We start from the raw sequence: 114176 nt of genomic DNA on the forward strand, positions 1-114176 counted from the left end.
GCGGACCTCGTCCTCGGTGAGCACCACGACCCGCCCACCGCTGCTCAGCGGCCCCCACAGCTCCCAGACGGAGAAGTCGAAGGCGGGGGAGTGCACCAGCGTCCAGACGTCCGCGGGGCCGAACGCGAAGTGCTGGTCGGCGGCGCCGAGCAGCCAGGCCAGGTTGGCGTGGGTGATCTCGACGCCCTTCGGCCTGCCGGTGGAGCCGGAGGTGTAGATGACATAGGCGAGGTCGCGCGGCGCGGGCCGCGCGTCCCCGGTGTCCGGGCCCTCTTTGGTGTCCGGGCCCTCGGCCGCCGGTTCGGCGCCGTCCAGCGGGATCACCCCGACCGGCAGGCCCTCGACGGCGGCGCGGCCGGCCTCGTCGACGACCACCCAGGAGACCCCGGCGTCGGCGACGGTGAACTCCCGGCGGGCCCGGGGGTGGGCCGGGTCCAGCGGCAGATAGGCGGCGCCGGCCCGCCAGACGCCGAGCAGCGCCACGGCCAGGTCCACCGAGCGGCCCAGGCAGACCCCGACCAGCGACTCGCGGCCGATGCCGGCCGCGCGCAGCCGCCGGGCCAGCGCGGAGGCGGCGGCGTCCAGCTGGGCGTAGGTGAGCGTCCGGCCGCCGCCGCTGACGGCCACCGCGTGCGGGGTGCGGGCGATGTGCCCGGCCAGCCGCTCGGGTGCGGTGCGCGGGGCGGGCCCCGCGCCGGTGTCCGGGTTGGCCGGGCCAGCGGGGCCCAGCAGCCGGGCCCGCTCCTCGGCGGTCAGCGGGTCGACCGTGCCGAGCGGGGCGTCCGGCGCCTCGGTGAAGGCGCGCAGCAGCGCCACGGTGTGCGCGGCCAGGGCGGCCACCGAGGAGGCCTCGAACAGGTCGGGCCGGTGGACGAAGACCAGCTCCAGGGCGCCGCCGCTCTCGCGCAGCTCCAGCGCGAGGTCGAACTTGGCGGTGGTGAGGTCGATCGGGAACGCCCGGCCGGTGGCCCCGCCGAGGACGAGGGAGCCGCGCTCCACCGCGGCGTGCGTGAACAGCACCTGGAACAGCGGGTTGCGGGTGAGGTCGCGCTCCGGGCTCAGCTCGTCCACCACCCGCTCGAACGGCAGGGTCTGGTGCGAGAGCGCCCCCAGGACGCTCTCCCGGGTGCGGGCCAGCAGGGCCGCCGGGGTCGGGTCGTCGGACAGGTCGGCGCGCAGCACCAGCGTGTTGACGAAGAACCCGGCCAGCTGCTCGGTCTCGGGCCGGTCCCGGTTGGCGACCACGGTGCCGATGGCGATGTCGCTCTGCCCGCTGTGGAAGGCCAGCGCGGCCTGGAACGCCGCCATCACCGTCATGTACGGGGTGGTGTCGGTCCGCCGGCCGAGGGCGGCGAGCGCCTCCGACAGCTCCGCCGGCAGGACGGTGGTGTGCACCGCGCCGGTGTGGCAGGGGGTGGCCGGGCGGGGGTGGTCGGTGGGCAGGTCGAGCGGGGTCAGCCCGGCCAGCCGGGTGCGCCAGTAGGCGAGGTCGGCGCTCTCGTCGGCGCCGCGCAACCAGACCGCGTAGTCGGTGTACTCGATCGGCAGCTCGGGCAGCCGGGGGGCGTCGCCCGCCGTCCTGGCCCGGTAGAGCTCGCGCAGGTCGCGCACCAGCAGGTCCAGCGACCAGCCGTCCGAGACGATGTGGTGCATGGCCAGCACCAGGACGTGGTCCTCCTCGGCGGCCTTCAGCAGGGTGGCCCGGAAGGCGGGCTCGGCGGCGAGGTCGAAGGGGCGGACGGCGGCCGCCCGCACGGCCTCGGCGAGGTCGTGCTCCGCGGCGCCGGTCAGGTCCACCAGGTCCAGGCCGGCCCCGTCGGCCGGGTGCACCCGCTGGGCGGGCACGCCGTCCTGGGCCGGGAAGGTCGTCCGCAGCTGCTCGTGCCGGGCGACCAGGTCGCCGACCGCCGCGTCCAGCGCCGCCAGGTCGAGCGGGCCGCTGAACCGCCAGGCGGCGGGCAGCAGATAGGTGGTGGCGCCGGGGTCGAGCTGGTCGAGGAAGTAGAGGCGCTGCTGCGCGGCGGACAGCGGGGCGTACTCGGGGCGGGGGTCGAGCCGGGGGATCCCGGCCGGCGCGGCGGCGGTCAGTCCGCGCAGCCGCTGCTCCAGCAGCCGCCGGGCGGCCGGGGACAGTCCCGCGCGAGCGGTCTCGGGCTGCATCTCCGAAGTGGTCATGGCGCGTTCCGTCCAATCTCAGTCTTGGTAGTCCACCGTCAGGGAGAGGTCGATCTCGTCCTCGCTCATCGCGGAGATCAGTTCGACGAGCTGCCGCTCCACCTCGGCGGCGAGCAGCTCGACGGTGGGGTGCTCGAACAGGTCGCGCACCTGGATGGGGCAGTCGAAGGCGGCCCGCAGGCGGGACGCGGCGGCCACGGCGCGCAGCGAGTGCCCGCCGAGGGCGAAGAAGTCGTCGTGGACGCCGACCCGGGCGATGCCGAGGACCTCGGCCCAGATCTGCGCCGTCACCGTCTCGGTGGGCGTCCGCGGCGGTACGAAGACCGCGGGGGCGGGGAGTTCGGGCTCGGGCAGGGCGGCGGTGTCGAGTTTGCCCTGGACGGTCAGCGGCAGCGCGTCGAGCAGGACGAACGCGCTCGGCACCAGGTAGCCGGGGAGTTCGGAGCGGCAGTGCGCGGCCAGTGCGTCGGCGGCCAGTCCGCTGCCCGCGACATAGCCCACCAGGGCGTGCTCGCCGCGCAGTTCGCGGACCAGCACGGCGGCGGAGTGGACGCCAGGGTGGCGGCGCAGCACCGCCTCGGCCTCGCCCGGTTCGACCCGGAAGCCGCGGATTTTCACCTGGTTGTCGCTGCGGCCGACGAACTCCAGGTCGCCCGAGGCGAGTCGGCGCACCACGTCGCCGGTGCGGTAGAGCCGGTCGCCCTCCTCGCCGAACGGGTCGGGGACGAACCGCTCGGCGGTCAGGCCCGGCCTGCCCAGGTATCCGCGCGCCAACTCGGGCCCGCCGACGAGCAGTTCGCCGGGGACGCCGATCGGCATCAGGGCGCCGTGCGGGTCCGCCACGTACGCGCGGCGCGAGCCCAGCGGGCGGCCGATCGGCACCCGGCCCTCGACCGGGTCGGTGAGCCGGTACGCGGTGGCCGAGATGACCGACTCGGTCGGGCCGTAGGTGTTGACCACCGGCACCCCGGGCAGATGGGCGAACCAGCGCTCCAGCGGCCCGGCGGGCAGCACCTCGCCGCCGGTGACCAGCAGCCGCAGGCTCGCGAGGTCGGCGGCGACCACGTCCAGCCGGGCCACCACCTCCTCCCAGTAGGAGGGCGTGAGTTCCATGACGGTGACGCCCTCGGCGCGCACCCGGGCGGCCAGTTCCTCCACCGACCAGATCTCGTCCGGGCGGATCACCACCCGGGCGCCGGTGCCCAGCGCGGGCAGGATCTGCTCCAGCGAGGCGTCGAAGGAGAGCGAGGCGAAGGTCAGCACCCGGTCCCCGGCGGTGATCCCGAACAGCTCGCGGGCGGCGGCGACATGGGCGGCCAGGGCGTGGTGCTCGACCCCGACGGCCTTGGGCCGGCCGGTGGAGCCGGAGGTGAAGATGGTGTAGGCGAGATCCCCCGGGTCGGGGGTGTGCCGGGGGCCCTCCGGGGCGGGCCGCACCTCCTCGACCGGGACCAGCGTCACCCCGAGCGGGGCCAGCGCGGGGGCGGTCGCGGCGTCCGCCACCACGTGGCCGACCCCGGCCTCGTCCAGCATGAACCGCAGCCGCTCGGCGGGCAGGCCGGCGTCCAGCGGGACGTAGACGCCGCCGGCCCGCCAGATCGCGGCCAGCGCGGCCACCGACCACGTCCCGCGCCGTACGCAGACACCCACCGGGCTGCCCGGGCGCACCCCGGCGGCGGCCAGCCCGGCGGCCAGCCCGCCGGTCAGGCCGTCCAGTTCGCCGTAGCGCAGGGAGCGGCCCTCGCAGACCAGCGCCACCGCGTCCGGCTCGCCGGCCACCGTGAACGGCGGCACCGCGACGGCCGGTCCGTCCGTCGCCGGTCCGGCCAGTTCGGCGCGCTCGGCCGGGGAGAGCAGGTCCACCCGGTCCACCGGCGTGCCCGGGTCGGCCAGGACGGCCGCCAGCACCCGGCCCACGTGCCCGGCGAAGCGGCTCGCCGTCGAGGCGTCGAACAGGTCGGCCGCGTACTCGACGTTGAGCGCGAAGCGGTCCGGGTACAGCAGGAAGGTGGTGGTCAGGTCGAACTTGGCCGAGCCCCACGGCAGGGTGAAGTCGGCGGCCTCCAGGCCCTCGATCCCGGGCCCGCCGGTGGCGCTCTCCTGGACGTCCACCATCACCTGGAACAGCGGGTTGCGGGACAGGTCGCGCTCCGGCCGCAGCCGCTCCACCACCCGCTCGAACGGCACGTCCTGGTGGTCGAAGGCGCTCAGCACCGTCCCCCGGACGCGGTCCAGCAGCTCGGTGAAGGTCGGCCCGCCGGACAGGTCGCCGCGCAGCACCACGGTGTTGACGAAGAAGCCGATCAGCCGCTCCAGCTCCACCCGGCCGCGCCCCGCCACCGGGGTGCCCACCGGCACGTCCTGCTGCCCCGACCAGCGGGCCAGCACGATCTGCACCACCGCCAGCAGCACCATGAACCTGGTCGCCCCGTGCTCCCGGGCGAAGGCGTCCAGCCGGGCGGCGAGCCCGGGCGGCAGCGCCAGGTCCACCGCGCCGCCGCGCCCCGACCAGCCCGCCGGGCGCGGCCGGTCGGCCGGCAGCTCCAGCACCGGGACGCCGGCCAGGGCCGTCTCCCAGTAGTCCAGCTGCCGGTCCAGCCCGCCGCCCTCGGCCCGGTCGCGCTGCCAGACCGCGAAGTCGCCGTACTGCACCGGGACGGGCGGCAGCACGGCCGCCCGCCCGGTCAGCCGGGCCCGGTAGTAGGCCGTCAGCTCCTCGATGAAGACGTCCTTGGACCAGCCGTCGGTCGCCACGTGGTGGAAGACCAGGACGGCGACGTGGTCGTCCGGGGCCAGCTCCCAGACCCCGGCCCGCAGCATCGGCGGGCGGTCCAGGTCGAAGCGGCGGGTGGCCAGCGCCGAGGCCCGCTCCCGGACCGCGGCCAGCCGGGCCGCCTCGCTCGCGCCCTCCGGGGCACGGTGCCACTCCAGCGGCACGCCCATCGGGTCGCAGACCTGCTGCGCGGGGCGGCCGTCCACCTCGACCAGGGCCGTGCGCAGCACCTCGTGCCGGGCCGTCATGTCGTCGAGCGCGCCCTGCCAGGCCGCGCGGTCCAGGCCGCCGCGCAGCCGCCAGGAGAACCAGAGCACGTACTCGTCGCCGACGTCCGAGGTGCGGTCCAGGAACCAGAGACGCTCCTGGGCGAAGGAGAGCGGCAGCGGGCCGGAGCGGTCCACCGGGACGACCGCGCCGCCGGCGGCCTGCCGGGCGGCGGCCACCCGGGGGCCGAACGCGCGGACGGTGGGGTTCTCGAACAGGGTGCGCAGCTCGATGTCGCGGCCGAGCCGTTCGGCGACCCGGGAGACCGCCATGGTGGCGAGCAGCGAGTGGCCGCCCAGGTCGAAGAAGCCGTCGTCGAGGCCGACCCGGTCCACGCCGAGCACATCGGCCCAGATCGCGGCGATGATCCGCTCGTCGTCGGTGCGCGGCGCGGTGTAGGCGGCGCCGCTCGCGGACCGGTCCGGGCGGGTGTCCGGCAGGGCGGCCCGGTCCAGCTTCCCGGAGGCGCCGACCGGCAGCGCGTCCAGCGTCAGGAAGTCCGAGGGCACGGCGTACCGCGGCAGCCGCTCGGCGCACCAGGCCCGCAGCGCGGACGGTTCGAACGGTCCGCCGACGACGTAGCCCGACAGGCTCTGCCCGGTGGCGGCGTCCGGCCGGACGGCCGCGGCGACCACCCCGGGGTACTCGCGCAGCACCGCCTCGACCTCGCCGAGCTCGATCCGGAAGCCGCGGATCTTGACCTGGTCGTCCCGGCGGCCGACGAACTCCAGCTCGCCGGAGGGCAGCCACTGGACGAGGTCGCCGGTCCGGTAGAGCCGGCCGCCGTCACCGCCGAACGGGTCGGGGACGAACCGCTCGGCGGTCAGCGCGGGCCGTCCGAGATAGCCGCGGGCCACCTCGGGGCCGCCGATCAGCAGCTCGCCGGGGACGCCGACGGGGACGGGTTCGTCGTCCTCGTCCACCACGTACACCCGGCGTCCGCCGAGCGGGCGGCCGATCGGCACCCGGCCCTCCAGCGGGCCGTGGGCCTCGTAGGTGGCCGAGGTGACGGTGGTCTCGGTCGGGCCGTAGGCGTTGACCACCCGGACCTCGGGCACCGCGGCCCGCCAGGCGGCCAGCGCGCCCACCGGGACGGACTCCCCGCCCAGGATCAGCAGCCGCAGCGGGGCGAGCGCGGCGGCGGCGCGGCGGTCCAGCGCGAACGCCAGCTCGGTCCAGTAGGTCGGCGGGACGTTCACCACGGTGAGGCCGTACCGTTCGACCACCTCGGGGACCTGGGTGGGCAGCCACGGCTCGTCCGGGCGGATCACCACCCGGGCGCCGCAGGTCAGCGCGGGGAGCAGCTGGTCGAGCGAGGCGTCGAAGGAGAACGAGGCGAAGGCGAGCACCCGGTCCCCGGCGGTGATGCCGAACCGGGCCCGGGCGGCGGCGACATGGCTCGCCAGCGAGCGGTGCTCGACCCCGACGGCCTTGGGCCGGCCGGTGGAGCCCGAGGTGAAGATGACGTGCGCCAGCTCGCGCGGGTCGGGGGTGTGCCGGGGGCCGTCCGGATCCGGCCGTACGGCGTCCACCCGGACGACGGCGGGCCCGAGCGAGGCGGCCAGCGCGGCCGTCGCCGGGTCGGCCACCAGGCAGGCCAGATTGGCCTCCTCGACCATGAACTCCAGCCGCTGGACGGGCAGATCGGGGTCGAGCGGGACGTACACGCCGCCCGCCCGCCAGACCGCGGCCAGCGCGGCCACCGACCAGACCCCGCGCCGCAGCAGCACCCCGACCGGGCGCCCGGGGCGGACCCCGGCGGTGGCCAGCGCGGCCGCCAGCCCGCCGGTCAGACCGTCCAGTTCGGCGTAGGTCACCTCCTGGTCCGCGCAGACCAGTGCGACGTCCCCGGGCCGGCCGGCCACCGTGACCGGCGGCGCCCCGCCCAGCGGACGGTCGGCGGCGGCCGACCACTCCTCGGCGGGAAGGGCGTGCGCCGCGCCGGGCATCGGGTCCAGCCGCCCGGCGAGCTCCCGCACCGGGGCCTGCGGTTCGGCCAGCACCGCGCGCAGCAGCTCGACGTAGGCGGCGCTGAACGCCCGCATGGTCTCCGGGTCGAACAGGGCGGTGGCGTACTGGAGCCGGGCCGCGATGCTGCCGTCCGGCAGGAGGTTGAGGTCCAGGAAGACGTCCAGCGCGGTGCCGGTCAGCGGCGGCGGCACCAGCTCCACGTCCAGGCCGGGCAGCCGGACCGGCTGGTGGGCGGCGTTGAGCAGGGTGAACGAGGCCTGGGCGAGCGGGTGTCGGGACAGGTCGCGCTCACCGCCCACCGCGCCGACCACCCGGTCGAACGGCGCGTCGGCGTGCGAGAGGTCCTTCAGCACATCGGTGCGGACCCGGTCCAGCAGCGCGCCGAACGACGGCCCGCCGGAGAGGTCGGTGCGCAGCACCACGGTGTTGACGAACGGGCCGATCAGATCCGCCACCTCGCCGTGGCCGCGGTCGGCGAGCGTGGTGCAGACGGCGATGTCGGTGCGGCCGCTGCACCGGCTCAGCAGCGCCTGGTAGACGGAGAGCAGCAGCATGTAGCGGGTGGCCCGGTGCTCGCGGGCGACCCGGTCCACCCCGGCCACCAGCTCGGCCGGCAGGCTGAACCGGACGACGTCACCGGAGCCGTCCCAGAACCGGGGCCGGGGACGGTCGGAGGGCAGGGTGAGCGGGGCGGCCCCGGTCAGCCGGTCGCGCCAGTAGCCGAGCAGCCGCTCCATCCGGGGGCCGCTCAGCCGCTCGGCCTGGGCCCGGGCGAAGTCCGCGTACTGCAGCGGCGGCGGCGCCACCGTCTCGCCCCGGTAGCCGGCGGCCAGTTCGCGCAGCAGCACGTCCCAGGACCAGCCGTCGACGGCGATGTGGTGGACCACGACCAGCAGCAGGTGCTCGTCCGCGGAGATCCGGGCCAGTGTCATCCGCAGCGGGTGCTGGGTGGCCAGATCCAGCGGGCGGGCCAGCTCCCGGGCGAACAGCTCCTCGACGCTGCCGGCCTCGGTCCGCTCCAGCACGGCGCCGCCCGGCCCGTCCACCACCGGCACCGGCTCGCCGCCGACCGCAGTGAAGCGGGTGCGCAGCACCTCGTGGCGGTCCACGATCCCGGTCAGCGCCCGTTCCAGCGCCGGCTCGTCGAGCGGGCCCCGGATCCGCAGCGCCAGCGGGAGCAGCGAGCCGGAGGAGTCCTGGGCGAGCTGGTCCGTGAACCACAGCCGCCGCTGGGCGAAAGATGCCTTACGCGTGTCGTCACCGTGCTTCGCCCCGCCGGGGGCGGCTGCGCCTGCAGTCACTGTGGGCCTCCATGCCGTGTTTTCCAGCAGACTGCCGTCCGGGGGAGGCCGGTCACCAGGGAAGAAGACGCAGCCCCGAACGCAGCCCGCCCTGCGCGTCCGTCCCGGCCGGGGGACACGCCGGCGCGGCGGGCCGACCGGGGCCTCCGGTCCGCCCGCCGCGCCGGCGGTGCTGTCGTCCCTGTCAGCTCTGCTCTCCAGGCTCCCCCTGCCGGCCCTCGTCGACCGCGACGAAGCGCAGTTCTGAGGTGTAGGAACGGCCCTGGTCGTCGGTCAGCCAGGTCTGCTCGGGGGTGGGCAGCATCTCGGTGAGGACGACCCGGCCGTCCGGGTCCTTGCGGGCCAGCCGGCGCATCGCCTTGGCGAAGACGGTGACGTAGACCGGGCTGTCGAAGTCCACGTAGAACGGGCGGGACTCGGTGGGCGAGACCACGAAGACGAACCGTGGCAGGCCGTGCTCCTCGCGCCAGCGGCGGGCCCGGACGAACCGGCGTCCCTCGTCCTTCTCGGCGGCGAAGTCCAGCCCGGCGGCCGGCAGCCGCCAGGTCTCCCGGGCCACCACCAGCCGGTCCACGGTGACCCGGGGGGAGTGCTCGCTCTCCGGCAGCACCTGGAAGAGGTCCATCGCGAGGGTGGTCAGGACGTGCGAGAACACGTCCACGGCCGGGAATTCGGCGCCGTCGGGCAGCACGACCAGCAGCTCGCCGTCCCGCTCGGTGACCGTCACGTCCGCGCTGGGCACGGTGCGCGGGCGGTTCGGGTCGGCGGTGAAGTCCACCAGGGCCACCTGGTAGTCCTCCGGCCGGACCAGGGCGTGCCGGACCCGCGCGGAGAGCCGGGAGCGGTGCTCCTTGGGCAGCAGCGGCATCAGCCGGGGGCCGGGGTGGTCGCGGTCGGTGAGGGCGGTGAGCTCGCGCCGGTCGGGGTGCTGGTGGACGAAGAGCGAGGCGCCCAGCGTGTTGGAGGCCAGGTGCAGTTCGCCGAGGACGAGTTCGAAGTCGCCGCGGGCCACCGCCGCCGCCCCGTCGGCGGCGATCATCACGTCCGGGCTGAGGTAGCGGGCCGCCGTCCAGCCGCCGCCCGGGCCGCCGAACCGCTCCCGGACCGGGCCGGCGATGTCCGCCAGGGTGAGACGGACCCGCCGGGCGCCCGGCGGGGGTGCCAGGATCTCCGCCCAGTGGTCGCGGAACGCCTGCTGGAGCCCGGCCGTCGCGGTGCGCGCGTCGCCGTGCAGGACGGGCATACAGGCGAACCAGAAGCTGGCGAGGTCCACCGGGCCCCGGGCGGCGTGCTCGGCGTACACCTCCCGGGCCCGGGCCATGACCGCCTCGGCCAGCCGCGCGGTGAGCCAGCCCGCGCTGGTCAGCAGCGGCTCCAGCGGCGCCAGCGCGCCCCGGACGGCCGGGCCGAGCCTGGCCGTGGCGGCACGCCGGCAGTCGGAGTAGACCAGGGACCGGCAGGGGGCCGTCCCGGCCGACTTCTCGCGCACCGCGGCGGTCTCCGTCAGGGTGGCGAACTCCTGCTCCAGCGCGGCCAGTTCGGTGACCAGCTGGTCCGCTCCGGCGGCAGCGCCGACCCGGGCACGGCCACGCTCCAGGGCGTCCAGCACGGCCAGGCCGCGCTGCCGCGCCGCCCGGTCGCCGACCGTGTCCAGCCAGGCCCGCAGGTCGCGCTCGGGGTGGGTGCCGGCCGGTACGTCCAGGCGCCAGTGCGCCCAGCGGCGGGCCACCAGGTCGGCCAGCACGGCGGGCACGTCCGTCCCGGGCAGCGCGGCGGCGATCTCCCGGGCCGGGCGGACGCCGTCGCAGAGCGCGAGCACGGCGCCGGTCCGCGCCGGTACGGTCTGCGGCGGGCGGCCCGGGACGGTCACCCGGGTGCCGTCGCCGTCCAGCCGGACGAACGGCACCCGCCGGGGCGCCACCCACTCCCGCAGGGCCGGGTCCGCGCCGACCGTCGCGGCCAGCGCGTCGACCGCCCAACTGGCCCAGTACACCGTGGACCCGGCGGTCAGTCCGGTCCCGGCGTCCACCGCGACCCCGGCCGTGCCGGCGTCCCAGCGGCCCCAGCCGACCGGGCCGAAGAAGCCGATGGTGTCGTTCTTGACGCAGAACCGCTGCCAGTAGTGGGCGACGAGCTCCTCGCGCTGGCGGGGCATGCTGGTGCGGCCCGCGGCAGTGGGCGTCCAGTTCAGGAACGGCGCGATGCCCGAGTCGAGCACCGGCCGGTTCTGCCAGGCCACGGCCTCCCGGAAGGCGGGGGTCCGGGCGATCTCCTGGAGGGTGTGCGCCGTCTCCACGGCGGCCTCGGCGAACAGGGCGGCGAACGCGTCCCAGTCACCGCCGGAAAGCCCGTCCCGCGGGCCGAACTTGTCGGCGGCCTCGGCGACGCCGGGCGGGGCCAGCCGCAGCACCCCGTCGGCCGGGAACCCCGGCCCGCGCAGCGCGAACTGCTCCCAGAGCCGCCAGCGGCCGCCCGGCAGAAAGGTGTCGGTCACGGCGGGCTCCTCAGGACTGGGCGAAGTCGGCGTCGACGACGGCGGCGAGGTCGGCGGGCGAGGGGTAGGCGAAGACCAGGGCGACCGGGACCTCCACGCCCAGCGCCTCGCGCAGCCGGCCGGTGATCTGGAAGGCGCTCAGCGAGTCGCCGCCGGCCTCGTAGAAGTCGCTGTCCCGGTCGAGGCGGGCCGCGCCCAGGGTCTCCCGGTAGACGGCGACCAGCAGGTCCTCGGTGCTGACGGCGGTGCCGGCCGGGGTGGTGGCGGTGCTCATGAGATCTCCTTCAGGCGGGAATCGAGGGGGGTGACGTGATGGGAATCCGGGTGGGAACCGGTAGGCGGATCGCGGTGCGCGCCGGGGTGGGAGCGGGCCGCCGCGGCGCTCAGGGCCGCGGCGGTGTTGCCGCCGGAGACGATGGCGACGGCGCGGCCCCGGTGGCCCGCGACCAGCACCCCGGCCAGCGCGACGGCGCCGCTGGGCTCGGCCTCGATCCCGTACCGGCCCAGCAGGGCGGCCGCGGCGAGGATGTCGGTGTCGTCCACCGCGACCAGGTCGTCGACCCGGTCCCGGATGATCGGGTAGGTCACCGCGCCGGGCTGCTGCCCGCGCAGCCCGTCGGCGACGGTGCTGCTCGGCGGCAGCCGCACCGGGCGGCCCGCGGCCAGCGAACGGGCGTAGCGCGCGGCGGCGGCGGGCTCGACGCCCACCACCCGCACCGGGTGGCCCTGGGCGGCCAGACAGACGCCGGCCAGCAGCCCGCCGCCGCCGGTGGGGACGTAGACGGTGTCCAGGTCGGGCGCCTGCGTCAGGATCTCGCCGCCCACCGTGCCCTGGCCGGCCACCACCAGCGCGTCGTCGGAGGAGGGCACGAACACCGCGCCGGTCTCCCGGGCCAGCGACCGGGCCCGCTCCTCCCGCTCGGCCACACCGCCGGCCACCGCGAGGGTGTGTGCGCCGAGGGCCTGGATCAGGGCCGCCTTGGCCGGGTTGGCACCGGCCGCCATGACGACGGTCAGCCGGATTCCGAGCCCGGCGGCGAGCCCGGCCAGCGCGATGCCGTGGTTGCCGGAGGAGCCGGTGACGATGCGCCGGGCCCCCAGCGCGAGGACGGCGTTGGCCGCGCCGCGCAGCTTGAACGAGCCGCCGTACTGCAGGTGTTCGGCCTTGAGCAGCAGCCCGGGCAGCACCGGCGGCGCCGGCAGCAGCGGGGTGCGCAGGACGTGCCCGGCGATCCGTTCGGCGGCGGCCCCGACGTCGGCCGGGCCGAGACCGGTGGCGGTGGTCATGCGGTGCCTCCCACGGGGGTGAGGGCGCGGCGGTCGGCCTTGCCGCCGCGGGTGGTGGGCAGTTCGGCCAGCCGGACGAAGCGGCGCGGCATCAGATGCGGCGGCAGGGTGCGGCCCAGGTGGGCGCGGAGCGCGGCGTCGGTGGTCTCCGCCAGTTCGCCGGTGACATGGGCGACCAGGTACACCCGGCCCTGCTCGTCGCTGGGCGCGGTGACCACCGCCCCCGCCACCCCGGGGTGGGTCAGCAGCGCGCCCTCGACCTCGGCCGGGTCCACCCGGTAGCCGCGGATCTTCACCTGGCGGTCGCCGCGGCCCAGGTAGCGCAGGCCGTCCGGCCCCGCCGTGGCGAGGTCCCCGGTGCGGTACAGCCGGCTGCCGGGCGGGCCCAGCGGGTCCGGGACGAAGCGCTCGGCCGTCCTGGCGGGCTGCCCCCGGTAGCCGCGCGCCACCCCCGTCCCGCCGATGCACACCTCGCCGACGGCCCCCTCGGGCACCGGCGCCAGGGCGTCGTCGAGCAGCCGTACCACCACCCCGTCGATGGGCGTGCCCACCAGGTCGGCGGTGGTGTCCGGCTCCGGCGGCACGGCGTAGCGGGTGGACGTCATGGTGCACTCGGTCGGGCCGTACTGGTTGACCAGGGCGCCGTCGACCAGCGACCGGCCGCCGGCGGTCAGGAAGGGCCGCAGCGACTCGCCGCTGGAGACCACCAGGCGGACCCCGGCGAGCAGCCGCCGCGGCTCCGGCTGCCCGGCCAGGAAGGCGAGGAAGGAGGGCGTGACGCTCAGCAGCGTGTTCACGCCGTGGGCGCGGACGGCCTCGCCGAACGGCTCGGGCCGCAGCAGCCGCGCCCTGGGGACGATCACCAGCCGGCCGCCGGCCAGCAGCGGGGCGAAGGTGTCCCGGACGGACGCGTCGTAGCCGAGCGGCGCGACCTGGAGGGCGGTGGTGTCCGGGCCGAGGCCGTAGTCGCGGGCGACGAAGCGCAGATAGGAGTCCAGGCCGCGGTGCTCGATCAGGACGGCACTGGGCTCGCCGGTGCTCCCGGAGGTGTGGCTGACGTAGGCGAGGGTGTCGGGCCCGGGCGCGGGGAACCCGCCGGGGGCGGCTGCCCCGGGGGAGAGCCGGTCCAGCCGGTCCAGCAGCAACGGCCGCCCGGGGACGGGCAGTTCGAGGCGTTCGGCCAGGCCGGAGGTGGTCAGCAGCAGATCGGCCTGCCCGCTGCGGACCAGTGCGGCCAGCCGGGCCGGCGGCTGCTCGACGTCCAGGGCGAGGAACGCCGCCCCCGCCCGCACCACGGCGGCGACGGCCGCCACGGCGTCGGCGCCGCGCTCGACCGCGACCGCGCAGACCACCTCGGGGCCGGCCCCGCGGGCGCGCAGGGCGGCTGCCAGGGTGTCGATCCGGGAGACGAGTCCGGCGTAGCTGAGGTCGCCCTCGGGGGTGCTGAGCGCCACCCGCCCCGGGTGCCGGGCGGCGTGCGCGGCGAGGTCGTCGACGAAGGTGCGCATCACGCCCCCTCGGGGGTGGCGGCGTCGGTGCCGGTGCCGGTGGCCTCGGTGACGCTCCGGTCCACGGCGACGAACCGCAGCTCGGAGGTGTAGCCGTCGCCCTCGTCGTCGGTCAGCCAGGCCTGCTCCGGCGTCGGCAGCATCTCGCTGATCTTCAGCCGGGCCGACGGGTCCTTGCGGGCCAGCCGGCGGGCGGCCTTGGCGAGGATGGTCAGATAGACCGGGCTGTCGAAGTCGACGTAGAACGGCCGGGGTTCGGCCGGCGAGACGACGAACACGAACCGGGGCAGGTCGTGCTCCCGCTGCCAGTGCCGGGCCCGGACGAAGCGCCCGGCCTCGGTCTTCTCCTCGGCGAAGGCGAGGCCGGCCACCGGGAACGTCCAGGTCTCCCGTGCCACGACCATCTTGTCGATGGTGATCCGGGGCGTGTGGTCGCCCTCGGGCCGCAGGGTGAAGCGGTCCATCACCCGCTGGGTGAGCGTGTTGGCGTAGGCGTCCAGCAGCGGGAACTCCGCGCCGTCCGGCAGCACCGCGACCAGCCGCCCGTCCCGCTCCTCGACCAGGACGTCGCCGCTCAGCACGGTACGCGGCCGGTGCGGGTCGCCGGTCTGGTCGACCAGGGCGACGTAGTAGTCCTGCGGCCGGTCCAGCGAGGGCCGGCTGCGCGCCGACCACTTCAGCGGCAGCTCCTTGGCCAGCATCGGCAGCAGCCGCGGCCCGGGGAAGTCCCGGGTGGTCTCGGCGACCAGCTCGGCCCGGTCGGGGTGCTGGTGGACGAAGAGCGAGGCGCCCATGGTGTTCAGCGCGCAGTGCATCTCGCCCAGCACCAGCTCGAACTCGCCGCGCGCCACCGCCTCCTGGTCCTCGGCCAGCACCAGCACGTCCGGGCTGAAGTAGCGGGCCAGCGACCAGCCGGCGCCGGGCTCGCCGAACTCCGCCGCCACCCGGTCGGCGAGGTCCGCCGCGGCGAACCGGACCGTGCGCGCGCCCTCGGGCACCGCCAGGATCCGGGCCCACTTGGCGCGCAGCTCGGCCTGGACGGCGGCGATGTCCGCCGCCGCCTCCGGGTGCGGGGAGGGCAGGCACTCCAGCCACATCGAGCCGAGGTCCACCGGCCCGCCGGCCGCGCGCAGCCGCTCGTACACCGCGCGGATCCGGGCGCCGACGGCCTCGGCGAACCGGTTGGTCATCCAGCGCGCCGCGGTCAGGCAGAGCTCCAGCGGCGCCAGTTCCCCGAGGACGGCGGTGCCGAGGGTGGCCGTCGCCGCGCGTCGGGCGTCGGAGTAGACCAGCCCGCGGCACGGCGCCGTCCGCTCGCCCTTGGCCCGCTGGGCGTCGGTCGCGGTCAGCGCGGCGAAGTCCGCCTCCAGTGCGGCGATCGCCCCGGTGAGGGCGTCCGCGTCCGTCCCGGCGGTCTGCACCGCGTCGCGCCCGCGCTCCAGCACGGCCAGCTTCGCCAGCGCGCGCTCGCGCGGCTCCCGGTCGCCGACGCGCTCCAGGACGGCCCGCAGCGCGCGCTCCGGGAAGGTGTCGGCCGGTACGTCGAGGCGCCAGTGCACCCACCGCTTCCCGGCCAGCCACCGGACGGTCTCGGTGGCCTCCGCCACCCCGGTCCCGACCGCCCCGGCGATCGCGGCCACCGTCCGGGTGCCGTCGCACAGTTCCAGCACGGCCCGGGCCGCCTCGGTGATCTCCTGCGGCGGCCGGCCCGGCAGCCGGACGGCGCCGTCCACCACCCGGACGAACGACACCCGGTAGGGCGGGATCCAGGTCAGCAGCGCCTCGTCCTCGGCGAGCGCCTTGGCCAGCGCGTCGATCGCCCAACTCGCGAAGTACACCCGGGAGTCGGCGAGGAAGCCGGTGCCGGGATCGACGGTGACGCCGCGGCTCGCGAGGTCCCAGCGGCCCCAGCCGACCGGGCCGAAGAAGCCGATGGTGTCGTTCTTGACGCAGAACCGCTGCCAGTAGTGGGCGACGAGTTCCTCGCGCTGGCGGGGCATGCTGGTGCGGCCCGCGGCGGTGGGCGTCCAGTTCAGGAACGGCGCGATGCCGGTACGGAGCACGGCCGGGTTCTGCCAGGCCACCGCCGCCCGGAAGCGCGGCAGGGCGGCGATCTCCTGGAGCAGCTCGGCGGTGTGCACGGCGGCGGTGTCGAAGGCCGCGCCGAAGGCCTGCCACTCCGGGCCCGCCAGGGCGTCCTGCGGGCCGAACTTGTCGGCGGCCAGGCCGAGTCCGGCCGGCGCCAGGCGCAGCACCCCCTCGGCCGGGAAGCCGGGGCCGCGCAGCGCGAAGTGCTCCCACAGCCGCCACCCCCCGGCGGGCAACTGCACGTTCACCGGGACGTGCTCCTTCTCCGGGACGTCCGACATGGCGGAACTCCTTCCAGGGGGTTCGGCGGGTTTGGGCGCCTGCTACGGATCGGCCCGGGCCCGTCCGATCCGTGAGACGCGCCCTCTGGCAGCACACTGCCGGGCCGGGCACCGCACCCACCAGAGAAGAACCGGCAGCGACGCGCGCCGCTCCCGCCGCGTGTTTGCCCCTGGGCCCGCCCGGCCGGCCCAGGGCACGCTGGGCTCGCAGACGAGCGAGTACAGGAGGACACACAACGATGAGCGACACCGACACCGACGGGACCGGCTACCTGGTCGTGCGCAACGACGAGGACCAGTTCTCCATCTGGAAGACGGACCGCGAACTGCCCAGCGGCTGGCACCCCGAGGGCACCACCGGCACCCGGGAGGAGTGCCTCGACCACATCGGCCGGATCTGGACGGACATGCGTCCGCTCAGCCTGCGCCGGCGGATGGCGGAGGCCGGCGCCTGAACGGAGGCCACGTCCGGGCGGAGGCGGTCTCGCGGGGCCGGGTCCTTCGGGGCCCGGCCCCGCGCCGTCGTGCGGCCGTCGCGGTGGCTTTCCACGGCGTGCCCCGGCTCCGACGCGGGCCCCGGCTCCGCATGGTGTGGGCCGGCGTCGGGCAGGCTGGGCGCATGGTCGAAATCTCGAAGGACGTGCGCGCACGGCTCGAAGCGGGCCACATCTGGTACGTCGCCACGGTCAACGCCGACGGCTCACCGCACGTGAGCCCGATGTGGGTGGGGACCGAAGGGGACCTGGTGCTGTTCAACACCTCGGTGGGCCGTGTCAAGGAGCGCAACCTGCGCCGCGATCCGCGGGTCTGTCTCTCCCACGCGGACGCGGCCGACCCCTACGACCGGGTGCAGATCCGGGGCCGGGTGGTCCGCTTCGTCGAAGGGCCGGAGGCGGACCGGAACATGGACCACCTCGCCGGGGTCTACCTCGGGGCCGACCACTACGAGTGGATCGTGCCCGGCGAGCGGCGGGTCGTCGTCCTGGTCGAGCCGTCGCGGATCCGCCGGGTGGTGGGCGTCGAGCCGTTCCCGCCGGGCGCCGTGCCGTCCTGAGCCGGGCGGCGGGGCGGTCCCGGGCGCGGCGTGGTGGGGCGGTTCGGGTGATGCCGGGCGGTGTCCGCGCAGCGCGGCCTTTCGTGGTGGCGGGCGGTGTGTATACGTGGCAGGCGAGCCGAACGCCGCTCGCCCGTCACCACGGAAGGAACAGGTATGACCCACTCGCAGATCCGGGCCGCGCGGAGCGTCGAGGAGGTCATCGAGCGGATGCGGGCGATCGAGGCCAGGCTGGACCCGCGGGACGGCGTGGCCTGCTTCAACCGTATGTACCTGCGGGTGACCGAACTCGTCGGCCGGAACCTGCGGGCGGGCACCTTCCAGGACCAGACGTTCGTCGAGCGCCTGGACGTGATCTTCGCCAACCTCTACTTCGACACCGTGGACGCCGCCGAGGCCGGCCGGCAGCCGAACGAGGCCTGGCAGCCGCTGTACGACGCCCGCGCCGACCGGACCGTCTGGCCGATCCAGTTCGCCTTCGCCGGGATGAACGCCCACATCAGCCACGACCTCCCGCTGGCGCTCGTCACCACCTGCATCGAATGCCGCACCACGCCCGAGACCCCGCCCGTCCACGCCGACTATCTGACGGTCAACGACCTGCTCGCCCAGGCCGAGGCCGAGGTCCGGGCCTCCTTCGAGGCCGAGATCGGGAAGGTCGCCACCCGGGCCGCCGAACCGCTGAAGCACATCGTCGGCAGCTTCGGCATGGTCCGGGCCAATGACGCCGCCTGGGCCACCGCACAGGCCCTGTGGCACGAGCGCAACCTGCGCCCGTTCTACGACGCCACCCTGACGGCCGGCACCGCCGGCGCGGCCCTGGCCGGGCGGATGCTCGTCACCCCTGTCGTGGCGCCGGTCGGGCAGTCCGGCGGGAGCGACTGACCGAGCCCGAGCCCGAGTCCGAGCCGGAGTTCGAGTCCGAGCCCGAGTCCACGACCGATGGCCCCGGCCCCGTGCAGCGGGCGCTGTCGGTGAATACGGAGTCCTGATCACGTCGCCCCGCCGGGCAGCTGTTCGGCGGGGCGACGTCGTGCGAAGCGGGCCGGGAGCAGAGCCGGAAATGGTTCAGACCATTGACGGCCCGGGTGGCGGATTCTACGGTGTGGGCACCGACCTGGCGCAGGCATGCCAACGATCTCCGGAGGCCGCCGCACCCCCACGCGCGCGCGTCTGTGTCCGGCGCACTCTCCATCCACCCCCACGGAGGAGCATCATGCGCAAACGTCATCTCGCCGGCGCGGCCGTCGCCGCGATCGCGATACCGCTCACGCTGGCCCTGCCGGCGCAGTCGCACGGCTTCATCAACCTGCCGCCCAGCCGGTCCGCGCTCTGCGGCGCGGGCGTCGTCACCAACTGCGGCGACATCCAGTGGGAGCCGCAGAGCGTCGAGGGGCCGAAGGGCTTCCCCGGCCGGGGCCCGGCCGACGGCACCATCTGCGCCGGCGGAGACGCGCGATGGGCCCCGCTGGACGCCCCGCGCAACGGCAACTGGCCGACCACCCAGGTGACGGCGGGTCAGCAGCTCACCTTCACCTGGAACATCGAGGCCAGGCACGCCACCACCACGTTCAAGTACTACCTCACCAAGCCCGGCTACGACGCCACCCAGAAGATCACGCGGGCCGGTCTGGACCTGACCCCGTTCCTGACCGTCGCCTACAACGGCCGACAGCCCGCCGCCACGACCACCCACACCGCGACCGTTCCCAGCGGCCGCACCGGACACCAGGTGGTGGTGGCGGTCTGGGAGATAGCCGACACGGACAACTCCTTCTACTCCTGCACCGACGTCCGGTTCTGACCGGAGCGCGGGGCTGACGTCGTCGTCGGCCCCGTCGTCCCGCCGCCCTGCCGCCCCTGCTGGCCGGGGGCGGCAGGGCGGCGCGGGCGGTGGGGTGACACGCCCCGGCCCGGTGCGGAAGGATTCGTCGGGTGAGTACCCCGTTCATGGAGCACGGCCAGCACCCCGCCACCTGGGTGGGCGCGGCGATTCCGAGACCGCTGATGGTCGCGCTGGAGAAGCGCGGCGGTATCCCGCACGCCGTGCGAGGGGAGATCGGCCGTCAGATCGAGGGCGGTGTCGCGCCGCAGCGGCTGCGTGACCGTGTCGAGCGGCGCTGGTTCCTGCGCTACTCGCACCTGACCGGCGAGGCCCTGCTGTCGCGGGCCGACGACATCGCCCTGGAGCTGGTTCTGCCGCCGCAGTGCCCGCGCGGGGCGTGCGAGGACGGCTGGCTGCTCGACGACTCGGGGAGCTGCCCGGAGTGCCTGCCCAACGCGACGGTGGTCGACGTGGCGGACAACCTCTCCCACGGCCGGCAGGCGGGACCGGAGACGTACCGGCGTGCCGCCGCGTCCGTGCGGGCGCAGCTGCGCAGCGGGCACCGGTCGCTGCACGCGGCGGAGGAGCGGGCCCGGGCGGAGCGGGACGAGCACGGGCGCCGTGTCCCGGTGACGATGCGGTGCGCCGGCTGCCAGGAGACCGTCGTGCCGGCGCTGCGCTGGCAGGGGCGACCGTACTGCCGTCCGTGCCTGGGTTCGTGCCGGGGCTGCTCGGCGATCCAGCCGGTGGTGATGCTGAGCGAGGAGCACCTCTGCGCCGACTGCGGCGCCTGAACCCGACCGGCCCGGATCGGGGCTGAGCTCCGGGGGTGTTCTCGCCGGGGAGGGGTTCCCGTCCGCCGGCCGGGGTGGGCTGGCTATCTTGATGGTCCACTGACACGAGAGGGAGCGGGCGATGGGGACGATCAGTCGGAGGGTGGCCGCGGTGGCGGCGGCGGGGGTTCTGCTGGGTGTCCTGACCGCCTGCGGGTCCGGAGGGTCCGGTTCGTCCCAGGACACGGCGAAGGCGGCGGCGGGCGGTGCGTCCGCCACGAGCGCGTCCGCCGGTACGAACGGCGGGGCCGGGGCGGCGGCTTCGCCCTCGGCCGCTGCGGGCGGGACCACCGCCGGAGCGGCCGACGGCGGGACGCCCGCGCCCGGGGCGAGCGCGCCGGCCGCCGGAACGGGTGGCGCCGGTACGGGCGGTGCCGGTACGGGCGGTGCCGGTACGGGCGGTGGTGCCCAGCCGGCCGCCGGGGCCGACCTGGACACGCCGCTGCTCGACGACAAGCTCGTCCTGCAACTGCTGCCCGATCAGAAGGCGATGACCGGCTGGGAGGAGGAGAAGCGCCGGGTGGACACCGCGGACCACACCCTGACCTGCACCGGCGCCGAACCGTGCGGCGGCAAGCCGCTCAGCGGGACGGCCCGGTTCTCCTCCGGCGACGTGACGGTGCGCTTCGCCGTCGACACCCTGCCGAGCAAGGCCGCCGCCAAGGACAAGCTCAAGGAGGCGTACGCGGGCTTCGGCGGCGAGCAGTACAAGCCGATCGACCTGGCCGCCCTCGGCAGCGAAAGCCGTTCGTTCCGGGGTCAGTTGGCCGGTCGCGAGGGCGTCGGAATCGTGCTGCGGGCCGGTACGGTGGTCGCCACCGTGACGACCGAGGGCGAGCCCGTCGATCCCCAGGTGACGCAGCGCCTCGCCGTGCTGTTCGTCCAGCGCATCGAGCAGGCCCAGGCGGGCCGGACCCCGGACGCCGCCCTCGGCGCGGCCTGAGCCGGCCTTCCCCGGCGTGTGCCGGACGCCGAACGCCCCTGCCGACGGCCTCGCCGTCCCTCGCGCCTGAACCGGTGCGAGCAGTGGTGCGGCAGCCGTATCGGCATGAGGCCGACGGTCCATCAGGCATGGGCATTGGACGGGACGGTGGGGATTGACACTGGCGGGTAACAAAGCGCATGGTGATCGGGCCCACCGGTGTGCGCCCGTCCGCCCGTCCGCCGAGGGAAGGACGCATGCATGGCCGACCTGCCCGTCGGCTCCGACAAGAGCCTTGACATCGTGGCGAGTTCACCCGGAAGGCCGCCCGTCGGACTGGTGCTGCTCTGCTGCCTGGGGGCGTTCGTGGCCTTTCTGGACAGCACCATCGTGAACGTGGCGTTCCCGAACATCGCCAAGACCTTCTCCGGCTCCGACCTGCCCACCCTCTCCTGGGTGCTCAACGGCTACAACGTGGTGATCGCGGCCTTCCTGATGCCCGCCGGCCGGGCGGCCGACCGGCTGGGCTGCCGGCGGGCCTTCGCCGTCGGCCTGACCGCCTTCACCCTCGCCTCGGTGGTCTGCGGGGCCGCGGGCTCGGCGGCGGTGCTGATCGCGGCCCGGCTGGTGCAGGCGGTGGGTGCCGCGATCCTGGTGCCGACCTCACTCGCCCTGCTGATGCCGATGTTCCCGATGGCGCGGCGGCTGATCGCGATCACCATCTGGGGCGCGGCGGCGGCGCTGGCCGCCGGGATCGGCCCCGGCCTCGGCGGACTGCTCGCCGAACACTGGTCCTGGCGGGCGGTCTTCCTGGTGAACCTCCCGATCGGGACCGTCGCCGTGTGGGCTTCCCGGCGTCTCACCGAGCAGCGTGAACCCCGTGGCCCGACCCCGGACGTGCTGGGCGCGGCCCTGCTCGGCGCCGCGCTCGGCCTGCTCGCCCTGGGGCTGGTCAAGGGCCCGGACTGGGGGTGGACGAGTGCGGGCACCCTCGGCTCGCTGGCCGTGGGCGCGCTGTTGGCGGTCGCGGCGGTGGCCCGCAGCGCCCGCCACCCGGCGCCGGTGATCTCGCTCGACCTGCTCCGCTCGCGCAGCGCCGTCGGCGGCAACATCGGCTCGATGCTCTTCTCGGTCACCTTCTACGCCGTCATCCTGAACAACATCCTCTTCCTGACCGGGCATTGGCACTGGTCGCTGATCGCGGCGGGCCTGGCCACCACGCCGCCGCCGATCGCCACGGCGCTGATCGCCCGGCCGGCGACCCGGTTCGCGGACCGGTTCGGGGACCGCCCGGTGGTCGTCGCCGGCTGCCTGATCTACATCGCCGGCACCCTGCTGCTGCTCTGGGGCGGCGGACGGAGCCCCGACTTCCTCACCCACTGGCTGCCCGGGGCGGCGGTGATGGGCCTCGGGGCCGGCCTGGTCTGGCCGGTGCTCGGCGCGGTGGCCCTGGCCGGGGTCGAGCCCGCCCGGCTGGCCACCGCGAGCGCGGCCAACGCGGCCTTCCGGCAGCTCGGCGCGGTGCTCGGGACGGCCCTCGCGGTGTCCATCGTGACCTCCTCCGCGGCCGACGTGCTGGGCGGGGCCCGCACCACCTGGTATCTGGCGATCGGCTTCGCGCTCGCCGTCGCGGTGCTCACCGCCCTGACCGTCCGCCGCGGTGCCCGGCCGGCACCCGCATAGCGGCCGGGAGGAGGGCGGTCACCAACCCCTGTGTAGGAGAAAGGGGTTGATCCGGCATGCCTGGATATTTTGACTGATGAACCGTCAGTTATTATGTAACTTGGATCACTTGGCTGTTCCGGTTACCAGCCAGTATGGTTCTGAGCCATGGTGACGCCCGAAGTTGAGTCCTACATCCGGCAGAAATTCGGCGAGCACGCCGGCCTCGCGGACGACGAGGTTTTCGCCGACGACGTGACGCTGGCCGCGGTGATCGGCCGCAGCCCGAAGATGACCAACAGCATCGACCTCATGGAGGCGTTCGCCCGGACGGCCAACGGCCTCCGCAAGGACTACGGCGTGCGGGTGCGGCTGCCTTCCCTGCCCCTCGACACCCCGACCACCACGGTGCTGCAGGTCTTCCTGGCGGAGTTCGAGAAGCAGAAGGCCAAGGAGGAGGCCGCGTGAGCATCAGCGAGGCGGACACCGCCGTTCCGGTCATCCGAAAGCCGATCGTCTCCAGCGTGTCGCCGGCCATCATCACCGACCTCTGGGACGCGCTGACCGTCCGCAGGATGTCCCTGGTCGACGTGGTCTGGGAGCAGCAGCGGCTGCACGAGTCCCGCCGGTGGAGCGTCGTCGAGCTGCTGTCCGCCGTCGACCTGGACAGCCTCGCCCCGCTCGACCGCAACCTGGTCTGGAACGCCGGCCGGGCCGAACTCACCACCAAGCCCGGCGCGGACCGGCTGGAGCGCCAGGCCGAGGCCGAGGTGCGCCGCTGGGAGAGGACCAACCCGGCGCTCGCGGCGGTCATGGAGGCCTGCGGCACCTGGAGCCGGTACTGGAACGAGGAGGAGGCCCACCACGAGACGGTCTTCAACCGGCTGGCCGACGTCAGCGGGATGGAACCGATCGACGACGAGACCTTCCTGGCGTTCCGCAAGGTGTTCCCGGACGACGACATGCTGCGCACCCTGGTGCTGCTCGCGATCTCCGAGATCACCGCCGCGGTCAACTACGGCCAGTGCCAGCACGTGATCCAGGACGAGGGCCTGCGCCGCATCTTCAAGCAGGTCGCCGCCGACGAGATCCAGCACCGCAACTACTTCGTGTCGTTCGCGAAGGCGTTGGTGGACAGCGGCGAGTACCCCGCCAAGGACGCCTTCGCGGTGGCCCACCTCTTCCTCCGCGAGGACGGCGAACTCCAGGGCAGCGCCCGGGACCAGAAGGAGGACCGGGGCACCCACGTCAACTGGTGGGACCACCTCGACACGGCCGACACCGGCTACCGGCCCGAGGCGCTGGAGAAGAAGGAGCAGCTGGTCTGCGGCGCCCTGAAGAAGATCACCGGAATCGAGGTCCACTCCCGCGAGGAGGTCGAGGACACCTGGATGGACCTCCTCGACAACTGACGTGGCCGCGGCCCCGGTTGTCGCGGTCCCGGTTGTCGCGGCCCCGCCCGCGGGGCGCCGGCGGGGTATCCGGCCGGCCAGGATTCTTTCGGCACGAGCAAAACGGACGGTCCGACGTGTTCTTCGGCGAAACACGCCTCATGCTCCCGGTGCGCCCCAACGACCTCGACGCGCTGGGGCACGTCAACAACGCGGTCGCCCTCGAGTACCTGGAGGCCGGGCGGTGGGACTGGCTCGGCGGACAGGGTCTCGTCCACGGCGACCGAGTGATCGCGGTGGTCGCCCGTACCGAGATCGACTACCGGGCGGAGATCCCGCGCGGCCGGGTCGAGGTCCGGACCGCCCTGGAGTCGCCCTCGGTGGAGGAATGGGACGAGGACGGCCTCACCTTCCGCGCCCGGTTCCGCCAGCGGATCCACCTGCCCGAGGCCGGCGGCTCCGGCGACCCGGCGGTGGACGCGCTGGTGACGGTGGCCTTCCTGGACGCCGGGAAGCGGTGCCTGGTGTCCCTGCAGGACTTCATCGCCGCTTCCGCCAAATCCTGATGGATCATCAACAGCTGTGCGGTGCAGGCGCGATGTGCGCACTGACGGAGGAGTGGGAGGGGTCAGGTGCTCGAGTACATCCAGCGCAACCAGGAGTGCCCGCCCGAGCGGGGGCTCTATCTGTACGACAAGTTCGACGACCTGCCGGAGTTCACGGCCTACCGGGACTTCCCCGAACAGGTCGCCGCCTACGCGGACTTCTTCCGTGAGCAGGGGATCGAGCCCGGCACCCGGGTGGTCTTCCCGTACGAGACCTCCCTGCCGGTGATCCTCGCGTTCCTGGGGCTGATGGAGCTCGGTGCCGTCCCGCTCTCGGTCAAGCCGTTCGTGCTGAACACGCCCAGGGACGGCTATCAGGAGTTCCTGGCCCGGATCGCGGCGGACTTCGGCGCGGCCCGGATCCTGGCCGTGCCGACCCTGGCCGCCGTCGACCCGCCGGCGGACGTGCTGCCGCTGCCGCTGCCACCGGCCGGGATCCGCAAGGCCGGTGCCCGACTGCGGACGCCGGGGGCGGACGAGCCGGCGTTCGTGCAGTTCTCCTCCGGGTCGACGTCCTTCCCCAAGGGCGTCCCGGTCACCCAGGGGCGGCTGCGCGCCAACCTCGCCATGATCACCCGTACCGACGGGCGCCGGCCCGAGGAGCGGGTCAGCAGCTGGTTGCCGCTCTACCACGACATGGGTCTGGTCGGCGGCATGCTGTCCTGCTTCGCGGCCGGCTGCGACCTGCTGCTCGCCGAGCCGGTGACCTTCCTGTTCGACGCCCGCGGCTGGTGGGAGCACCTGGGGCGGGAGCGGGCCATCGGCACGGTGATCCCGAACTTCGCCGTGGACTACTCGCTGAAGCTGATGGAGGGCCTGGACGAGGAGGAGATCGCCGCGATCGACGTCTCCGGGATCCGGTCGGTCTACCTGGGCAGCGAGCCCATCAACCTGCCGAACCTGGAGGCCTTCCTGGACCTGATGGCACCGGCGGGCCTGCGGCGGGACGTCTTCATGCCCTGCTACGGCATGGCCGAGGCGGTGCTGCTGGTGGCGAGCAGGCCGGTGGGCGGCGAGATCCGGGTGGTGGACTCGCCGTCCGGTGTGCCGGCGATCTCGGTGGGCCCGCCGATGGCGGAGTTCGCCGTCCGGCTGCGGGGCGAGGACGGGCGGCTCTGCGGGGAGTGCGAGCTCGGCGAGATCGAACTGGCCGGTGGCAGCCTGGCCGAGGCCTACTTCGACCGGTCGCACCCGATCCGGGGCGCGGACGGCTACTACGCCACCGGTGACATCGGCTTCCTCGACGGCGGGGAGCTGTTCATCACCGGCCGGATCAGCGACCGGATCAAAGTCGGCGGCCGCAGCCTGTTCGCCGCCGACTTCGAACAGGCCCTGGAGCGGCTGCCGTTCGTCCGCGAGGGCCGGACGGCCGTCGCCCAGATCGGCACCGGCATCGTCGTCCTGGCCGAGGTGGACCGCGAGGCCCGCGAGGACATACCGGGCAGCCGGGCGCGGATCGTCGAGTATCTGGCGGGCGCGATCGGCGTCACCGTGCGGGCCGAGGACGTGCACTACCTCAAGCCCGGACAGCTGCCGCGCACCAGCAGCGGCAAGCTCCAGCGGCGCGCCATCGTGGCCGCGTACGAGCAGGGGCGGCTGGAGGGGCTGACCCTGACCGGGTCGGCGGGCTGACACCGGGGTTCGGGGCTGCGGGGTGCTGGGCGGGCAATGGCCGACGGATGGCAAGTGACAGGTTTCAGATAACAGATTTCGAAATCTGTTATCTGTTATCTGAAGCCTGTCACCTGTTGCCGCCGCCCGTCGTCCACCCCCCGCCGTCCCCGGCGCTTCACCGTCCGTGCCGTGGGGCACGGACGCCACCATCACGCGACAGGAGTGACGCATGCCGAAGCTGGAGCGGGACGGCGAGGTCTTCGTCCTGCATCTCGACGCCGACGACGAGAACCGGTTCCACCCCGACCGGCTCACGGTGCTGGAGGCCGCGTTCGACGAGGTGGAGGCCGCGTCGGGCCCGAGGGCGCTGGTCACGGCGGGCAGCGGCAAGTTCTGGTCGAACGGACTGGACCTCGACTGGCTGCTGAACAACGGCGACCGGTTCGCCGCCTACCTCGACCGGGTGCACGCGCTGCTCGCCCGCACGCTGGCCTCGCCGGTCGTCACCGTCGCCGCTCTGAACGGGCACACCTTCGCCGCCGGGGCGATGTGGGCGCTGGCCCACGACAGCCGGGTGATGCGGGTGGACCGCGGCTACTTCTGTCTGCCCGAGGTGGATCTCGACCTGTCCTTCCAGCGGGGCATGTCGGACCTGATCCGGGCGCGGCTCGCTCCGCAGGTCGCGCACGAGGCGATGACCACCGGCCGCCGCTACGGCGGCGCCGAGGCGCTCGCGGCCGGGATCGTCGAGGAGGTCGCCGACGAGGCCGGGCTGCTGGCCGCCGCCGTCGAGCGGGCCCGGGCGCTGGCCGGCAAGACCCGTCCGGCGCGCGGCCAGATCAAGGAGATGCTGTACTCCGAGACCCTCGCGTCGCTGCGCACCCCGACCGTGGTGTGACGACGCTTCGGGCAGAGCGCGTCGAGCCCCGGGCCACCGTACGAGCGCCAGTGGTCCGGGGCTTCGGCTCGCTCGGCTCGCCGTCGGCGGGTGTCCGTGTCGGCATCCGGAGCCGGCGCCGGAGTGCCGTGACGCCTTGAGGCCACCCCGGCCGCACCCAGGCCGCGCCCGGTACGCCCGTCGGTCGGAGCCCTCGCCGCGCCCGCCGCAACTGCGTTCACCTGCGGGGAGGTTGGGGTTTCGGCCTCAGCGACAGGTGGGCAACTCGGGCAGGCCCAGCGCCAACCAGGAGTCGGCCTCGCAGTGTCGAAGCCGCCATCCCTCCAACGTCCCACCCGCCTCGGCCAGTTCGACGCATGAGGCGCGCAGTGCGGCCTCGGCCTCCAGCAGGCAGCCGGCCGTCACGAACACCACCGCGTCCACCGAGTCCGCCGTCACCCGGATCCGGGCGTGGTCGAGTCGGGCCGGCCCCCGGAGCCCGCGCTCCAGCCCGTCCCGCACGGCCGGCGCCGCCACCGGACCGCCGGGCCGCGGCCGCCCATCCGGAGTGTCCAGATGGATGCGAATCGCGTACATGCTCCACAGAGTGACGGATCGCCGGCCCGGCCGGTCGCGCCCGCCGCCGTCACAAATCTGCCTGGCAGCAACATGTCACCGTAACGCGTGGGCGGGTGGCCTTCACTACCGTGGTCACGCGGCCGACCGGCTTGCCTCCCCGCACGGTTCGCGCACCGGGCCACCTGCGTCCCCCCGGGCCACCCGCTTTCCCCCGTCACGCCCCGGCCTCCTCCCCGCCACACCCCAGCCCCTTCCGCGATACCACCCGGCGGTATGCCCATCGGCGGTGACCTGGGCCGGAGCACCGGTCGGGAGGGCCGGGGCTGCCGGGCGGCGGGTCGGCGGCGCGTGATATGTACTGCGTCTGGGGTGGCCGGCGTGCGGCCATGCGAAAGATGCCAATGATGTTCGAGGGGGCCACACCATGCCGCTTTTCCGACGCCGCTCCGACGAGGACGCTCCGGAGGGTCGGTCCGGCCGGTGGGGGCTCGGATTCGGCAGACGGACCGCCTCCGGTACCACCGCCCGCGGCACCGTCGAGCCGGTGCTGGACCAGGCCCTCGGTGACGAGGAGCTGCGGCTGATGCTGGCCCAGGCGGCCGCGGGGGACTGGGTCGCGCTGGGCCCGGCGCTGGCCGCCGTCGAGGACGCCACCGAGCTGACCCGGATCCTGATCGCGCTGTCCGAGGTCGGCGGCGTCGAGGCGTGGACGGACAGGGCCGTCGCCGCCGAGCCCGGCGACGCGCTGCCGCTGCTGCTCTCCGGAGCCCGGCACGTCTCCTGGGCGTGGGAGGCCCGCACCCGGGCCCGGGCCGCCCATGTGACGGAGGAGCAGTGGAAGCTGTTCCACCAGCGGCTGGAGACCGCCGAGGAGCAGCTGTTCGAGGTGGCCGAGCGCGAGCCGAGCTGGCTCGCCCCCTGGTACTTCCTGCAGATCAGCGCCCGCGGCGCCTCGCTCGGCCGGGACGTCGCCCGGTACCGGTTCGAGGCCGCGCTGCGCCGCCACCCCGAGCACCTGGCCTCGCACAAGCAGCGGCTCCAGCAGCTGTGCGCCAAGTGGGGCGGCTCGCACGACCAGATGCACGAGTTCGCCCGCGCCTCGATGCTCGCCGCACCCGAGGGCAGCCCGCTCGGCGAGCTGGTCGCCCTCGCGCACCTGGAGCGCTGGCTGGACCTCGCGGACGGCGAGGACCACGCCTACCTCACCAGCCCGGCCGTCCGGGCCGAACTGCACGAGGCGGCCCGGCGGTCCGTCCTGCACCCGGCGTACCCGCGTCCGCGCGGCTGGCAGAGCGCCTACAACACCTTCGCGATGGCCTTCTCGCTCGCCGACGAGCGGGAGACGGCGCACACCCTGTTCGAAGCGCTCGACGGGGCCGTCACCGACTCGCCCTGGGACTACCTGGCCGGCGACCCCGTGGCCAACTTCCGCGCCCACCGCGACCGGTGTGCCCGCTAGGACCGCCACCCGAGCTGCCCGACCTGGTACCGCCCGCCCGAGGCCGCACCCCGGCCCCGTCCCGAACGCCTGCACACCCCCGAACACCTCCACACCCACGCGAGCGAAAGAGCCTCCGGTGTCCCCATCCGAGAACCCGACGAGTGCGCACACCTTCCAGGTGGACCTGCGCGGCCTGGTGGACCTGCTCTCCCACCACCTCTACTCCAGCCCCCGGGTCTACCTGCGTGAACTCCTGCAGAACGCGGTGGACGCGATCTCCGCCCGGCAGGCGCTCGACCCGGCCGCGCCCGCCCGGATCACCGTCGTGGCCGGCGACGACCTGACCGTCACCGACACCGGCATCGGCCTCACCGAGGCCGACGTCCACACCTTCCTCGCCACCATCGGCCGCAGCTCCAAGCGCGACGCCGAGGGCCGCCTCGACGGCGCGGGGCTGGCCCGGGCCCGGGGCGACTTCATCGGCCAGTTCGGTATCGGCCTGCTGGCCTGCTTCGTGGTGGCCGACGAGATCACCGTCGTCACCCGCTCCGCCGCCACCCCGGACGCCCCCGTCATCGAGTGGCGCGGCGGCTCCGACGGCCGCTACACCATCCGCACCCTGCCGCCGGAGGCCAAGCCCGAGCCCGGCACCACCGTCCGGCTGGCGCCGCGCGCCGACGCCGCCGAGTGGACCCGCTCCGACCGGGTCCTCGCGCTCGCCCGGGACTTCGGCAGCCTGCTGCGCCACGAGGTGACCGTGGTGGACGCCCGCGGCACCGCCACGCCCGTCAACCGGACGCCGCCGTGGGCCGACCGACACGGCTCCCCGCTGGCCCGCCGCGACGCGCTGGCCGAGTACTGCCGTGCCACCTTCGACTTCACCCCGCTGGACACCATCGAGCTGGACCTCCCGCTGGTCGGCCTGCGCGGCGTCGCCTACGTCCTGCCGGACGCCGCCCCGCCGTCCCGCCGCTCCGGCCACCGGGTCCACCTCAAGGGCATGCTGCTCTCCGACCAGGCCGACGAACTCCTGCCCGAGTGGGCGTTCTTCGTCCGCTGCGTGGTCGACACCGACAGCCTGCGCCCCACCGCCTCCCGCGAGGGCCTCTACGCCGACGAGACGCTCGCCGCCGTCCGGGACGCGCTCGGCGCGCGCATCCGCGACTGGCTCACCGGCCTGTCCGCCAGCGACCCGGCGCTGCTGCACCGCTTCATCGGCGTGCACCACCTCGCCGTCAAGGAACTGGCCCGCTACGACGACGAACTGCTGCGGATGCTGCTGCCGTGGCTGCCGTTCGAGACCACCGACGGCAACGTCACGCTCGACGAGTTCGCCCGCGCCCACCCGGTCGTCCTGGTCACCCGCACCGTCGAGGAGTTCCGCCAGGTCGCCCCGATCGCCGGCGCGGCCGGCCTCGGCGTCGTCAACGGCGGCTACACCTACGACCGCGACCTCGTCCACCGGCTGCCCGAGATCCGGCCCGGCACCTCGGTGGCCGACCTCGACCCGGGGACGGTCACCGCGCACCTGGACACCGTCGACCCGGCCGCCGAACTCGCCGCCTCGGCCTTCCTCACCATCGCCCGCGAGGTGGTCGGCCGCTTCGACTGCGACGTCGCCCTGCGCAGCTTCCACCCCACCAGCGCCCCGGCGCTGCTGCTGGACAACCGCGAGGCCCGGCACGAGCGCACCCGCGCCCAGCTCGCCGAGGAGGCGGACGGGCTCTGGGCCGACATCCTGGGTTCGCTGCGCGCCGAGGTGCCCCGCGCCCAGCTGGTGCTCAACCACCTCAACCCGCTGGTGCGCCGGGCCGCGTCCATCACCAGCCGCGAACTCGCCGTCACCGCCGTCGAGGCCCTGTACGGCCAGGCGGTGCTGCTCACCCGCCGCCCGCTGCGGTCGAGCGAGAGCGCCCTGCTCAACCGGTCGTTCATCAGCCTGCTCGACCACGCCATGCTCGGCCACGAGTCGGCCGGCCCGCAGAAGGAGTCGTAATGCTGGACACCACCGACGCGGTGATGGCCGCCCTGCGGGAGAACGACGCCCGCCCGTACGGCCGCGTGCGGACCGTCACCGCCGAGGAGATCGTCGACGCCGCCGAGCAGTTCGACGACACCGGGGTGCGCTCGATGGCGCTGCTGGAGCTGATGGAGGCGTACGAGTACGACGGCGAGCGCAGCAAGGCCCCGGTGGTCTTCGCCCGGGTGCTGAAGCTCTGGGACACCGATCCGGACGGCTTCGGCGACTGGGCCCGCCACCAGGTGTTCTGGCGCTTCAAGTGGGTGGCCACCGCGCTGATCGGCACGCCCGACGTCCCGCTGGCGGCCGTCCGCCGCTGGCACACCGAGATGCGCGAGCGCTACCGCGCCGCCGGGTACGGCCTCCAGCCTTACTACGCCCAGCGCTTCCACCTCGCCGCGCACACCGGCGTGGACGCCGAGGACGCCTTCGAGCTGTGGGCCGCCCGCCCGCGTACCGAGCTGAGCGACTGCCACGCCTGCGAGATCCGCTCCCAGGCCGCCCACCACCTGCGCGCCGGGGACGACCGGCGGGCGCTGGAGGCCTGGCGGCCGGTCTTCGCCGGCGAGAGCACCTGCGCCGAGGAGCCGTACCTCAGCCACGCCTACGCGCTGCTGCCGCTGCTGCGTCAGGGCCGGCTGGACGAGGCGCGCTCCAGCCACCTGGTCGGCTACCGCTTCGCCCGGGGCAAGTCCGGCATGGCGCGGGCGGTCGGCCTGCACGTGGAGTTCTGCGCGCTGTCCGGCAACGAGCCGCGCGGGCTGGAGATCCTCTCCGAGAACCGCGACCTGTTCGACGTGACCGGCGACCCGATCGGCCGGCTCGACTTCCTCACCGGCGTCGAGGTGCTGATCGCCGGTCTGGTCCGGCGCGGCCACGGCGAGCTCACCGTCAGCGGCCCGCCCGGGGTCTCCTGGACGGTCGACTCGCTGCTGGCCCACCTGCGCACCGAGGCGGACGCGCTGGCGGCCCGCTTCGACGCCCGCAACGGCACCGACGCGGTGGGCGCGCGCCGCCGGGCCCGGCTGGAGCGGGAGCCGCTGCTCGCCGAGCCGCTCGCCCTCGGGGTGCGGGCCGCCGCCTCGCCCGAGCTGGCGGGAGCCCCGGCCGTCACGTCCGCGCCCGCACCGCGCCGCGAGACCGAGCCGGAGCCCGAGGACTTCGCCGCCCTGGTGGTAAGGGCCCGTGAGCTGGACGTCCTCGGCCACCCGGACGCGGACCGGCTCTGGCGGAGCGTCACCGCGCGCTTCACCGCCGAGGACTACGTCCACACGGAGGGCACCGAGGCCGGCCCGGCCGGGCTGCTGCGCGCGGAGATCGCCGAGCAGCGGGCCCACACCGCGCTGGACCGGGACGACTTCGCCGCCGGCAAGGCCGGACTGCTGGAGGCCGCCGAGCTGTTCGAGCAGGAGGGGCTGCTCGGCCAGGCCCTGGTGGTGCGCACCCGCACCCTGGTGGTCGAGCTCGGCGACGTCGAGGGCGTGACGGTGGACTGGCCCGCCCTGGACGCGGCCCTGCACCGCGCCGAGGAACTGCTGGCCGACGAGAACGGTCTGGCCGCGGACGACTATCTGATCGTCCTCCAGTGCCGGGCCTTCGCCGCCCACCACGACCTGGTGCGGTCGCTGCCGGAGCCACCGGCCGAGGCCGTCGAGCGCTTCGAGACGGCCGTCGCCGCGTACCGGCGGGAGAGCGCCGAGCGCGGCTCGGCCCGGCGCGCCGCCACCGCCCACCAGTACAGCGCGGACGCGGCGGCCCGGCAGGGCCGGCTGGCCGAGGCCGCGGCCGAGCTGCGGCGGACCCTGGAGCAGCTGGACGCCGCCGAACTGCCCTGGCAGACACCGCGGGTGCTCGGTCTGCTGGGCCAGGTGCTGCTCCAGAGCGGCGAGTCCGCCGAGGCCGTGACGGTCCTCCACCGGGCCCTGGCCGAGGCCACCCGGTGGGCGGACGACTCCTACCCGTTCGCGCCGACGTACATGATGCTCGGCCACGCGAGCGCGCACCTCGGGGACACGGGCGCGGCCGTCCGGGCGCTGTCCGAGGCCGCCGAGCGGTACGACCGCAAGGGTGCGGCGGGCGCCGAGGAGGCGGCCCAGGTCCGGCTGCAACTCGCCGACCAGCTGCGGGAGAGCGGCCGGGCGGCCGACGCGGTCGCCGTCCTGGAGTCGGTGCTGCACGACGCCGGCGCGGCGGAGCTGGACGAGCGGATGCTGGCGCAGGTCCGGCTGGACCTCGCCCGGGGGCTGTTCGCGCTGGAGGAGTTCCGGGACTCGGCGGAGGAGTACCTGCGGCTCGCCGACCTCGTCGCGGGCTGGGAGGACCAGCAGACCCACACCGTGGTCGCCTGCGAGGCGACCGTCGCGCTGGTCGAGGCGGGCCGCTGGGAGGCCGCGCACGCCGCCCGCGAACGCGCCCTCGCCGCCCACGCCAAGGCGCCGCGCGCCGACCAGATGGCCGCCACGCTCCGGGAGTTCGCCCGGCTCACCATGCACGCGGAGGGCCCCGACGGGCTGGACTCGGCGCTGGAGCGCCTCGTCGAGGCCGACGCCGTGCGGGCGCGGGCCGAGGAGGAGGGCCAGCCGTTCACCGCCTGGCACCAGAGCGGCGCCGCCCACTTCGAACGGGCCCGGGTCTACGCCGTCGCCGGCCGTCACGAGGAGGCGCTGGCCTCGGCTGACCTCGCGATCATCGCCTACGAGGCGGGCGGCGCCGAGGCGGAACTGCCGCGGGCCGAGGCGGTCCGGGTCGCCGCGCTGATCGAGGGCACCGACCTCGGCCGCGTCGACGCCGCCCGGGCCAGGCTCGGCACCGCCATCGAGCGCTGCCGCCGGGCCGACCTCGGGGAGGCGGCCGGCATCCTGGCCAACCTGCGCGACCGGCTCGCCGATTCGCCGTCCTGAGCCGGTTTCCCGTGGCCGTCCCTGCGACCGTTTCCGAGCCCGTGCCGCGGTTTCGCCACCCGGGAATGCGGCACGGCCGCGCGGGGGGTTCGCCCGGTCATGAGAATCGGAGAGATCGATGTGCTGCCCGTCCACGACGCCGTCGGGGTGGAGGTGGCCCGGGAGATCCCCCTCGCACGCGGTTCCGGCCGCTCAGCAGGGGCCGTCGTCGGACCAGACGCCCCACTGGCCACTGGCGGACGGGTTCTCGTTCAGCGTCCACCACTTGGCGTGGTACTCGTGGCTGTTGTAGGAGACCTTGCTGCCGGTGGTGTAGGTGGTGGCGGCGCTCCACGCCGGGTCGGCGCAGGTGCCCGGGCTGGTCGGCGGCGGGCTGGTGGGCGGGGTGCTCGGGCTGGTGGGCGGGGTGCTCGGGCTGGTGGGCGGGGTCGCGCCGGCGAACTTCACGGTGTACTTGGTGAAGTCCCAGTCGTTCTGCGCCACGCTGGAGCAGGAACCGGAGAGCCCGGGGTCGACCGGGCCGGGGCACTGGCGGTCGCGGTTGACGGACCAGTAGGTGTACCGGGCCAGCTTGTGCGCGGTGGCGAAGTCGAGCACGGTCTGGAAGTCCGCCTGCCGGAAGTACTCGGCGGCGTCGGTGCGGCCGTTCATCAGTGAAACGCCCTCGTGCGCGTAGGCGTTGGCCTCCGTCCAGCCGAAGGTGGTCTGGAGGATCTGGTTGAACTTGACCAGCGCGTCGGTCTGCGCGGACGCGCCGTTGAAGCCGCCGTCGAACGGCATGATCGAGTAGTTGTCGGGCGTGAAGCCCTGCGACTTGGCCTCGTTGAGCATCTGCTGGCCGAACCAGCCGGTGCCCGCGCTGGTGCCGGCGGTGGTGATCGAGATGTACAGGCCCGGGTTGTTCTGCTGGAGGATCCGGGCGGCGCCGATCTCGTTGTGGATGGCGGCGGAGTTCTCGTACTCCGGCTCCTCCAGGTCGATGTCGATCGCCTTGAGCTGGTACTTGGTGATCACCTTCTGGTACCCGGCGGCGGTCGCCTCGGGCGTGCCGCAGCCCTGGCCGAGCTTGTTGCCGCCGTAGCCGCCGACCGACACCGAGACGTCGCCGCCCTTGGCGCGGATGGTCTGGATCACGGCGGGCATGGTGGTGTCGGTGTCGATCGAGGAGGTGCCGCCCCAGGCCGGGCTACAGCCGCCCTTGTCCAGGATGAAGGCCAGCTGGAAGGCCTTCTGCCCGGTGGCGTCCATCACCGCCGCAGCGTCCGGCGGGCTGTTGTCCTCGGGCATGAGGTACGGCGCGGACGCGTACCAGTTGCTGCCCAGCCCGGTACCCGCGTCGGCGGGCCCGGCCGCGGCCAGCGCCGCCCCGGTCCCGGCGAGCGCGGCGAGCCCGCCGGCCACCAGCCCGAGCACCCCGGCGACGGCCACGGCGGTCCGCCGCCCGCTCCGGCGCCGTCCGGGCCCGGTCCGCTCGGGGGTCTGCTGTCCGAACAGCTGGGGATTCCGCTGTGGGGGAAGAGCGCGTTCCATCGGAAACCTCTCCAGGAAACGGCAGGGGAAGGCCCACCCGCGCCAACTGTGGGGGCGGCGCGCCGGGCTCAACAACCCACTGGCGGGCCGTACTTGCCGTGGGTCCTCACTGGTATAGACCTGTCCGGAAACCGCCGTCAACCCCGTCTTGGTCAAGACCCGCCGTCCCCCCCCGGCCGCCGGGGCCCCGGCGTGCGGCCTGCGGTGCCTGACGGTCGGACTGCGTGCGCCGAACCGTGTCGACCGGCACCGTGCCGGACGGTTCGGCCCTAGAGTTGGCGGGTGGCCAAGGAGACGTGGAACAGGGTGGACGGGCAGGTGCGGGCCGGGTCCATCGTGCAGGCGCAGAGCATTGGGCAGCTGCATGTGTACGGGCCGGAGGGGGCGGTGTCGGCCCCGTGCCAGCTGCCGCCGGAGCTGGCGCACTTCGAGGACCGGGCGGACGAGCAGGCTCGGGTGCTGGAGGCGGTGGCGGAGGGGTCGGGGTCCGGGGGCGGGCCGCTGGTGGTGGCGCTGAGCGGGATGGGCGGGGTCGGGAAGACGGCGCTCGGGTTCCGGCTGGCCCGTGAACTGCGGCAGCGGGGAAGCTGCCCGGACGGTGTGCTCCACGTCGATCTGGACGACCTGCGGCGGGACGGCGCGGTCGAGGTCGCCGACGCGCTCGGCGGCCTCATCGGCTCGCTGGACCCGGAGACCGCGGTGGCGCGGAGCTTCGCCGACCGGGCCCGCCAGTACTGGGATCTCACCCAGGACAAGCGCCTGGTGGTCGTGGTGGACAACGCCCAGAGCGGGGCCGAGGTGCAGCCGCTGCTGCCGTCATCGTCCGCCGGTGTGGTCATCGTGACCAGCCACGGTCCGCTCTACGACCTGGACGGGGCACGGTCGGTGGAGCTGCCGATCGGGCCGCTGTCCGGCGAGGACGCGGTGAGCCTGCTGCGCGCGACCGTCGCCGACCCCCGGCTGGCCGCGGACCCGGAGGCCGCCGCCGAACTGGCCCGCCGCTGCGAGGGCCTGCCGGCCGCGCTGCAGGTGGCCGGCCGCTGGGTGCGCAAGCACCGTCACCGGGAACTCCGCCGCCTGGTGGAGGAGTTGACCGCCGAGCTGCACCGGAACGGATTGCCCGTGGTGGAGGCCGTCTGGGACGCCGCGTACGCCGGCCTGGACCCCGACGCGGCGCGGCTGTACCGGCTGCTGCCCCACCACCCGGGGCCGGTGGTCACCGGGCACGTCGCGGCCGCGCTGCTCGGCGTCGGGCTGGAACGGGCCGAGGACGCGCTGGCGGAGCTGGAGACCGCAGGACTGCTGCAACGGCGGCCGGACGGACTGGGCATGCACGCCCTGTTGCGCGGTCACGCCCTGCGCCGGGCCGGGCGGCGGTCCGAGGACGGTGAGGCGGCGGCCGGGCGGCACCGGCTGGTGCGCTGGTACCGGCGGCAGGCGGGCCGGGCCGACCTGCTGGCCGCCGGGCCGAGGCTGACGGTCTCCGGCCCGGTGCCGGACGGGCCCGCCCAGGGCGAGGCGCCGGACGTGGAGTTCACCGACAAGTACCGGGCGATGCACTGGCTGGAGTCCGAGCGGCTGGCGCTCTACGGCTGCGTGCGGATCGCGTACGAGGACGGGCTGGACGCCGACGCGGTGGCGCTCTGCGAGGCGCTCTGGACGCACTTCCTGGACCACCAGCACTACGCGGACGTGACCGACGCCTTCGGCCACGGTGTCGCGGCCGCCGTGCGCGCCGGGGACATCGCCGCGACCGTCCGGATGCGCTGCCAACTCGCCCGCCCGCTCTGGGAAAAGCACCGCTACCAGGAGGCGGCGGAGGAGCTGCGCCTGGCGGTGAACGGCTCCGGGCTGCTCGGCGACGAGCCTCCGGCGCGCAAGCTGCGGGCCTCGGCGATCGAGTTCCGGGGCAAGCTGGCCTCTGTGCAGGGCGACTGGGCCGCCGCCGCACCGGACTTCGAGGCGGCGCGACAGGAGCACCTGGCGATCGGCAACGACTACGGCGTGATGCTGCAGACCTACCTGCTGGGCCGGGCGGCCGTGGGCATGGGTGAACCGGGGCGTGGCGTCGAGCTGTTGACGCAGGCGCACGCCATGGCGATGGCCCTCGGCCGCGAGCGGATGACCTCGCGGACCGGCTTCGAACTGGGCGGGGCACTGCGCCTGGCGGGCCGCCGGGAGGAGGCCGCCCGGCTGTACGAGGCGGCGCTGGCCGGGGCCCGGGCGCGCGACTCCGTCCAGGACGAACTGCGGGTCCTGGAAACGCTGGTGGAGTTCTGCGAGGAGTCGGGGGACGAGGGCGGCGCCGACGGGTACCGGGCCGCCGTGCGGGAGCTGCGCGAACGGACGGGCGATGCGCGGCCGGCCGAGTAGGGCGTTCGCTTGATGCTTCGTCAGATCGGCTGCTGCAGATCGGAGTCGGCGGCGGGCTCCAGCCGGGCGCGGTAGGGTGTGCCGCCGATGCGGCAGATCAGCTCGGTCGGCGGCCGGTGCTCCGGGCCGCCCCCGGTTTCGCTTCCGGCCCAGGCGTGGACGGCGGAGAGCACGGCGGCCGGGTCGGTGAGCCGCACCCGGCCGCCGTCCCGGTGCGGTTCGATCCGGACGGTGAACGGCTCGCCGCCGCGGCGTCGGAGCAGACAGACGGTGGGGGAGAGGACGATCCCCGCGGTCCGGCAGCCGGGGTACTCGGCGAGCATCGCGGCGGTCCAGTCCGCGGCCGTCCGGTACTCCTGGTGCCAGGCCGGGGAGGGCGCGCCGACGCGGCGGTAGAGCAGGGCGGCGCTCTCCAGCTGGCGGGTCCCGGCACGCCCGTACTCGGCGGCCCGGTGGTGGAACGGCAGGTCCGTCCAGGTCGGCAGCCGGTCGATGCCGACCTCCCGCCCGTCCACCCGGGCCCGGACCGCGAAGGCCGACGGGGCGGGCGGGGCGGCCGGTGGGACGGGCAGCGGCCGGGGCTGGACCGGGTACGGCGGCGGGACCAGTCCGAGCAGCTTGTAGAGCTCGGGGCGGAGGGTGTCCAGGGACTCCCCGGGGAGGGCGAAGGCGGCCTCGGCGAAGCGGCGGGTGCCGACGGGGGCGTCCGTGGGCGGGTCGAGCAGGGCCGGAGCCGTCTCCGGGTCGGCGAGGTCCAGCCGGGGCACCGCCGCCAGCAGCCGTGCCATCGGGCTGTCCGGCACCAGCTCGCCCCGGCCGTCACAGGCGGCGACCAGGTGCCGGTCCAGCGCCGCCGCGTAGAGCGCCACCGAACCGTGGTCGGTCACCACGGTGTCGGCGGCGACCAGCAGCGCCGCCCACTGCTCGTACGGCCCGGCCAGCACCATGCCCGCGTCCAGCGCGGGCCGCAGCCGGCGGGCGAGGTCCATCCGGCCGGTCCTGCTGTACTCGTTGGGGTGCACGATCAGCGCCAGCTGGAAGGCGTCGTGCGGCAGGCAGGAGGCCAGCAGCGCGGGCAGTTCGGGGCGGCGGGCCAGCAGCGACTCCGGGCCCCAGGTGGAGGAGAGCACCACCAGCCGGCGCCCGCCCGTCCCGAGCGCGGCCCGGAAGGTGTCGCGGCGGTCGCGGGAGACCAGGACGCGGTCGAGGGTCGGGTCGCCGGCCACCATCGCGCGGTCGGTGGCCGCCGGGCACTGGTCGGCCAGCCGTTCGATCTGGGCAGGGTGGGCGAGGGCGTGCAGGGCGGCGGTCGGGCGGCCGTCGGTGAGCAGGAAGGCGGGGTCCAGACCGGACGGGAGGGCGGCCGAACCCTCGTCGGGGAGCGCCTTGTTGAAGCCCGCGCCGTGCGGCAGCAGCACCTGGTGGCCGCGCAGGGATCCCAGGTCGCCCTTGGGGCTGGCGGTCAGGATCAGATCATGCCGGGACGCCAGCGCCCGGTGCCAGGGCAGGCAGCGGGCGCCGGAGGACTCGACGGCCGCCAGCGCGTCGGTGTCGAACTCCGAGCCGGGGACGAGGGTGAAGCGGCAGCGGACGCGTTCGTCGCCCTCGAAGACCGGGAGGAGGTCCAGCAGCCGGTGCAGCGCGGCCGCCGACCGGACCGCGAACAGCACGTCGGCCACCGCCGACCGGCCCGCCCGCTGGCTGGCTGGCTGGCTGGCTGGCTGGCTGGCTGGCTGGCTGGCTGGCTGGCTGGCTGGCTGGCCAGGCTGTGGTATACCACAACTCAGCACCCCCTGTCGAGGGTGCCCGGGCAGCCGCTCGGGGTCCCCGGCGAGGTGGTACGGCGCTGGCATAGGGGCGATGGTAACCGGCCGGGCGGCGCGACGGGCGGGATCACCCGGACCGGAGCCCGGCGCTGCCGGCTCTCCATCTGTCCCCCTCGATCGGACGCCTCGTCAGTACTCCCCGAATCTATCGCGGCAGGTCAGCGCCCCGGTCGGGCGGGGCAGCGGTCGGCCCCCGGCCGGGCGGTCAGCCCCGCGCCGCAGGCACCCCCGCCGCCGCCCCGCGGTCACGGGCGGTAGCCAGCAGGCCGGCGACGGCCGGGGACCACGGACGGCTGCCCGGGCCGGTGAGGGCGAGGGTGCGGTGGACGGCGGGGCGGAGGGGGACGAGCACGCAGTCCGGCGGCAGCATGGTGAGGGCGAGGGCGGGCATCACCGAGACGCCCACGCCCGCGTGCACCATGCCGATCAGCGTGTTGAGGTCGCGGATCCGGTGCCGGGGCGCGAACCGGGCGCCGGCCCGCCGGTACGCCTCGCGGATACGGGCCTCGCAGCCGCCCTCGGAGAGCAGGAAGTCGTCGTCCTCCAGGTCGGCCACGTCGACGGCGGGCTGCCCGGCCAGCGGATGGTCGCGGCGGAGGAGCGCGTGCATCGAGTCCGCGCCGAGCGGGATCGCCCCGGGCGGTGCCGGGTCTGCGTCGACCAGCACGGCGGCGTCGACGGTGCCGGCCTCCAGCCAGACGGCCAGTTCGTCGTCCTCGCCCTCGAAGACCCGGACGGTGACCCGGGGGTGTGCCGCCCGCCAGTCCCGCAGCAGTCCGGGCAGCAGCCCCTGGCAGACGGTGGCCGGCGCGGCCAGCCGTACCGTCCCGGTGAGGCCGCCCGAGTGCAGGGTGGCGATGGACCGGACGGCGGCGGCGGAGGCGACCGCCGTCCGGGCGTGCGGAAGGATCCGCTCGCCCAGCGCCGTCGGGCGGGCCGGGGTGCCACGGTGCAGGACGGGCGCGCCGAGGGTGCGCTCCAGCGCGGCCACCGCGTGCGAGACGGCGGACTGGCTGATCCCCAGCTCGCCCGCCGCCGCGCCGAACCCGCCCGCGTCCGCGACCGCGATCAGCGCTCTGAGCTGGGCCAGATTGACCTCCGAGGTCATGAGACTTCCTCATCTCTCCCGAACTGGAACTTGTTGGACTCATGATCCGCCCGCGCGCCACGCTCTGTCCACGCGGCCACGGCGACAAGGACAGCAGCCGCGGTGACCAGGACCACAGCCACGGCGGCGGAGACAGCAGCCGGGGCGACCGGACGGAAGAGGGCGGGTGAGGTGCGGTGCGGCGCTGGTGGCCGGGCTTTGTGGCACTGTCGGCGATCTGGGGCGCGAGCTTCGCGCTGATCAAGGTGGCCGTCGACGCGGGGGTGCCACCGCTCTGGGTGGCGTGCTGGCGGTGCGTCCTCGGGGCGGCGGCGCTCTGGGCGATCCTGGCGCTGCGCCGCGAGGCCGTCCCGCGCACTGCCGCCACCTGGGGTCATTCGGCGGTGGTCGCGGTGCTGCTCAACGCCGCGCCGTTCGTCCTCTTCTCCTACGGCGAGACCAGGGTCAGCTCCGTCCTCGCGGGCGTGATGAACGCGACCACCCCGCTGTTCACCCTGCTCTTCGCGGTCGTCACGGTGGCGGAGGAACGCCACCCGGGGCCGCGCCGACTGGCCGGCCTCGGGCTCGGCTTCGCCGGGGTGCTGACCGTCCTCGGGGTGTGGCGCGGACTCGGCGCGGGGGAGGCCGCCGGCGGTCTGCTCTGCCTGGCCGCCGCCTGCTGCTACGGCGCCGGCTTCGCCTACCTGCGCCGCCATCTCGCCGCCCGCCCCTACTCGGCGACCGCCCTCTCCGCCGTCCAGATCACCTGTGGCGGCGCCGAACTGGCCGTCGTCGCCCCCTTCGCGGCCGGCGCCCCGCACTGGCCCGGTCCCGGCCCGGCGGCCGCCCTGCTGGTGCTGGGTGTGCTCGGCACCGGCGTCGCCTACATCCTCAACCTGGGCCTGGTCCGCACCGCGGGCACCGCCGTCGCCGCCGCCGTCACCTATGTGACGCCGCTCTGGTCGACCGCCCTCGGCGCCCTCCTGCTCGCCGAACCGGTCGGCTGGAACGCCCTGGTCGGCGGCCTCGCCGTGATCGCCGCCGTCGCCCTGACCAGGCAGCCGACGGTGCCCGCCGCCCGCCGGAAGGCCCGTCAGCCGGTTGGCTAGAGTGACCGGATGAGCGAGGAGCAGCAGCCGGTGGCCGTCTGGGCGGTGCTGCGCGCGCACCCCGGGCGCTTCCCGTTCACCGTCCGCGCGCTGCGCTGCTGGGCCTATCTGCTCAGCGGCGCGCTGCTCGGGCCAGTGGTGCTGGTGGTGCTGGCCGGGCTGCTGCTGGTGGGCCTCCCGCTGTCCGTCGTCGGCATCGGCCTGCCGGTCCTGGCCGCCCTCGTCCTGTCCGGCCTCCCGGTCGCGGCCCTGGAACGGCGCCGGCTGCGCCTGGTCGAGCCGGTGGTGGTGCCCGACCCGCACCGCCCGCTGCCCGGGGCCGGCCGCCCGGCCTGGCTGCGCACCCGGCTGCGGGAGCGCGCGACCTGGCGCGAACTCGCCCACACCGCGCTCCTCGGCACGGTGCTGAGCGCCGTCTGCCTCGGCTTCACCGCCCTGCTGCTGTTCTCCGCGGCGCTGGTCACCACCCCGGTGGTGGTGTGGGCGCTCGCCCCGGAGACCGTGATGGTCATCCCCGGCCGGGCGATCCCCGGCCCGGTCGAGGCCCTGCCCGCGACGGCCGCCGGGCTGGCCGGCCTGCTGCTCTGCGCCTACACGGGCGCGCTGCTGACGACCGCCCACGTCCTGCTCGCCCGGCTCCTGCTCGGGCCCCGGGACGAGGACCTCGGCCACCGGGTGCTGGAACTCACCCGCTCCCGGGCCCGGCTGGTCGACGCCTTCGAGGCCGAGCGCCGCCGGATCGAACGCGATCTGCACGACGGCGCCCAGCAGCAGCTCGTCGCGCTCAGCATGACGCTGGGCCTGGCCGCCTACGAGCTGGGCGAACGGGGCGGGCGGGGCGGCGACGACCCGGCCGCCACGCTGGTCGCCCGGGCCCGCGACGAGGCCCGGCAGGCTCTGGAGCAGCTGCGCGGCCTGGTCCGCGGCATCCACCCGCAGGTGCTCACCGACCACGGACTGGCCGCCGCCGTCGCCGAGGTCGCGCTGCGCCACCCGATCCCCGTCGAGGTCGACATCGACCTCCCGGAGCGGCTGCCCGGCCCGGTCGAGACGACGGCCTACTTCACCGTCACCGAGGCGCTCACCAACGCGGCCAAGCACAGCGGCGCCACCACGATCACCGTGCACGGCCGGGTCGAGGCCGCCCGGCTGGTCCTCCAGGTGACGGACGACGGCCGGGGCGGGGCCGACCCGGCCACCGGGGCCGGACTGCAGGGGCTGGCCGACCGGGTGGCGATCCTGAGAGGAAGACTGATGGTGACGAGTCCGATCGGCGGGCCGACCAGGCTCCGGGTGGAGGTGCCGTGCTCCGGCTAGTCATCGCCGAGGACGCGGTGCTGCTCCGCGCCGGGCTGGTCGAACTGCTCACCCGGGGCGGCCACCAGGTCGTCGCGGCCGTCGGCGACGCGGACGCGCTGGCCGCCGCCGTGGACGCGGACCGCCCGGACATCGTCATCACCGACGTCCGGATGCCCCCGGGCTTCCACGACGAGGGCTTGCGCGCCGCCCTCGACCTGCGGGAGCGGCACCCTGGCCTGCCGGTGCTGGTGCTCTCCCAGTACGTGGCCACCCCGTACGCCACCCGGCTGCTGGGGGCGGCCGGTGCGCAGCCGGCTGGGCTCGGTTACCTGCTCAAGGACCGGGTGGGCGAGGTGGCCGACTTCCTGGACGCGCTGCGCCGGGTGGCCGCCGGGCAGACCGTGATCGACCCGGAGGTGGTCCGGGTGCTGCTTCGCCAGCAGTCGGGGGAGCGGCCGCTGGCCCGGCTGACCCCGCGGGAGCGGGAGGTGCTGACGCTGCTGGCGGAGGGGCTGAACAACCAGGCCATCGGCGGGCGGTTGAGCATCACCGAGGCCTCGGTGGTGAAGCACTGCGGCAACATCTTCATGAAGCTGGACCTCGATCCGGCCGAGGGCAACCGGCGGGTCCTCGCGGTCCTGGCTCATCTGCGCGGGGAGTGAGTGGGCGAGGCCGCCCCGCCGGTGTCCTGGGCGCCCACGAAGCCCACGGAGCCTGCGGGGCCCACGGCGTCCTCGGTCTGCTCGGTCTCCTCGGGGTCGAGCAGCCGGGCCAGACGGTGTGCGGACGCCTCCCACGACCACTCCTCCTCGACCCATCGCCGCCCGGCCGCCCCCGTCCGGGCGCGCTCGGCCGCCGGTGAGCGCAGTATCCGGCCGACCGCCGCCGCGACGCCCGCAGGGCTCCGCCCGTCGACGACCGTTCCGCTCACCCCGTCGAGCACGGCGTCGGGCGCGCCGCCGGAGTCGCCCGCGACCACCGGCAGTCCGGCGGCCGCGGCCTCCAGGAAGACGATGCCCAGGCCCTCCGCCTCCAGCCCGGCCCGGCGGGTGCGGCAGGGCATCGCGAACACGTCCGCCGCCGCGTAGTACGCGGGTGTCGCCGCGTGTTCCAGGCCGCCCGCGAACACCACGGAGCCCGGCTCGGTGTGACGGCGGGCCAGCGAGCGCAGCCGCCGCTCGTCCGGGCCCCGGCCGACCAGGACCAGGACGGCACCCGGGACGGTCCGCCGGATCAGCGGCAGCGCGCGGATCAGGGTGTCCTGGCCCTTGCGGGGGACGAGCCTGGCGACGCAGAGGATCACCGGCGCGGCCGGCCGTGCGAGGGCGAGGGCGGGGGCGGTGCCCTCGGCGGTGCCCCCGGCCGGGCGGAACCGGGCGGCGTCCACGCCGGGGACCAGCCGTTCCAGCCGGGCCTGCGGACCGAGCGCGGGGGCGATCCGCTCGCGGGTGTACGCCCCGAGGTAGGTGACCACGTCCACGCTCCCGCCGATCCGCCGCAGCAGTCGGCGGGCCCCGGGGGTGCGCGCCCACCAGATCTCGTGGCCGTGCGTGGTGGCGACCGTCCGGCGGATCCCACCGGCCTGGCGGCGCAGTGCGGGCGTCATCGCGGCGAGCGGGGCGGCGGCGCCGAACCAGACCCGGTCGCAGTCGTGGGCGCGGGCGATCTCGGCGGCCCGCCGGGTGACCCGGCCGGTGGGCAGCAGGGTCCGGGACGGGTCGCGGATCACCGGGAAGGGGAGAGCGGCGTCGTAGCGGTCCGCGCCGGGTTCGTCCGAGGTGTAGACGACGACCTCGCCGGCGGGCAGGCGGGTGGCCAGGGCGTGGACGAAGGTCTCGATGCCGCCCTGGCGGGGCGGGAAGTCGTTGGTGACGACGAGAGTGGTGCCCATGGGATCGGTACAACCTCGGTTCGCGGGTCGACGGGGGAGTTCGGTCCGAAGGAGTTCGGCTCGAAGGGATGCGGGGCGAAGGAGTTCGGCTCGAAGGAGCGGGGAGCGGGCCGGCCGGCGGACCGGGACCGGGCCCAGACGGCGAGGGCGAGCGGCAGCGCGAGGTACCCGAACCGCCCGGCGGGGGCCAGCAGGAAGGCCAGGCAGAGCCCGAGGGCCAGCCGGTCGGCGGCGCCGACGACGTCCCGGGGCGGGCGCAGCACCAGGGACACGGCGACGGCGAGCCCGGCGAGCAGCAGCAGTGCGACGGCGGCGGACCAGCCGACGGGGCCCAGGTCCGCGAGCAGCCGCCCGGGCAGCGGGCTGCCGGCCGGGGTCGGCAGATCGCCGCGCCCGGTCGGAAAGGCGAACACCTGCCGGAGCATCGGACCGGGCGAGCGCAGCGCGCCCGGCAGGACGAGGACGGCCGTGCCGGCCACCGCGACCGCGGTTCCGCGCAGGGCCGCCCGCCGTCCCGTGGTCGCGGCCAGCAGCCCGGCGACGACCGGGAGCGCCGGCCAGGCCGTCCACTTGAGCGAACAGGCGGCGGCGAGCGCCAGGCCGGCGCCGACCGGGCGGCCCCGGGCGGCGCCGGCCAGCGCCAGGCAGCAGAGGCCGGTCATCGGCAGGTCCACCCCGCTGACGCAGAGCGGCAGCGCGACCACCGGGGAGGCGGTCAGCAGCGCGACCCCGGCCCGCCGGGGGCCCGAGGCACGCAGCAGACAGCCGAGGAACACGGCCGCGCACCAGAGGCGGGCGTCGCCCAGCAGCCGCGCCGGCCACCCCTCCACCCAGGGCAGCGCCTGCGCCCAGGGCAGGGCCTCGGACAGCGCCCGGGGCAGCCCGAAGGCGGCCATGCCCGGCAGGTACGGCGTGTACTCGGCGAGGGTGCGCGGCTCGGCCGCGTACGGGGTGCCGTCGTCGAGCAGCCGTGCCGCCGAGCGCTCGATCACGCCGACCTCGCTCTGCCCCTGCCCGGTCAGCACCAGGAGCAGCAGCGGGACGAGGACGGCCCCGCAGAGCGCGACCGCCACCGACGCCGCCCGGGCCCGCCGACGGGGCAGCACGACCACGGCGACCGCCGCGGCCAGGTAGCCGATGGCGGCGCAGACGCCCCAACTCCGGTGCGGTCCCAGCCCGGAGACGAGCGGGAGGGCCCCGGCCCAGCCGGCCGCGACCAGCCAGCCACCGCACCACAGCGCCCTGCGGCCCGAGCCGCCCCGCGCCCATGGATCCCACCGGTCCCGCTGCGCCCACCGGTCCCACCGCGCCCACCGACCCTGCCGGGCTTGCTGATTCATCACCCCTTCATTGCATCGGCCCAGGTCAGCGCGGTCATGACGGTCAGGTCGAGACTTGTGGTCGGGTTTCCCCTACCACCACCCCGAAAATCTTGCCGCATCGGCAACTTTTCCATTCCGGCAAGATGGTCTACGGTGGCTGGCATGACGCAGGGGGAAGACGCCCGGATCGGGCTGCGTGAGCGCAAGAAGCGGGAGACGCGCGTCTCGCTGAGCCAGGCCACGATTCGGCTGTGCGTCGAACGCGGCTGGGACGACGTGACGGTGGAGGACATCGCCGACGCGGCCAACGTGTCCGTGCGCACGTTCCGCAACTACTTCTCCGGCAAGGCCGAGGCGATCGCGGCCGGCCACCTGGAGCGCATGCTGCGGATCGCGGACACGCTGCGCGCGCGTCCGGCCGCCGAGCCGCTGTGGGACTCGGTCCTCCACGCCGTGCTGGCCCAGTTCGCGCAGGGGGACGAAGCGGGCGCGAGGTCCGCCCAGGACCAGCGCTGGCGGGACGGACTCCGGCTGATGCTGGCCGAACCGGCACTGCAGGGCGAGGTCGTCAAGGCGAACGCGGCCGCGCAGGAGGTGCTGGCCGAGGCGGTCGCCGAGCGCACCGGCACCGACGCGGCCCGCGAGGTGTACCCGAAGCTGGTCGCCGCGGTGATCGGGGCGGGCAGTGCCGTGGCCGTGGAGCACTGTCTGCGTGCCGATCCGCCCACCCCGCTCGTCCCCGTGCTGCGCGACGTGTTCGACCGGCTCGCCGCCGGTCTTCCCACCCCGTAGGAACCCGTGCGAACCGATCAGGCCCGGCCGTCGCCGGGCCGATCCGTCCTGCCCTTTTCCGGGCCCAACAGAGAGGACGCGCCAATGACCGCCGATGTGGTCATCGTCGGAGGAGGCCCGAACGGGCTGATGCTGGCCTGTGAGCTGAGCCTGGCCGGTGTCCGGCCCGTCGTACTGGAAAGCCTGTCCGAACCCGGCGAGGAACCGAAGGCCAACGGGCTGCTCGGCCAGGTCGTCCCCATGGTCGACCGGCGGGGCCTGTACCAGCGCCTCGGCGGCGACCCGGGGCCGCCGCGGCCGAACTCCGCCTACTTCATGTTCGCCTCGCTGCTCCTGAACCTGGGCATGCTGAAGGACAGTCCGCTCCACGGCCTGCCGGTGCCGCAACGCCGCATCGTGCAGGTCCTGGAGGAACGCGCCACCGAACTCGACGTGGACATCCGACGGGGGCACCGGGTCGTCGCCATCGCGCAGGACGACGAGGGCGTCACCGTCGACGTCGACGGCCCCGACGGCGCCTACCGGCTGCGGACCCGCTACCTGGCCGGCGCGGACGGCGCGCACAGCATCACGCGCAAGCAGGCCGCCATCGGCTTCCCCGGCGTCAGCTACGACCGGACGACCAGCCGGGCGGCCCATGCCACCGTCCCGGCGGAGTGGGTGGATCCCGCGACCGGGGCGCTGAACGTACCCGGTTGCGGTGCCGTCCTGCCGTTCCTGCCGCACCGCACCGAGCAGGGAGGGTTCTCGTACGCGCCGTTCCCCGGCCACCCGCCGCTGGTCAGCACCATGGAGTGGGACCAGCCCGAGCCGGACGGGCCGATGAGCCTCGACGAACTGCGGGCGAGCGTCCGCCGGGTGCTCGGCGCCGACGTGCCGCTCGACCCGCCCGCCGGTGCGGGGCCGCATGTGCTGCGCCGGTTGTCCGGCGGCAACACACGCGTCGCCGAACGGTTCCGGGACCGCCGGATCGTTCTGGTCGGCGACGCCGCCCACGTGTACGCCGCGGGAGGCGGGCCCGGGCTCAACCTCGGCCTGCAGGACGCCGTCAACCTCGGCTGGAAGCTCGCCGCCGAGATCCGGGGCAGCGCCCCGCCCGGACTCCTGGACAGCTACGAGCCCGAGCGCCGGGAAGCCGCCCGCCGCATGGTCATGAACGCCCAGGCGCAGTCCGCGCTGATCGCACCCGGCAGCGACGTCACCGCGCTGCGGGAGCTGCTCGCCGAACTGCTCGGACACCGGGACACGGTGCAGCACCTCGCCGACCTCGTCGCCGGTACCGACGTCCGGTACGACATGGGCGGGAACGACGGGCACCCGCTGGTCGGCCGGTTCGCGCCGGACCTGGACCTGCGCACCCCGGCCGGGACGGTCCGGCTGGCGGAACTCGCCAGATCCGCACGGCCCCTGCTGCTCGACCTCACCGAAGACTCCTCGGCGGCCCGGGCGATGGCGCCGTGGCGCGACCGCGTGGACATCGTCACCGCGCAACCCCAGGCCCCCGCGCCCGTGGCCACCGCCCTGCTGCTCCGCCCCGACTGCTACGTGGCGTGGGCATCCGGCTCACCCCGCCCGGACCAGGCGGGCCTGGAGGCGCTCCGGGCCGCCGCGCGGCGCTGGTTCGGCATCGCGGACGCCGAGCACGACTCCCGCCCGATGGAACGCTGACTCGCCAACTGGCGTGCATGCAGTGCTTCCTTCCTCTCGTGAACCGCATCCGTGAACCGCATCCGCAAACCGCATCGGACCGGGGCATCCGGCCCGTTGGCATTCGTATCCGACCCTGACGTTCGGTGTCCAGTGAATTACGTTCGGCGACCGGAGCTCGCTATCGTGGGCGTGTGGTGAGGTCCTGGGATGCGGCGGTGGAGCGGGCGCAGGAGCGGCTGGGGGCGGTGGCCCGGCTGCGACCGGTGGCGTCCGGCGATGACGGGCGGCGGTTCGCCCGGTGGGACTTGGCGTCCCTGGCCGAGGGGGAGTCGGGCGAACCGGTGGACCCGGACGCGCTGACCCCGCCGGCCGAGCGGCGGCTGCGCGAACGGCTGGGCGAGAGCGGCCGGGAGTGGCCGTGCGGCGAGCTGTACCGCCGCCGCTACTGGGTGCTGGGCCGGGACGGCGAGCCCATCGGCACGGTGGCGGTGGACAACTGGACCAGGGGGCCGGGCCAGTTGGCCGTCTCCTCGCTCTACCTCCGCCCGGGGGCGCGCGGCCTGGGCCTCGCCGGGGAGACCCTCGCCGAGGTGTACCGGGCGGCGACCGCCGAAGGCCTGCCCGGCTACCGCCTGGAGGCGCACTGGACCTGGCAGCACGCCGTCCGCTACTACCTCCGGCGCGGCCTCTGGGTGGTCTCCTGGAAGCACGCGATCGGCTTCGCCCGGATGCCCCAACTCCCGCCCTACCGGGTACGGGAGGAGGGCGGGCGGCTGCTGTTCCTGGTCGCCGACCGCCCGCACGACCCGCACGACCCGCCCGACCCGCCCGACCCGCCCGACCCGCAGGACCCGGACGACCCACCCGGCCCGGACGTCCGGAGCGAAGCCCCGCACGGCACCCTCCACTCCTGGACCCCACTGCTCGCCGCCGGCCGGGAGGGCCGCTGGCTGCGGCTCGACGAGACGGCCGCCTACCGCCAGGCGGACGGCTGGGTGCGCGGCTACGCCCGCACCACGCTCGCCCTCCATCTCGCCCTCGCCGGCCACCCGCTGGTGCGCGGACCGCAGTGGTGGGCGGAGGCGTGGCGCTGGTCCGACACCGGCGAACCGGAGGGCCTCGCGTACAAGATCGAGCACTTCGAGCAGCTCGCCCGGGACGGCGGCCGACGGGTCGTCACCCCCTACCGCCCGGTGGTCACCGCGTCCCGGCGGCTGGGAGACTCGGGGGATGGCTGAGATCGAGATCGACGGGGAGCCGGCCGACGCCGGGCAGGTCGCCGCGCTGGGGCTGCTGAACTACGGGCACTTCACCACGGTGCGCGCCGAGGCCGGCCGGGTCCGCGGCCTGGGCCTGCACCTTGACCGGCTGGTCCGGGACGCCCGGGTATTGTTCGCCGCCGACCTGGACCGCTGCCTGCTCCGCGACCGGATCCGCCGGGTGCTCCCGGCGGACGGCGCCCCGGCGATCGTCCGGGTCACCGTCTTCGACCCGGCCCTGGGTCTGGAGCGTCCGGGCGCGCCCGCCGCGCCCCGCCTGCTGGTCACCACCCGCCCGGCCCCGACGGCGGCGCCCGGCCCGCTGCGCGTCCGCACGACGGCGTACACCCGCGAACTGCCGGAGGTGAAGCACGTCGGCCTGTTCGGCCTGATCCGCCACCGCCGGCTGGCCCAACTCGATGGCTACGACGACGCGTTGCTGGTCGACGCCGACGGCCGGGTGACCGAGGGGGCCACCTGGAACATCGGCTTCCACGACGGCCGGCGACTGGTCTGGCCGGACGGTCCGAGCCTGCGCGGCGTCACCGCCGCCCTGCTGGCCCGCGCCCACCGCGGCCCACAGCTGCGCGAGCGGGTCGAGGCGGCCGGGCTGGACCGCTTCGAGGCGGCCTTCGCCGTCAACGCGGGCGTCGGCGTCCGCCCGATCGCCGCGATCGACGGTACGCGCTTCGATCCCGCCCACCCCGCCCTCGCCGAGCTGCGCGCCGGGTACGAGCGGATCGACGGCGAGGAGGTCTGAGCCCGGGGCCACGTCCGGCCCCGGAGCCGGTCCGGTGCTGGTCCCGGCGTCAGGTCCGGTCGCAGGGTGGGTGGGGATAACCCCACCCTTCTCTCGCCAGCGGCCTGCATGGTGTGGACCATGCGCCATTCCTAGGGTGGAACACGTCGACGACCTGCGACGATCACCGAAGGAAGGCCCACCATGGCACCCCGCCACGACCGTTCACAGACCGATCAGTACGGGCGTCCCGCCCAGGCCGCGATCGAACTCCGGACGGTGCGGCGCAGCTACGGCCGCGGCAACGAGACCGTGCACGCCCTGCGCGGCATCGACCTCGCGCTCGGCCACGGCACCTTCACGGCGGTCATGGGCCCCTCGGGCTCCGGCAAGAGCACCTTCCTGCAGTGCGCGGCCGGCCTGGACCGCCCCACCTCCGGTGATGTGTACCTCGGCGGCGAGGAGATCTCCCGGCTGAGCGAGAACCGGCTCACCAAGCTGCGCCGCAGCCGGATCGGCTTCGTCTTCCAGTCCTTCAACCTGCTGCCCTCGCTGACCGTGCTGCAGAACGTGCTGCTCCCGCAGCGCCTGGCCGGTGAGCGCCAGGACCGCCGCCGTGCCCAGGAGCTGCTGGCCCAGGTCGGTCTCGGCGAGCACGCCGGACGCCGCCCCGGCCAGCTCTCCGGTGGACAGCAGCAGCGCGTCGCGATCGCCCGCGCGCTGATCACCCGCCCGGACGTGGTCTTCGCCGACGAGCCGACCGGCGCGCTGGACACCCGCACCGCCCACGAGGTGCTCGGCCTGCTCCGTCACGCCGTGGACACCATGGGCGCGACCGTGGTCATGGTGACCCACGACCCGGTGGCCGCCTCGGTCGCCGACCGGGTCGTCTTCCTGGCCGACGGCGCCCTGGTGGACGAGCTGTACCGCCCCGACCCGAAGACGGTCGCGGACCGGATGGTCACCCTGACCGCCCGCCCGGTGGGAATCGCGGCATGAGCAACGGACTCGCGCGCGCCTCGGTGCGCTTCAGGCCCGCCTCCTTCGTGGGCACCTTCCTCGCCCTGCTGCTCGGCGCGGCCGTCATCATGGCCTGCGGCACCCTGCTGCAGACCGGCATCACCGCGAGCGTCCCGCCGGTGCGGTACGCGGGCACGCCGGTGGTCGTCGCCGCCGAGTCGACCGTCTCCTTCACCCACAAGGTGGGCGAGGACACCGAGACCGAGGAGCAGGCCGTCCCCGAGCGGGCCCGGGTGGACGCCGCGCTCGCCGGGCGGATCGTCGCCCAGCCCGGTGTCGCGGCCGCCCGCCCCGACACCGCCTTCCCGATCACGGCCGGTCAGGGCGGGGCCGACAGCGCCGCCGCGGCCAACCCCGCCCTGACCGGCCGCGCCTTCGCGGCGCTGGGTATCGCCGGCAACGGCGACAAGCTGGTCGAGGGCCGCGCGCCCGGCGCGGGCGAGGTCGTCCTGGACGCCGACACCGCGCACGCCGCCCACCTCGCGCCCGGTGCCACCCTCACGCTCACCGCGCCCGGCGGCGCCGGCGGCTACCGGATCTCCGGCCTCGCCGCCCCGCAGAGCGCCGGCCCCACCGCCTGGTTCGCCGACGCCGCCGCCGGGCAGCTCTCCGGCCACCCCGGCCGGGTGGACGCGATCGCCGTCCAGCCGCGCGAGGGCGTGGACGCCAAGACCCTCGCCGCCCAGGTCCGCCAGGCCGTCGGCGGTGATGCCAAGGTGCTGACCGGCGACGACCGCGGCACCGTCGAGCAGCCCGAGCTCACCGAGAGCCGCACCATGCTGACCGCCCTCGGCGGCTCCTTCGGCGGCACCGCCACCATGACCGCGGTCTTCGTGGTGATGAGCACCGTCGCCCTGGCCACCGGCCAGCGCGCCCGTGAGTTCGCGCTGCTGCGCGCCATCGGCGCCACCCCGCGCCAGATCCGCCGCACCATCGCCACCGAGGCGATGCTGGTGGCGCCCGTCGCCGGCGCCCTCGGCATCCTCCCCGGACTGGCCCTGGCCCACTGGTGGTTCGGCGAGATGGTGACGCGCGGCGCCGTTCCCGAGGACGTCTCGCTGAGCGTGGGCCCGATCCCGATGCTCGCCGCCGTGGGCACCTGCAGCCTGGCCGCCCTGCTCGCCGGCTTCCTGGCCTCCCGCCGCCCGTCCCGGATGCGGCCCAGCCAGGCCCTCGGCGAGGCCGCGATCGAGCCCGGCGGCCTGGGCAGGGTGCGGACCGTCATCGGGCTGGTCTTCACGGCCGGCGCCGTGGTGCTCTCCGTCGTCGCCTCGACCCTGGACGGCAGCGACGCCGCCAATACCGCGCTCGGCGTCGTGATGTGCTTCCTGATGGCCGTCGCCCTGCTCGGCCCCTTGGTGGCCCGGATCGCCGCGGGCGTGCTCGGCGCCCCGCTGCGGGCCGGTGGCGCCCCCGGCTCGCTGGCCGCCGACAACACCCGGGCCAACGCCCGCCGGCTGGCCTCCGCGATCACGCCGATCGTCATGGTCACCGCCTTCTGCGGCACCCTGCTGTTCATCCAGACCACCATCAGCCACGCCACCGGTGAGCAGGTGCGCACCGGCATCACCGCCGACCACGTGGTCGGCCCGACCGGCCCCGGCCTGCCGGCCACCACCGCCGGCCAGGTGGCCGGGGTGCCCGGCGTGGACGCCGCCGTCGGCGTGCTGCACACCGGCGCCGTCTACCGCGCCGGCCAGGTCCTGGCCACCGCCACCGCGCTGGGCGTCAACGGCGACCCGGCGAAGCTGCCCCGGGTGCTGGACCTCGGGGTGAAGAGCGGTTCGCTGGCCGACCTCGGCCGCTCCGCGGACACGGTCGCCCTGGACGCGGGCCTCGCCGACACGCTCGGCGTCAAGGTCGGCGGGCGCGCTCCGCTCTGGCTCGGGGACGGCACCAAGGTCCAGCCGACGGTGGTCGCCACCTACGAGCGCGGCCTCGCCTTCGGCCAGGTACTGCTGCCCCGCGCGGCCGTCGCCGAACACGTCACCGCCGGGTACGACAGCCAGGTGCTGGTCGCCGACGCCCCCGGCGCGGACCGGGCCGCGGTCGCGGCGAAGCTGGCGGGCCTCGCCGGCACCACCGTCACCGACCGGGCCGGCTACGCCGCGCAGGCCGACCGCGCGCAGGAGCTCAGTGCCTGGGCCAACACCGTGATGGCGGGCGTGCTGGGCGGCTTCGCGGCCGTCACCGCCGCCAACACCCTGGTGATGACGGTGCTGGACCGGCGCCGCGAGGTGGCGCTGCTGCGCCTGGCCGGCACCACCCGGCGGCAGGTGCGCGGCATGATGCGCTGGGAGGCGCTGCTGGTCGCCGCGACGGGCCTGGTGCTCGGCGGCGCGATCGCCTGGATCACGCTGCTGCCGATCGCCCGCGGTATCGCCGGCGTCGCCCCGCACATCCCGGCCGGCATCGCCCTGCCCCTGGCCGTCGGGGCCGTGCTGCTCTGCCTCGGTTCGACCGGCCTGCCGGTCCGGGCCCTGCTGCGGACCCGACCGGTGGAGGCCGGCGGCGGTCGCCAGTAGCGGAGGGCGGGAGTTCGACGACCGGCCCTAGGCCGAACGGGCGGTGCGCGGCGGCGCACCGCCCGTCCGGGTGACAAACCTGCCGCAACCAGGCGCAATGGGGTGTCCGAAGACGTCACAATCGTTGATTGACAACGGCTGTGACGTGATGTCAGTTACGCCCTCCGTCGCGCCGTCCGGCGGTTTCCGGCCCGGCCCGCTCCTCGGGCCGCCGGCCGCCCCGACCGGCGCGTTCCCGCCCCGCCGAGCAGAGAGAAGCCCGACATGAGCAGTCCTCCCGCGGCCCCCGCGCCCCGCTGGCCGCTGATCCTGCTGCGCACCACCGCGACCTCGCTGGCGGCCCTCGGCCTCCTGCAGACCATGCTGGCCGGCAGCTTCCTCAACGGCACGTACGAGTCGCTCAAGGACCACGAGGTCGCCGCGATGACCCTCGCCACCGTGGTGATCGGCCAGTTCGCCGTCGCGGCGCTGGTCCGCTGGGTCGGCCGCGGGCCGCTCTGGCCACTGTGGACGACGGCGCTCCTGGCGGTGGCGGTCACCGGCCAGACCTTCGCCGGGTACGAGCGCGAGGTGGGCGCCCATGTGACGCTCGGCGTGCTGCTGGTCAGCGCTCTCTTCTTCGGCGCGGTCGGCGCCTGGCGGGCGCCGCTGCCGGCCCGCGCGGACGTGGCGGCCGAGCCGGACGGCGGGGACGGCACCGGGCGGCTGCCCCGGCCCGGCGGACCGGTCGAGGTGGCCAAGTGAATCGCCGCCGGTTCCTGGGCCTCGGCTCGGCGGCGGTCGGCGCGGGCGCGCTGACGGCCGTCGCCGTCCCCGCGGCGGCCCGGATGTTCCGCAAGGGCAGCCCCGGCCGGCTGTTGAGCAGTGAGGTGGACCTGCCGGAGCCGTTCCGGCTGCCGCTGCCGGTGCCGCCGGTGCTGGCACCGGTCCGCACGGAGGGCACCACCGACTTCTACGAGATCACCCAGCAGGTCGCCAAGCTGGAGATCCTGCCCGGTCTGCGGACGGACGTCTGGACGTACGGCGGTATCTTTCCCGGGCCGACCCTGTCGGTCCGGGCCGGCCGGCGGACGGCGGTGCTCCACCGCAACCAACTGCCGGTGCCGACCACGGTCCACCTGCACGGCGGCCACACCCCGGCGGACAGCGACGGCTACGCGATCGACCTGACCCTGCCGGCCGGGGCCACCGGCTCCCGTGGCGCGGGCGGTATGGCGGGTATGGCGGGGATGCCGGGCATGGAGCGGTACGCCGACGACCCCGCCGACACCCCGCTCGGCAACACCTCGAACGGCGAGCGGACCTACACCTATCCCGGCAAGCAGCGGGCGGCCACGCTCTGGTACCACGACCACCGGATGGGCTTCACCGGCCTCGCCATCTGGAGCGGCCTGATCGGATTCCACCTGATCCACGACGAGGAGGAGGACGCGCTGCCACTGCCGCGCGGTGAACGCGACCTCCCGCTGATGCTCGTCGACCGCTCGTTCGGGGAGGACGGCGCCTTCCGCTACCCGACCGTCGACGCCGAGCGCCTTGTCCCCGGCGTCAGAGCCGGTTACATGAACGGGGTGCTCGGCGACGTCATCCTGGTCAACGGCGCGCCCTGGCCACGGCACCCGGTGGACCGGGCGCGCTACCGGCTGCGCCTGCTGAATGCCTCCAACGCCCGCGTGTACCGCCTCGAACTGGACCCGCAGCCGCCCGGCGGCGACGCGCTGGTGCAGATCGGCGGCGACGGCGGTCTGCTGGAGGCCCCACGGGCGCACGATGTCGTGGACATCGCTCCGGCCGAGCGCTTCGACCTCGTCGTCGACTTCTCGCGCTTCGAGCCGGGGACGTCGGTGCGCCTGATGAACCGTTTCGGCACCGGCTCGGCGAGGGAGGTGATGCGGTTCGACGTGTCCTCCCGTACCGTCTCGGACGACTCGAGGGTGCCCGAGCGGCTCTCCACCATCGAGTGGCTCGACCCCGCGGACGCCGTCATTACCCGGAACTTCCGCTTCCGCCTCAGCAAGGGCGACGGCTGGACCATCAACAAACGGCTCTACCTGCCCGGCCGGGCGCTGGCCCGGCCGACCCTCGGCGCCGTGGAGCGCTGGCGGTTCTTCAGCGACCTGCACCACCCCGTCCACGTGCACCTGAACCAGTTCCAGGTGCTCTCGCGCAACGGCTCCGACCCGGGCCCGTACGACGCCGGGTGGAAGGACACGGTGGACCTGCGGTCGGCCGAGGCGGTGGAGGTACTGGTGCGCTTCACCGACTACCCGGGGACGTACATGATGCACTGCCACAACCTGGAGCACGAGGACATGGCGATGATGGCGGACTTCGTCGTGGAGTAGGGACCACGGTCCCACCCCCGTCGATCCCTCTTCTGAATTCACCCGTTCAGCTGAGCGCGGGTGGGCGTGTCGCACGCCCGCCCGCGCTTCGACATGCCGGGCCTGTGCCGTTGTTCTAGCGTCGCGAGGAGGTAAAACCCCTTCCACCGGCCGAGGAGCAGCGCATGACCAGTCCCGCCGAACGCCGCCGGCGCGGCCGCGCGGCCCGCGAACGGGTGTCGCGCTCCTCCCACGGCCGCTGGATCCCGGCCGCCGACCGCCCCGACCCCGTCGGGGTGCTGGAACGCCAGGGCGCCGACCGGGTCGCCGAACTGCTGCCGATCCGCTACGGCCGGATGGCCGACTCCTCCTTCGCCTTCCTCCGGGGCTCCGCCGCCGTGATGGCCGCCGACCTCGCGGCCGGCCCGGACACCGGGCTGATCGTCCAACTCTGCGGTGACGCACACCTGCTGAACTTCGGCGTGTACGCCTCGCCGGAACGCGCGCTGCTCTTCGACGTCAACGACTTCGACGAGACCTACCCCGGCCCGTTCGAATGGGACGTCAAGCGGCTGGCGGCGAGCGTCGCGGTCGCGGCCCGTGACAACGGCAACGACGAGGACAGCGCCCGCCGCGCCGCCCTCGCCGCGGCCCACGGCTACGCCACCGCGATGCGGCGGCTCGCCGGGCACGGCGAACTCGACGTCTGGTACGCCCGCATCGACACCGGCGACCTGCTGCCGCTGCTCCGGAAGCCCAGGCAGCGCAAGCGGGCCGAGGCGAGCCTCGCCCGCGCCCGGCGGCGCACCAGCCTCCAGGCCTTCGGCAAGCTCACCGAGACGAAGGACGGCCGGCGCCGCATCATCAGCGACCCGCCGCTCATCCAGTCGCTCCCGAGGACCGAATTCCGCGCTGTCGGCCAGGTCTTCAGCGACTACCGCGCCACCCTCGCCGACGACCGCCGCGTCCTGCTCGACCGGTACCGGTTCGTCGACGCCGCCCGGAAGGTCGTCGGCGTCGGCAGCGTCGGCACCCGCTGTTACATCCTCCTGCTGGAGGGGCGCGACGAGCGCGATCCGCTCTTCCTCCAGATCAAGGAGGCCGGCCGTTCCGTCCTGGAGGACCACCTCCCCGCCGTCCGCCCCGACGCCGAAGTGCCCGTCGCCCACGGCGGACACCGGGTCGTCACCGGCCAGCACCTGATGCAGGCCGCCAGCGACATCTTCCTCGGCTGGACGGCAGGCCCGGCCGGCCGCCACTTCTACGGCCGCCAGCTCCGCGACATGAAGGGCTCCGTCGAGGTCGCCGACCTGACGCCGGGCGGCTTCCGTGCCTACGCCGACCTCTGCGGCCGCACCCTGGCCCGCGCCCACGCCCGCTCCGGCGACCGCCTCTCCATCGCCGGCTACCTGGGCGGCGCCGACACCTTCGCCGAGGCCGTCGCCGACTTCGCCGTCCGCTACGCGGACCAGACCGTTCTCGACCACGCGGCCCTGCTGGCGGCGATCGAGAACGGTTCGGTCAAGGCGCGGCGCGGCATCTGACGCCGCTACCGGGCGGCCGCCCTTTCGGCCGCGTTCTCGGTCGGGGTCGGGGTCGGAGCGGCGCCGGTGCTGGGCGCGGTGGCGGCGGGCCGGCCCAGCCAGGCGAGCGCCGCCACGGCGCCGGCCAGGGCGAGCAGGGAGCAGCTCAGGGTGGCGACGGTCATGGCGGTGGTGAAGGCCTCGTCGGCGGCGGCGACCAGCCGGCCGGCCTGGGCGGGCGGCAGCCCGGTGGCGAGCAGGTGGGCGGCGGTCAGGTCGTGGCCGGCGGCCTCGGGCGCCCCCGGCAGTGCGGTCGTCAGGTGGGCCCGGTAGGAGGCGGAGACGATGGTGCCGACGGCCGCGATGCCCAGGACGCCGCCGAGTTCGCGGACCACGCTGTTGACCGAGGCGGCCATCGGGGCCTTCTCGCGGGGCAGCGCGGCCACGATGGACGCGCTGGCCGGTGCCGTGATCAGGCCCATCCCGGCGCCGACGACCCCCATCGTGAGGGAGAGCAGGGCGAACGGCGTGCCGGTGGTGACGAGTGACAGTCCGGCGAGGCCGAGGGCCACGGTGGCCAGCCCGGCGGCGATGGTGTGCCGGTGGCCGAAACGGGCGGCGCTGCGGTCGCTGGTGCCAGCGGCGACGGCCATCGACAGGGCGAACGGCAGGGCGCCGAGACCGGCCTCCAACGGGCTGTAGCCGTGCACCAGTTGCAGGTACTGGGTGTAGACGAACAGCACGCCGAACAGGGCGAAGAAGGTGATGGCGAGAACGGCGCAGGCGGTGCTGAAAGCGCGGTTGGCGAACATCCGCATGTCCACCATGGGGTGGGGGACCCGCAGTTCCCAGAGGGTGAACGCGGTCAGCAGGGCGACGGTGGCGCCGGTCTCGACCAGGGAGGTCGCGGACAGCCAGCCGCGTTCGGGGCCCCGGACGATGACGTCGACGAGCGCGACCAGACCGCCGGCCGAGAGCAGCAGCCCGGGGCCGTCGAGGCGGCCGGCCCGGCGGCCCGGGAGTGCCGGGATGAGGGCCAGGGCGGCCACGAGCGCGGCGGCGACCAGGGGCACGTTGATCCAGAAGACGCTGCCCCAGGCGAAGTGGTCGAGCAGGAGGCCGCCGGTGACCGGGCCGAGCACGATGCCCAGACCGGCGGTCGCGGCCCAGATGGCGATGGCCTTGCCGCGCTGCCGGGCGCCGAAGAGCATCACGATGATCGACAGGGTGGCCGGCATGACGAACGCCGCGCCCAGGCCCATGAGTGCGCGGTACCCGATGAGTGGTCCGACGGTGGTCGTCGTCGCGGCGGCGATCGAGCCCGCGGCGAAGACCCCCAGACCGCCGACCAGGGCGCGGCGGTGGCCGATCCGTGCGCCGAGACCGCCGGCGGCGATCAGCATCGAGGCGAACACCAGGGTGTAGGCGTTGTTGATCCACTGGAGATCGGCGGTGGAGGCCCGGAGCGCCTCGGCGAGCGTGGGGAGGGCGGTGTTGAGCACCGTGTTGTCGATGGTGGTGACCACCAGGGCGGCGCAGAGCGCCGCCAGTGCCGACCAGCGGCGCGGGTGGCCGTCGTCGGGATCGGGGTTCTCCTGGAGGCTCATGGTTTCCTCATCTGCGTAACCTTACGTGTGTAAGTTTTCGGAGGGAAAGCTAGTCCACTCGGCTAACGCATGTAAAGTCAGGCTCATGAAGAAGGTCTCCGCAGTCGCCGAACCCGCTCCCGGCCAGGAGGAGGAGCCGCCGGCCCGGCCCCGGAACCGGCGTGGCGAAGGGGTGCGGCTGCGCGAGGAGATCGTGCGGGCGGCGACCGCGCTGATCGTGCGCACCGGGTCCGATCAGGCGGTCACCCTGCGCTCCGTGGCGCGTGAGGTCGGCATCGCCGCCCCCTCGATCTACGCCCACTTCGCCGATCGGGACGCCATCGTCGAGGCCGTGGTGGCGGAGGCGATCGCGCAGCTGCACGAGATGGTGACCACCGCCGTCGCCGCGCACGACGACCCGGTCGAGGCGCTGCTCGCAGGCTGTGGCGCGTACGTCGAGTTCGGCGTCCGGGAACCGGCGCGCTATCGCGTCCTGTTCGGGTGGGCCCGGCCCAAGCCGAAGTCGCCCGACGGTGAGGACGCGGGAGACCGAGGGCTCGACGCGTTCCAGACGCTGGTCGACAACCTCGAAGCCTGTGCCCGCGCCGGACGGTCGGCCAGTACCGACCCCTTCGGCGACGCCGTGACCCTGTGGACGGCGCTGCACGGCCAGGTCATGCTCCGCGCCGACCTGCCGGACTTCCCCTGGCCCCCCACCGACACGGTGGAGCCGATGGTGCGGCGCCTCGGCCGCATCGCGCCCTGACGAGGGCTGCCGGAGCCGGGACGCCCGGGTTCGTGGTTCGGCTCGGAAGGCCGGACCGCCGGACGTAGCCCTCGGTGAGGGAAACCCGTGCTCGGTTCTGCTCAGTTCGGCAGTTTCGCCGCGTAGATCCAGTCGAAGCCGTCGTAGCCCGTGCAGTCGAGGTGTTTCGCCCGGGTCAGGTCGGCCCGTTCCGCCACGCGTTGGGCCTCTTCAGTCACTCATGCGAGGATCGTAGAACTGTGTCAGGCGGCCCTGGCGGGTATTCGGTCTACTGGCGACGGGCGAGAGCCGTCAGCGCTTGTCTGACCATTCCCGCCGCGCGCTGATGCGACGCGAATGGTCCGAACATCTAGCGACCGCCCCACTCCTCGGCGAGCAGGCCGAGGATCACCTCGTCGGCGAAGGTGCCGTAGACCCAGGCGTTGCGGCGCAGCGTGCCCTCCAGGGTGAAGCCGGCCTTCGTCGCGGCGCTGATCATCGGGGCGTTGTCCGCCAGCGTCTCCAACTGCAGCCGCTGCAGCCCGCGGACGGCGAAGCCGTACTCGCAGAGCGCCCGGACCACGTCGCCGCCGAGCCCGCGCCCACGGAACGACGGGCGCAGCGAAATGCCCAGGTGGGCCGTCCGGTTGTGCGCGTCGATGCCCCAGAGCAGCGCCTCGCCCGCGAGGTCCCCGGTGGCCAGCTCCTGCACGGAGAAGAAGGCGACGTCGTCGGACGGCTCGCTGACGGCGTACGGGGAGTGTTCGGGGAGCGGTGGGATGGGCCGCCAAGGGCGGGAGTCGGCGCGCGAGCGGGTCGCCACGTCGTTGTACAGCTCGGCGTGGAGTACTGCCACGTCGTCCTCGTGCCGGGCCCGCAGCCCGATCTTTTCACTTGTGATCACCCGGTATTGCTATCGGAAGCCACCTGGCCGCACAACCGGTTTTCGGCGCTCGTCCCCGCCCCGGCGCCGGAAGCCGGCGTGGGTGGTCGGTCGGGGCGCCGCGTGGCGGTCGGCCATTCGCGTGATCGCTCGGCCGTTCGCGTGACTGGCCGCCGGGGCCGGTGTGCGCCGCCATCACCGGCCCCGGCGGCGGTGGTTGGGGGTTGGGGTGGAGGCCGTCCTTGGACCGGAGGTGCGAGGCGCCGGAGGGCTCTGCGCCTCCGTGGTGACGGTCAGGCGGGGCACTGCTGGTTCTCGATGTACTGCTTGACGAGGGTCAGGGGTGCCCCGCCGCACGATCCGTCCGGCTTGGAGAGCTGGACTTCGGGCGGGTGGTGCACGAGCAGGTGTACGTGGTCCTGCTCTGCGTTGAACTGCTTCAGCTCGGCCCCGAAGCCGGTGCGGACCTCCCGCGTGATCTCTTCGGTGCGGGTCGGCATGGCGTCGGTGAACGCCTTCCGCCTGTACTCAGTGACAAAAAACCAAGTGAACGTGCAGGTTGCAGACAACATGGCGACCGGTTCTGACATCGGGATCAGGGTTCCAGCGTGGTGACACAGACCAGCGCTAGGCTCTCGGTTGTGAGTCAGGACACACCGGTCAAGCGGCGGTTCGGGCATCGTGCCCGGCTTGCGCTGTCGCCTGCCGGGGTGCTGAAGGCCGACGATCAGGCGCACGCGGCCCGCACCATGTGGAACCTGCTGCACGCCTGGTGGCGGATGATGCCGGGGGAGATGCGGACTCTCGCGAACGCGGACGCCGCGATCCGCCAGGCCCGTGAGGACATCGACTTCCTGGCCGTCCTGCCCGCGCAGGCCGCGCAAGCGGTACTCAGGACGTACTTCCAGGCGTGGAAGAACTGCTGGGACGGCCGCGCCGACGCCCCGAACTTCAAGGGCCGGCTCCGTACGGTGATGTCCGTGGACATCCCGCAGGGCCGGGACCTGAACATCACCCGCGTGCACCGACGCTGGGGCATGGTCAACATCCCCAAGGTGGGCCGGGTCCGCTTCCGGTGGACCAAGGACCTGCCCGTGGGCAAGCACGCAGGCGTGAACAACCGGATCACCGGGGCCCGGCTGATCAAGGACATCCTTGGCTGGCACATCGCCTTCCGCGTCCACACCCTCCAGAGCAGGTCCGAGCCCCACCAGGGACCGGACATCGGCATCGACATGGGCATCACCGTGCCCATAACCCTCTCGAACGGCGAAACGTACAAGCACCGCGAATGGCTGACCGGTAAGGAGAAGGCCAGGCTCCTGCATCTGGAACAGCGCGCCGCGCGGCGCAAACGCCACCGCAAGCCCGGCGAGCGCACCAGCCGTCGACTGCACCGCACCTACGACCAGATCGCAGGACTCCGCGCGAAAGCCAAGCGCCGGACCCTGGACTGGCAGCACCAGACGACCACCGCCATCGCCCGCACATACGGCACCGTCGTAGTCGAAGCACTCACCATCACGAACATGATCAAGTCCGCCAAGGGAACCACCACGGAACCGGGGAAGAACGTCGCCCAAAAGTCCGGGCTGAACCGATCCATCAACGGGCAGGCATGGGGCCGCACAGTGACCATGCTGACGTACAAGACCGCCCAGCTCGGCGGCACCCTGCACAAGGTCCCCGCCCCCGGCACCTCCCAACGCTGCTCCGCGTGCGGCTTCACCACGCCCGGCAGCCGGGAGTCCCAGGCCGTGTTCGCGTGCAAGAGAGACGACTGCGGCTGGTCGGGCAACGCCGATCACAACGCGGCCCGGAACGTCCTGCACCTGTATCGGATGGGCCTCGTGCTCATCCCGGCTGCCGGAAGGGCAGTCGTCAGGCGCGCGAAGCGCGTCAAGCCCGCTATCGCAAGGTAAGCAGGAATCTCCCGGCTCCAGCCGGGAGAGCACTTCAAATGACCAAGGTCAAGTACCAGATGAAGCCCCCGAGCCAGACCCAGTACATCGGCTCCCCGGACACCACCTTCGCCGGGTCGCGCAACGGCTTCTCGCCGCTGGTGCTCTGGGACCACCTGGCCCGCCACTCGTACAAGGACCAGGTCAAGCGGATCAAGGAGGCCCAGGAGCTCACGGACTACCTGGAGCAGCAGCTCAGGACGCTGGAGAAGGAGGGGGGCCTGGTGCTGTGGACCGCGCGCACCAAGGGCACCCTCGCCGTCCGCTTCCGCCGGCCCAGTGACGAGACGGTGGCCAAGTGGTCGCTCTCCACGCTGACCGTGAAGTACCCGGACCAGAAGAGCGGCGGCCAGATCGACCGCCCCTACGCACACGCCTTCGCGCTGCCGGGCGCCAGCAAGAAGCAGATCGACGAGCTCGTGGCGGACCTCCGCAAGGACCCGGTGCTGACCAAGCCGCCGGCGCTGAAGCCCACCACCCCGCGGCCCATCGCCCAACTCGCCGAAGGGGCCGTCCCGATCGGGCTGGTCCACATCACCGGACGCGGCATGCAGTAGCGGTACGGCCCCGAGCCGCGGACCGGCGGCACGGGGACGTCGGGCGTCGGCCGGACCGGAATCCGGCCGACGCCCGCGGAGCAACGAGCAGCCACCAAACAGGAGATGACATGGAGCGATCCGCCACCAATCCCGCCACCTACACGCCTCCTTCGAAGGACGAGGAGTCCATCAGGAAGGTTCTCAAGGAGGGCTTCGTCTGCCACGTCGCGTACATCGACACCACGTCGACGCCCCATCGCCCCCTGGCGGTGCCGATGGTGTACGGGTACAAGGACGGTGGCGGCGACGCACTCGGAACGCTGTACGTGCACGGCGCGCCGGACCAGCCCCAGCACCCCGACCCTTCCCGACTGCACGTCCTGGTCGGCAACAGCAAGGGGCTGGGGGTGCCCGTCTGCCTGACGGTCACCCTGCTGGACAGTCTGATCCTCGGACGCTCGGCGTACCACAGCTCCGTCGGCTACCGATCGGTGGTGGTGAAGAGCACCGCGTACGCGATCGAGGAGAAGGACGACTTCGGCACGCTGGAGACGCTCGTCGAACACATCGTCCCGGGCCGCTGGGCCGACACCCGGCAGCCCAGCACGCTTGAGATTCACGGGGATTCGGGAGCGACGCACCCCGGGACCGTGGTCCTGCGCCTCGGCCTGGACACGCCGGCCGAGGTCACGTTCAAAGCCCGTACCGGCGGGCCGAAGAGCGAAGAGAAGGTGGATGTGGACAGCGACTACTGGGCCGGGACGCTCCCGATCACGGAGGTCTACGGACCCCCGAGCCCGGCGAGCAATCTCAAATCCGGTATCAAGACCCCCGACTACCTCACGAAATACTCCCGGAAGGGGTGACGCCCGGGCGCGGCATCGTCGGTGGCGCGGCCGGACGGGGCGTCAGGACGTGCAGGGCGCCCCGGGTGACGGTGACGTCGATCGGGAGCGGGGCGATGAACTCGCCGTCGGCGTAGGCGGTGATGCCGGGGGACTCGACGCGTACCGATGCGGTGCGGTGGGTGGTGACCTCCGGGTGGTGGACGTGGGTGCCCTTGAAGATGCTGGGGAAGAAGCGGGCGATCCGCAGCCGGGGCATGGCCGCGACCAGGGTGAGGTCGAGGAGGCCGTCGGTGTGGTCGGCGGCCGGGCAGATGATCATGCCGCCGCCGTAGCTGCGGGTGTTGCCGATGGCGGCCAGGGTGAGATCGCGTTCGATGACGGTGCCGTCGGCGAGGGTGAGGCGGAACGGCAGCGGGCGCAGGTTGGCGAACTCGGCGAGGATGGCGAGGTTGTAGCGCATCCGGCCGCGCGGCCGTCGCAGCCGGTTGGCGCGGTCGCTGACCAGCGAGTCGAAGCCGGTGGCGAGGACGGAGCCGAACCACCGGGACGCCCCGTCGGCGCCGGTGATCCGGCCGAGGTCCACGGCCGTGGTGTGCCCGCCCGCTATCACCTCGGCGGCGGCCTCGGGGGAGCGGCGCGGGAGACCGTACTCGCGGGCGTGGTCGTTGCCGGTGCCCGCCGGGACGATGCCGAGCGGGACGGCGGTGCCGGCCACCGCCTGGAGGGCGAGGTTGACCATGCCGTCGCCGCCGACCACCACCACCGCGTCGTAGCCGTCCGCCACGGCCTGCCGGGCGAGACGGCGGGTGTCGTCCGCCGAACCGCCCGCCAGGGAGGCCGTGTCGACGCCGAGCGCGCGCAGCCGGGCGGTGGCGCGGCGGGCGGCGGGTTCGGCGTGACCGGCGCCCGCCGCCGGGTTGGTGAGCACGGCCACCCGGCCGATCCGTCCGGGGCCGTCGGCGTGACCCGGCTCCTTGACGGGCCCCCCCGGCCCGGTCATGGGATCAGCTTGCCGGGGTTGAGGATGCCCACCGGGTCGACGGCGGCCTTGACCGCGTGCAGGATCCGGACGCCCAACTCGCCGATCTCGTCGGCCATCCAGGGCCGGTGGTCGGCGCCGACGGCATGGTGGTGGGTGATGGTGGCGCCGGCCGCCGCGATGGCGTCCCCGGTGGCGCGCTTGGCGGCGGCCCACTGGGCGAGCGGGTCCGGGCCCTGCGCCGCGACCACGGTGAAGTAGAGCGAGGCGCCGGTCGGGTAGACGTGCGAGATGTGGCAGAGCACGAGGGAGCCGGGGAGCGCGGTGGTCAGCGCCGACGTCACCGCGGCCCGGAGGGCGGGCAGGCGGCGCCAGTCGGTGGCGGTCTCCAGGGTCTCGCAGAGGGCGCCCGCGCCGAGCAGCGAGTCGCGCAGATAGGGCGCGTTGAAGCGGCCGTGCTCCCACGCCCTGGCCGGTGCCTCGCCGAGCGAGGTGCCGCCGGCGGCCAGCAGGACGGCCCGGGTGAGCCGGTGGCGGGCGGTGACCTGCTCGGCGTCGCCCTCGAAGACCGTCACCGCCAGGCAGCCGCTCACGGCCGCTTCCCCGCCGATCTGCTCGGTCATCGCCAGGTTGACCGCCGTCTCGGCCTCGTCGGAGAGCCGGATCACGGTCGGGCCGGTGCCCTGCTGCTCGACCGCGCGCAGCGCGTCCGCGCCGGTCGTGAAGTCCGGGAAGTTCCAGGCCTCGTAGGCCTTCACGGCCGGGACGGGGTGCACCCGCACCCGGACGGCGGTGATCACGCCGAGGGTGCCCTCCGAGCCGAGGAACAGCTCGCGCAGGTCAGGGCCGGCCGCCGAGGCGGGGGCGCGGCCGAGGTCCAGGACCCCGGCCGGGGTGACGACGCGCAGGCCGCGCACCATCTCGTCGAAGCGCCCGTACCCGGCGGAGTCCTGGCCGGAGGAGCGGGTGGCCGCGAAGCCGCCGATGGTGGCGAAGCGGAAACTCTGCGGGTAGTGGCCGAGTTCGAAGCCGCGCTCGGCCAGCAGCGCCTCTGCCGCCGGGCCGGTGAGACCGGCGCCGAGGACGGCCTCGCCGGAGATCGCGTCCAGGTCGAGCAGCCGGTCGAAGCGGCGCAGGTCGAGCGAGACGACGGCGGTGAAGCCCCCGCGCTCGGGGTCGAGGCCGCCGACCACGCTCGTCCCGCCGCCGAACGGCACCACGGCGATGCGGCGTTCGGCGCAGAGCGCGAGGACGGCCGCGATCTCGTCCTCGCTCCCGGGCAGCACGACGGCGTCGGGCGCGTCCTGCGGGGCGCGGCTGCGGCGGCGCAGCAGGTCGGGGGTGGACTTGCCGCCGGCCCGGGGGAGCCGGTCGGCGTCGGCGGCGCTGAGGTGCGCCTCGCCGACGACGGCGGCGAGCGCCTTCAGGTCCGCCTCCGCCAGCAGCGAGGGGCGCAGCACGACCTCGGCGGCGGTGGGCCCGGGGCCCGCGTCGCCGGTCACGCCGAGGGCGGCGGCCAGCAGGGCCTTGATGTCGGCGGGCAGTTCCCTGGCGAGGGCCGGATCGCCCCAGGCGTCCCACTTCATCGGGGGGAGCGGAAGCGCGGCGCCGGCCGGTCCCGCTTGCGTCTCGGATGCCATGCGTTACAGTTTCACACATCATGTCAAGTAGTAACGCTGAGCAGCCAGGGGTGTCCGAAGCCCGCAGCACCGACGACGCGATCCTCGACGCCGCCGCCGACCTGATCGTCCATCTCGGCGTGCGCCGAACGCAGTTGGCCGAGATCGCCCGCCGGGCCGGGGTCAGCCGGCCGACCGTCTACCGGCGCTGGCCGGACGTCCGCGCCGTCATCGGAGCGCTGCTCACCCGCGAGATCCGCGCCACCCAGGCCACCGTGGCGCTCACCGGGGAGGACCGCGCGGCCTTCGTCGACGGGGTCGTCGAGGTCGCCGTCCGGCTGCGCGACCACCCGGTGCTCGGCGCGCTGCTGCGCTCGGCCGACTCCGACACGCTCTTCGAGTACGTCGTCGAACGGCTCGGCACCAGCCAGCGCGGCCTGCTCGAAGCGCTCCGCGCCGGTATCGAGCAGGGGCAGGCGCACGGGTCGATCCGGGCCGGCGAGCCCGTCGAACTGGCCGCCATGGTGCTGCTGATCGCCCAGTCCACCGTCCAGTCGCACCGCATGGTCGCCCAGTTGCTGCCCGAGGCGGCGTGGCGGCGCGAACTGGCCAGAGCACTGAACGGATACCTCGCGCCATGACCCCGAACGCCCGGCCGCCCGCCCAGCGTTACGCCGGCCCGACCGCCGGGCCCTTCGCGGGTACGACCCGGCTCAACGCCCGCCGCCGCACGGTGGAGCTCGAAGCGCTCGCCGGGCGCCCGGCCGTCGACCTGCTGGTCATCGGCGGCGGCGTGACCGGCGCCGGGGTCGCCCTGGACGCCGCCGCGCGCGGGCTGCGCACCGTCCTCGTCGAGGCGCGCGACCTCGCCTTCGGCACCAGCCGGTGGAGCTCCAAGCTGGTCCACGGCGGCCTGCGCTACCTCGCCTCCGGCCGGATCGGCGTGGCCCGGGAGAGCGCCGCCGAACGCGGCGTCCTGATGACCCGCACCGCCCCGCACCTCGTCCGATCGCTGCCCCAACTGGTGCCGTTGCTCCCGGGGCTGATGCGCCCCGGGCAGGCCGCGCTGGTGCGGGCCGGCTTCCTCGCCGGGGACGCGCTGCGCCTCGGTGCCGGTACGCCGGGCACGTTGCTGCCCCGGGTGCGCCGCGTCGACGCGGACCGGGCGCGCCGGCTGGTGCCCGGCCTCAGAGCGGTGGGCCTGGCCGGCGCCCTGGTCGCGCACGACGGCCAACTGATCGACGACGCCCGGCTGGTGGTGGCGCTGGCCCGGACCGCCGCGCAGTACGGCGCCACCGTGCTCACCCGGGTGCGGGCGGGCGCCGTCACCGGCACCTCGGCCCGGCTCACCGACGCGCTCACCGGGCAGTCGTTCACCGTCACCGCCGGTGCCGTCGTCAACGCCACCGGCGTCTGGGCGGGCGAGGTGGACCCGTCGATCCGGCTGCGGCCCAGCCGGGGCACCCATCTGCTGTTCGACGCCGCGGTCCTCGGCCACCCGACCGCCGCACTCACCGTGCCCGTCCCCGGCTCCACCAGCCGGTTCGTCTTCGCGCTGCCGCAGCAGCTCGGCCGGGTGGCGGTCGGGCTGACCGACGAGGACGCGCCCGGGCCGATCCCGGACGAGCCGGTGCCGACCGACGCCGAGACCGGCTTCCTCCTGGACACCGTCAACGCGGCCCTGCACACCGCGCTGACCAGGGCGGACGTACGCGGCGCCTACGCCGGACTGCGGCCGCTGCTGGACACCGGCGGCGGTGGCACCGCCGACCTCTCGCGGGAGCACGCGGTGCTGGAGTCCCCGTCCGGCGTGATCACCGTGGTCGGCGGCAAGCTCACCACCTACCGGCGGATGGCCGAGGACGCCGTGGACACCGCCGTCCGGCTGCGCGGGCTGTCCGCCCGCGCCTGCTGGACGGCCCGGCTGCCGCTGGTCGGCGCCCCCGGGCACCGGGACGGCCACCCGCTGCCGGTGGACGGCGCGCCCGCCTCGCTGCTCGCCCGGTACGGCGGCGAGGCCCGGTCCGTCCTGGCGGTCGCCGAGGCGCGGCCGGGTGCCGCGTGTGCCCCGATCGCCGAGGGCATCGACGTCACCCGCGCGGAGATCGCGTACGCCGTGACGCACGAGGGCGCGCTGGACGTCTCCGACGTGCTCGACCGCCGGACCAGGATCGGTCTGGTCGCCGAGGACGCCGAGCGCGCCCGCCCGGCCGTCGAGGAGATTCTGACGGACCGTCAGGCGGGTTGACGGCGCCGTCAGCGCTCCACGTGCTCGGCCATCGGCCGCACCGTCCCGCCCAGTTCCAGGACGCAGGCCAGCGGATGCCCGGCCACACCCGTGCGCTCCAGGCGCACCGAGAGCGGCAGCGGCGGCTCCTCCGCCAGCTGGGCGGCCAGCGTGAGCGGATAGACGCCGTGCCCGTGGACGCGGTGGAAGGCGCACTCCTTGCCGTCCACCAGGACTTCCGTCTCGGTGATCCACCCGGAGCGGACGTTCACGGTGACGGAGTGGCCGGCCTGGTCGAGGTGGAAGCTGTGCCGCTGGCGCATGGGGACCTCCCGCGCGGGGGCCTGGACGGGCGTACCGCCCGCACGGTCAGTGTAGGTCGGCCGCCGCCGCGGGGCCGGGCGGGAGGACGGGTGAGGGGGCGGGGGAGTGAGTGAGCGCGGGGTGGCCGGCGGACGCCACCGTCTGCGGGTGGATTCTCGTGATCTCTACAGTGTTGTAGATTCATCGAAAGGGAGAGCAACCGAGGAGGGCATCGTGGGAGTTTCGCTGGCCAAGGGTGGCAACGTCTCGCTGAGCAAGGAGGCGCCGGGCCTGACCGCCGTCATCATCGGTCTCGGCTGGGACGTGCGCACCACGACCGGGGCCGACTACGACCTGGACGCGAGCGCGTTGCTCTGCAGCGCGCTCGGCAAGGTGGTCTCGGACCAGCACTTCGTCTTCTTCAACAACCTGCGCAGCCCCGACGGCTCGGTCGAGCACAGCGGCGACAACCTGACCGGTGGCGGCGACGGCGACGACGAGCAGATCAAGGTCAACCTGGCCACCGTCCCGGCGGACGTGGCCAAGGTGGTCTTCCCGGTGTCGATCTACGACGCCGACGCGCGGCTGCAGAGCTTCGGCCAGGTCCGCAACGCGTTCATCCGCGTGGTCAACCAGGCCAACGGGCAGGAGATCGCCCGTTACGACCTGACCGAGGACGCCTCGACCGAGACCGCGATGGTCTTCGGCGAGCTGTACCGCAACGGCACCGAGTGGAAGTTCCGCGCCATCGGCCAGGGCTACGCGTCCGGCCTGCGGGGCATCGCGACCGACTACGGCGTCAACGTCTGAGCTGCTGAGGCATTCTGACGGGGTTTCGGCGGCTGCCCGAGCGCGTGGCCGCCGAACCCGCCGGTGCCGGCGAGCTGGTGCCGCCACCATGCGGTCATCGCGGCCTCGTCCATGGTCGCCCAGTCCGGCGCCGCGGTGACCTGCGCCTGCCCGAGGCGGCGGCCGATCTCCACCAACTCCCGCCCGGCGGCTCCGCGTTCGCGGTCGTATGTGGAGAGCAGGCCGGTCCAGCCGTCCGCCGCCCGCCAGGCGTCCTCGAAGGCGCAGGCGTCCTGGACGGCCTTGACCGCGCCGCTGGTGTTGTGCGGGCGGACCACGGTGGCCGCGTCCCCGGCCAGCAGCAGCCGGCCGGCGGTGCGGCGCGGGGTCGCCAGGTCGTAGATCGGCTGGAGGAAGGTCCGTTCGCGCGGGGTCAGGCCGACCACCCCGGCCCAGTAGGCCGGCAGGTGCCGCTCGGCGAGCTGCGCCAGCTCGTCGAGCCGTGCCGGGGTGAGCGTGCCGGCCGGGATGCTGGTCGGGCCGTCCAGCGGGAGCCAGTGCGGCGTGGGGGCGTAGAACACCCAGTTGACCTGGGTGGAGCCGGGCGTCAGGCCCGGGATGCGGTAGAGCACCACCTGGCCGCCGCGGTAGCAGACGGTGATGACCTCGTTCTCCGGCCAGAGCGCCGGGCCGCCCGGCAGCTCCTCCAGCAGTTCGGAGCCGAAGCTGCCGCGCCAGCAGACGTAGCCGGCGTAGTCGGGGCTCGCCTCGGGGCAGACGGCCTCGCGGACCACCGACCGGTAGCCGTCGGCGCCGATCACCAGGTCGTGCCGCTCCCGTTCGCCGTCCGGGCCCGCCACCCAGGCGTGTTCGTCGTCGCCGCCCACGCCCGTGACCGTCGCGTCCAGCCGGAAGGCCACGGTGTCGGGAGTGCGCTCGCGCAGCGCCTGCCAGAGCACACCCCAGTGGTAGGAGTGGAACGGCATCGCCTGCGCCCAGAGCCGCCGCCCGCGCGGGTCGGCTCCGCCGTCCCGGCCCTCGCGGGTCACCCAGTGCCGGGTGGTGATCCGGTGGCGGCGGATGCCGTCGTCGAGGTGGCCGGCGCGGACCAGTTCGGCGTAGCGGTCGTCGTGGACGCAGAGCCCGACGCCGCGGTCCTCCAGCCGGCCGGGGCTGCGCTCCAGCACCACCACGCGATCCGCGCCGCCGCGGGCGGCCGCCCGCGCGAACGCGCACCCCGCGATGCTGCCGCCGACCACGGCTATCGATCGGTCTCGCATGGCCGTTCCCTCCCCGAAGAGCTGCGAAGACTTCACTTCGATACGACAATACGCACACCGCGGCCTGGGCTGGTGGGCAGTTGGCGAATTTCGGGCGGGGGCGGGTGGGCGAGTGTCGGAGTCTTATGCAACTTGTTGCATAGCGGTCGGACCTTCCCCTACCGTGTGGTAACAACGAGCCGCCGCACGCCGCACAGGAGACGTCGATGAGCGCCACCGCCCAGCAGCCCCAGGTGTCCCCCGCGCCCTACCCCCACCTCCTCAGCCCGCTCGACCTCGGCTTCACCACCCTCCCCAACCGCGTGATCATGGGCTCGATGCACGTCGGCCTGGAGGAGGCCCCCGGCGGCTTCGACCGGATGGCCGCCTTCTACGCCGAACGCGCCCGCGGCGGCGTCGGCCTGATCGTCACCGGCGGCATCGCCCCCAACGAGGCCGGCCGCCCCTGGGAGGGCGGCGCCATGCTCACCACCGAGGCGGAGGCCGCCCGGCACCGCGTCGTCACCGACGCCGTCCACGCCGCCGGCGGCCGGATCGCGCTGCAGATCCTGCACTTCGGCCGCTACGCCTACCACCCGGACCTGGTCGCCCCCAGCGCCCTCCAGGCCCCGATCAGCCCGTACCCGCCGCACGCGCTCACCGCCGAACAGGTCGAGCGGACCATCGAGGACTTCGTCCGCTGCGCCGCCCTCGCCCGGGCCGCCGGGTACGACGGCGTGGAGGTCATGGGCTCCGAGGGCTACCTGATCAACGAGTTCATCGCCGCCGCCACCAACCACCGCGAGGACGAGTGGGGCGGCCCCTACGAGCGGCGGATGCGCTTCCCGGTCGAGATCGTCCGCCGGGTCCGCGAGCGGGTCGGCCCCGACTTCATCCTGATCTACCGCCTCTCCATGCTCGACCTGATCCCCGGCGGCTCCACCCTGGCCGAGGTCGTCCGGCTCGCGCAGGCCGTCGAGGCCGCCGGCGCGACCGTCATCAACACCGGCATCGGCTGGCACGAGGCCCGGATCCCCACCATCGCCACCTCGGTGCCGCGCGGCGCGTACGCCTGGGTGACGAAGAAGGTGATGGGCTCGGTGAACGTGCCGCTGGTCGCCACCAACCGCATCAACACCCCGGAACTGGCGGAGCGGTTGCTCGCCGAGGGCAGTGCCGACCTGGTGTCGCTGGCCCGGCCGCTGCTCGCCGACGCCGACTTCGTCGCCAAGGCCCGGGCCGACCGGTCCGCCGCCATCAACACCTGCATCGGCTGCAACCAGGCCTGCCTGGACCACACCTTCAGCGGCCGGATCACCTCCTGCCTGGTCAACCCGCGCGCCTGCCACGAGACCGAACTCGTGCCGGGACCGACCAGGCGGCGCAAGCGGATCGGCGTCGTCGGCGCCGGACCGGCCGGCCTCGCGTTCACCGTCTCGGCCGCCGAACGCGGCCACACCGTCACCCTCTTCGACGCCGCCGAGACGATCGGCGGGCAGCTGAACATCGCCCGGCGCGTGCCCGGCAAGGAGGAGTTCGACGAGACGCTGCGCTACTACCGCACCCGGCTGGCCGAGTTGGGCGTCGAGCAGCGGCTCGGCGCGCTGGTGGACGCGGAGCGGCTCGCCGCCGAGGGCTTCGACGAGATCGTCCTCGCCACCGGCGTCACCCCGCGAACCCCCGCCGAAATCCCCGGAGTCGACCACCCCAGCGTCCTCGGCTACCTGGACGTGCTGCGGGACGGCGCGCCCGTCGGCGAGCGGGTCGCCGTCCTCGGCGCGGGCGGGATCGGCTTCGACGTCGCCGCCTACCTCACCGACCAGGGCGACGGGGCCAGCCTCAACCCGGCAGTCTTCCAGCGCAATTGGGGCATCGACCCCGAGTACCGCGAGCGCGGCGGCCTGCGCCGGCCCGAGCGGCCCACGCCCCCGCGCAGCGTCCACCTGCTGCAACGCAAGACCACCAAGGTCGGCGCGGGCCTCGGCAAGACCACCGGCTGGATCCACCGCACCGAGCTGAGGCACCGCGGCGTCACCATGGTCGCCGGGGTGACCTACGAGTTGATCGACGATGCCGGCCTGCACCTCGTCGTGGACGGCGAGCGAAAGCTGCTGCCCGTCGACACCGTCGTCCTCTGCACCGGCCAGGAGCCGCGCCGCGAACTGGACGCCGCCCTGCGCGCCCTCGGCCTCACCCCGCACCTGATCGGCGGCGCCGACGTGGCCGCCGAACTGGACGCCAAGCGGGCCATCCGGCAGGGCACCGAACTGGCCGCGGCGATCTGAGCCGGCTCGCGACCGGAGCCGGCTCACGGCCGGGCCTCCCGGGGCCGGACTCTCCGGGAGGCCCTGACTCTCCCGGAGGCCCGGGCCTGCCGAGGGCCCGGGCCGGCCCGTCCTAGGATCGGCCGCATGTCCCTGCCGCACGCCATCCTCACCGCCCTGCTGGAGAAGCCGTCCTCCGGGCTGGAGCTGACCAGGCGGTTCGACAAGTCGATCGGCTTCTTCTGGTCCGCCACCCACCAGCAGATCTACCGCGAACTGGGCCGCCTGGAGACGTCCGGCCTGATCCGGGCCCTCCCGCAGGCCGGCCCGGTGCGCGGGCAGAAGAAGGAGTACGAGGTGCTGCCCGCCGGTCGCGCCGAACTGGCCCGCTGGACGGCCGACGGCGGCGAGCCCAAGGCCGTCCGCGAACCGCTGCTGCTGCGTCTGCGTGCGGCGGCGGCGGTCGGAGCGACCGGCCTGGACGCCGAGCTGACCCGCCATCTCGCGGTGCACCGAGCGCAGTTGGCCGACTACCAGGAGATCGAGCGGCGGGACTTCCCGGCCGAGAAGGCCGCGGACGAGAACCGGCTCCAGCACGCCGTGCTGCGGGCCGGGATCGGCCTGGAGACCTTCTGGGTGGAATGGCTCACCGAGACCCTCGCAACCCTCCCTCCGGAACGGCCCTGACCTGCGGCACCGCCGTCCCGGCGGGCGGCGGACCGGGCCCGGTGGGAGACTGGACGCCTGTCCCTGCCCGAACTCTCGACCGGGGGCCGTATGTCTCGTATACCGCGCATGTCCCAGCCGAGGCCTCTCCTCGCCCTCGCCGCCGCGGCCGTCGCCACGGTGGTCACCCTGGGCACCGCCGACATCGCCGCCGGGGCCGCCGTCCGGCCGGGCCCGGCGGCCGGCCCGCTCCGGCCCCCTGCCGCCGCCCCGGCCGACGGTCTGCCCACCGCGGACCAGTTGAAGGCCGCGCTGCTCACCGCCGCCGAACTCGGCCCGGACTTCACCGAAGCGCCGGCCGCGGCGAGCCCCTCGCCGGGCAGTGCCCCGGCCCCGGCCGGCGGCTGCACCGGGCTGACCGCCCTGCTGAACCGGCACAACACCCGGCTTTCGCCCCAAGCCGTCCACCAGGAGACCGAGTTGGACGGTCCCGGCTCGAACCCGATGGTGACCGAGGCCCTCACCGCCGAGGATCCCGCCGGGCTCACCGCCGATCTCGCCGCCGCCACCGACGCGTTCACCAACTGCCACAGCCTGACCTTCGGAGCCGGCACCGACCAGGCCGTGACCTTCACCGTCACCCCCCTCGTCCTCGGCGACCGCCCGGGCACGCCCGCCGTCCGCCTCGACGGCACCCTCTCCGGCGTGCGGCTCAACGGCTGTCTCGGCATCGAGCGCTTCGGTTCCGTCGGCCTCTTCTACGGCTTCTTCCAACGCGACAGCGACTCCCCCCAACTCGCCTCCCTCTACTACCGCGCCGCCGTCGCCAAGGCCGAACGCACCCTGGGCACCCCGGCCGGCAGCGCCGCCTCCCCGGCCGCCACGACGGTGGTCTTCAGCGGCTGAGCACGACGGCCGCCGCCCGCCCGGCCCTCCTCGGCCCGCCGCCGCGACGGCCGGTGCGGGTGCCCCCGGTGGTGGAACCGTTCGGCCGGCTGCCGCGTCCAGATCTCAGAGACCGGTCGCCCTCGTGCGCCAGGACAGCTTGCCGGGAGACGCGTCATGAGTTCTGCGAGAAGCCGGGCGGCGGGTTGGGCGTTCGCCGTCGCGGCCGGCGTGGCGGGGATCGTGGCGACGGTGGCGGCCCCGTTCGGCGCCCTGTCCGAGGGCTTGTCGGCGGACCATGATTCCGTCCTCGGCGGCCGGGTCGAGATCGGCCTCGTCGGCACCGCCCACCCGGGCGGCTTCGGGGAGTTCGGGACGTCCTCGCTCGTGCTGCCGACGTTCGACTCCGTCGCCGACGCACTGCGGGCGGAGGTCGCCCGCCTGGCGGGGAACGGCTGGCAGCTGCCCACCCCGACCGCGAGCGCGACCGTCTCGATCGTCAGCCCCGGCGGCACCGGCGCGGCCACCATCGAACTCGCGGACGGCGCCCTCGGCATCTCCACCGACGACCGGACCGTCAGGTCGGCGCATGAGTGACCGGAAGACGCCCGGCGAAGCCGACCATGGCCGCCGATAGGGGGGAAGTCTGATGAATGACGTATCGACAGTTCGGTATGCCGTCCGTGCCGGCCTTGTTGCCCTGTTGATCGGGGCAAGTGCGTGCAGCGGTTCGCATGGCGGCGCCGAAGGCGCGACGACCGCCCCAGCCGCTCCGGAGACCTCGGCGGGACGGCCCCTGGCCGGTGACACAGTCCGGCCGACGTTCCCGGAGTCGACCAGACGGCGAGTGCTGGAATCGGCGGCGGAGGAGGGAAAGGCTCCGGGCGATGGTGGGGTCACCGTGATGGAGTACGACGGTGGGCATGATCCGTCGCTTATCTGGCAGACGGCGAGCAGCGGCGACATCTGCGTCGCCGAGGTTGACGGTGGGGAGACCGGGTGCTCGAAAGCCGTAGAGATCGAGAAGCGGCCCACCCCGGGGGTCGGAACAATGCTGCGCTTTAGGCTGGTCGACAGCCAGGGGCGTCAGGCATGGACGGTCCTGCTCATCGCCGCCGGCGAGTCCGTCGAGAAGATCTCCTGCCGGCAGCAGGACTTCCCGGTGCGGAAGGCGTTCACGGCATCGGTCGGTGGTGTCCTGCGAACCGTCTACACCACTGTGGTGCCACGCGATCTCCCGGGCGACTACCGGGTCGATGTCCGGCGGGACGGACAGCCGTTGGCGGACCACGTGGTGATCAACCCGGAACAGGTCGCAGCTGTTCAGTGCTGAGCGTCGTCCTGGTCGCCTCAAACGCAGTGAGGGAAACGGGGTTAACGTCAGCAGGTCGGTGGGACTCGGCCCGGACGTCTTCGGAAGCTGCGGAAAGTCATTCGGCTCAACGAATCCGCGCGGAAACTCGGCCGACACCATCGACGGCGGTGCTGGTTGGGGAATGGGTGTCGGTGCTGGTGCCGGGTTCGGCAACGCCTGGATCGGAAAGCTGTTCACGTGGTGAGCTGTGAGCGCCAACAGAAGTGACATGTCTACATGTAGTCGATCTGATCAGACCCTCTCGTCGACGATAGGGTGACGCCGCGGGCGAGACTCAAGAGGTTGCTCGCGAGCCCTGCCGCTCGAACCTTAATTCATCACTTCACTTGGCGTTGGGGATGGAAATGGCTGAGTTCATTATGGCAGTTCCCTGGTTCATTATTTTCGGCGGCGGCGGTATCCTTGTCGCGTGCGACTTCAGAGGGTTGGCGGAGAAGGTTTTTAACCTCATCGACCGCTATTCAATCGCCAGCCCCGGGTAGGCTGCGCCGAGAACGATCCGCATCGTTTCTGCTATATTTGTGGCGATTTCCGTGTTCGGGGTCTTCGTCATCGCGCTGTCCCGCGCGCAGGGGAACTGATGCGACAGTTTAGATGGGCTGGGAATCCTTCACCTTGTGGGCGGTTTCTTGTTCTTTGTGTTCGGTATTACTGCCCTTGTGATCAGGATCTTTTAGATTCGATCGTCGGGGGGATGGCGCGGTCTCCGGCGGTGAAGAGGGGTGCGCCGGCCGGTATCTCTGTATGCTGCGTCCTTGCGGGGATGTTGTCGGGAGTTCTCATGGATGTCGCGTTTTTTCTGATTCCCCTGCTTCTGGGCATAGCCATCGTCACGGACTTCCGGGAATGCAGCAAGCTCTTCATGCAGCCAAGTAGGAGGTCTGCGAAGGAGGGGCCCGCTGGCGTTCACCTGCTCGCGGGGTGGGTCTTCATCGTGCTGTCGGCCGTTCCTCTTCTGTCGGCGCTGATCAGGTTCCTCGTGGGCTGATCGAACGTCAACCACAACAGTTGAGGCTCTGTCCACTCCCTGGAGTGGACAGAGCCTCAACTGCTTGTCGAGGTGGATCGCGGTGTGACGGGGGTGGTCTCGACAGGAACGTCTGGCGTGGGGCCTCTGGGCTCCATGCCGGACGTTCCTGTTGGGTTCTCCTGTCGTGGCTCCGCGGGCATGGCTGCCGATGGTCCGGTCGACGACAAAGCGGGAAATGTCGTCGTCGGCGGCGACCTGCCCGGTGAGGCCACGGGCGAGCAGTCGGTCGAGGACCGGACGCCCGAGGGCGCCGGAGGCGGCGGTGGCGACGATCACGGCGCCACCCGCGACGCCCGGGTGGCGGTTGGTCAACCCGATCTCCCTTCCGGGGATTCGCTGTTGCTCACCGCGCCCTTTCGCATTCGTACAAGACGCAGGGTTCGCCGGTGGGCCAGTCTCGCTCAGGGGCGGTCGTATCGGGCAACCGGCACCGTCCTCCGGGGGCCCCGGATCCGCTGCCCCGCCACGTCGGGCGCCGGCCCGGCCGACGTCGTGCCGGGGGCCCGGACCACCCCGTCCGAAGAGCGTCGCGAACAGCAGGAGCGACAAGAGGAGACAGTCATGTTCTTCCGAACGTCAGCCCGGGTAGCAGCTCTTGTCGCCACCGCCGGTACGGCTCTGGTCGCGGTGCCCGCGACCGCCGGCGCCGCGACCACCGGCTACACCCCGCAGTCGGCCTGTGGTTCCAGCTATGAGACGAAGGACTCCTTCGATCTGCCGGGCGGCACCTCGACGGTGTATCTGACCTACAGCAGGTCGACCGGGCAGAACTGCGTCGCCACCATCAAGAACACCAGGGTCGGCACCCCGACGCTGACCGGCGCCTACCTGACCTTCGGGGACGGCAGCGGCAGGCAGGAGGACGCCAGGAACTTCAGCTACTACGCCACGGCCTACATCTACGCGCCCGGGCAGTGCATCTACTACGGAGGCGAGGACTACAACTCCGGTGGCTGGTGGGGCAAGGGGCCGGGCTGGTGCGGCTGAGGCGGACCGGGCCCGGTCCGGTCCGCCCCGACCTCGGGTTGACCCGCGCCGGACGCACTGAGGCTGGTAGGCGCTGATCCGCCGCCCCTGGCACGACACAACTGCCCGTCGGCCGGTACCGGCCGACGGGCAGTTGCGGTGCGTCGTCGGTCAGGAGAGGTCTCTCGGCATCACTGCGCGGTGCCGTCCGGGTCTTGCCGCAGTTGCTCGACGAGCCGGTCGATCGCCGCCCGCGCCTCGCCCAGGGGCACGCCGGTGGCATTGCGCCAGGTCCGGATCGCCTCGACGCGGTCGCCCGCGAGTGCGTGGGCGACGGCGAGCCGGGCGTGGAGGGGGTGGCCCGGGAGCCGGGCGGGGACGGGGCGGCCGCGTGGTTCGCCGGCCCGGCCGCTGGGGTCGTGCTCGTCGAGTGCGGCGTGCAGACCGTGGAGCGGTGTCCGGTCGGCCGGTCCTGCGGTGCGGACCGCCACCAGTTCCCAGTCGTAGTCCGTACCGCCGGGCTGGTCGTCCTCCGCTCCGAGGCCCAGCAGGCCGGGGTCGTCGATCAGTTGGCAGACGTTGTAGAGCAGGTCGTGCTGCATGGCCCGTACCACGTCGGTGAGATCGTCCGGGTCCACGCCGCACGCGAGGATCCGGTGCAGGGCGGCCGGGACCGGATGCTCGGGGGCACCCTCGGACGGCCGGTTCCTGAGCCAGGACTCGATCCACGAGGGCTGCCCGTCGGTGCGGCCGTCCTCGTCGACGACCAGGCTCCACAGGGCGTTGGCGAAGGCCTCGTGCGGACGGACCGGCGGACCCTCGGGGCCGGGATCCTCGTACCGGGTCGTCATCCGCCCACACTCCCACACGGGACGCCGGGCGAACCAGCCGCCGCGGCTTGCCCGGGGGACGGACCGGGTGGCAGTGTCCGTTCCGGCCGGATGCCCGGCGGAACGGACGAATGAGGGAAACATGGTGGAGGCGGACCCCCGGACCGTGGCGGCCGCACCGGCTGGGGTCGCGCGAGCCCGGGCCGGGATCGCGCAGGGCCTTCCGGCGCCGCTGGTGGCGCTGTGGGAGGTGACGGACGGCCTGCTCACCGACGCCGGTACGGCCGTGTACGCGGCCGGCTGCATCGGCGAACGCAACACCACCTACGAAGTCGCGCAGTACGCCCCGGGGTTCGTCCTCGTCGGGGACGACAGCGGCGGCCGCGGGTTTCTGCTGCGCGCCGGTCATCCCGGCTCGCCGGTGTTCTCCTCGGACCTGGGCGATCTGGACCCGGCGGACTTCGAGGTCGAGGCACCGGACTTCGCGTCCTGGCTCGCGGTGGTCTGCCCCGGTCTGGCCCCCGGTCCGCTCCCCGGTCTGGTTCCCTGACGAACGGCACCCGCACCCGCCGCACCCCCGCAGTCCCTCGCGGCCGCCGCGGTCTGTGGGGAACGGCCCCGCGGCGGCCGGTCGGACCTCGCCGGGGCGCCGGGCGCCGGGCGGGTCCGGGAGGAGGAGCCGGACCCGCCCGGGACCCTGCTGCGCCCCGCCGCAGCACCGTCTAACCCGCCGTCGGGCATCCAAACCCGGCAGCTCGCGCGGGCCGCCGTGAGCGCTCCCGATGGATCGTCGGGTACGTGCGTCGGTTCACGCATGCGGTCCCTCTCCCTCGCTCGACGGCCGGTCCGAATGCGTACCCGCGGTGGATCCGGCTCCCCGGCCCGTCCGGCCGCACCGGGGGCGAGGCGGCCTGTGCCACCTGTCGCGGAACCGGCCCCACCGGGACGCCGTCCGCGCCAGTGTTGCGGTGGTGCGAACGGGCGTTGCGGCGGGATCACGTATCCGCCAACAGGCCGATCCCATCATGTGGAAACCTTGATTCGGCCCCTCCGATCGTGGAAACCTCCTGTCGCCAGCACGCGCCGAGCCGAAGGGAGCAGCCAGATGACGACGCCTCAGCTGCTCACCCGAGCCGCGTCCTGTTGTCGGCGCTGACGCCTTCGGCGCCCTCCCTCCGTCCCCGGCCGGCCAGGCCGGTTGCCGTGTGGTGAGAACAGGTGCCGTCCGACGCGCTCCCGTCCGCCGTCGCCCCGGCGTGACCGCACGCCCACCGACATCCCTTTCCTCCTGATTTGCGAGCAAAGATGGCCCCGCAGCTCACCCCCGTCGTCCGCACGTTCCTCGACAGCCGCCCCGGCTTCCTGCTCGGTGAGGAGACCGGTGTCCGGGCCGCCTCCGGAGCGGTGCTCCCGGTGCTCGACCCCTCGTACGGCACACCGTTGGCGGAGGTCCCGGCGGCCGGGCCGGAGGACGTCGACCGGGCCGTCCGGCTGGCCGGGGCCGCCTTCGCCGACGGCCGCTGGCGGGCCAGGCCGCACCCCGAGCGGGCCGCCGTACTGCACCGGATCGCCGACCTGCTCCAGGCCAACGCGGAGCACTTCGGGCAGCTGGAGTCGCTGGACGCGGGCATCCCGCACGCGACGGCCCGGCACCTCGCGTACGGCGCCGCCGAAACGTTCCGGCACTACGCGGGCTGGACCGGCCGCCTCTACGGCGACGTCAACCCGACCGCGCCCGACGTGCACTCGTACACGCTGCGCCAGCCCGTCGGCGTGGTCGCGGCGATCGTGCCGTGGAACATGCCGCTGCTGATGGCCGCCTTCAAGCTGGCCCCCGCGCTGGCGGCGGGCAACAGCGTCGTCCTCAAGCCCGCCGAGCAGACCCCGCTGAGCGCCCTGCTGCTGGCCCGGCTGGCGCTGGAGGCGGGCCTGCCGCCCGGCGTGCTCGCGGTGCTCACGGGGGACGGCACGGCCGGTGCGGCGCTGGTCGACCACCCGGGGGCGGACCTCGTCGCCTTCACCGGCTCCACCGAAACCGGCCGGGCGATCCAGCGCGCCGCCGCCACGGGCGTGAAGCGGGTGCTGCTCGAACTGGGCGGCAAGAGCCCCAACATCGTCTTCCCCGACGCGGACCTGGACGCCGCCGTCGCCGCCGCCGGAGCGACCGCCTGGCAGCACTCCGGCCAGATCTGCTTCGCCGGCACCCGGCTGCTCGTCCACCGGTCGGTCCACGACGAGGTGGTGGAGCGCGTCCGCGCGGACGCCGCGAAGCTCACCGTCGGCCCGGCGTTCGACGAGGGCACCGACCTCGGGCCGCTGATCTCCGCGGCCCAGCTGCGCCGGGTCTCCGGCTACCTCGACCTGGCCCGCGAGGCCGGCCTCGACCCCGCCGGCCGGGTGCTCGACCGGCCCGGCCACTACGTCACCCCGACCGTGCTCACCGGGGTCGACCCGCACTCCCGGCTCGCCCAGGAGGAGATCTTCGGGCCGGTGCTCTCGGTGTTCGCCTTCGACACCGACGAGGAGGCGCTGCGCCTGGCCAACGGCACCGCGTACGGGCTGGCGGCCGGCGTCTGGACCAGGGACCTGAGCCGGGCCCACGCCTTCGCCCGGGACCTGCGCGCGGGCACCGTCTGGGTCAACACCTATGGCCTGCACGACTTCTCTGCCCCCTCGGGCGGCGCGGGCCAGTCCGGGCTGGGCCGCGAGCACGGGCGCGAGTGGATCCACGCGTACACCGAGCCGAAGGCCGTCCACGTCCAGCTCTGAGCACCGGGGCAGGCCCGTGCCCGCGCTACCCCACCAGCCCCGCAAGCCCCCCCACGAGGCAAGGAATTCATCACCATGGCAGAGTCGGCCGACTATGTGATCGTCGGCGGCGGCACCTCCGGCCCGGTGCTCGCCGCCAGGCTGGCCGAGGACCCGTCCGTCAGCGTGCTGCTGCTGGAGGCCGGCGGGCCGCTGACCCAGCGCGAGAGCCTGGCCCCCGCGCTCTGGCCGTACACCCTGGGCGGCGCCCTCGACTGGGGCTACGCCACCGTGCCGCAGCCCGGCCTGGACGGGCGCCGGGTGCCCTGGCCGCGCGGCCGGGTGCTCGGCGGCTCCTCCGCCCTCAACCTCGGCGGCTGGATCCGGGGCAACCGGGCCGACTACGACGCCTGGGCCGCGTACGGAGGCCCCGGCTGGTCCTGGGACACCCTGCTGCCGCTCTACCGCCGCGCGGAGGACAGCGGACGCGGGCCGGCGCCCTGGCGCGGCACCGGCGGACCGGTCCGGCTCCAGGAGGCGGGCCCGGCCGGCCCGTTGTACGAGGCCGTGCAGGCCGCCGTCGAGCAGGCGGGCTACGGCGGGAGGACCGACGTCAACGGGCCGGACCAGTTCGGCAGCGACACCCAGGAAATGATCTTCGTCGACGGGGTCCGGATCACGCCCGCCGCGGGCTACCTGGCCGATGCCGCCGCCGGGCACCGCCCCAACCTGACCGTCCGCACCGGAGTGCACGTCACCCGCGTCCTGTTCGAGGGCGATCGGGCGACCGGCGTGGCGCTCCAGGGCCCCGACGGGCCGGCCGAGATCCGGGCCCGCCGCGAGGTCGTCCTGGCGGCGGGCGCGATCGGCAGCCCGCAGCTGCTGCTGCTCTCCGGCCTCGGCCCCGCCGACGACCTGGCCGCCCTCGGCATCCCCGTCCGCGCCGACCTGCCCGGCGTCGGCGGCAACCTGCACGACCACCTGCGGGTGCCCTTCGTCGGCCTCGCCGCGCCCGGCGCCCCCGGGCCCGCCCCGGCCGTACCCACCGAGGAGAACCTGCGGCTCTGGGAGGACGGGCGGCGCGGCCCGCTGCGCGACCTCGCGGGCGGGGGAGTGGCCTTCCTGCGCACCGACCCCGCGCTCACCGCCCCGGACGTCGAACTGCTGCTCGGCACCGGACCGCAGCCCGGCCACGACCCCGCCCGCACCGGCTACCTGCTCGCCCCGGTCGTCCTCCAGCCGCGCAGCCGGGGCCGGTTGCGGCTCGCCTCCGCCGACCCGGGGGACGCCCCGCTGCTCGACCCGGGCTACCTCGGCGACCCGGCCGACCTGAACACCCTGGTCGCCGGGTTGCGCGCGGCCCTGCGGGTCGCCGCCCAGCCGGCGCTGCGCCCCTGGACGGCCGAGCAGACGCTGCCCGCCGACGCCACCGACGAGCGGCTCGCCGCCCACGTCCGGGCCACCGCCGACACCGTGTTCCACCCCGTCGGCACCGCCCGGATCGGCCGGGACGACGACCCGGACGCCGTGGTCGACCACGCCCTGCGGGTGCGCGGCGTCCAGGGCCTGCGGGTGGCCGACGCCTCGGTGATCCCGGTGATCACCCGGGGCCACACCATGGCGCCCGCCGTCCTCGTCGCCGAACGCGCCGCCGACCTGATCCGGCGCTGACCCCGTTACCGACCCCGCCCCCGGCCCCGGCCCGACGCCGGTCCCGTCCCCGATCCCTGGGAGCCCCCGCATGACCCCCGCCCCCGACGCCCCCGACGCCCGCGTCCGCCTGCTCTGGTACCTGACCAGCCCCGACGGCCCGCTGCCCTGGGAGGAGAGCGGCCGCTGGCCCACCGGCTTCGGCCACCTGCGCGAGCTGGCCCGCACCATCGACCGGCTCGGCTACTACGGCGCCCTGCTCGGCACCGGCCGCGACGACGGCCTGACCGTCACCGCCGCCCTGCTCGGCGACACCGAGCGGCTGCGCTTCCTGCCCGCCGTCTACCCCGGCCTGCACTCCCCGGCCAAGCTCGCCCAGATCGCCGACACCCTCCAGCGCTTCTCCGGCGGCCGGCTCCTCTTCAACGTCGTCAACGGGCAGGACGCCACCCTGGCCGGGTACGGCGTCCACTACGAGCACGACGAGCGCTACGACTTCAGCGCCGAGTACTGGGACGCCTACCGCCGGGTCCACCGGGGCGAGCACCAGGCGTACGAGGGCCGCTACGTCCGGCTCGCCGCGCGGCCCGACGACGAGGGACCGCTCTCGCCCTGGCCCAACGACCCGGTGCCGGTGCCGCTCTGGGGCGCGGGCACCTCGCCCGCCGGAGTCGCCCACTCCGTCGGGCTGCTGGACACCTACCTCAGCTTCGCCGACACCCCCGCCCGGCTCGGCGAGAAGTTCCGCCGGGTCGGCGCCGAGGCAGCCAGGCTCGGCCGCACCCTCAACTACGGCACCCGGTTCCAGATCATCGTCCGGGAGACCGAGGACGAGGCCTGGGCCGCCGCCGAGGACCTGCTCCACCGCACCGGCCACCGCACCGCCGTGGACCTCGCCGGGTGGAACCTGCGCGGCCGGTCCCTCGACGACTTCCGCACCGAGGACCCGGCCGTCGAGCGCCGGCTCGCCGCGCTGCGCGCCGGGCGGCTGCCGGAGGTCCGCGACCTGGAGGTCCACCCCAACGTCTGGACCGGGCCCAGCCTCTTCGGCTTCGACGTGGTCTCCCCGGCCTCCGGCACCTACCTGGTCGGCAGCGCGGAGAACGTCGCCGCCCGGATCCGCGAGTACCGCGCGGCGGGCGTCGAGTCGTTCATCCTCTCCGGCTTCCCGCTGATCGAGGAGGCCCACCGGGTCGCCGACCTGCTCTTCCCGCTGCTCGACCTGGACCACGCCGACCCCGCCGACCACGCCGACCCTGCCGCTCCCGCCGCGACGCCCGCCGCCGCACCCGCCCTTCACGCCTGAGGACCCGCCACCATGCCCAGCCACCGCGTACTCACCGCCGCCGCGCTCGCCGCCGCCACCGCCCTGGCCGCCACCGCCTGCGCCCGGCCCGACCACGGCCCCGCCGCCGGAGCCGGCTCCGCCCCGCCGGGCGCCGTCAAGAACCAGGCCGCCGTGGACGCCGCCAAGGCGTTCCTGGCGCCCTACCTCACCCGGACCGCCACCTGGAACGGCCCGGCCGACTCGCCGCCGGTCGCCCCCGGCAAGACCATCGTCTACCTCAACCGCTGGACCTTCTCCGAGACCAACACCTACGTGGTGGAGACGGCCAGGAAGATCGCCGACTCGCTCGGCTGGAAGTTCGTCGCCGTCGACGTCAGCAAGGACTTCAACGCGGGCGTCACCCAGGCCCTCCAGCTCAAGCCGGACGGTCTGATCTCCATGGTCACCGAGGGCGACGCCGACAGCGCCGCACTCGCCCAGATCGCCGCCGCCAAGGTGCCGCACATCGACTTCACCCTCGGCACCACCGACTACAACCTCAGCAACCCCGGCATCAGCCACATCATCGACTACCACTACTACGACCAGGGCCGGATCACCGCCGCCCAGGCCGTCGTCACCACCGGTGGCGACGCCCGGCTCGGCCTCTTCCGGACCGCCCCCAACTCCTCCAACCGCCAGGAGATCCAGGGCATCAAGGACTGGTTCGCGCAGAACGGCGGCGGCGCCGTCGCCGCCGACCAGCAGATCCCGGACGGGCTCCACGGCACCCCCCAACTCGGCCAGGCCGCCGTCGCGTTCGTCCAGGGCCACCCCGAACTCAACGTCCTCTGGCACGAGTACGACGGCATCGCGATCAGCGCGGTGCCCGCCATCCGCGCCGCCGGGCTGGCCGCCAAGGTGCCGCAGATCTCCAACGAGGGCGATGCGCCCACCCTCAACTTCATCCGCACCGGCGCCGGCCAGATCGCCGACGTCGCGCCCTCGTACGGCTGGGCCACCTACGCGGCCTTCGACGACCTCAACCGGATCTTCAACAACGTCGAACCGCCCAAGGACGACGGCGTCCCGCTGCGCCTGCTCACCAAGGACAACCTGCCGCCCGAGGGCGAGCGCTTCGACGGCGGCTACGACTACGCGGGCCACTACCGCAAGTTGTGGGGTGTGAAGTGAGCCGGGCCCCGAGCGCCGCCCCGAGCGCCGCGCCAAGTGATGCCCCGAGCGCCCCGGCCGGGGCCGGGAGCGCCGCCGCGCTGGAGGTCCGCGGGCTGAGCAAGTCCTTCGGCGCCAACCGGGTACTGCGCGACCTCGCCTTCGCGCTGCGCCCCGGCGCCGTCACCGCGCTGCTCGGCGAGAACGGCTCCGGCAAGTCCACCCTGGTGAAGGTCCTGGCGGGCGTCCACGCCCCGGACGGCGGCGAACTGGTCGTCCACGGCGAGCCCTTGGCCCTGCCCCTCACCCCCGACCGGGCCCGCGCCGCCGGGCTGCGCTTCCTCCACCAGGACCTCGGCCTGGTCGAGGAGTTGACCGTCGCCGACAACCTGGCGCTCACCCTGCGCGAGCGCCGCCCGGCGCTCGCGCCCGTCAACCGGCGGGCCGAGGCGGCCCGCGCCGTCGAACTCCTGGACGCCTTCGCGGTGGCCGCGCCCGCCGGAGCCCATGTGGCCGACCTGCCCGCCTCGCAGCGCGGCATGCTGGCCGTCGCCCGGGTCTTCGGCGACGTGGGCGCGACGCCCGTCGTCTTCCTGGACGAGCCGACCGCCGCCCTCGCCGCGGACGACGTGGCCCGGCTGTACACGGCCGTCCGGCGGATCGCCGAGCGCGGCGCGAGCGTGGTGCTGATCTCGCACCGGCTGGAGGAGGTGCTGGAGGTCGCCGACCAGATCCTCGTCCTGCGCGACGGGCGCCTGGTGGCCGACCGGCCCAATCAGGGCCTGACCGTCGCCCGGCTGGTGGAGGACATGACGGGCCGCCCGCCGGCCCCCGTCGACACCGCCGCGCCGTCCCCGGCCGCGGGGGAGCCGGTGCTGGCCGTCCGCGGCCTGCGCGGTGCCCGGCTGCACGGCGTCGACCTGGAGCTCCACCCCGGCGAGGTGCTCGGCGTCACCGGCCTGGTCGGCTGCGGGCGCAGCGAACTCGCCCGGATCGTCGGGGGCTCCCAGCGCCCCGCCGGCGGCGCGGTCGAGGTCGACGGGCGACCCCGGACCTTCCGCTCGGCCGCCGACGCGATCGCCGCCGGGATCGTCAGCGTGCCGCAGAACCGCCACCTCCAGGGCGTGATCCTCGACCTCACCGTCCGGGAGAACCTCACCCTCGGCGACCTGCGCCCGGTCAGCGGGCGCTGGGCCGTCAGCGGCGCCCGGGAGCGCGCCGAGGCGCGGCGGCTGATCGAGGAGTTCGACATCCGCCCCGGCGACCCCGAGGCCGACGTCCGCTCGCTGAGCGGCGGCAACCAGCAGAAGGTCGCGCTCGCCCGCGCCGTCCGGCTCGCGCCCCGCGTCCTGGTCCTCGACGAGCCGAGCCAGGGCATCGACATCGGCGCCCGGGAGGGCATCGCCCGGGTCGTGCGGCGGCTCAGCGAGGACGGCGTCGCCGTGCTGCTCGCCACCTCCGACCTGGACGAGCTGATGGACCTCGCCGACCGGGTCGTCGTCCTGGACCGGGGCCGGGTCACCGCCACCGTCCCGATGGCCGGCACCGGGCGCGCCGAGCTCTTCCACGCCATCACCGCCTCGGCCGGTGCTCCCGCCGCCGGCTCCGCAGCCCAGAAAGGCACCGCCGCATGAGCGCGCAGGCCGCTGCCCCGTCCGCCCCGTCTACTTCGTCCGCCCCTTCTGCCCCTTCTGCCCCTTCCGGCCCTTCCGGCCCGTCCGCCCCGTCCGTCCGGTCCAGGACCGCCCTGCGGCTGGCGGCCCAGTGGTCGCTGGCCGGGCTGCTGCTCGCCTTCGTGGTCTTCTTCTCGATCGCCCGGCACGGCCAGTTCGACACCGGCACCAACGCCCGGGCGATCCTCTACGCCCAGTCCGTCACCGTGGTCGTCGGCATCTCGGCGATGATCTCGGCGACCGTCGGCGAGATCGACATCTCGATCGGCGCCGTGATGACCACGAGCGGCGTCCTCACCGCCTGGGCGTACGGCCAGGGCTGGTCCACCCTCCCGGCGGTCGGCCTCGGCCTCGCCTCCGGCCTGGCCGCCGGGGCGCTCAACGCGCTGCTGATCGTGCGCGGGCGGATCAACTCCTTCATCGCCACCCTGGCCGTGACCACGCTGCTCACCGGCTTCGCCCAACTGGTCACGGGCGGGCTGACGCTCTACAAGTCCATCCCGAACGGCTTCAACGACGCGGTGGCCTCCACCGTCGCGGGCATCCCGCTGATGGTGCTGTACGCCGCCGCGATCGCCGGTCTGCTCGGCTATCTGATCTCCCGCACCCCGTTCGGCCGGCGGATGCGCGCCAGCGGGACGGGCCGGGAGGCCGCCGAACTGGTCGGCATCCGGACCTCGCGGTATGTCACGGCCGGGCTGATGACCGGCGCGTTCGTCGCCGCGGTGGCCGGGGTGCTGAACACCGCCCGCCTCCAGTCGGCCGGCCCCGACGGCGGCTCGGCGGTGATGCTGGGCTCGATCGCCGCCGTCTTCCTCGGCGCGGTGGTCTCCCCGCGCGGCCATCTCAACGTCGGCGGCACCGTCCTGGCGGTCCTGACGCTGGGCATCGGCATCTCGGGGCTGACGATGATGGGCGCGCCCTCCTGGGTGCCGGACGTCTTCAACGGCCTCGCCCTGATCGCCGCCCTGCTGATCTCCCGGGCGGGCCGCCGCACAACGAGGTGACCGCACGGACCACGCGGGCCCTGCTTGGAAATTCACTGCCGTGAGGCGCCAACGTCGCGTTGTCACATCTCTATTGCGCACCCATGGGGATGGCTAGCATGGGCGCTCCGCAAGGGATCAGCCAAGGTGAATGGGAGGAACCACCCATGAGTGCACTGGTACTGGACATCCGCGACGCCGGCCTGCTGGACATCGACGACGAGGTGATCGCGTTCGAGGACGAGTTCGACGCGGACCTCGCTCCGGCGGCGTGTCTCGCCGACCCGTTCGTCACCTACGTTCCGACACGGTTCGACTGTGCGGTGAACTCCTGACCTTCGCCGCGCACATGGCCACCGGGGACACCGGGGCCACCGGGTGACCGCCGCGCGGGCGACCGTGCGGCGGTCACCCACGCGGTGTGCGGAGCGCGCCGGGCCGGACCGGGGGGAGTGGAGGACGAGTGCCGTCAACAGCACCGGCGGGCGCACAGCCGGACCCGGGTACGGCCGAGGCCCTGCGGGAACGGATCGCGGCCCTGGTGGCGTCCGAGCCCGGCGTGCGGCGTCAACTGCATTGCGATGACGACTGGTTGTACCTGCACGACCCGGACATGCCGGTGCTCGCCCACGGCTGGAAGCTGCATGTCTCGGCCCGCCCCGACCAGTTCCCCCGGCTGCTCGACCTGGTGCTCCCGGTCCTGCTCCGCCGCACCTGCGACGCCAAGTTCGCCGCCGGCGTCGCCGTGCTGCGCGAGCTGAACTCCGGGCTGCGCGCCGCGGCCGCCGTCGGCAAGGCGGTCACGGTGTACCCGCCCGAGGGTGAAGTGGTCTTGCTCGGAACGGAGTTGGCGAACGCGCTGGCCGGCTGGGACGGGCCGAGGGTGGTCAGCGACCGGCAGGTGCGGGCGGACGCTCCGGTCTACTACCGCTACGGCCTGTTCCGGGTCGCCGCCGACGACTCGGCGCTCACCATGGCCGGCCCGGACGGGCGGACGTTTCCCGGCCTGGCCGAGGCCAGGTACCGCCAACCACCGTGGGTGAGCGACCCGTTCGCCCCGTACCCCGCCGCTCGGCCGGCGACCACCCGGGTCGGCGACGGCCGCTACCGGATCACCGCCGGGATCACCCGCTCGCCGAACGGCCATGTGTACCGCGCGGTCGAGGCCGCCACCGGGCGGGAGCTGGTGGTCAAGCAGGCGCGGGCCTTCGTGGCCGAGGACGCCGCCGGCATCGACGCGCGTGGCCGCCTCCGGCACGAGCGCCGGGTGCTGGCCGCGCTGGCGGGTGTGCCCGGGGTGCCGCAACTGGTCGACTACTTCCGGCACGGCACGGACGAGTACCTGGTGAGCGGCGGCTGCGGGCCGCGCGACCTGCGCCGGGACGTGCTCGAATCCGGTCCGTACGACGCTTCCACCGGCGGCGGGGACGGCCGCGGGCGTGACTGGTGGTCGCTGGCGCGCGGCCTGGTGCGGGTGCTGGACGCGGTGCACGCGCACGGCGTGGTGATGTGCGACCTGAAGCCCGCGAACGTCGTGCTGGACGCGTCGGGCGGGTGTTCGCTGGTGGACTTCGGGGTCAGCGCCCTCGACGGCGAGTGCCCCGGCGGGGCGACCCCGGGCTACGGGCTGCCCGGCGCGCTGGACGCCCAACCCGCCGACGACTACTACGCGTTGGGGACGACGCTGCACTACGCGCTCACCGGTCTCGACCCGGTCGTGATCGACCCGGACCACGCGACCAACCGCGACCGCACCCTGGCCTGCCTCACCGGCGTGCTCTCCGATCCCCACCATCCGGCGGCCGCACTGGTGGTGGGCCTGCTGAGCTTCGACGCGGAGGAGCGCACGGCCGCCGCGGCGGCGCTGCGGGGCGGCGGGAGGCTGCCCGTCCGCGCCTCGGTCCGCCCGCCCCGCGTCACCGCCGGGCTGCTCGGCGACCTCGTCGACCACACGGTCACCGACTGCGTGCGGATGGCCCGCGAGCTGGTCGCCGCCGACCCCCGGAGCGGGGAGCCGCGCGTCCTGCTCTCGTTCTACGACGGCGGCGCCGGCCTCGGCCTCGAACTGCTGCAGCACGCCGAGCGCCCGGACGCCCGCGCCGCCGCCGCCTCGCTGGCGCGCTGGACGGCCGCCCACCCGGCACTCGGCCGTCTCAACCCCGCTCTCTACGAAGGCCGGACGGGCGTCGACCTCTTTCTCGCCCACGCGGCCGATCTGCTGGGTACCGCTCCGCCGGCCTTCGCGGAGTGGCACCCGGCCGACGGCTGCCCGACGGACCAGACCGCCGGAGCGGCCGGCGTCGGCACCGGTCGGCTGCTGCTGGCCGAACGGGCGCGCGCGGCCGGCCGCGCCGGGGAGGCGGAGCGGCACCTCGCGGTGGCGGCGGCGTGTGCCCGCCGTCTGGTCACCGGCCCTCCCGCCGGGCCCCGGGAGACGCCCAACCCCGGCACCGCGGCACTCGCCGAGGGCTTCGCACACGGCCGGGCCGGCCTCGCCCACTTCCTCCTCGCCCTGCCCGATGCCCTGCCCGATGCCCTGTCCGGCGCCCTGTCCGGCGCCCTGCCTGACGCCGGGCCCGAGGCCGCCGCGCGCCGCATCGTCGACGCCCTCGCCGACGACATCCCGCGCCTCGTCGAAGCCGCCGCCCGCCCCGGGGCCACCCGCCGCTACGGCTCCTGGTGCCGGGGCCTGGCCGGCATCGGCACGGTGCTCGTCCAGGCGGGCCGCCACTACGGCGAGGACGGGTACGTCACCCTGGCCACCGACGCGGCGGCCGCCTGCCGCGCGCTCGCCCCGAGGATGGGCCTGGTCGTCCAGTGCTGCGGCCTCGCGGGCGTCGGGGAACTCCTGATCGACCTGGCCCTGACCACCGGGGACGAACAGCACTGGCACGCCGCCGAGGAGATCGCCGGCTTGATCCTGACCCGCGGCGGCGGCCCGGTGGGCTCTCCGGTCTTCCCCGGCGGCAACCCCGCCACCGAGTCCGCAGCCTGGGCCGTCGGCACCGCCGGGGTGCTCTCCTTCCTGCGCCGCCTGCACCGCCGCGGCGGCCCGAGGCTCGGCATGCTGCTCCAGAGCTGATCCGCGACCACGGCGGCAAGACCGTCGCGGTTGCCCAGGTCAGCGCCGCGTGGCTCGGAGTGGGAAGTCGGCGGGTCCGACTTCCTGGTCCGCCGGCCGACCGCCCCGAGCCGGCCTCGGCCGTGGCCTGAACGAGCAGCGAGGAACGCGGCGCTGCTGCGAAGCGCATCCGGCTGCCACAGCAGGCACGGGGTGAGCAGACAGCCGGGCGCGCCGATGACCACCGGCTCGGACGGTTGTAGCCGACCCGCTCGGCCTTGCTGGGCTTGTGGCTGAAGCGGGCCTGCGGATCGTGCGGGGAGACGAGCTCCACCGATGACCACGGGGCCGGGGCCGGGGCGGGGGGGCAGGGTTCCCGTCGGCAGCTGCTGCGGACGGTGAGTGCGAGGGACTGTGGCGCCTGCTCAGCCGGTGCCGAGAACGGCCGGTACCTGTCCGTCAACGATGGGGCCGGTGACGCGGTGTCCTGCCGGACGCCTCCGAGCCGGTGTCGTACGGCCGGGGAGCCGCCCGGCAGGCCGGGGGGAGTCAGACGGCCGTGCGGCCGCCGTCCACGGGCAGTACGGCGCCGTGGACGAAGCTCGCCGCGTCGCTGGCCAGGTAGGCGATCGCTTCGGCGATCTCCTCCGGTTCGGCCGGTCGACCGGCCGGGGCCTGGGAGGCCAGGGCGCCGAGCTCCTCGCCCATGCCGGCCGTGCCCTCGGTGCGCACCGGCCCGGGGCGGACGGCGTTGACCCGCACCCCGCGCGGGCCGTACTCCGCGGCCCACGCCTTGGTCAGCAGTTCGACGGCCGCCTTGCTCGACCCGTACAGGGCCATGCCCGCGGCCCCGTACGCGGCGACCATGGTGCTCACATTGACGATCGCACCGTGGCCCCGTTCGGCCATCGCCGGCGCGAGTTCCGCCACCAGGTGGAACGGCGCCTTCACATTCAGCGCGTAGACGGTGTCGACCTCGCTCTCCGCCGCCTTCTCAGTGGGCCCGAACGGGTAGACGCCCGCGTTGTTCACCAGGATGTCGACCCGGCCGCCGCCCAGGTCCACGGCTTGCCGGGCCAGTTGCCGCACCAGCCGCGCCTCGCGCAGATCGGCGGCGACGAAGTCGGCGCTGCCGCCGCCGGCGCGGATGGCGGCGACCACGGACTCGCCGCGGGAGCCGTCGCGGCCGGCGACCAGTACATGCGCTCCCCGCTGCGCCAGCAGCGCCGCGGTGGCGGCACCGATGCCGCTGGTCGCGCCGGTCACCAGGGCCACGCGCCCGGTCAGATCAAACGAACCCATGAGGTTGTCCTCCGTGTCGGAAAGGGTGAGCTGACATACGGGGAAGCGCTCCTTCCCCGAGGGATTCCGTTCTCGTCATCGGCGATTCCCGGGGCCCGCTTGACCAACGACCACAGCGTGCGGCGGCCGAACAACCGACCCCGGTTGAGGTTCCCGTCCGGGGAGCGGATCGTGGGAGCGTCCCGGTCCGTCGTGCCGCGCGGCCCCGAGCAGGCGCGCGGCAGCCGAGCAGCCGTGCGCCACCCGAGCAGGGGCGAGCACGAGCACCCGAGGGGAACCCATGGCGTCCAGCAGACGCAGTCGCCTCCGCGCCGCCGCGGCGTTCACCGCGGCGGTCCTGGTGGCCGGCTGCTCCTCCTCTCGTCGAAGGCGAACGCGCGGGCGGCGGCGGAATCCGGCAGGTCGACGATGTGCACGCTGCCGGTGGGCGTGCCGCCGTCGCTGGAAAGGGTCGGGCCGCGGGCGATCATCTCCGTCGCGTACCGGTCCATGTAGGCCCAGTGCTCTTCCAGCAGTTCCTCGCGCAGCCCCTCGGAGCCGGGCCGATCGCGGTGGTGGACGAGGAACTCCGTGCCCGTAGGCTCTCTTGAACGAGGTAACCAGGTCGAGCGGATTTCATGGCGACGGCCGCTCGGCAGCCTCAACCGTTGACGGTCCTGCTCGTGACGACCTCGAACGCCGGGCCCTGTCCGCTAAAGTGAGGGCCGGGCCGTGACTGGCGCTGAGGTGGAGTACCACCGGGGAGCGGCCTGGCACTCTGTCGATGCCGTGCGCCTGGGCGACTCACCGTGAGGCTCAGGAGTGGCACGTGGCTTGGACAGAGACAGCTCGCCTGATGGACGGCACCGGTCTTGCCCGCCGCATCATCGAGAGCAGCACCGCGGCTGCCGCAGACCTCCGCCGACGCACCGGGACCGCCCCGTGCCTGGCTACCGTGTTGGTCGGAGAAGATCCGGCTTCGGTGACCTACGTCCGAATGAAGCGAGCCCGGTGCGAGAAGTCGGGCATCACGTCACGGCATGTGGCCCTGCCCGCCTCGATCAGCACCAGCGGCCTGATCGAAGCCGTCACCGACCTCTCCCAGGACGCCGGCGTGCACGGCATCCTGCTGCAACACCCCGTGGGTGCACACATCGACGAACGCGCCGCCTTCGAAGCGATCGCTCCGGACAAGGACGTCGACGGGGTGACCATGCATTCCTTCGCGGCGATGGGCTTCGGCCTTCCGGGCTTCGTGTCCTGCACCCCCGGAGGAATCATGCGTCTGCTGGAGGAGTACGACGTGGACCTCGCCGGGAAGCACGCGGTCGTGGTAGGACGCAGCGCGATCCTGGGCAAGCCCGCAGGCATGCTCCTGTTGGGACGCGATGCCACGGTGACGTACTGTCACTCGCGTACCACCAATCTGTCCGCGATCGTTCGGGAGGCCGACATCCTGCTCGCCGCGGTTGGACGGCCGCGTTTCATTACCGGCGCGGACATCAAGCCCGGTGCGGTGGTGATTGATGCGGGATACAACCCGGGCAACGTCGGGGACGTGGACTTCGAGACCGCCAGGAACCGGGCAAGTCTGATCACCCCCGTCCCCGGAGGTGTCGGCCCCATGACCATCGCCGTGCTCCTTGCCCAGACGCTGGAGGCGGCGTCACGTCAGCTCGGGACGAGTTGACGTGGGCTCTCGTGGGCCGGGCCGTCGCCCACGAGAGCCCTGGCTCACCGACACACCCCGGGCCCGCACCCGCACCAGCCGCCTCGAAGTGCTTCGCCCCGCCTGACCAGAGACGGGGCGAAACGACAGAGTTCGAATTCCACCAGCATCGTGCCGGGGCCCGATGCGCGGCCGCGGCATCGTCCCCGGTTACCGGGGCGGGTGGTGTAGTCGTTCTCGCCGTTCCACTCGTTTTCGACCCGCAGAGCGACCGGCTTCGGTAAGGGCGGACGGGGGCGAGGGTGGGTATGGCCGTCAGACGACGACGCGCGTGGGCAGGGCGTCGGCCCGTCCGTAGGCCAGGACCTCCGGGAGGACCTCGCGGAACCGGGCGAGGTCCTCGGCCGGCGCCTCGATGGTGGCCTCGATCTCGGGGTCGTCCAGCCCCAGGGCCGCCAGGTCCGAGGGGTCCAGGCTCACCCGGAGGACGTTCCCGGTCAGCACGACTTCGCGCACACATCCGTACGCGGTCCCCTGATCGGCCGTGACCAGGCAGTGGGTGTCGAATCCCAGGGCGATGTCCTGCTCGTCCGGCTCTTCTTCGCCGGACATGAACAGCAGGATGAAGCCGCTGCCGTCCGCGTGCTCGGCGAGGCCGGCCTCGGCGAAGTAGCTGTCGGGGTCCGTATCCGCAGCGGCGGCCCGGGCGGTGAACCGATAGGTCATGGCACGGTTCTATCAGGGGCGCTCATCGAGGTCGGGCGGAGGGTTGGACGGGTACGGGGCGTGGCAACGGGTCAGCGGGGGCGCGCCGGGGCGAAGGGGATGCCGGAGGTCAGGCCGCGGTGGCCGATCATCAGGGACTCGCCGAGGAAGCTCACCCCGATGGAGAGCTGGACGGGGCGTGCGTTCTCGTGCATGCCCAGCTTCGCCGCCAGGGCGCCGAAGCCGGCCGTGACCGCCAGGGTGCCGATCACGGCGAGGAAGGTCCGGCCGGTGTAGCGCTGCCACAGGACGCCTTCCCTTTCGAGGAGTTGGACGGTGGCCCCGCGGAGTGCGCCGAGTACCGCACCGAGGGCGCTGCCGGTGACGACCCAGATGAGGTCGGTGCCGGTCAGGTCCTTCGCCTTGGTCAGGGACAGGATGCCGATCCCGGTCAGGATCACCGGGGCCGCGAAGAGGTCCCTCGCGTTGACCGGTTCGCCGGTCAGCCGTTTGATCACGACCGCGGTCACGACCACCGCGACGATCGCGGTGAGCAGCCAGGGGTTCACGCACGTACCACCCATCTTTATGGCAGGGTCGAGCTAAAAAGATGTTAGCTCGGCCGTGCTATAACGGCAATGTGCCCAAGATCGTCGATCCCGTCGCCCGCCGCAGATCAGTGGCGCAGGCCGTCCTGTCCGTGGCCGCCCGGCACGGGCTGGAACACGCGTCGCTGCGCAACGTCGCCGACGAGGCCGGACTCGCCATCGGCTCGGTCCGCCACTACTTCGCCGACCACGAGGAGTTGATGACCTTCACGATGCGCGAGCTCGGTCAGCGCATCGGCGACCGCGTCCGCGCGCACGCCGAGCGGCTTCTCGCCCCCGACGGCCCCACCGACCGGCGGGCCGTGACGGAGAAACTCCTGGCCGAGTTCCTTCCCCTGGACGAGGTCCGTCGCCAGGAGGCCGCACTCTGGCTCGCCTTCACAGCCGCGGCACACACCCGCCCCGAACTCCGGCCCTGTGCGGCCGAGATGCAGGACGGCATGCACGCCCTGCTGTCCCGCGTGCTGCACGAAGCCCGGCGCGCCGGCGGGCTGCCGGGCGGCCTGGACATCGAACTGGAGAGCACGCGACTGGCCGCCCTCCTCGACGGACTCACGATGCAGGCGACGCTACGACCGGACCGTTACCCGCCGGAGCTGCTCCAGCAGGTGGTGCGGCGGCACCTGGACGCACTCAAAGCGGGCAGCTGACCTCCGGGCGGTGAGCTCGGCACGCCCGGTCCGGGGGGGCGGGTGGCACGGCCAGGGCCGCTTCGGGCCGCTGCGCGAAAAATCGTGCGGGCATCGTCCGGAGGATCACGCAGACTGGCACCGTGACTGACATCAGCGTCGAGCTCGTACGCACTCTGGTCTCCGAACAGTTCCCCGAGTGGGGTGACCTTCCGGTCCGGCCGGTGGTCCGTCAGGGCTGGGACAACCGGACCTTCAGACTCGGCGAGCAGCTGGCCGTGCGCCTGCCCAGCGCCGAGGGCTACGTGGCCGGCGTCGAGAAGGAGGACCGCTGGCTGCCCGTCCTGGCGGAGCACCTGTCGATACCCGTACCGGTACCGGTCGCGACCGGTCGCCCGGCGGCGGGCTATCCGTTTCCGTGGTCGGTGCGGCGCTGGTTGCCGGGAGAGACGGTCGAGGCCGCCACGGGCCTTGACCGGATGCGGCTGGCGCGCGACCTCGGGGCGTTTCTGACCGCCCTCCGGAACGTCCCCGCCGAGCAGGGCCCGGCCGCCGGCGGTCACTCCTGTGGCCGGGGCTGCCACCCCGGCGTCTACGGCGACCAGGTCGAGTGCGCGCTCGACCGGCTCAAGGATGTCGTCGATGTCGCGGCGTGCCAGGCCATTTGGGCGAGCGCGATGGAATCGGCCTGGCCGTTCCCGCCGACCTGGTTCCACGGTGACGTCGCCGTCGGGAACCTGCTCACCACCGACGGAAAGCTGTCCGCGGTCATCGACTTCGGCACCTGCGGCGTCGGCGATCCCGCCTGCGACCTCGTCATGGCGTGGACGTTCTTCGTCGGTGACGAGCGGAGAGCATTCCGGGAGGCCGTCGACCTCCCCGACGACACCTGGCGACGGGCGCGGGGGTGGGCGCTGTGGAAGGCGCTGGTGACCATGGCCGGACTGTCCAGCCCCGACCCGGAAGGCGCCCAGAGCCGGATTCTCGTCCAGGTGATCGAGGATCCGCTCATCGACTGATCAGGGGCCGGCCCGGCCGAGCTCGGTGTATCTGGGGGGAGAGGAATGGGAAGTCGGTGGGGCCGACTTCCCGGTCCGGTTTCAGGGGTTGGGAGTTGAGGGTGGGGCTGGGCTTGGGGTTGGAGGGGCGGTGGTGAGGGTCTGGATGCGGGGGACGGGGTCGGGGAGTCGGTGGGGAGCGGCCGGGTAGACCCAGGCCGTGAGAGCGAGGAGGAGGGTCAGCGGGAGAAGGGTGAAGGCGCCGACGGCGCTGGGCGTGAGGGGGCGCTCAGGCGGCATGGGGGGCGTGGGCGGGGAGGTCGAGCTCGGCCCAGACCGTCTTCGCGTTCGGCAGGCGGGGGATGGTGCCCCAGCGGTCGGCGAGCGCGTCGACCAGGGTCAGGCCACGCCCGGTCTGGGAGTTGGCGGTGCAGGTCGTCGGGATGACGGGGAGGCGGTCGCCCCGGCAGTCGGACACCTCGATCCGGAGGACGGTGCCGCCCTCGGGGGTGGTGGTGAGGGTGAGGGAGAGTTCGAACCTCCGCCCCGGGAGCCGCCCGTGGGTGCACGCGTTGGCCGCGAACTCCGCGATGATCAGGAGCGCGGCGTGGAACGGCTCGGTGGCGGTGGCATCCAGGCGCCAGGAGGTGAGCTGGTGTCTGGCGATGCGTCGGCAGACCGCAGCGCCCTTGGGGGAGGCGGGGAGTTGGGTGGTGTGGGTGCGTGGAGTCGCGATGTCGAGGGGAATTTCGGACTTCATGAGACAAAGCCTGCCGGGTTGGAAGTACCCTGACCATGCCGCAGGTGAGTACGGTACGTGCTTGTGCGAGTGCGCACGGTTGCTTGTCTTGCTTGGCGGGCGTGACCTGAATCGGACGCAAGGTACGGGGTGATCGCAGTGGGCGGAGTGCGTGGTGGCGGCGAGAGCGGCGAGGCGCGGCCGGAGTTGACGGAGGACCTCGGGGAGGTTTCGGACTTCTACCGGGCGATCGGCAAGCAGATCAAACTGCTCCGGGAGCAGGCTGGCCTGACGCAGAAGCAGCTGGCCGACCACGTCGGCTACGGCGAAGCCCTGATCGGATCGGTGGAGCGAGGGAGACGAACCCCTCAGCCGGAGTTGCTGGACTCGGCGGACAAACTCCTCGATGCGAGAGGCCTGTTGAGCAGCGTGAAGGACGACGTCCTCCGCGCCAAGGCCAAGGCGCGGGTGCGGCACCCCGCGTGGTTCCGGGACTATGCGGGGCTGGAGGCGGAGGCCATCGAGATCCACGACTTCAGCACGCTGCTGATCCCGGGCCTTCTCCAGACCGAAGCTCATGCTCGGGCGCTGTACGAGATGCGGCAGCCGCTGCTGTCGGAAGAAGTGATCGAGATGCGGGTCGCCGCTCGGATGGCCCGGCAGGAGATCCTCACGCGATGGCCCCGGGCGATGTTCAGTTGGGTGATCGACGAGAGCGTGCTCCAGAGGCCTCTGGGTGGGTGGGGCGTGCACGCGGGCCAGCTCCGCCGACTGCTCGAGGTCGGACAGACACGTGGCATGGTGATCCAGGTCTTGCCCCTGGACAGGACCGAGCACGCGGGCATGGGCGGCTCGTTCAAGCTCTTCACCCCCAAGGGCCGGTCGCAGACCGGCTACATCGAGGTTCAGACGAGCAGTAGGCTGATCACCGATCAGGACGAAGTCCGTATCATGAACGCACGGTACGGCACCCTCAGGGCGCAGGCCCACACTCCGCAGGAGTCCCTGGCCTTGATCGAGAAGATGCTGGGAGAACGATGAGCACGAAGCTGGCATGGTTCAAGAGCAGCTACAGCAGCAACGAGGGCGGCGACTGCGTCGAGGTTGCCGAGGCGCCCGGTACCGTTCATGTGCGTGATTCGAAGGACAAGAGCGGTCCGCAGCTGGCGTTCGAGCCGGCCGCGTGGAAGGCGTTCGTGGAGTTCGCCGCCGCTGCCTCGATCTGAGGCTCCCCAACGGCTCGCCGCTGGTCAGCGGCGGGCCGTTGGCGTACCGTCGAGCCGTCCGCGTTGTCCCAGGGATGGGGGAGCAGTGAGCACGGAACTGGCGTGGTTCAAGAGCAGCTACAGCGGCAACGACGGTGGCGCCTGCGTCGAGGTCGCGTGGCGCAAGAGCAGCTACAGCAGCAACGACGGTGGCGAGTGCGTTGAGGTCGCCGAGGTGCCCGGTACCGTTCATGTGCGTGATTCGAAGGACAAGAGCGGTCCGCAGCTGGCGTTCGAGCCGGCCGCGTGGAAGGCGTTCGTGGAGTTCGCCGCCGCTGCCTCGATCTGAGGCTCCCCAACGGCCCGTCGCTGGTCAGCGGCGGGCCGTTGGCGTACCGTCGAGCCGTCCGCGTTGTCCCAGGGATGGGGGGAGCAGTGAGCACGGAACTGGCATGGTTCAAGAGCAGCTATAGCGGTAACGAAGGCGGCACCTGCGTCGAGGTTGCCGAGGTGCCCGGTACCGTCCATGTGCGTGATTCGAAGGACAAGAGCGGTCCGCAGCTGGCGTTCGCCCCGGCGGCCTGGCGGGCGTTCGTGGAGTTCGCCGCCACCGTCGAAGTCTGAGCGGCTTCCGTCAGTGGCCCGTCGCTGGTCAGCGGCGGGCCACTGACGTACCGTCGATGGGCCGTGTCGTCCCGGTACGGGGGAGCCATGAGCGCAGATCTGGTGTGGTTGCCTCTGGCCGGCGGAAACGTCCTTGACACGCCGCAGAGTTGACGGTCTTCCTTCCTGGTGCATCCTGCCTGTTTCGGGTTGTTCGGGACCGCTGTTGGTCACCCGTTGGTCACGTGACTATCGGGCACCGTGGCCCCCAACTTCGCCGATGTCCTGATGGGCGGTGCATGTGCGCGCCACGATGGGTCACGCGCAGCCATGCAAGATCACGCAAGCAAAGTGACAGGAGGGGTGGCAATGCCAGTACGGCTCGTAGGTATCGATCCGGACACGGGGAAGTCGGGAAGCCCTACCGCCTGGGTCGATGAGGACGAGCGAGAGATCTTGCTCCAGGGGTGGGACCCCAGTACCAAGAAGCTGGCGGAGATCCATGCCGCCGGCCACGGGCCCGACCACGACAACACGATCCCCGACGACGAGTCGGTGATCAGGATTCCGTTCCGGATGATTCCGGTCTTGAGGAAGGCTTGCGATGACGCAGAGCGCTCCCAACTTCGATGAGCTGCTGAAGGCTGCCCGGGTCTCTGCCGTGCACCTTGAGATGCGCGACGCCTACGGCGTTGAGGACGAGGCGGAAGACTTCGCCAACTGGCTGTCCTCTGGCCAGAGGGACGTTGATCCGGAAGGCGAGTACTGGAAGCCCTGGGCCGAGGCGATCTCCGAGAAGGTCAGCCAGGGAGTGACGGTCAGGCGTGCCCGGATCATCTCGGAGCCGGTCACCGACTACATCAAGTACGAGCATGCCGGGACTGTCGTGAACCTCTCGGCCGGCGAGCAGGTCCGTTGGCTGCCGCGCCGTCTGGCGTCAGACATCGCCCTGCCGGGCAATGACCTCTGGATCTTCGACGGTGACAAGGTCCTGTTCAACCACTTCACCGGTACAGGCGATTGGGCGATGCCCGGCCTTGAACTGCGGACCGAACCAGCAGTCGTAAAGCTCTGCGTGGCCGCGTTCGAGACCGTTTGGGAACGCGGCGTCCCTCACGAGAAGTACAAGGTCTGATCTACGGCGACACCGGATAGCCGGCTCATGTCTCTGTCGCCGTCTTCGTCTGCTCAAGCAGCTCGCGAAGCAGTCGCTAGAAAGCTCCGAACCCTCAAAGGCGAAGCTCGACTCAAGGGCAGTGAGTTGGCCGCCCGGTGTGGCTGGAGTGAGTCCAAGGTCTCACGAATCGCCCACGCGAAGACCCCGCCGTCCGATGACGACGTTCTCCGGTGGTGTATGGCCTGTGGCGCGGAGGGCCAGGCCGCAGACATCATCGCAGCCAATCGCCAGGCCGACGAGATGTACGTCGAGTGGCGCAAGGTCCACCGAGACGGGATGAAGTACGCCCAGGACAGCGAGATGGAAGAGCTGGAGCGGACACGACTGACCCGTGTCTACTGCTCCAATGTGGTCCCGGGGCTCGCGCAACGACGCGGCTACGCTACAAGCCTGATGGCGGCCATCACCCGGTTCCAAGGGACGCCGGACGATGTCGGCGCCGCCGTTGAGTCTCGGGTCGCCAGGTCGAACCTGTTCCGGCGGGCAAACCATCAGTTCGCGATGGTCCTCGAAGAGACCGTGCTGCGCTACCCCTTCGGGGGCGCCCAAGCCATGCGCGAGCAACTGATGTTCCTGCTGGAGATCATGAGGCTCCCCCGCGTCAGCCTCGGAATCATCCCCGCCGGCGCGCCCCGCGAGATGTGGCCCCTCGAAGCCTTCTACATGTACGACGATCGCCAGGTGACGGCTGAACTCCTATCAGCTCTCGTCAACATCACGACTCCTGGGGAGGTCGCAATCTACGAGAAGGCTTTCAAGATTCTTGCCGGAATGGCTGTCTACGGGCCTCAGGCTAGAGACCTGATCCAGCAGGCCATCCACTCTTTCGAGTGACCTCATGCAAGACGGCGCAAGAAACTCGCACTGCCTGTGTGCCGTTCCCTACGGTCTTGTCCCACACCCCCGCCAGCTCGGCGAAGGAGGAGGGATATGCCCGAGGTTCTGTCTTACAAGGAGATGCGGCCTCTGCTGCGCGCCAACGGCAGGAGGGCGGTAGGGAACCCGTTGCTCGACTACGACCCTGGCTGGTTCAACCGCGTTGTGGCGAAGCGCCCCGTCGGCTGGCCGCCGTGCACCTGCAACAGCTCCAACTGCCCGGGCCGTGTTCCACCGTCGGTGTAGCCGATGAGCACGGCCGCGAACCACGCCGAGGCTGACGAAGCCGCCCGGGAGTCGCCCACCGACCCCGGCCCGTTCGAGCCTGACAGCACTGACGCCCAGAGGGTCAACGCCTTGCTCACTGAGGGCAGGCGCAACCGGCACCATCACTGAGTCGCCCACAGGTGACTCGTGCACAGAGCGGAGGGAATCAAGTGAACACAACCGACCTCCTCAGGTCGCCAAACACCGTGCTGGCCAATGCTATTGACGATACGTTGGATATACTGCTCCCCCGCATCAGGGAGGCTGCTGCCGACCGAATCGTGTTCACCGTCGGCACCCAGATCAACGGCCGCCCCCACATCGGGACTCACCTGGTCCAGAGCCTGGCGTTCCTGCTCGCCGAGCACGCCCGGGACGAGTTCGGCATCGACGCGACCGTGGACTTCACCGCACTCGACAACGCCCCGGCCAAGACCGTCAGCCACGTCGGCCGGAAGTACCAACTGACATATCACCATCTGCTCACCAACCGCGGCATCCGCGCCCTGGTCACCGAGCACTACGCCCAGCTGATCGACGCGATGACCCGACACACCGGGATCGAGTGCACCGTCAGCACCTACACTGAGCAGCAGGTCAGCCCCGAGTTCCGCGCCGAGTTCATCCGCACCCTTGAGCACCTGGACGAGATCCGATACTGGCTCTCTCCCGCCAGCGGCACCGCGCACATCCGCCTGCCCTGCCCGGTCTGCGGCTGGGCGGAGAAGTACGCCGACCGTACCCGACTGCTGGAACTGGACGACAGCGGAGCCTTGTTCGAGGCGGTGTGCTTCGACCACGGTCGGTACGAGGCCGACATCACGCCGCTCGGTGGCGGCTACATCGACCTGGCCACCCTGTACCGCAACGTGGTCAAGGAACGGTCTTACCGGTCCGATGACGGCGCGCTTCACGTCATGGTGAAGGGCGGCGACTGGGCGCCCGGTTGCCAGCTGGTGGACGGAGCGCACGCCGCCATCGGCGAGGCCTCCGGCCCGCTGCCCCTTCGCATCTTCGCCCCTCAGATCCTCGGCAGCGACGGAGGGAAGCTCTCGAAGAGCCTCCTTCGTGAAGCTGCCGACGCCGGACTCGTGGTGGAAGGCGTCCCCTCCAGGTGGCTGCTCGACCCCTCCGACTGGCCCGGCACCCACGCGGACTACGTGAACGCGCTCTCGGGACTCGGCGAGCTGATGCTGAGCAACCCGAGGCACTTCTACCGGTCCTACACCACGACCGCATTGGAAGCCCTCATGACCACCCGCCAGCCTGCCCAGTCCCAGTCTCAGGCGCATGGCCGTCCCCGCAACATCCAGATCTACAAGCAGTACTTCGACCTGATCGCCAGTGGCGAGAAGACCGTTGAGGTCCGCGTCGCCTACGACTCCATGAAGCGGATCAAGGTCGGCGACCTGCTCAACTTCACCTGCCGGGAAGAGCAGTGCCTGACCCGGGTGACCCGGGTCGGGACTTACCGGACGTTCAAGGAGATGTTCGGGACCGAGGACGTGAAGGCGGTCAACCCGCGCGCGACCGAGGCCGAGCAGCTGCGAGCGATTCAGGCGATCTTCCCAGCGGCCAAGGAAGCCCTCGGAGTCATCACGTTCGAGATCGAGAGGGTGAATCCCGATGCGTAGTGACAGGCGGAAGGTGCTGGTCGTTTGTAAGGGAAACCACTGTCGTTCCCCGATCGCAGCCCTGATCATCGCCGAGCGATCCGGAGGGGCACTTGACGTGCGGTCGGCGGGCATCCGCAACTGGCACGTGGGCAAGCCCGCGCACCCGCTGATGATCGAGGCCGCCGCCGCGTTCGGCTACGACCTGACCGAGCACCGAGGCGCCGCGCTCGACGCGGAGCTTCTCAAGTGGGCTGACGACCTGATCGCCATGGACGACGAGACCGCCCTTGCCGTCGAAGTGCTCGCCGGTCCGGACCGGCCGGTGAGGATCCTGGCGTCGGGCATCGCCGACCCGTGGGGCGGTGGCCCCGAGAGCTTCGCCGAAGCCATCGTGGAGATCCAGGAAGCCGCAACACTGTTCTACGCGGCATAGGCCGCCCGTGGCCGCCCCGGCCGTCCGTCGTTCCCCCGTGGCGGATGGCCGGGGCACCATCACGTCCACCAGCTGTCTCCGAACCCCTCGGCAGACGCTGTTCCTGGAGATCAACGAAGCCGCCGAGGTGCCCGGCACCGTCCATGTGCGTGATTCCAAGGACAGGAGCGGTCCGCAGCCGGCGTTCGCCCCGGCGGCCTGGCGGGCATTCGTCGAGTTCGCCGCCGCCGTCGAAGTCTGAGCGGCTTCCCTCAGCGGCCCGTCGCCAGTGCCGCATCGGACAACGTTCGCCCTGTTGTGACTAGGACTCAGCGCTTGAGAGGCGCGTTGGCAAGGGGCCCCTGTTCCAGCCAGGTTCCGTCGCGCATGATGACTCGTCCGGGTAGTTCCTGCTCGCCTCGCCAAGCGCGCACCGTCTTCGGCACCACGCGCACATACAGGTACGACCCTTCCTCCGTGCGCGGGTCCCACCCGAACTTGTCGGCGAACGCCTGGGCTGCATCTGCGGGCACATCCTGGGCCGAGAAGCCCTCCGCCTCACCCTGGAGGAGCACCACATCGAAGGTGTCCGGCAGTGCCAGTCGTACGCGCGGCTCTTCGCGGACGTTGCGCGCAGTCACTGAAGTGCCGCTGGTGCACATCCACGCTGCTCGCCCGTCCCACAGGAACCACAGGGGTACCTGGTGCGGCCCATGCTCAGGGTGGGCCGTCGACACCCATACGTCCCGCTCGGCGATGAGCCGTTCCAGAGTGTCGCGTACCCGATCCGCCGTCTGGCGCTGAATGCTTGCCGTGGTCATGATCGGCGATCCTAGCCACCGGGTTTCAGGCGCGCATGAGGCGCGCGACCTACGTCCAGCGGCCGACGAACCACTCAGCCCTCACCCCGGGGCGGCCAACGGGGTGTTCGGCGTGGACGGCGGAAGTGCTCGGTCACATGACGCGTCGCCCCGGTGATCGCCGGCTCGGGTGTCGGCCCGTCAAGCTATGCCGCCCGGCTCGTCCGGCTGCCGGTCCCTCAGCTGGTCGATTGCGCTTCCGCCGTGATCGGCACCGGGCTGCCCAGGGCGTTGCAGTCCGGTGACACGGAATGCTCTATTCCGTCGATTGCTCGCACTAGGTTCGGTCGTGCAAGCCGCCGCATTGCCTCGCGGTTCCCGCACGAAAGAGGTTGGCAGTGTGCGCGCCCTCACCCCGTACTGCGCTCAGGAGAACCTGCATGTCCCCCTTGACGACCCGCCGCGCGGCCACCGTTCGCACGCTGGCCGGCACCGTCCTGGCAGCCGCTCTGATCGTCCCAGCCGCGACAGCCTGCAGCTCCGCGTCCGACGCGCACGGCACTACCGCGGCAACCACGCCTGCCGCGCCCGTCACGCCTGCGCCCGTCACGCCTGCCGCGCAGGGCACCGCCGCTCCGGCCACCGCGACCGGCACACACAGCACCACCGCACCGGCTGCCCCGCCCGCTTCGCCGGCCTCGCCCCGGGCCACCGCACCGGCCACCACGGCCAAGGCGAAGCCCCCGGTCCACACCCAGCCCCTGGTGGACGGCAGCACGGCCGAGGTCCAGGAGGTCGGGGCCCAGCACTACGTGGCCAGGATCGTCCACAACGGTGATGTCCTCGCCACGCTGGAGACGACCGACTCCGACGCCGGACTGGACGCCAACGACATGTTCGTCGTGCTCTCGCTGGACGGCCAGGTCCACTCCTGGATGGGCGGCGGGCACCAGGGACCGGGCACGTTCAAGCTCGCGGGCGGTTGGACGGCCAAGGTCACGAAGATCGGCGAACTCCGGTACCGCGCGCAGATCCTCGGCAACGACAACGCCGTGAACGGCACGCTGGAGTCGAACCAGCAGGACGTCGGAGGCGTCGCCAACGGCGTCTACATCGTGCTCACCGCCGGCGGCGAGATCAGCGCCCACATGTAATGAGCCTGCGCCATGTTGAAGTTGGCTGGTGGGAGGGGCTGGCGTGACTCCGTTCCAAGGGCTCGTGCTGGTGGCGGCCGGCAGTCTGGCGCGTAGATCGTCTGACTGGGAGGTCTTTGCCGGTTCCGGCCCGTCCGCGCCCACCTGCGCGACGCCGGCCTCGGCGCGCTGGCAGACCTCGGCTTCCTCAGCCTGGACGACGACCCCGATGACCCCGTGGTCGTCACCGGCTTCAAGGCCACCCGCGCCCGCAAGCTCACCCATGCCAGAAGGTGGCCGATCGTATCCTCGCGGCCGGACGCGCCCCAGCCGAACGCGGCTTCGCCCACCTGGAGAACTGGCGGATTCTCACCAAACTCCGCACCGCCCCCGCCCGTGCCACCCAGCTCCTGCGCGCCCTGCTCGTCCTGACCAACCTCGAAGTCGCCCGCTGACAGACGATCTACACGGCAGACTGCGCCCACTACCAAGAACTCCTTGTGCGTGCTGACGAGGTGGAGAGGTGGCTGTCGTTGAGCGAGAGGACGAGAAGACATGGATGTGTATGAAGCCGTGGACAGCCGCCGGGCCGTGCGGGCGTTCAGCGATGAGCCGGTACCCAAAGAGGTACTTGAACGAGTCCTGGCCGCGGCGACGAGGGCTCCGTCGAGTGGGAACCTCCAGCCGTGGCATGTGTATGTCGTGACCGGCGAGCCCTTGGCCGAACTGAAGAAACGCGCGACAGCCAGGGCACTGGCGGGAGACCCGGGCGATGAGCGGGAGTATCCGATGTACCCGGCCGAACTGGCCTCGCCGTACCTGGACCGCTTCTCCGCCGCGGCCGCCCAGCGGTACAAGGCGCTGGGAATCGAGCGCGACGACCCCGACAGGCCCACAAAGATCGCCGCCCTGAACTCGGAGGCGTTCGGGGCGCCGGTCGTGCTGTTCTGCTACCTCGACCGGACGATGGGGCCCGGACAGTGGGGGGACGCGGGGATGTACTTGCAGACGGTCATGCTATTGCTGAGGGCGGAAGGGGTGCACAGCTGCCCCCAGGTGATGTGGACGATGTACCGCAAGACCGTCAGCCACATAGTCGGAGCCGATGACAGGCTTGCACTGTTCTGCGGTGTCGCGGTGGGATTCGAGAGGGAAGGCGTGCCGAGGCTGTGTACCGGGCGGGCGGACATGACAGAGACGGTGAGCTTCATCGGAGTGTGACCGTTCGCCGGTTCCGGCCCGTCGGCGCAGACGGGCCGGAACCGGCGAAGACCCCCGGCAGGTGATCCAGAGGCCAGACTGCCGCCCGCTACCAGCACGAGCCCCCGGAACGGAGTCACGCCAGCCCCTCCCACCAGCCGACTTCAAGATGGCGCTGGCCCAATGAAGCACTACTGGGCAGCGGCAGGTCACTGACGCTCCGTCAATGGAACGTGCTGTCCCGGGACGGGGGAGCCATGAGCACAGACCTGGTGTGGTTCAAGAGCAGTTAAAGCGGCAACGAAGGCGGCCAGTGCGCCGAGGTTCCGGCCCGTTCCGGGGCGCTGCTGGTCATGCTTTGGTGACGTGACCATCCGTCGCAAGGCCGGCCGTCAGAGCAAGATCCTTATGCCAACACGGGAATATCGCCGAGTTGGCATAGACAGCCCAACGGGCGGCTCCCTACCTTCGTGCCTGCACGGCTCAACCAGGGATGATCATTAGGGGGTTGGCATGGCCGACAAGCCGGGGCTCACGCGACTGACCAATACGGGGAACGGCAACGGCAGCGGTTCGGGGGAGTGTGGCGCCGACGACTGCCCCAATGTCTACGCCACCTGCCGGAAGTCGTTCGTGGTGCAGGGTGACCTCTTCGACGGCTTCACCCCGCCGGAGGGTGAGGGCCTGGTCGAGATCCCGGAGCACATCCTGAAGGAGGCGTTCCGTGCTCTTGGATGGAAGTGACTGGCGCAAGTACTTCGACGCCATGGAGCGGGACGCATGGCGCCTGGAGGTTCATTCGGTCTACACCATGCCGCAGGAGGAAGAAGCCATCCGCCGGTTCCAGGAGGGGCAGCCCGTCACGGCTTCCGACACCGCCGCGTGGACCGAACGACTCCAGGGGTACCGCAGCACCGGGCGAACCGTCGGGCGAGTGCATGTGATCACGCGCCCGCTGACGGAGTACCTCCGATTCGAATTCGCCCACTACCGGCATAATGTCGATGCGGGCGAGGACGTGAGGATTCTTGATTTGACTGACCGGGGAAACCCGGGCCTGCCGGATCAGGACTTCTGGATGTTCGATGATTCCCGCGTAGTCCTCATGAACTACCGCCACGACGGGACGCAGATCAACCGTGAGGTATTCGAGGGCGACCACCAGCCTTATGCGGAGTGGAAGCGGCGGGACGTGACGGAGCACCTTGAAGTATTTTCACTCTATGAGCATGTTGCGGTCTTCGGTGAGCAGGCCCGGAGGCAGCTCTACGAGTGGTCGGAGATGTATCGCAGAGATCTTTAGGCGACTGCCGGAATAATCGCAATCCTGGCTCGTCGGCGGCTTTAACCTGGATTCTCACTCAACGGATACCGAGCGATGGGGAGCCAGGCATGTCCGCAGCAGTGGAAACTCAACCCGGCCAGGCTGAGCCGCGCGCCGTGATGCGCTATGAGGTGGTGGAGGCGGCGGGGTCGCACGTCTTCACTGATACTGCCCCGAGTAATCCGATGATCACCGATTTGGTGTCGGTGGCCTGCGGTGCGGGATCGTGGGCCGACCGCGCGAGCGGCGCGCGGAAGTGGCCCGACCGACGAAAGGGCGAACCCATGAAGAAGATCGCTGCGAAGCTCTGGCGGATCATCAGGGGCCCGATGCAGTGGCGTGTGCTGTGGCTGTGGCACTCGAAGTTCATGGTCGGCGTGACGGGCATCGTCCGTGACGTGGACGGCCGGGTCCTGCTCCTGAAGCACCGAATGTGGCCGGAGGGTCGGCAGTGGGGCTTGCCGACCGGCTACGCGAACGCGAAGGAGACCTTCGAAGACACGATCGTCCGTGAGGTCCGGGAGGAGACCGGGCTCACGGTGAAGGTGTGCGAGCAGGCGCACCTGAAGAGCGGTTACAAGCTGCGGCTCGAAGTCGCCTATGAGGCCCTGTACGTCAGCGGCCGGATCAAGGTGGCCTCGTTCGAGATCTTGGAGGCTCGATGGTTCTCACCGGACGATCTCCCCGAGGGAGTGCAGGAGTCGCACCGGCAGTTGATCAGCCGTCAGCGGTTCTGACCCTCGGTCGCTCGCTCACCCCGTCGTGCCTGGGGCCGAACGAGCATCTGGCCGGCGATCTGGTCGACCGTTGCCGGGAGTTGGGGCTGAGTCAGTTGCTGCCGATTGATCGGGTGTGGGTCGGGGTGCGCTCGACCCAGCCCGACGCGTTCGGGGGGTTCCACCACCCGAACCAGGGTTACCGGCATGTGCAGTTGGCGTCGGTGATCACGAGATATGGGCGGTTGAGTGATCCCCGGTTGGCGTCGCCGGAACTGGTGGCGCTAGACCTCCTTCGTTCCTACTCGCATGACTGTCTTCACTGGGGGTCGTTCCGGGAGTACCGGCTTCAGGACGGGCAGGTGGTCCGCAGTCGGTACGGGATCAACTGGCGTGACACGCGAGGCCGTACGTACTCGGCGCGAGACAAGGACGACGCCGTTTCGACGCGGAATCTGGGCATCATGATGGAGGGGGCCACCGATCGGGAGGCCCGGACGATCGCCGCCACGGTGGCCGACCGCCTCGGCTTGGCCGGACAAATCGCACCGCATGACCGCCTGGCGTTCCGTGACACCACGGGGCGACTGGAACCGACCGACTTCGACCACGCCGAATCCGGCATTGCCACCCGCTTTCACCTGGCGATGGCCGGATACGAACACGGTGTCGGCGCCCGGTATCAGCGCTTCCTCGCCGAGATGGGCGGGACGGACGCGGAGACGCTGCACGGGCTCATAGTCGCCGCGACGATCAGCGGTGACCTGTCCGGCCTGACTGGCTGGCTCGACCTGCGGCACGGGTGCGGGGCGTTCCGCCGCACCTTCCGCTCACCGGCTTACACGGGGCCCGACCCCGGCGAGTAGGCCGCTCTCGACCGCCCCGTCCGTCCGTCCTTCCTCCTGGCGAACGGCCGGGGCGCCAACGTGCCAAGGCGGGGCTACAGTTCCCCGGATGGCGCTCCAGGGGCCGGAGCCCGGCCCGCCTGCTGCGGGCGACGCCGGCGGCGCATGCCTACCTGGGTGAGTTCATCGCCGACCTGAAGGTTGACGTGCTTCTCTCCGTTGGGGACGGGGATATCGCATTCACGGAGAGCACGGCACGACGGGCAGGGATACACACCGTCGTTGCGACCGATCAGGGCGATGCTTTGCAGATGCTGAATTCCCTTCTGTGCCCCGGCGACGTGGTACCGATCAAGAGTTCGCGGCAGGGTCGCCTCGAACTACTTGCCACGCAACTCGTATCCCCTGCCGCCGCCGTCGAGGTCTGGGCGGTTTCTCCCGGTGGCCCGCCGCTGACTGGGACTTGTCCGGTCGATCGTGTGTAGCTGATGACGGGGGCCGTTGCGGTCACGGTGCCGAGGTCGACGTAGCCGCGTTTGTCGTCGTGGCCGTGGCACATCGGCTACGCACACCAGCCCGGAGGAGTGCCCCCGTTCACCGAACGACTCCATGGAACTATCAGCTGGTCACGGTAGGACCCGGTCCGGGGTGCGGTGGCGATGCACGGTGTCGATACGATCTTCCTTTGCCGCGCACACGGGTGCCGGGGGGCTGGGGTGCGACGCGCCCGTGTGGTGCCCTCGTTCGCTCTCGTTGCCCGTCCTGGACCGCTCGGGTCCGGGCGAGCGGTCCTGCCCCGTCCGCTAGGAAAGCAGTTCAGGGTCTTCTTGTCCCTCGTTGTGTTCGTGGTCGTTGTGGGCATGCTCGTTCCCTCGCGGGTCGCCCGGGTGCGGCGGAGCCGCAGGGAGGCCGAGCTGCGGCGGAGCCTGATCCCGCGCGAGCAGCTTGTGCTGCAGGGCGACGAGCCGTCCGCCGAGTTGGCGGCCGTGCTTGATGCGGCGCGTGCTGGTGACTGGCGCCCGGTGGCCGGATACCTGGCCGAGGCCGGCAGCGACGGTGATGCGAACCGGCGCTGGATGCTGATGGAGCCGATGGGTGCGGCGGCGGCGAAGGAGGACCACTGGCTGCGACTGTGGCGTGAGGAGGAGCCGCGCAGCGCGGCGGCCGTCCTGCTGCAGACCGATGCGCTGGTCCAGCTTGCGTGGGAGATCCGTACTGCCAGGTACGCCTCAGAGGTGACGCGGGAGCAGGCCCGCGGATTCCACCAGGTCCTGCGCGAGGCGGAGCAGGTCGCGCTGGAGGCCGTCGAGCTGGCGTCGGCCGGGGACCCCAACCCCTGGGTGGCGCAGATCGCCGTTGCCATGGGGCTGGGCTGGTCGCACGAGGACTTTCGTGGGCTCTGGGCCGAGGTGGTGGCCCGTGATCCGCATCACCTGCGGGCGCACGAGGGCGCGCTGCAGTACTGGTGCGCCAAGTGGCACGGCAGCCACGAGCTGATGCGCGCCTTCGTCGACACCGCGCTCGCCGACGCGCCGGCCGGCAGCCTGCTGACCACCCTGAGGGTGCGGGCGTCCTACGAACAGATCATCCGCGACAAGGCAGGGGCGACCGCCTACCGGACGCCGGAGTTCACCGCAGCCGTGGACGCCCTGCTGGCCGACCTGGCGCAGGCCGATCCGGCGCATCCGCAGCTTCAGGCCGCCCGGGGCTGGGCCGCCTGGGCGCTGGTCATGAACGCCCGGGTGGCGCAGGCGCTGGAGCTGTTCCAGGTGATGGGTCGCGAGGTGGCCGGCCCCTGGCGCTACTACGACGATCCGCAGGAGGCCTTCGACCGGATGCGCGAGATCGCCGTGCAGGCGATCGCTCGGGCGAAGGCCTAGGTCGTTTGCCCTCGGCGATTCCACCAGCTGGAGCAAAGGGCGACTGTAGATCAGGTGGGCGGGTGCGCCTGGTCCCACGGCACCACCATGGGGGGACGGATGACCGACGTCGAGGTGCGGTGGCGCGGATGGCCGTCGAGATGGCGCATCTGCAGCTCCATGTACGGCGTGGCCTCCCGACGCGCCTTGAAAAAAGTTACGGGCCGTTGTCAATCCGGCCCCGTCAGGTTCGACATCATGATGTGTGGTGCCTCGCCACACGATGACGCGACAAGACCTGACGAGGAAACACGTGAATCAACTGCTCAGAGTCATGAACTTCAACGTCTCGAGTGACGGAATCGGTGCCGGTGAGCACCAGAGTCTCGACAGACCGTTCGGCTATGACCACCCCGAGAAGCTGTTCGCCTGGGCCGGAGCCACGGCGAGCTGGCCGATGCGCACGGATCCCGGGGGGAGCCGGGGCCTCGACGACTACTTCACGCGAGACTTCGCACGCAACATCGGTGCCGAGATCATGGGCCGCAACAAGTTCGGGCCCCAGCGCGGGCCCTGGCAGGACCACGAGTGGCGTGGCTGGTGGGGTGACGAGCCCCCGTTCCGCACTCCGGTGTTCGTCATGACTCACCACAGGCGTCCGTCGTTCACGCTCTCCGACACCACGTTCCACTTCGTCGACGGCGACCCGGCCACGGTCCTCGAACGGGCGCGGGAAGCGGCGGAGGGCAAGGACGTCCGACTCGGTGGCGGGGTTACTGTCATCCGGCAGTTCCTTGATGCCGACCTCGTCGACACCATGCATGTGGCGGTCTCGCCGGTGAAGCTCGGGTCCGGGCTGCGACTCTGGGAGTCCCCCGATGAGCTGCTCGACCGGTTCCACCTGGAGGTCGTGCCCAGCCCGAGCGGCGTTACGCACCACCTGTTCTGGCGGAGGTGACCGCGAGGGCCCACTCGGGATGCCGGCGCGGTGGATGTCGGCATCTCATTGACATCCTCTCCGTGCTTCAGCGCGGGGAGGATGTCAAATCACCGGCGAGAACCGAC

Annotated in this window: 99 protein-coding genes, 2 pseudogenes and 1 riboswitch (1 of these 102 only partly in view); of the genes and pseudogenes, 74 read left to right on the forward strand and 27 right to left on the reverse strand. The window is 73.2% G+C overall.

The genetic code is table 11. From position 1 onward, the window contains the following. The 7 genes from AB0P06_RS01765 to AB0P06_RS01795 all read right to left on the reverse strand — a co-directional run. Positions 1 to 2175, reverse strand: the beginning of a protein-coding gene (locus AB0P06_RS01765) for an amino acid adenylation domain-containing protein (RefSeq protein ID WP_363604261.1). Its footprint begins 5172 nt before the window's first position; only the first 2175 of its 7347 coding nucleotides appear in the window; it begins with the start codon at positions 2173 to 2175; its stop codon lies beyond the left edge, outside the window. Positions 2176 to 2193: 18 nt separating this feature from the next. After that, on the reverse strand, positions 2194 to 8487 hold the full coding sequence (locus tag AB0P06_RS01770) for an amino acid adenylation domain-containing protein (protein ID WP_363604263.1): 6294 nt from the start codon (positions 8485 to 8487) through the stop codon (positions 2194 to 2196). Between the two features lie 184 nt (positions 8488 to 8671). Further along, the gene (locus AB0P06_RS01775; RefSeq protein ID WP_363604264.1) at positions 8672 to 10981 is read right to left on the reverse strand and encodes a lantibiotic dehydratase; all 2310 of its coding nucleotides are present in this window, start codon (positions 10979 to 10981) and stop codon (positions 8672 to 8674) included. Positions 10982 to 10991: 10 nt separating this feature from the next. Then, entirely contained in the window at positions 10992 to 11255 is a 264-nt protein-coding gene (locus AB0P06_RS01780) for an acyl carrier protein (RefSeq protein ID WP_363604266.1), read from the reverse strand. Then, the gene (locus tag AB0P06_RS01785; protein ID WP_363604267.1) at positions 11252 to 12268 is read right to left on the reverse strand and encodes a pyridoxal-phosphate dependent enzyme; all 1017 of its coding nucleotides are present in this window, start codon (positions 12266 to 12268) and stop codon (positions 11252 to 11254) included. Before AB0P06_RS01785 ends, AB0P06_RS01780 begins: the two co-directional genes overlap by 4 nt. Continuing rightward, positions 12265 to 13776 carry an amino acid adenylation domain-containing protein gene (locus AB0P06_RS01790; RefSeq protein ID WP_363604268.1) on the reverse strand — a complete coding sequence of 504 codons (1512 nt, stop codon included), beginning with the start codon at positions 13774 to 13776 and terminating at the stop codon, positions 12265 to 12267. Before AB0P06_RS01790 ends, AB0P06_RS01785 begins: the two co-directional genes overlap by 4 nt. Continuing rightward, entirely contained in the window at positions 13776 to 16145 is a 2370-nt protein-coding gene (locus AB0P06_RS01795; protein ID WP_363604269.1) for a lantibiotic dehydratase, read from the reverse strand. The genes AB0P06_RS01790 and AB0P06_RS01795 overlap by 1 nt, the downstream gene beginning before the upstream one ends. A 239-nt stretch (positions 16146 to 16384) precedes the next feature. On the opposite strand from AB0P06_RS01795, the gene AB0P06_RS01800 reads away from it, so the two are divergent. The 12 genes from AB0P06_RS01800 to AB0P06_RS01855 all read left to right on the forward strand — a co-directional run bounded on the left by AB0P06_RS01800 (position 16385) and on the right by AB0P06_RS01855 (position 26949). Next, positions 16385 to 16600, forward strand: coding sequence for an MbtH family NRPS accessory protein (locus AB0P06_RS01800; RefSeq protein ID WP_363604271.1), 216 nt, complete (start codon positions 16385 to 16387; stop codon positions 16598 to 16600). Between the two features lie 164 nt (positions 16601 to 16764). Continuing rightward, positions 16765 to 17199, forward strand: coding sequence for a PPOX class F420-dependent oxidoreductase (locus AB0P06_RS01805; protein ID WP_363604272.1), 435 nt, complete (start codon positions 16765 to 16767; stop codon positions 17197 to 17199). A 156-nt stretch (positions 17200 to 17355) separates the two neighbouring features. After that, positions 17356 to 18084 (forward strand): DUF5995 family protein, encoded by a 729-nt coding sequence (locus AB0P06_RS01810; protein ID WP_363604273.1) that lies wholly within the window; start codon positions 17356 to 17358, stop codon positions 18082 to 18084. A 331-nt stretch (positions 18085 to 18415) separates the two neighbouring features. After that, complete coding sequence (locus AB0P06_RS01815; protein WP_363604275.1) at positions 18416 to 19003, forward strand: lytic polysaccharide monooxygenase; 588 nt, start codon at positions 18416 to 18418, stop codon at positions 19001 to 19003. Between the two features lie 131 nt (positions 19004 to 19134). Continuing rightward, positions 19135 to 19818 (forward strand): hypothetical protein, encoded by a 684-nt coding sequence (locus AB0P06_RS01820; protein WP_363604276.1) that lies wholly within the window; start codon positions 19135 to 19137, stop codon positions 19816 to 19818. Between the two features lie 121 nt (positions 19819 to 19939). Beyond that, entirely contained in the window at positions 19940 to 20800 is an 861-nt protein-coding gene (locus tag AB0P06_RS01825; RefSeq protein WP_363604277.1) for a hypothetical protein, read from the forward strand. Between the two features lie 240 nt (positions 20801 to 21040). Continuing rightward, the gene (locus AB0P06_RS01830; protein WP_363604279.1) at positions 21041 to 22462 is read left to right on the forward strand and encodes an MFS transporter; all 1422 of its coding nucleotides are present in this window, start codon (positions 21041 to 21043) and stop codon (positions 22460 to 22462) included. Positions 22463 to 22609: 147 nt separating this feature from the next. Continuing rightward, positions 22610 to 22909 carry a hypothetical protein gene (locus tag AB0P06_RS01835; protein ID WP_363604281.1) on the forward strand — a complete coding sequence of 100 codons (300 nt, stop codon included), beginning with the start codon at positions 22610 to 22612 and terminating at the stop codon, positions 22907 to 22909. After that, complete coding sequence (locus AB0P06_RS01840; protein WP_363604282.1) at positions 22906 to 23853, forward strand: acyl-ACP desaturase; 948 nt, start codon at positions 22906 to 22908, stop codon at positions 23851 to 23853. Before AB0P06_RS01835 ends, AB0P06_RS01840 begins: the two co-directional genes overlap by 4 nt. Positions 23854 to 23993: 140 nt before the next feature. Next, positions 23994 to 24398, forward strand: coding sequence for an acyl-CoA thioesterase (locus AB0P06_RS01845; RefSeq protein WP_363604284.1), 405 nt, complete (start codon positions 23994 to 23996; stop codon positions 24396 to 24398). Positions 24399 to 24464: 66 nt separating this feature from the next. Continuing rightward, positions 24465 to 26069 (forward strand): AMP-binding protein, encoded by a 1605-nt coding sequence (locus AB0P06_RS01850; protein ID WP_363604286.1) that lies wholly within the window; start codon positions 24465 to 24467, stop codon positions 26067 to 26069. A 211-nt stretch (positions 26070 to 26280) separates the two neighbouring features. Further along, positions 26281 to 26949: an enoyl-CoA hydratase-related protein gene (locus tag AB0P06_RS01855; protein WP_363604287.1), complete on the forward strand. Its 669-nt coding sequence runs from the start codon at positions 26281 to 26283 to the stop codon at positions 26947 to 26949. A gap of 246 nt (positions 26950 to 27195) precedes the next feature. On the opposite strand, the gene AB0P06_RS01860 is transcribed toward AB0P06_RS01855, so the two are convergent. Beyond that, on the reverse strand, positions 27196 to 27525 hold the full coding sequence (locus tag AB0P06_RS01860; RefSeq protein ID WP_363604289.1) for a hypothetical protein: 330 nt from the start codon (positions 27523 to 27525) through the stop codon (positions 27196 to 27198). A 406-nt stretch (positions 27526 to 27931) separates the two neighbouring features. Between AB0P06_RS01860 and AB0P06_RS01865 the strand changes: the two genes are divergently transcribed. The 3 genes from AB0P06_RS01865 (at position 27932) to AB0P06_RS01875 (ending at position 33868) form a co-directional block, all read left to right on the forward strand. Beyond that, complete coding sequence (locus tag AB0P06_RS01865; protein WP_363604291.1) at positions 27932 to 28966, forward strand: hypothetical protein; 1035 nt, start codon at positions 27932 to 27934, stop codon at positions 28964 to 28966. Between the two features lie 118 nt (positions 28967 to 29084). Further along, positions 29085 to 30944, forward strand: a complete 1860-nt coding sequence (locus tag AB0P06_RS01870; protein WP_363604292.1) for an HSP90 family protein — start codon at positions 29085 to 29087, stop codon at positions 30942 to 30944. Beyond that, the gene (locus AB0P06_RS01875; protein ID WP_363604294.1) at positions 30944 to 33868 is read left to right on the forward strand and encodes a hypothetical protein; all 2925 of its coding nucleotides are present in this window, start codon (positions 30944 to 30946) and stop codon (positions 33866 to 33868) included. The genes AB0P06_RS01870 and AB0P06_RS01875 overlap by 1 nt, the downstream gene beginning before the upstream one ends. Positions 33869 to 34060: 192 nt before the next feature. Here the strand turns inward: AB0P06_RS01875 and AB0P06_RS01880 are convergent, their stop codons facing one another. Further along, positions 34061 to 35398 (reverse strand): carbohydrate-binding protein, encoded by a 1338-nt coding sequence (locus AB0P06_RS01880; protein WP_363604295.1) that lies wholly within the window; start codon positions 35396 to 35398, stop codon positions 34061 to 34063. A 282-nt stretch (positions 35399 to 35680) separates the two neighbouring features. Between AB0P06_RS01880 and AB0P06_RS01885 the strand changes: the two genes are divergently transcribed. Continuing rightward, positions 35681 to 37771, forward strand: a complete 2091-nt coding sequence (locus tag AB0P06_RS01885) for an NB-ARC domain-containing protein (RefSeq protein ID WP_363604296.1) — start codon at positions 35681 to 35683, stop codon at positions 37769 to 37771. Positions 37772 to 37791: 20 nt separating this feature from the next. Here the strand turns inward: AB0P06_RS01885 and AB0P06_RS01890 are convergent, their stop codons facing one another. Both AB0P06_RS01890 and AB0P06_RS01895 read right to left on the reverse strand, forming a co-directional pair. Next, positions 37792 to 39441: a translation initiation factor 2 gene (locus AB0P06_RS01890; RefSeq protein ID WP_363604297.1), complete on the reverse strand. Its 1650-nt coding sequence runs from the start codon at positions 39439 to 39441 to the stop codon at positions 37792 to 37794. A 361-nt stretch (positions 39442 to 39802) separates the two neighbouring features. Beyond that, a complete protein-coding gene (locus tag AB0P06_RS01895) occupies positions 39803 to 40705 on the reverse strand; it encodes a LysR substrate-binding domain-containing protein (RefSeq protein WP_363604299.1) in 903 nt (300 codons plus the stop codon). A 200-nt stretch (positions 40706 to 40905) separates the two neighbouring features. On the opposite strand from AB0P06_RS01895, the gene AB0P06_RS01900 reads away from it, so the two are divergent. From AB0P06_RS01900 to AB0P06_RS01910, 3 genes are read left to right on the forward strand one after another with little or no spacing between them, the layout of a single operon-like run. Further along, complete coding sequence (locus AB0P06_RS01900) at positions 40906 to 41793, forward strand: DMT family transporter (protein ID WP_363604301.1); 888 nt, start codon at positions 40906 to 40908, stop codon at positions 41791 to 41793. 9 nt (positions 41794 to 41802) lie between these two features. Continuing rightward, positions 41803 to 43110, forward strand: coding sequence for a sensor domain-containing protein (locus tag AB0P06_RS01905; protein ID WP_363604302.1), 1308 nt, complete (start codon positions 41803 to 41805; stop codon positions 43108 to 43110). Continuing rightward, positions 43098 to 43754 (forward strand): response regulator transcription factor, encoded by a 657-nt coding sequence (locus AB0P06_RS01910; protein ID WP_363604304.1) that lies wholly within the window; start codon positions 43098 to 43100, stop codon positions 43752 to 43754. The genes AB0P06_RS01905 and AB0P06_RS01910 overlap by 13 nt, the downstream gene beginning before the upstream one ends. Here the strand turns inward: AB0P06_RS01910 and AB0P06_RS01915 are convergent. Next, complete coding sequence (locus AB0P06_RS01915; RefSeq protein WP_363604595.1) at positions 43736 to 44932, reverse strand: glycosyltransferase family 4 protein; 1197 nt, start codon at positions 44930 to 44932, stop codon at positions 43736 to 43738. The genes AB0P06_RS01910 and AB0P06_RS01915 overlap by 19 nt on opposite strands. After that, on the reverse strand, positions 44818 to 46323 hold the full coding sequence (locus tag AB0P06_RS01920; protein ID WP_363604305.1) for a hypothetical protein: 1506 nt from the start codon (positions 46321 to 46323) through the stop codon (positions 44818 to 44820). Before AB0P06_RS01920 ends, AB0P06_RS01915 begins: the two co-directional genes overlap by 115 nt. A gap of 144 nt (positions 46324 to 46467) precedes the next feature. Here AB0P06_RS01920 and AB0P06_RS01925 point away from each other — a divergent pair, with 144 nt between their 5' ends. From AB0P06_RS01925 to AB0P06_RS01965, 9 genes are all read left to right on the forward strand, one after another. Beyond that, complete coding sequence (locus AB0P06_RS01925) at positions 46468 to 47097, forward strand: TetR family transcriptional regulator (RefSeq protein WP_363604307.1); 630 nt, start codon at positions 46468 to 46470, stop codon at positions 47095 to 47097. A gap of 84 nt (positions 47098 to 47181) precedes the next feature. Further along, complete coding sequence (locus tag AB0P06_RS01930; RefSeq protein ID WP_363604308.1) at positions 47182 to 48765, forward strand: FAD-dependent monooxygenase; 1584 nt, start codon at positions 47182 to 47184, stop codon at positions 48763 to 48765. A 173-nt stretch (positions 48766 to 48938) separates the two neighbouring features. Further along, on the forward strand, positions 48939 to 49985 hold the full coding sequence (locus tag AB0P06_RS01935) for a GNAT family N-acetyltransferase (RefSeq protein WP_363604310.1): 1047 nt from the start codon (positions 48939 to 48941) through the stop codon (positions 49983 to 49985). Beyond that, a complete protein-coding gene (locus AB0P06_RS01940) occupies positions 49978 to 50766 on the forward strand; it encodes an aminotransferase class IV (protein ID WP_363604312.1) in 789 nt (262 codons plus the stop codon). Before AB0P06_RS01935 ends, AB0P06_RS01940 begins: the two co-directional genes overlap by 8 nt. Positions 50767 to 50949: 183 nt before the next feature. Continuing rightward, complete coding sequence (locus AB0P06_RS01945) at positions 50950 to 51744, forward strand: ABC transporter ATP-binding protein (protein ID WP_363604314.1); 795 nt, start codon at positions 50950 to 50952, stop codon at positions 51742 to 51744. After that, positions 51741 to 54290, forward strand: coding sequence for an FtsX-like permease family protein (locus tag AB0P06_RS01950; protein ID WP_363604315.1), 2550 nt, complete (start codon positions 51741 to 51743; stop codon positions 54288 to 54290). Before AB0P06_RS01945 ends, AB0P06_RS01950 begins: the two co-directional genes overlap by 4 nt. A gap of 264 nt (positions 54291 to 54554) precedes the next feature. Beyond that, positions 54555 to 55034 (forward strand): hypothetical protein, encoded by a 480-nt coding sequence (locus AB0P06_RS01955; protein ID WP_363604317.1) that lies wholly within the window; start codon positions 54555 to 54557, stop codon positions 55032 to 55034. Continuing rightward, positions 55031 to 56635, forward strand: a complete 1605-nt coding sequence (locus tag AB0P06_RS01960) for a multicopper oxidase domain-containing protein (RefSeq protein WP_363604318.1) — start codon at positions 55031 to 55033, stop codon at positions 56633 to 56635. Before AB0P06_RS01955 ends, AB0P06_RS01960 begins: the two co-directional genes overlap by 4 nt. Before the next feature lie 164 nt (positions 56636 to 56799). Continuing rightward, positions 56800 to 58158, forward strand: coding sequence for a DUF2252 domain-containing protein (locus AB0P06_RS01965; RefSeq protein ID WP_363604320.1), 1359 nt, complete (start codon positions 56800 to 56802; stop codon positions 58156 to 58158). Between the two features lie 5 nt (positions 58159 to 58163). Here AB0P06_RS01965 and AB0P06_RS01970 read toward each other — a convergent pair whose 3' ends face one another. Next, a complete protein-coding gene (locus AB0P06_RS01970) occupies positions 58164 to 59744 on the reverse strand; it encodes an MFS transporter (protein WP_363604321.1) in 1581 nt (526 codons plus the stop codon). An 85-nt stretch (positions 59745 to 59829) separates the two neighbouring features. On the opposite strand from AB0P06_RS01970, the gene AB0P06_RS01975 reads away from it, so the two are divergent. Then, positions 59830 to 60489: a TetR/AcrR family transcriptional regulator gene (locus tag AB0P06_RS01975; protein ID WP_363604323.1), complete on the forward strand. Its 660-nt coding sequence runs from the start codon at positions 59830 to 59832 to the stop codon at positions 60487 to 60489. Between the two features lie 349 nt (positions 60490 to 60838). Here AB0P06_RS01975 and AB0P06_RS01980 read toward each other — a convergent pair whose 3' ends face one another. Together AB0P06_RS01980 and tnpA are read right to left on the reverse strand one after the other, a co-directional pair. Next, on the reverse strand, positions 60839 to 61372 hold the full coding sequence (locus tag AB0P06_RS01980) for a GNAT family protein (RefSeq protein WP_363604324.1): 534 nt from the start codon (positions 61370 to 61372) through the stop codon (positions 60839 to 60841). Positions 61373 to 61644: 272 nt separating this feature from the next. Next, a pseudogene (gene tnpA / locus AB0P06_RS01985) lies at positions 61645 to 61969 on the reverse strand (IS200/IS605 family transposase). Between the two features lie 77 nt (positions 61970 to 62046). Here tnpA and AB0P06_RS01990 point away from each other — a divergent pair. The 3 genes from AB0P06_RS01990 (at position 62047) to AB0P06_RS02000 (ending at position 64717) form a co-directional block, all read left to right on the forward strand. After that, on the forward strand, positions 62047 to 63273 hold the full coding sequence (locus AB0P06_RS01990; protein ID WP_363604596.1) for a transposase: 1227 nt from the start codon (positions 62047 to 62049) through the stop codon (positions 63271 to 63273). A 38-nt stretch (positions 63274 to 63311) separates the two neighbouring features. Next, positions 63312 to 63869: a hypothetical protein gene (locus AB0P06_RS01995; RefSeq protein ID WP_363604325.1), complete on the forward strand. Its 558-nt coding sequence runs from the start codon at positions 63312 to 63314 to the stop codon at positions 63867 to 63869. A gap of 110 nt (positions 63870 to 63979) precedes the next feature. Continuing rightward, on the forward strand, positions 63980 to 64717 hold the full coding sequence (locus AB0P06_RS02000; protein ID WP_363604327.1) for a pyridoxamine 5'-phosphate oxidase family protein: 738 nt from the start codon (positions 63980 to 63982) through the stop codon (positions 64715 to 64717). Here AB0P06_RS02000 and AB0P06_RS02005 read toward each other — a convergent pair. Further along, positions 64692 to 65699, reverse strand: coding sequence for a diacylglycerol kinase (locus AB0P06_RS02005; protein WP_363604328.1), 1008 nt, complete (start codon positions 65697 to 65699; stop codon positions 64692 to 64694). The genes AB0P06_RS02000 and AB0P06_RS02005 overlap by 26 nt on opposite strands. Continuing rightward, complete coding sequence (locus tag AB0P06_RS02010; protein WP_363604329.1) at positions 65696 to 67318, reverse strand: FAD-binding oxidoreductase; 1623 nt, start codon at positions 67316 to 67318, stop codon at positions 65696 to 65698. Before AB0P06_RS02010 ends, AB0P06_RS02005 begins: the two co-directional genes overlap by 4 nt. Positions 67319 to 67338: 20 nt before the next feature. Here AB0P06_RS02010 and AB0P06_RS02015 point away from each other — a divergent pair, with 20 nt between their 5' ends. Next, positions 67339 to 67938 (forward strand): TetR/AcrR family transcriptional regulator, encoded by a 600-nt coding sequence (locus AB0P06_RS02015; RefSeq protein WP_363604331.1) that lies wholly within the window; start codon positions 67339 to 67341, stop codon positions 67936 to 67938. After that, positions 67935 to 69545, forward strand: coding sequence for a glycerol-3-phosphate dehydrogenase/oxidase (locus AB0P06_RS02020; protein WP_363604333.1), 1611 nt, complete (start codon positions 67935 to 67937; stop codon positions 69543 to 69545). Before AB0P06_RS02015 ends, AB0P06_RS02020 begins: the two co-directional genes overlap by 4 nt. Before the next feature lie 8 nt (positions 69546 to 69553). On the opposite strand, the gene AB0P06_RS02025 is transcribed toward AB0P06_RS02020, so the two are convergent. Beyond that, positions 69554 to 69847: a hypothetical protein gene (locus AB0P06_RS02025; protein WP_363604334.1), complete on the reverse strand. Its 294-nt coding sequence runs from the start codon at positions 69845 to 69847 to the stop codon at positions 69554 to 69556. 214 nt (positions 69848 to 70061) lie between these two features. Between AB0P06_RS02025 and AB0P06_RS02030 the strand changes: the two genes are divergently transcribed. Further along, positions 70062 to 70637, forward strand: a complete 576-nt coding sequence (locus AB0P06_RS02030; RefSeq protein WP_363604335.1) for a TerD family protein — start codon at positions 70062 to 70064, stop codon at positions 70635 to 70637. Here AB0P06_RS02030 and AB0P06_RS02035 read toward each other — a convergent pair. Further along, positions 70619 to 71896: an FAD-dependent monooxygenase gene (locus tag AB0P06_RS02035; RefSeq protein WP_363604337.1), complete on the reverse strand. Its 1278-nt coding sequence runs from the start codon at positions 71894 to 71896 to the stop codon at positions 70619 to 70621. The genes AB0P06_RS02030 and AB0P06_RS02035 overlap by 19 nt on opposite strands. Before the next feature lie 206 nt (positions 71897 to 72102). Between AB0P06_RS02035 and AB0P06_RS02040 the strand changes: the two genes are divergently transcribed. From AB0P06_RS02040 to AB0P06_RS02075, 8 genes are all read left to right on the forward strand, one after another. After that, on the forward strand, positions 72103 to 74160 hold the full coding sequence (locus AB0P06_RS02040; RefSeq protein WP_363604339.1) for an NADPH-dependent 2,4-dienoyl-CoA reductase: 2058 nt from the start codon (positions 72103 to 72105) through the stop codon (positions 74158 to 74160). 126 nt (positions 74161 to 74286) lie between these two features. Further along, complete coding sequence (locus tag AB0P06_RS02045) at positions 74287 to 74826, forward strand: PadR family transcriptional regulator (RefSeq protein WP_363604341.1); 540 nt, start codon at positions 74287 to 74289, stop codon at positions 74824 to 74826. 108 nt (positions 74827 to 74934) lie between these two features. Beyond that, positions 74935 to 75711 (forward strand): hypothetical protein, encoded by a 777-nt coding sequence (locus AB0P06_RS02050; protein ID WP_363604343.1) that lies wholly within the window; start codon positions 74935 to 74937, stop codon positions 75709 to 75711. Between the two features lie 156 nt (positions 75712 to 75867). Then, positions 75868 to 76287: a hypothetical protein gene (locus AB0P06_RS02055; RefSeq protein ID WP_363604345.1), complete on the forward strand. Its 420-nt coding sequence runs from the start codon at positions 75868 to 75870 to the stop codon at positions 76285 to 76287. Positions 76288 to 76591: 304 nt separating this feature from the next. Further along, positions 76592 to 77023, forward strand: coding sequence for a hypothetical protein (locus AB0P06_RS02060; RefSeq protein ID WP_363604347.1), 432 nt, complete (start codon positions 76592 to 76594; stop codon positions 77021 to 77023). Between the two features lie 386 nt (positions 77024 to 77409). Further along, complete coding sequence (locus tag AB0P06_RS02065; RefSeq protein WP_363604349.1) at positions 77410 to 77547, forward strand: hypothetical protein; 138 nt, start codon at positions 77410 to 77412, stop codon at positions 77545 to 77547. A gap of 212 nt (positions 77548 to 77759) precedes the next feature. Next, entirely contained in the window at positions 77760 to 78053 is a 294-nt protein-coding gene (locus AB0P06_RS02070; protein WP_363604351.1) for a hypothetical protein, read from the forward strand. A 603-nt stretch (positions 78054 to 78656) separates the two neighbouring features. Next, on the forward strand, positions 78657 to 79082 hold the full coding sequence (locus AB0P06_RS02075; RefSeq protein WP_363604353.1) for a spore-associated protein: 426 nt from the start codon (positions 78657 to 78659) through the stop codon (positions 79080 to 79082). 170 nt (positions 79083 to 79252) lie between these two features. On the opposite strand, the gene AB0P06_RS02080 is transcribed toward AB0P06_RS02075, so the two are convergent. Next, positions 79253 to 79912: a hypothetical protein gene (locus AB0P06_RS02080; protein WP_363604355.1), complete on the reverse strand. Its 660-nt coding sequence runs from the start codon at positions 79910 to 79912 to the stop codon at positions 79253 to 79255. Positions 79913 to 80033: 121 nt separating this feature from the next. On the opposite strand from AB0P06_RS02080, the gene AB0P06_RS02085 reads away from it, so the two are divergent. The 9 genes from AB0P06_RS02085 (at position 80034) to lanL (ending at position 92470) form a co-directional block, all read left to right on the forward strand. Continuing rightward, on the forward strand, positions 80034 to 80441 hold the full coding sequence (locus AB0P06_RS02085) for a hypothetical protein (protein WP_363604356.1): 408 nt from the start codon (positions 80034 to 80036) through the stop codon (positions 80439 to 80441). Positions 80442 to 81184: 743 nt separating this feature from the next. Then, complete coding sequence (locus tag AB0P06_RS02090; RefSeq protein ID WP_363604358.1) at positions 81185 to 82660, forward strand: aldehyde dehydrogenase family protein; 1476 nt, start codon at positions 81185 to 81187, stop codon at positions 82658 to 82660. Positions 82661 to 82735: 75 nt separating this feature from the next. Further along, the gene (locus tag AB0P06_RS02095; protein ID WP_363604359.1) at positions 82736 to 84310 is read left to right on the forward strand and encodes a GMC family oxidoreductase N-terminal domain-containing protein; all 1575 of its coding nucleotides are present in this window, start codon (positions 82736 to 82738) and stop codon (positions 84308 to 84310) included. 70 nt (positions 84311 to 84380) lie between these two features. Next, positions 84381 to 85595, forward strand: coding sequence for an LLM class flavin-dependent oxidoreductase (locus AB0P06_RS02100; protein WP_363604361.1), 1215 nt, complete (start codon positions 84381 to 84383; stop codon positions 85593 to 85595). Between the two features lie 12 nt (positions 85596 to 85607). Beyond that, positions 85608 to 86750: a substrate-binding domain-containing protein gene (locus tag AB0P06_RS02105; protein ID WP_363604362.1), complete on the forward strand. Its 1143-nt coding sequence runs from the start codon at positions 85608 to 85610 to the stop codon at positions 86748 to 86750. Beyond that, positions 86747 to 88363 carry a sugar ABC transporter ATP-binding protein gene (locus tag AB0P06_RS02110; RefSeq protein WP_363604364.1) on the forward strand — a complete coding sequence of 539 codons (1617 nt, stop codon included), beginning with the start codon at positions 86747 to 86749 and terminating at the stop codon, positions 88361 to 88363. The genes AB0P06_RS02105 and AB0P06_RS02110 overlap by 4 nt, the downstream gene beginning before the upstream one ends. Further along, positions 88360 to 89409, forward strand: a complete 1050-nt coding sequence (locus AB0P06_RS02115; RefSeq protein WP_363604366.1) for an ABC transporter permease — start codon at positions 88360 to 88362, stop codon at positions 89407 to 89409. The genes AB0P06_RS02110 and AB0P06_RS02115 overlap by 4 nt, the downstream gene beginning before the upstream one ends. 146 nt (positions 89410 to 89555) lie before the next feature. Then, on the forward strand, positions 89556 to 89723 hold the full coding sequence (locus AB0P06_RS02120; protein WP_363604368.1) for an SflA family class IV lanthipeptide: 168 nt from the start codon (positions 89556 to 89558) through the stop codon (positions 89721 to 89723). Between the two features lie 128 nt (positions 89724 to 89851). Further along, complete coding sequence (gene lanL, locus AB0P06_RS02125) at positions 89852 to 92470, forward strand: class IV lanthionine synthetase LanL (RefSeq protein WP_363604369.1); 2619 nt, start codon at positions 89852 to 89854, stop codon at positions 92468 to 92470. Between the two features lie 528 nt (positions 92471 to 92998). Here the strand turns inward: lanL and AB0P06_RS02130 are convergent. Together AB0P06_RS02130 and AB0P06_RS02135 are read right to left on the reverse strand one after the other, a co-directional pair. After that, entirely contained in the window at positions 92999 to 93751 is a 753-nt protein-coding gene (locus AB0P06_RS02130; RefSeq protein ID WP_363604370.1) for an SDR family NAD(P)-dependent oxidoreductase, read from the reverse strand. Between the two features lie 359 nt (positions 93752 to 94110). Next, positions 94111 to 94365, reverse strand: a pseudogene (locus AB0P06_RS02135) (YciI family protein); the annotation flags it as partial. Positions 94366 to 94452: 87 nt separating this feature from the next. Further along, positions 94453 to 94538: riboswitch (ZMP/ZTP riboswitch) on the forward strand. A gap of 21 nt (positions 94539 to 94559) precedes the next feature. Here AB0P06_RS02135 and AB0P06_RS02140 point away from each other — a divergent pair. Next, positions 94560 to 95420 (forward strand): bifunctional 5,10-methylenetetrahydrofolate dehydrogenase/5,10-methenyltetrahydrofolate cyclohydrolase, encoded by an 861-nt coding sequence (locus AB0P06_RS02140; RefSeq protein WP_363604371.1) that lies wholly within the window; start codon positions 94560 to 94562, stop codon positions 95418 to 95420. Between the two features lie 294 nt (positions 95421 to 95714). Here the strand turns inward: AB0P06_RS02140 and AB0P06_RS02145 are convergent, their stop codons facing one another. After that, positions 95715 to 96125: an Imm10 family immunity protein gene (locus AB0P06_RS02145; protein WP_363604372.1), complete on the reverse strand. Its 411-nt coding sequence runs from the start codon at positions 96123 to 96125 to the stop codon at positions 95715 to 95717. A 71-nt stretch (positions 96126 to 96196) separates the two neighbouring features. Next, complete coding sequence (locus AB0P06_RS02150) at positions 96197 to 96673, reverse strand: DUF1453 domain-containing protein (protein ID WP_363604373.1); 477 nt, start codon at positions 96671 to 96673, stop codon at positions 96197 to 96199. Positions 96674 to 96744: 71 nt separating this feature from the next. Here AB0P06_RS02150 and AB0P06_RS02155 point away from each other — a divergent pair, with 71 nt between their 5' ends. Then, a complete protein-coding gene (locus AB0P06_RS02155; protein WP_363604374.1) occupies positions 96745 to 97362 on the forward strand; it encodes a TetR family transcriptional regulator C-terminal domain-containing protein in 618 nt (205 codons plus the stop codon). A 122-nt stretch (positions 97363 to 97484) separates the two neighbouring features. Continuing rightward, complete coding sequence (locus AB0P06_RS02160; protein WP_363604375.1) at positions 97485 to 98360, forward strand: aminoglycoside phosphotransferase family protein; 876 nt, start codon at positions 97485 to 97487, stop codon at positions 98358 to 98360. Positions 98361 to 98628: 268 nt separating this feature from the next. On the opposite strand, the gene AB0P06_RS02165 is transcribed toward AB0P06_RS02160, so the two are convergent. Beyond that, complete coding sequence (locus AB0P06_RS02165; protein ID WP_363604376.1) at positions 98629 to 99099, reverse strand: ATP-binding protein; 471 nt, start codon at positions 99097 to 99099, stop codon at positions 98629 to 98631. 129 nt (positions 99100 to 99228) lie between these two features. On the opposite strand from AB0P06_RS02165, the gene AB0P06_RS02170 reads away from it, so the two are divergent. The 10 genes from AB0P06_RS02170 (at position 99229) to AB0P06_RS02215 (ending at position 105496) form a co-directional block, all read left to right on the forward strand. Next, a complete protein-coding gene (locus tag AB0P06_RS02170) occupies positions 99229 to 100119 on the forward strand; it encodes a helix-turn-helix transcriptional regulator (protein ID WP_363604377.1) in 891 nt (296 codons plus the stop codon). Then, positions 100116 to 100304: a DUF397 domain-containing protein gene (locus AB0P06_RS02175; RefSeq protein WP_363604378.1), complete on the forward strand. Its 189-nt coding sequence runs from the start codon at positions 100116 to 100118 to the stop codon at positions 100302 to 100304. Before AB0P06_RS02170 ends, AB0P06_RS02175 begins: the two co-directional genes overlap by 4 nt. 85 nt (positions 100305 to 100389) lie before the next feature. Further along, positions 100390 to 100632 (forward strand): DUF397 domain-containing protein, encoded by a 243-nt coding sequence (locus tag AB0P06_RS02180; protein WP_363604379.1) that lies wholly within the window; start codon positions 100390 to 100392, stop codon positions 100630 to 100632. A gap of 86 nt (positions 100633 to 100718) precedes the next feature. Beyond that, positions 100719 to 100907 (forward strand): DUF397 domain-containing protein, encoded by a 189-nt coding sequence (locus tag AB0P06_RS02185; protein ID WP_363604381.1) that lies wholly within the window; start codon positions 100719 to 100721, stop codon positions 100905 to 100907. Between the two features lie 348 nt (positions 100908 to 101255). Then, positions 101256 to 101519 carry a hypothetical protein gene (locus tag AB0P06_RS02190; protein WP_363604383.1) on the forward strand — a complete coding sequence of 88 codons (264 nt, stop codon included), beginning with the start codon at positions 101256 to 101258 and terminating at the stop codon, positions 101517 to 101519. Then, the gene (locus AB0P06_RS02195) at positions 101491 to 102021 is read left to right on the forward strand and encodes a DUF6879 family protein (RefSeq protein WP_363604384.1); all 531 of its coding nucleotides are present in this window, start codon (positions 101491 to 101493) and stop codon (positions 102019 to 102021) included. The genes AB0P06_RS02190 and AB0P06_RS02195 overlap by 29 nt, the downstream gene beginning before the upstream one ends. Before the next feature lie 27 nt (positions 102022 to 102048). Further along, positions 102049 to 102897: a helix-turn-helix transcriptional regulator gene (locus tag AB0P06_RS02200; protein WP_363604386.1), complete on the forward strand. Its 849-nt coding sequence runs from the start codon at positions 102049 to 102051 to the stop codon at positions 102895 to 102897. A 479-nt stretch (positions 102898 to 103376) separates the two neighbouring features. Next, positions 103377 to 104840, forward strand: coding sequence for an ASCH domain-containing protein (locus tag AB0P06_RS02205; RefSeq protein WP_363604388.1), 1464 nt, complete (start codon positions 103377 to 103379; stop codon positions 104838 to 104840). Beyond that, on the forward strand, positions 104833 to 105255 hold the full coding sequence (locus AB0P06_RS02210) for a low molecular weight phosphotyrosine protein phosphatase (protein ID WP_363604389.1): 423 nt from the start codon (positions 104833 to 104835) through the stop codon (positions 105253 to 105255). Before AB0P06_RS02205 ends, AB0P06_RS02210 begins: the two co-directional genes overlap by 8 nt. A gap of 97 nt (positions 105256 to 105352) precedes the next feature. Continuing rightward, positions 105353 to 105496 (forward strand): DUF397 domain-containing protein, encoded by a 144-nt coding sequence (locus AB0P06_RS02215; RefSeq protein ID WP_363604597.1) that lies wholly within the window; start codon positions 105353 to 105355, stop codon positions 105494 to 105496. A 67-nt stretch (positions 105497 to 105563) separates the two neighbouring features. Here the strand turns inward: AB0P06_RS02215 and AB0P06_RS02220 are convergent, their stop codons facing one another. Continuing rightward, positions 105564 to 106058, reverse strand: a complete 495-nt coding sequence (locus AB0P06_RS02220; RefSeq protein WP_363604598.1) for a pyridoxamine 5'-phosphate oxidase family protein — start codon at positions 106056 to 106058, stop codon at positions 105564 to 105566. Positions 106059 to 106474: 416 nt separating this feature from the next. On the opposite strand from AB0P06_RS02220, the gene AB0P06_RS02225 reads away from it, so the two are divergent. The 9 genes from AB0P06_RS02225 to AB0P06_RS02265 all read left to right on the forward strand — a co-directional run bounded on the left by AB0P06_RS02225 (position 106475) and on the right by AB0P06_RS02265 (position 114069). After that, entirely contained in the window at positions 106475 to 107188 is a 714-nt protein-coding gene (locus tag AB0P06_RS02225; protein WP_363604390.1) for a hypothetical protein, read from the forward strand. A 272-nt stretch (positions 107189 to 107460) separates the two neighbouring features. Then, positions 107461 to 107622 (forward strand): hypothetical protein, encoded by a 162-nt coding sequence (locus AB0P06_RS02230; RefSeq protein WP_363604392.1) that lies wholly within the window; start codon positions 107461 to 107463, stop codon positions 107620 to 107622. 100 nt (positions 107623 to 107722) lie between these two features. Further along, positions 107723 to 108388 (forward strand): nitroreductase, encoded by a 666-nt coding sequence (locus tag AB0P06_RS02235; RefSeq protein WP_363604393.1) that lies wholly within the window; start codon positions 107723 to 107725, stop codon positions 108386 to 108388. 492 nt (positions 108389 to 108880) lie between these two features. Then, entirely contained in the window at positions 108881 to 109111 is a 231-nt protein-coding gene (locus tag AB0P06_RS02240) for a hypothetical protein (protein ID WP_363604395.1), read from the forward strand. Then, positions 109092 to 109670: a DUF6879 family protein gene (locus AB0P06_RS02245; RefSeq protein ID WP_363604396.1), complete on the forward strand. Its 579-nt coding sequence runs from the start codon at positions 109092 to 109094 to the stop codon at positions 109668 to 109670. The genes AB0P06_RS02240 and AB0P06_RS02245 overlap by 20 nt, the downstream gene beginning before the upstream one ends. 305 nt (positions 109671 to 109975) lie before the next feature. Then, positions 109976 to 110428 carry an NUDIX domain-containing protein gene (locus tag AB0P06_RS02250; RefSeq protein WP_363604600.1) on the forward strand — a complete coding sequence of 151 codons (453 nt, stop codon included), beginning with the start codon at positions 109976 to 109978 and terminating at the stop codon, positions 110426 to 110428. Further along, complete coding sequence (locus tag AB0P06_RS02255) at positions 110353 to 111273, forward strand: hypothetical protein (RefSeq protein ID WP_363604398.1); 921 nt, start codon at positions 110353 to 110355, stop codon at positions 111271 to 111273. The genes AB0P06_RS02250 and AB0P06_RS02255 overlap by 76 nt, the downstream gene beginning before the upstream one ends. A gap of 839 nt (positions 111274 to 112112) precedes the next feature. Continuing rightward, a complete protein-coding gene (locus AB0P06_RS02260) occupies positions 112113 to 113132 on the forward strand; it encodes a hypothetical protein (RefSeq protein WP_363604400.1) in 1020 nt (339 codons plus the stop codon). Positions 113133 to 113424: 292 nt separating this feature from the next. Continuing rightward, entirely contained in the window at positions 113425 to 114069 is a 645-nt protein-coding gene (locus tag AB0P06_RS02265; protein ID WP_363604601.1) for a dihydrofolate reductase family protein, read from the forward strand. Positions 114070 to 114176: the final 107 nt, after the last annotated feature.

Source organism: Kitasatospora sp. NPDC088351 (assembly GCF_040685575.1).
Classification (GTDB): Bacteria; Actinomycetota; Actinomycetes; order Streptomycetales; family Streptomycetaceae; genus Kitasatospora.

Bases quoted from the DNA above. Each gene is read 5' to 3' on its own strand.
- AB0P06_RS01780 (WP_363604266.1), bottom strand. From the start codon at position 11,255: ATGAGCACCGCCACCACCCCGGCCGGCACCGCCGTCAGCACCGAGGAC.
- AB0P06_RS01785 (WP_363604267.1), bottom strand. From the start codon at position 12,268: ATGACCACCGCCACCGGTCTCGGCCCGGCCGACGTCGGGGCCGCCGCC.
- AB0P06_RS01790 (WP_363604268.1), bottom strand. From the start codon at position 13,776: ATGCGCACCTTCGTCGACGACCTCGCCGCGCACGCCGCCCGGCACCCG.
- AB0P06_RS01795 (WP_363604269.1), bottom strand. From the start codon at position 16,145: ATGTCGGACGTCCCGGAGAAGGAGCACGTCCCGGTGAACGTGCAGTTG.
- AB0P06_RS01800 (WP_363604271.1), top strand. From the start codon at position 16,385: ATGAGCGACACCGACACCGACGGGACCGGCTACCTGGTCGTGCGCAAC.
- AB0P06_RS01805 (WP_363604272.1), top strand. From the start codon at position 16,765: ATGGTCGAAATCTCGAAGGACGTGCGCGCACGGCTCGAAGCGGGCCAC.
- AB0P06_RS01810 (WP_363604273.1), top strand. From the start codon at position 17,356: ATGACCCACTCGCAGATCCGGGCCGCGCGGAGCGTCGAGGAGGTCATC.
- AB0P06_RS01815 (WP_363604275.1), top strand. From the start codon at position 18,416: ATGCGCAAACGTCATCTCGCCGGCGCGGCCGTCGCCGCGATCGCGATA.
- AB0P06_RS01825 (WP_363604277.1), top strand. From the start codon at position 19,940: ATGGGGACGATCAGTCGGAGGGTGGCCGCGGTGGCGGCGGCGGGGGTT.
- AB0P06_RS01830 (WP_363604279.1), top strand. From the start codon at position 21,041: ATGGCCGACCTGCCCGTCGGCTCCGACAAGAGCCTTGACATCGTGGCG.
- AB0P06_RS01835 (WP_363604281.1), top strand. From the start codon at position 22,610: ATGGTGACGCCCGAAGTTGAGTCCTACATCCGGCAGAAATTCGGCGAG.
- AB0P06_RS01845 (WP_363604284.1), top strand. From the start codon at position 23,994: ATGCTCCCGGTGCGCCCCAACGACCTCGACGCGCTGGGGCACGTCAAC.
- AB0P06_RS01855 (WP_363604287.1), top strand. From the start codon at position 26,281: ATGCCGAAGCTGGAGCGGGACGGCGAGGTCTTCGTCCTGCATCTCGAC.
- AB0P06_RS01860 (WP_363604289.1), bottom strand. From the start codon at position 27,525: ATGTACGCGATTCGCATCCATCTGGACACTCCGGATGGGCGGCCGCGG.
- AB0P06_RS01865 (WP_363604291.1), top strand. From the start codon at position 27,932: ATGCCGCTTTTCCGACGCCGCTCCGACGAGGACGCTCCGGAGGGTCGG.
- AB0P06_RS01875 (WP_363604294.1), top strand. From the start codon at position 30,944: ATGCTGGACACCACCGACGCGGTGATGGCCGCCCTGCGGGAGAACGAC.
- AB0P06_RS01880 (WP_363604295.1), bottom strand. From the start codon at position 35,398: ATGGAACGCGCTCTTCCCCCACAGCGGAATCCCCAGCTGTTCGGACAG.
- AB0P06_RS01895 (WP_363604299.1), bottom strand. From the start codon at position 40,705: ATGACCTCGGAGGTCAATCTGGCCCAGCTCAGAGCGCTGATCGCGGTC.
- AB0P06_RS01905 (WP_363604302.1), top strand. From the start codon at position 41,803: ATGAGCGAGGAGCAGCAGCCGGTGGCCGTCTGGGCGGTGCTGCGCGCG.
- AB0P06_RS01920 (WP_363604305.1), bottom strand. From the start codon at position 46,323: ATGAATCAGCAAGCCCGGCAGGGTCGGTGGGCGCGGTGGGACCGGTGG.
- AB0P06_RS01925 (WP_363604307.1), top strand. From the start codon at position 46,468: ATGACGCAGGGGGAAGACGCCCGGATCGGGCTGCGTGAGCGCAAGAAG.
- AB0P06_RS01930 (WP_363604308.1), top strand. From the start codon at position 47,182: ATGACCGCCGATGTGGTCATCGTCGGAGGAGGCCCGAACGGGCTGATG.
- AB0P06_RS01940 (WP_363604312.1), top strand. From the start codon at position 49,978: ATGGCTGAGATCGAGATCGACGGGGAGCCGGCCGACGCCGGGCAGGTC.
- AB0P06_RS01945 (WP_363604314.1), top strand. From the start codon at position 50,950: ATGGCACCCCGCCACGACCGTTCACAGACCGATCAGTACGGGCGTCCC.
- AB0P06_RS01950 (WP_363604315.1), top strand. From the start codon at position 51,741: ATGAGCAACGGACTCGCGCGCGCCTCGGTGCGCTTCAGGCCCGCCTCC.
- AB0P06_RS01955 (WP_363604317.1), top strand. From the start codon at position 54,555: ATGAGCAGTCCTCCCGCGGCCCCCGCGCCCCGCTGGCCGCTGATCCTG.
- AB0P06_RS01965 (WP_363604320.1), top strand. From the start codon at position 56,800: ATGACCAGTCCCGCCGAACGCCGCCGGCGCGGCCGCGCGGCCCGCGAA.
- AB0P06_RS01970 (WP_363604321.1), bottom strand. From the start codon at position 59,744: ATGAGCCTCCAGGAGAACCCCGATCCCGACGACGGCCACCCGCGCCGC.
- AB0P06_RS01975 (WP_363604323.1), top strand. From the start codon at position 59,830: ATGAAGAAGGTCTCCGCAGTCGCCGAACCCGCTCCCGGCCAGGAGGAG.
- AB0P06_RS01995 (WP_363604325.1), top strand. From the start codon at position 63,312: ATGACCAAGGTCAAGTACCAGATGAAGCCCCCGAGCCAGACCCAGTAC.
- AB0P06_RS02000 (WP_363604327.1), top strand. From the start codon at position 63,980: ATGGAGCGATCCGCCACCAATCCCGCCACCTACACGCCTCCTTCGAAG.
- AB0P06_RS02005 (WP_363604328.1), bottom strand. From the start codon at position 65,699: ATGACCGGGCCGGGGGGGCCCGTCAAGGAGCCGGGTCACGCCGACGGC.
- AB0P06_RS02010 (WP_363604329.1), bottom strand. From the start codon at position 67,318: ATGGCATCCGAGACGCAAGCGGGACCGGCCGGCGCCGCGCTTCCGCTC.
- AB0P06_RS02015 (WP_363604331.1), top strand. From the start codon at position 67,339: ATGTCAAGTAGTAACGCTGAGCAGCCAGGGGTGTCCGAAGCCCGCAGC.
- AB0P06_RS02020 (WP_363604333.1), top strand. From the start codon at position 67,935: ATGACCCCGAACGCCCGGCCGCCCGCCCAGCGTTACGCCGGCCCGACC.
- AB0P06_RS02025 (WP_363604334.1), bottom strand. From the start codon at position 69,847: ATGCGCCAGCGGCACAGCTTCCACCTCGACCAGGCCGGCCACTCCGTC.
- AB0P06_RS02035 (WP_363604337.1), bottom strand. From the start codon at position 71,896: ATGCGAGACCGATCGATAGCCGTGGTCGGCGGCAGCATCGCGGGGTGC.
- AB0P06_RS02040 (WP_363604339.1), top strand. From the start codon at position 72,103: ATGAGCGCCACCGCCCAGCAGCCCCAGGTGTCCCCCGCGCCCTACCCC.
- AB0P06_RS02045 (WP_363604341.1), top strand. From the start codon at position 74,287: ATGTCCCTGCCGCACGCCATCCTCACCGCCCTGCTGGAGAAGCCGTCC.
- AB0P06_RS02050 (WP_363604343.1), top strand. From the start codon at position 74,935: ATGTCCCAGCCGAGGCCTCTCCTCGCCCTCGCCGCCGCGGCCGTCGCC.
- AB0P06_RS02055 (WP_363604345.1), top strand. From the start codon at position 75,868: ATGAGTTCTGCGAGAAGCCGGGCGGCGGGTTGGGCGTTCGCCGTCGCG.
- AB0P06_RS02065 (WP_363604349.1), top strand. From the start codon at position 77,410: ATGGCTGAGTTCATTATGGCAGTTCCCTGGTTCATTATTTTCGGCGGC.
- AB0P06_RS02070 (WP_363604351.1), top strand. From the start codon at position 77,760: ATGGCGCGGTCTCCGGCGGTGAAGAGGGGTGCGCCGGCCGGTATCTCT.
- AB0P06_RS02075 (WP_363604353.1), top strand. From the start codon at position 78,657: ATGTTCTTCCGAACGTCAGCCCGGGTAGCAGCTCTTGTCGCCACCGCC.
- AB0P06_RS02080 (WP_363604355.1), bottom strand. From the start codon at position 79,912: ATGACGACCCGGTACGAGGATCCCGGCCCCGAGGGTCCGCCGGTCCGT.
- AB0P06_RS02085 (WP_363604356.1), top strand. From the start codon at position 80,034: ATGGTGGAGGCGGACCCCCGGACCGTGGCGGCCGCACCGGCTGGGGTC.
- AB0P06_RS02095 (WP_363604359.1), top strand. From the start codon at position 82,736: ATGGCAGAGTCGGCCGACTATGTGATCGTCGGCGGCGGCACCTCCGGC.
- AB0P06_RS02100 (WP_363604361.1), top strand. From the start codon at position 84,381: ATGACCCCCGCCCCCGACGCCCCCGACGCCCGCGTCCGCCTGCTCTGG.
- AB0P06_RS02105 (WP_363604362.1), top strand. From the start codon at position 85,608: ATGCCCAGCCACCGCGTACTCACCGCCGCCGCGCTCGCCGCCGCCACC.
- AB0P06_RS02115 (WP_363604366.1), top strand. From the start codon at position 88,360: ATGAGCGCGCAGGCCGCTGCCCCGTCCGCCCCGTCTACTTCGTCCGCC.
- AB0P06_RS02120 (WP_363604368.1), top strand. From the start codon at position 89,556: ATGAGTGCACTGGTACTGGACATCCGCGACGCCGGCCTGCTGGACATC.
- AB0P06_RS02130 (WP_363604370.1), bottom strand. From the start codon at position 93,751: ATGGGTTCGTTTGATCTGACCGGGCGCGTGGCCCTGGTGACCGGCGCG.
- AB0P06_RS02145 (WP_363604372.1), bottom strand. From the start codon at position 96,125: ATGACCTATCGGTTCACCGCCCGGGCCGCCGCTGCGGATACGGACCCC.
- AB0P06_RS02165 (WP_363604376.1), bottom strand. From the start codon at position 99,099: ATGAAGTCCGAAATTCCCCTCGACATCGCGACTCCACGCACCCACACC.
- AB0P06_RS02175 (WP_363604378.1), top strand. From the start codon at position 100,116: ATGAGCACGAAGCTGGCATGGTTCAAGAGCAGCTACAGCAGCAACGAG.
- AB0P06_RS02190 (WP_363604383.1), top strand. From the start codon at position 101,256: ATGCCAGTACGGCTCGTAGGTATCGATCCGGACACGGGGAAGTCGGGA.
- AB0P06_RS02195 (WP_363604384.1), top strand. From the start codon at position 101,491: ATGACGCAGAGCGCTCCCAACTTCGATGAGCTGCTGAAGGCTGCCCGG.
- AB0P06_RS02200 (WP_363604386.1), top strand. From the start codon at position 102,049: ATGTCTCTGTCGCCGTCTTCGTCTGCTCAAGCAGCTCGCGAAGCAGTC.
- AB0P06_RS02210 (WP_363604389.1), top strand. From the start codon at position 104,833: ATGCGTAGTGACAGGCGGAAGGTGCTGGTCGTTTGTAAGGGAAACCAC.
- AB0P06_RS02225 (WP_363604390.1), top strand. From the start codon at position 106,475: ATGTCCCCCTTGACGACCCGCCGCGCGGCCACCGTTCGCACGCTGGCC.
- AB0P06_RS02235 (WP_363604393.1), top strand. From the start codon at position 107,723: ATGGATGTGTATGAAGCCGTGGACAGCCGCCGGGCCGTGCGGGCGTTC.
- AB0P06_RS02240 (WP_363604395.1), top strand. From the start codon at position 108,881: ATGGCCGACAAGCCGGGGCTCACGCGACTGACCAATACGGGGAACGGC.
- AB0P06_RS02250 (WP_363604600.1), top strand. From the start codon at position 109,976: ATGAAGAAGATCGCTGCGAAGCTCTGGCGGATCATCAGGGGCCCGATG.
- AB0P06_RS02255 (WP_363604398.1), top strand. From the start codon at position 110,353: ATGGTTCTCACCGGACGATCTCCCCGAGGGAGTGCAGGAGTCGCACCG.
- AB0P06_RS02260 (WP_363604400.1), top strand. From the start codon at position 112,113: ATGCTCGTTCCCTCGCGGGTCGCCCGGGTGCGGCGGAGCCGCAGGGAG.